This is a genomic window from Cupriavidus sp. NPDC089707 (genome assembly GCF_044748965.1).
Taxonomy (GTDB): domain Bacteria; phylum Pseudomonadota; class Gammaproteobacteria; order Burkholderiales; family Burkholderiaceae; genus Cupriavidus.
In genome coordinates, this window is sequence record NZ_JBIVHB010000001.1 from 507,460 (window position 1) to 618,367 (window position 110,908).

General features: G+C 66.0%; 106 protein-coding genes, 1 other RNA gene and 1 pseudogene (1 of these 108 cut by a window edge). 55 read left to right on the forward strand and 53 right to left on the reverse strand.

All coding sequences use genetic code 11. The features are described 5' to 3' along the window. The first annotated feature begins 192 nt into the window (after positions 1-192). Entirely contained in the window at positions 193-852 is a 660-nt protein-coding gene (locus ACIP1U_RS02395) for an amino acid ABC transporter permease (protein ID WP_400311248.1), read from the forward strand. A 253-nt stretch (positions 853-1,105) separates the two neighbouring features. Here ACIP1U_RS02395 and cphA (ACIP1U_RS02400) read toward each other — a convergent pair whose 3' ends face one another. Further along, positions 1,106-3,676: a cyanophycin synthetase gene (cphA, locus tag ACIP1U_RS02400; protein ID WP_400311251.1), complete on the reverse strand. Its 2,571-nt coding sequence runs from the start codon at positions 3,674-3,676 to the stop codon at positions 1,106-1,108. A gap of 43 nt (positions 3,677-3,719) precedes the next feature. Then, complete coding sequence (gene cphA / locus ACIP1U_RS02405; protein ID WP_400311254.1) at positions 3,720-6,356, reverse strand: cyanophycin synthetase; 2,637 nt, start codon at positions 6,354-6,356, stop codon at positions 3,720-3,722. A gap of 242 nt (positions 6,357-6,598) precedes the next feature. On the opposite strand from cphA (ACIP1U_RS02405), the gene ACIP1U_RS02410 reads away from it, so the two are divergent. Then, complete coding sequence (locus tag ACIP1U_RS02410; protein WP_400311256.1) at positions 6,599-8,896, forward strand: ABC transporter ATP-binding protein; 2,298 nt, start codon at positions 6,599-6,601, stop codon at positions 8,894-8,896. Then, positions 8,886-9,392, forward strand: a complete 507-nt coding sequence (locus ACIP1U_RS02415) for a DUF1854 domain-containing protein (RefSeq protein ID WP_400311257.1) — start codon at positions 8,886-8,888, stop codon at positions 9,390-9,392. The genes ACIP1U_RS02410 and ACIP1U_RS02415 overlap by 11 nt, the downstream gene beginning before the upstream one ends. A gap of 51 nt (positions 9,393-9,443) precedes the next feature. On the opposite strand, the gene ACIP1U_RS02420 is transcribed toward ACIP1U_RS02415, so the two are convergent. The 6 genes and pseudogenes from ACIP1U_RS02420 to ompA form a co-directional block, all read right to left on the reverse strand. After that, entirely contained in the window at positions 9,444-10,475 is a 1,032-nt protein-coding gene (locus tag ACIP1U_RS02420; RefSeq protein ID WP_400311260.1) for a fimbrial protein, read from the reverse strand. A gap of 289 nt (positions 10,476-10,764) precedes the next feature. After that, positions 10,765-11,163 carry a hypothetical protein gene (locus ACIP1U_RS02425; RefSeq protein ID WP_400311263.1) on the reverse strand — a complete coding sequence of 133 codons (399 nt, stop codon included), beginning with the start codon at positions 11,161-11,163 and terminating at the stop codon, positions 10,765-10,767. 182 nt (positions 11,164-11,345) lie between these two features. Then, positions 11,346-11,704, reverse strand: a transfer-messenger RNA (tmRNA) gene (ssrA, locus tag ACIP1U_RS02430). Positions 11,705-11,792: 88 nt separating this feature from the next. Further along, positions 11,793-12,467, reverse strand: a complete 675-nt coding sequence (gene gph / locus ACIP1U_RS02435; protein ID WP_400311266.1) for a phosphoglycolate phosphatase — start codon at positions 12,465-12,467, stop codon at positions 11,793-11,795. Next, positions 12,464-13,210 (reverse strand): bifunctional 2-polyprenyl-6-hydroxyphenol methylase/3-demethylubiquinol 3-O-methyltransferase UbiG, encoded by a 747-nt coding sequence (gene ubiG, locus ACIP1U_RS02440; protein WP_400311269.1) that lies wholly within the window; start codon positions 13,208-13,210, stop codon positions 12,464-12,466. Before ubiG ends, gph begins: the two co-directional genes overlap by 4 nt. Positions 13,211-13,319: 109 nt before the next feature. Then, positions 13,320-13,972 (reverse strand): annotated as a pseudogene (gene ompA, locus ACIP1U_RS02445) (outer membrane protein OmpA). A 433-nt stretch (positions 13,973-14,405) separates the two neighbouring features. On the opposite strand from ompA, the gene gyrA reads away from it, so the two are divergent. From gyrA to aroA, 7 genes are all read left to right on the forward strand, one after another. After that, the gene (gyrA, locus tag ACIP1U_RS02450) at positions 14,406-17,057 is read left to right on the forward strand and encodes a DNA gyrase subunit A (protein ID WP_400311272.1); all 2,652 of its coding nucleotides are present in this window, start codon (positions 14,406-14,408) and stop codon (positions 17,055-17,057) included. A 113-nt stretch (positions 17,058-17,170) separates the two neighbouring features. Then, positions 17,171-17,734 carry a DUF2059 domain-containing protein gene (locus ACIP1U_RS02455; RefSeq protein ID WP_029045717.1) on the forward strand — a complete coding sequence of 188 codons (564 nt, stop codon included), beginning with the start codon at positions 17,171-17,173 and terminating at the stop codon, positions 17,732-17,734. Positions 17,735-17,903: 169 nt separating this feature from the next. Continuing rightward, on the forward strand, positions 17,904-19,061 hold the full coding sequence (gene serC, locus ACIP1U_RS02460; RefSeq protein WP_400311275.1) for a 3-phosphoserine/phosphohydroxythreonine transaminase: 1,158 nt from the start codon (positions 17,904-17,906) through the stop codon (positions 19,059-19,061). Positions 19,062-19,164: 103 nt separating this feature from the next. Then, positions 19,165-20,313, forward strand: a complete 1,149-nt coding sequence (gene pheA, locus ACIP1U_RS02465) for a prephenate dehydratase (RefSeq protein ID WP_400311278.1) — start codon at positions 19,165-19,167, stop codon at positions 20,311-20,313. A 28-nt stretch (positions 20,314-20,341) separates the two neighbouring features. Then, positions 20,342-21,469, forward strand: coding sequence for a histidinol-phosphate transaminase (hisC, locus tag ACIP1U_RS02470; RefSeq protein WP_400311280.1), 1,128 nt, complete (start codon positions 20,342-20,344; stop codon positions 21,467-21,469). 106 nt (positions 21,470-21,575) lie between these two features. Continuing rightward, positions 21,576-22,472, forward strand: coding sequence for a prephenate dehydrogenase (locus ACIP1U_RS02475; RefSeq protein WP_400311282.1), 897 nt, complete (start codon positions 21,576-21,578; stop codon positions 22,470-22,472). Between the two features lie 85 nt (positions 22,473-22,557). Further along, entirely contained in the window at positions 22,558-23,862 is a 1,305-nt protein-coding gene (gene aroA / locus ACIP1U_RS02480; protein ID WP_400311284.1) for a 3-phosphoshikimate 1-carboxyvinyltransferase, read from the forward strand. Here the strand turns inward: aroA and ACIP1U_RS02485 are convergent. After that, complete coding sequence (locus tag ACIP1U_RS02485) at positions 23,852-24,088, reverse strand: DUF2061 domain-containing protein (RefSeq protein WP_400311287.1); 237 nt, start codon at positions 24,086-24,088, stop codon at positions 23,852-23,854. The two genes, aroA and ACIP1U_RS02485, sit on opposite strands and share 11 nt — an antisense overlap. A gap of 125 nt (positions 24,089-24,213) precedes the next feature. Here ACIP1U_RS02485 and cmk point away from each other — a divergent pair, with 125 nt between their 5' ends. The 11 genes from cmk (at position 24,214) to cysM (ending at position 35,606) form a co-directional block, all read left to right on the forward strand. Continuing rightward, entirely contained in the window at positions 24,214-24,882 is a 669-nt protein-coding gene (gene cmk / locus ACIP1U_RS02490; protein ID WP_400311289.1) for a (d)CMP kinase, read from the forward strand. A 170-nt stretch (positions 24,883-25,052) separates the two neighbouring features. Then, on the forward strand, positions 25,053-26,747 hold the full coding sequence (gene rpsA / locus ACIP1U_RS02495; protein WP_029045709.1) for a 30S ribosomal protein S1: 1,695 nt from the start codon (positions 25,053-25,055) through the stop codon (positions 26,745-26,747). A gap of 30 nt (positions 26,748-26,777) precedes the next feature. Further along, positions 26,778-27,170: an integration host factor subunit beta gene (locus ACIP1U_RS02500; protein ID WP_400311291.1), complete on the forward strand. Its 393-nt coding sequence runs from the start codon at positions 26,778-26,780 to the stop codon at positions 27,168-27,170. Between the two features lie 271 nt (positions 27,171-27,441). Beyond that, the gene (locus ACIP1U_RS02505; protein WP_133094012.1) at positions 27,442-27,789 is read left to right on the forward strand and encodes a lipopolysaccharide assembly LapA domain-containing protein; all 348 of its coding nucleotides are present in this window, start codon (positions 27,442-27,444) and stop codon (positions 27,787-27,789) included. Between the two features lie 3 nt (positions 27,790-27,792). Next, positions 27,793-29,004 (forward strand): lipopolysaccharide assembly protein LapB, encoded by a 1,212-nt coding sequence (gene lapB, locus ACIP1U_RS02510; RefSeq protein WP_400311294.1) that lies wholly within the window; start codon positions 27,793-27,795, stop codon positions 29,002-29,004. 36 nt (positions 29,005-29,040) lie between these two features. Next, positions 29,041-30,444: a UDP-glucose dehydrogenase family protein gene (locus tag ACIP1U_RS02515; RefSeq protein WP_400311296.1), complete on the forward strand. Its 1,404-nt coding sequence runs from the start codon at positions 29,041-29,043 to the stop codon at positions 30,442-30,444. A 79-nt stretch (positions 30,445-30,523) separates the two neighbouring features. Further along, positions 30,524-31,468: a D-glycero-beta-D-manno-heptose-7-phosphate kinase gene (gene rfaE1, locus ACIP1U_RS02520; protein ID WP_400311298.1), complete on the forward strand. Its 945-nt coding sequence runs from the start codon at positions 30,524-30,526 to the stop codon at positions 31,466-31,468. Between the two features lie 27 nt (positions 31,469-31,495). Then, positions 31,496-32,491: an ADP-glyceromanno-heptose 6-epimerase gene (gene rfaD, locus ACIP1U_RS02525; protein ID WP_400311301.1), complete on the forward strand. Its 996-nt coding sequence runs from the start codon at positions 31,496-31,498 to the stop codon at positions 32,489-32,491. A gap of 158 nt (positions 32,492-32,649) precedes the next feature. Further along, positions 32,650-33,036: a ComEA family DNA-binding protein gene (locus tag ACIP1U_RS02530; protein ID WP_400311304.1), complete on the forward strand. Its 387-nt coding sequence runs from the start codon at positions 32,650-32,652 to the stop codon at positions 33,034-33,036. Positions 33,037-33,289: 253 nt separating this feature from the next. After that, complete coding sequence (locus ACIP1U_RS02535; RefSeq protein ID WP_400311306.1) at positions 33,290-34,591, forward strand: solute carrier family 23 protein; 1,302 nt, start codon at positions 33,290-33,292, stop codon at positions 34,589-34,591. Between the two features lie 112 nt (positions 34,592-34,703). Beyond that, on the forward strand, positions 34,704-35,606 hold the full coding sequence (gene cysM / locus ACIP1U_RS02540) for a cysteine synthase CysM (protein ID WP_400311309.1): 903 nt from the start codon (positions 34,704-34,706) through the stop codon (positions 35,604-35,606). Positions 35,607-35,689: 83 nt separating this feature from the next. Here cysM and mltB read toward each other — a convergent pair whose 3' ends face one another. After that, the gene (gene mltB / locus ACIP1U_RS02545) at positions 35,690-36,796 is read right to left on the reverse strand and encodes a lytic murein transglycosylase B (protein ID WP_400311312.1); all 1,107 of its coding nucleotides are present in this window, start codon (positions 36,794-36,796) and stop codon (positions 35,690-35,692) included. Between the two features lie 178 nt (positions 36,797-36,974). On the opposite strand from mltB, the gene ACIP1U_RS02550 reads away from it, so the two are divergent. The 7 genes from ACIP1U_RS02550 (at position 36,975) to ACIP1U_RS02580 (ending at position 43,321) form a co-directional block, all read left to right on the forward strand. Next, the gene (locus tag ACIP1U_RS02550; RefSeq protein ID WP_400311315.1) at positions 36,975-37,898 is read left to right on the forward strand and encodes a histone deacetylase family protein; all 924 of its coding nucleotides are present in this window, start codon (positions 36,975-36,977) and stop codon (positions 37,896-37,898) included. A gap of 12 nt (positions 37,899-37,910) precedes the next feature. After that, on the forward strand, positions 37,911-38,714 hold the full coding sequence (locus ACIP1U_RS02555; RefSeq protein WP_400311317.1) for an enoyl-CoA hydratase: 804 nt from the start codon (positions 37,911-37,913) through the stop codon (positions 38,712-38,714). A gap of 164 nt (positions 38,715-38,878) precedes the next feature. Continuing rightward, on the forward strand, positions 38,879-39,913 hold the full coding sequence (locus tag ACIP1U_RS02560; protein ID WP_400311319.1) for a methionine ABC transporter ATP-binding protein: 1,035 nt from the start codon (positions 38,879-38,881) through the stop codon (positions 39,911-39,913). Next, positions 39,903-40,556: a methionine ABC transporter permease gene (locus ACIP1U_RS02565; RefSeq protein WP_116317402.1), complete on the forward strand. Its 654-nt coding sequence runs from the start codon at positions 39,903-39,905 to the stop codon at positions 40,554-40,556. Before ACIP1U_RS02560 ends, ACIP1U_RS02565 begins: the two co-directional genes overlap by 11 nt. A 33-nt stretch (positions 40,557-40,589) precedes the next feature. Continuing rightward, the gene (locus ACIP1U_RS02570) at positions 40,590-41,387 is read left to right on the forward strand and encodes a MetQ/NlpA family ABC transporter substrate-binding protein (RefSeq protein ID WP_400311323.1); all 798 of its coding nucleotides are present in this window, start codon (positions 40,590-40,592) and stop codon (positions 41,385-41,387) included. 228 nt (positions 41,388-41,615) lie between these two features. Continuing rightward, positions 41,616-42,365, forward strand: a complete 750-nt coding sequence (locus tag ACIP1U_RS02575; RefSeq protein WP_400311325.1) for an electron transfer flavoprotein subunit beta/FixA family protein — start codon at positions 41,616-41,618, stop codon at positions 42,363-42,365. 20 nt (positions 42,366-42,385) lie between these two features. Continuing rightward, positions 42,386-43,321 (forward strand): electron transfer flavoprotein subunit alpha/FixB family protein, encoded by a 936-nt coding sequence (locus tag ACIP1U_RS02580; RefSeq protein WP_029045693.1) that lies wholly within the window; start codon positions 42,386-42,388, stop codon positions 43,319-43,321. 185 nt (positions 43,322-43,506) lie between these two features. On the opposite strand, the gene ACIP1U_RS02585 is transcribed toward ACIP1U_RS02580, so the two are convergent. Then, complete coding sequence (locus tag ACIP1U_RS02585; protein ID WP_400311329.1) at positions 43,507-44,811, reverse strand: D-amino acid dehydrogenase; 1,305 nt, start codon at positions 44,809-44,811, stop codon at positions 43,507-43,509. A gap of 108 nt (positions 44,812-44,919) precedes the next feature. Between ACIP1U_RS02585 and ACIP1U_RS02590 the strand changes: the two genes are divergently transcribed. Beyond that, entirely contained in the window at positions 44,920-45,423 is a 504-nt protein-coding gene (locus ACIP1U_RS02590) for an Lrp/AsnC ligand binding domain-containing protein (RefSeq protein WP_400311332.1), read from the forward strand. Between the two features lie 32 nt (positions 45,424-45,455). Beyond that, positions 45,456-46,706: a PA0069 family radical SAM protein gene (locus ACIP1U_RS02595; RefSeq protein WP_400311335.1), complete on the forward strand. Its 1,251-nt coding sequence runs from the start codon at positions 45,456-45,458 to the stop codon at positions 46,704-46,706. Positions 46,707-46,995: 289 nt separating this feature from the next. Here the strand turns inward: ACIP1U_RS02595 and ACIP1U_RS02600 are convergent, their stop codons facing one another. The 5 genes from ACIP1U_RS02600 to ACIP1U_RS02620 all read right to left on the reverse strand — a co-directional run bounded on the left by ACIP1U_RS02600 (position 46,996) and on the right by ACIP1U_RS02620 (position 50,692). After that, a complete protein-coding gene (locus ACIP1U_RS02600; protein ID WP_400311338.1) occupies positions 46,996-47,922 on the reverse strand; it encodes a LysR family transcriptional regulator in 927 nt (308 codons plus the stop codon). 16 nt (positions 47,923-47,938) lie between these two features. Further along, positions 47,939-48,430 carry an NINE protein gene (locus ACIP1U_RS02605; protein ID WP_400311758.1) on the reverse strand — a complete coding sequence of 164 codons (492 nt, stop codon included), beginning with the start codon at positions 48,428-48,430 and terminating at the stop codon, positions 47,939-47,941. A 123-nt stretch (positions 48,431-48,553) separates the two neighbouring features. Continuing rightward, on the reverse strand, positions 48,554-48,712 hold the full coding sequence (locus tag ACIP1U_RS02610; protein WP_400311341.1) for a hypothetical protein: 159 nt from the start codon (positions 48,710-48,712) through the stop codon (positions 48,554-48,556). A 272-nt stretch (positions 48,713-48,984) separates the two neighbouring features. Beyond that, the gene (locus ACIP1U_RS02615) at positions 48,985-49,389 is read right to left on the reverse strand and encodes a hypothetical protein (protein ID WP_400311343.1); all 405 of its coding nucleotides are present in this window, start codon (positions 49,387-49,389) and stop codon (positions 48,985-48,987) included. 181 nt (positions 49,390-49,570) lie between these two features. After that, positions 49,571-50,692, reverse strand: a complete 1,122-nt coding sequence (locus tag ACIP1U_RS02620) for a PQQ-dependent sugar dehydrogenase (protein ID WP_400311346.1) — start codon at positions 50,690-50,692, stop codon at positions 49,571-49,573. Positions 50,693-50,845: 153 nt separating this feature from the next. Here ACIP1U_RS02620 and rpsP point away from each other — a divergent pair, with 153 nt between their 5' ends. The 5 genes from rpsP (at position 50,846) to ACIP1U_RS02645 (ending at position 53,929) form a co-directional block, all read left to right on the forward strand. Beyond that, a complete protein-coding gene (gene rpsP / locus ACIP1U_RS02625) occupies positions 50,846-51,097 on the forward strand; it encodes a 30S ribosomal protein S16 (RefSeq protein ID WP_022533916.1) in 252 nt (83 codons plus the stop codon). A 139-nt stretch (positions 51,098-51,236) separates the two neighbouring features. After that, entirely contained in the window at positions 51,237-51,821 is a 585-nt protein-coding gene (gene rimM, locus ACIP1U_RS02630) for a ribosome maturation factor RimM (protein WP_400311761.1), read from the forward strand. Between the two features lie 32 nt (positions 51,822-51,853). Then, the gene (trmD, locus tag ACIP1U_RS02635) at positions 51,854-52,636 is read left to right on the forward strand and encodes a tRNA (guanosine(37)-N1)-methyltransferase TrmD (protein WP_400311349.1); all 783 of its coding nucleotides are present in this window, start codon (positions 51,854-51,856) and stop codon (positions 52,634-52,636) included. 75 nt (positions 52,637-52,711) lie between these two features. Beyond that, positions 52,712-53,104: a 50S ribosomal protein L19 gene (rplS, locus tag ACIP1U_RS02640; RefSeq protein ID WP_400311352.1), complete on the forward strand. Its 393-nt coding sequence runs from the start codon at positions 52,712-52,714 to the stop codon at positions 53,102-53,104. Positions 53,105-53,248: 144 nt separating this feature from the next. Next, entirely contained in the window at positions 53,249-53,929 is a 681-nt protein-coding gene (locus ACIP1U_RS02645; protein WP_029045682.1) for a CoA pyrophosphatase, read from the forward strand. Between the two features lie 20 nt (positions 53,930-53,949). Here the strand turns inward: ACIP1U_RS02645 and ACIP1U_RS02650 are convergent, their stop codons facing one another. Continuing rightward, entirely contained in the window at positions 53,950-54,795 is an 846-nt protein-coding gene (locus ACIP1U_RS02650) for a sulfurtransferase (protein ID WP_400311355.1), read from the reverse strand. 216 nt (positions 54,796-55,011) lie between these two features. Here ACIP1U_RS02650 and dnaE point away from each other — a divergent pair, with 216 nt between their 5' ends. Further along, positions 55,012-58,527, forward strand: coding sequence for a DNA polymerase III subunit alpha (dnaE, locus tag ACIP1U_RS02655; RefSeq protein WP_400311358.1), 3,516 nt, complete (start codon positions 55,012-55,014; stop codon positions 58,525-58,527). Positions 58,528-58,546: 19 nt separating this feature from the next. Here dnaE and ACIP1U_RS02660 read toward each other — a convergent pair whose 3' ends face one another. Both ACIP1U_RS02660 and ACIP1U_RS02665 read right to left on the reverse strand, forming a co-directional pair. After that, entirely contained in the window at positions 58,547-59,617 is a 1,071-nt protein-coding gene (locus ACIP1U_RS02660; RefSeq protein WP_400311360.1) for a glycosyltransferase family 4 protein, read from the reverse strand. A gap of 27 nt (positions 59,618-59,644) precedes the next feature. Further along, positions 59,645-60,415, reverse strand: a complete 771-nt coding sequence (locus ACIP1U_RS02665) for a glycosyltransferase family 2 protein (protein WP_400311363.1) — start codon at positions 60,413-60,415, stop codon at positions 59,645-59,647. A 210-nt stretch (positions 60,416-60,625) separates the two neighbouring features. Here ACIP1U_RS02665 and ACIP1U_RS02670 point away from each other — a divergent pair, with 210 nt between their 5' ends. The 3 genes from ACIP1U_RS02670 (at position 60,626) to msbA (ending at position 64,527) form a co-directional block, all read left to right on the forward strand. Continuing rightward, entirely contained in the window at positions 60,626-61,921 is a 1,296-nt protein-coding gene (locus tag ACIP1U_RS02670; protein ID WP_400311365.1) for an O-antigen ligase family protein, read from the forward strand. Then, positions 61,918-62,691 carry a glycosyltransferase family 25 protein gene (locus tag ACIP1U_RS02675; RefSeq protein WP_400311368.1) on the forward strand — a complete coding sequence of 258 codons (774 nt, stop codon included), beginning with the start codon at positions 61,918-61,920 and terminating at the stop codon, positions 62,689-62,691. The genes ACIP1U_RS02670 and ACIP1U_RS02675 overlap by 4 nt, the downstream gene beginning before the upstream one ends. Positions 62,692-62,802: 111 nt before the next feature. Then, the gene (gene msbA, locus ACIP1U_RS02680) at positions 62,803-64,527 is read left to right on the forward strand and encodes a lipid A export permease/ATP-binding protein MsbA (protein ID WP_400311764.1); all 1,725 of its coding nucleotides are present in this window, start codon (positions 62,803-62,805) and stop codon (positions 64,525-64,527) included. 100 nt (positions 64,528-64,627) lie between these two features. On the opposite strand, the gene waaC is transcribed toward msbA, so the two are convergent. Continuing rightward, positions 64,628-65,614, reverse strand: a complete 987-nt coding sequence (gene waaC, locus ACIP1U_RS02685; RefSeq protein WP_400311371.1) for a lipopolysaccharide heptosyltransferase I — start codon at positions 65,612-65,614, stop codon at positions 64,628-64,630. A 212-nt stretch (positions 65,615-65,826) separates the two neighbouring features. Here waaC and ACIP1U_RS02690 point away from each other — a divergent pair, with 212 nt between their 5' ends. Further along, positions 65,827-66,417, forward strand: coding sequence for a peroxidase-related enzyme (locus tag ACIP1U_RS02690; protein ID WP_400311374.1), 591 nt, complete (start codon positions 65,827-65,829; stop codon positions 66,415-66,417). A 31-nt stretch (positions 66,418-66,448) separates the two neighbouring features. Here ACIP1U_RS02690 and ACIP1U_RS02695 read toward each other — a convergent pair whose 3' ends face one another. From ACIP1U_RS02695 to ACIP1U_RS02735, 9 genes are all read right to left on the reverse strand, one after another. Next, positions 66,449-66,961, reverse strand: a complete 513-nt coding sequence (locus ACIP1U_RS02695; RefSeq protein ID WP_400311377.1) for a hypothetical protein — start codon at positions 66,959-66,961, stop codon at positions 66,449-66,451. A gap of 99 nt (positions 66,962-67,060) precedes the next feature. After that, a complete protein-coding gene (gene rng, locus ACIP1U_RS02700) occupies positions 67,061-68,527 on the reverse strand; it encodes a ribonuclease G (RefSeq protein WP_400311380.1) in 1,467 nt (488 codons plus the stop codon). A gap of 88 nt (positions 68,528-68,615) precedes the next feature. Continuing rightward, complete coding sequence (locus ACIP1U_RS02705; RefSeq protein WP_400311382.1) at positions 68,616-69,218, reverse strand: Maf family protein; 603 nt, start codon at positions 69,216-69,218, stop codon at positions 68,616-68,618. 83 nt (positions 69,219-69,301) lie between these two features. Then, the gene (gene rlmH / locus ACIP1U_RS02710) at positions 69,302-69,781 is read right to left on the reverse strand and encodes a 23S rRNA (pseudouridine(1915)-N(3))-methyltransferase RlmH (RefSeq protein WP_400311384.1); all 480 of its coding nucleotides are present in this window, start codon (positions 69,779-69,781) and stop codon (positions 69,302-69,304) included. A gap of 75 nt (positions 69,782-69,856) precedes the next feature. Further along, a complete protein-coding gene (gene rsfS / locus ACIP1U_RS02715; RefSeq protein ID WP_400311387.1) occupies positions 69,857-70,627 on the reverse strand; it encodes a ribosome silencing factor in 771 nt (256 codons plus the stop codon). Positions 70,628-70,687: 60 nt separating this feature from the next. Then, on the reverse strand, positions 70,688-71,413 hold the full coding sequence (locus ACIP1U_RS02720; RefSeq protein WP_400311390.1) for a nicotinate-nucleotide adenylyltransferase: 726 nt from the start codon (positions 71,411-71,413) through the stop codon (positions 70,688-70,690). Positions 71,414-71,423: 10 nt separating this feature from the next. Beyond that, positions 71,424-72,335 (reverse strand): oxygen-dependent coproporphyrinogen oxidase, encoded by a 912-nt coding sequence (hemF, locus tag ACIP1U_RS02725; RefSeq protein WP_400311393.1) that lies wholly within the window; start codon positions 72,333-72,335, stop codon positions 71,424-71,426. A 152-nt stretch (positions 72,336-72,487) separates the two neighbouring features. Next, on the reverse strand, positions 72,488-73,756 hold the full coding sequence (purD, locus tag ACIP1U_RS02730; protein WP_400311395.1) for a phosphoribosylamine--glycine ligase: 1,269 nt from the start codon (positions 73,754-73,756) through the stop codon (positions 72,488-72,490). Between the two features lie 86 nt (positions 73,757-73,842). Then, complete coding sequence (locus ACIP1U_RS02735; protein ID WP_400311398.1) at positions 73,843-74,568, reverse strand: YebC/PmpR family DNA-binding transcriptional regulator; 726 nt, start codon at positions 74,566-74,568, stop codon at positions 73,843-73,845. Between the two features lie 176 nt (positions 74,569-74,744). On the opposite strand from ACIP1U_RS02735, the gene ACIP1U_RS02740 reads away from it, so the two are divergent. Next, positions 74,745-76,259, forward strand: a complete 1,515-nt coding sequence (locus tag ACIP1U_RS02740) for a helicase HerA-like C-terminal domain-containing protein (RefSeq protein WP_400311401.1) — start codon at positions 74,745-74,747, stop codon at positions 76,257-76,259. A gap of 45 nt (positions 76,260-76,304) precedes the next feature. Here ACIP1U_RS02740 and ACIP1U_RS02745 read toward each other — a convergent pair whose 3' ends face one another. From ACIP1U_RS02745 to ACIP1U_RS02770, 6 genes are all read right to left on the reverse strand, one after another. Beyond that, on the reverse strand, positions 76,305-76,469 hold the full coding sequence (locus tag ACIP1U_RS02745) for a DUF3149 domain-containing protein (protein WP_400311404.1): 165 nt from the start codon (positions 76,467-76,469) through the stop codon (positions 76,305-76,307). 136 nt (positions 76,470-76,605) lie between these two features. Further along, a complete protein-coding gene (gene upp, locus ACIP1U_RS02750; protein ID WP_342913937.1) occupies positions 76,606-77,256 on the reverse strand; it encodes a uracil phosphoribosyltransferase in 651 nt (216 codons plus the stop codon). A 158-nt stretch (positions 77,257-77,414) separates the two neighbouring features. After that, entirely contained in the window at positions 77,415-78,815 is a 1,401-nt protein-coding gene (locus ACIP1U_RS02755) for an MFS transporter (protein ID WP_400311407.1), read from the reverse strand. A gap of 600 nt (positions 78,816-79,415) precedes the next feature. Continuing rightward, on the reverse strand, positions 79,416-82,271 hold the full coding sequence (locus ACIP1U_RS02760; RefSeq protein ID WP_400311767.1) for a c-type cytochrome: 2,856 nt from the start codon (positions 82,269-82,271) through the stop codon (positions 79,416-79,418). Between the two features lie 68 nt (positions 82,272-82,339). Beyond that, positions 82,340-82,837, reverse strand: coding sequence for a (2Fe-2S)-binding protein (locus ACIP1U_RS02765; protein ID WP_029045660.1), 498 nt, complete (start codon positions 82,835-82,837; stop codon positions 82,340-82,342). A gap of 96 nt (positions 82,838-82,933) precedes the next feature. Continuing rightward, the gene (locus ACIP1U_RS02770; RefSeq protein WP_400311410.1) at positions 82,934-84,094 is read right to left on the reverse strand and encodes an FAD-dependent monooxygenase; all 1,161 of its coding nucleotides are present in this window, start codon (positions 84,092-84,094) and stop codon (positions 82,934-82,936) included. Positions 84,095-84,446: 352 nt separating this feature from the next. On the opposite strand from ACIP1U_RS02770, the gene ACIP1U_RS02775 reads away from it, so the two are divergent. Genes ACIP1U_RS02775 through ACIP1U_RS02790 form a run of 4 tightly spaced genes read left to right on the forward strand, consistent with a single transcriptional unit; the run spans position 84,447 to position 87,768 of the window. Continuing rightward, positions 84,447-85,199, forward strand: a complete 753-nt coding sequence (locus ACIP1U_RS02775) for an Asp/Glu racemase (protein ID WP_116317435.1) — start codon at positions 84,447-84,449, stop codon at positions 85,197-85,199. Between the two features lie 11 nt (positions 85,200-85,210). Then, entirely contained in the window at positions 85,211-86,041 is an 831-nt protein-coding gene (locus ACIP1U_RS02780) for an alpha/beta fold hydrolase (RefSeq protein ID WP_400311413.1), read from the forward strand. A gap of 13 nt (positions 86,042-86,054) precedes the next feature. Then, positions 86,055-87,134: a 2,5-dihydroxypyridine 5,6-dioxygenase gene (locus ACIP1U_RS02785; RefSeq protein ID WP_400311416.1), complete on the forward strand. Its 1,080-nt coding sequence runs from the start codon at positions 86,055-86,057 to the stop codon at positions 87,132-87,134. After that, positions 87,127-87,768 (forward strand): N-carbamoylsarcosine amidohydrolase, encoded by a 642-nt coding sequence (locus ACIP1U_RS02790; protein ID WP_400311418.1) that lies wholly within the window; start codon positions 87,127-87,129, stop codon positions 87,766-87,768. Before ACIP1U_RS02785 ends, ACIP1U_RS02790 begins: the two co-directional genes overlap by 8 nt. Before the next feature lie 27 nt (positions 87,769-87,795). Here ACIP1U_RS02790 and ACIP1U_RS02795 read toward each other — a convergent pair whose 3' ends face one another. After that, positions 87,796-88,572 carry a TetR/AcrR family transcriptional regulator gene (locus ACIP1U_RS02795; RefSeq protein WP_400311421.1) on the reverse strand — a complete coding sequence of 259 codons (777 nt, stop codon included), beginning with the start codon at positions 88,570-88,572 and terminating at the stop codon, positions 87,796-87,798. A gap of 71 nt (positions 88,573-88,643) precedes the next feature. Here ACIP1U_RS02795 and ACIP1U_RS02800 point away from each other — a divergent pair, with 71 nt between their 5' ends. Continuing rightward, positions 88,644-90,914: a molybdopterin cofactor-binding domain-containing protein gene (locus tag ACIP1U_RS02800; RefSeq protein ID WP_400311424.1), complete on the forward strand. Its 2,271-nt coding sequence runs from the start codon at positions 88,644-88,646 to the stop codon at positions 90,912-90,914. 177 nt (positions 90,915-91,091) lie between these two features. Here ACIP1U_RS02800 and ACIP1U_RS02805 read toward each other — a convergent pair whose 3' ends face one another. Further along, the gene (locus ACIP1U_RS02805) at positions 91,092-91,598 is read right to left on the reverse strand and encodes a MarR family winged helix-turn-helix transcriptional regulator (RefSeq protein WP_400311427.1); all 507 of its coding nucleotides are present in this window, start codon (positions 91,596-91,598) and stop codon (positions 91,092-91,094) included. Positions 91,599-91,651: 53 nt separating this feature from the next. Beyond that, positions 91,652-92,653, reverse strand: coding sequence for a Bug family tripartite tricarboxylate transporter substrate binding protein (locus ACIP1U_RS02810; protein ID WP_400311429.1), 1,002 nt, complete (start codon positions 92,651-92,653; stop codon positions 91,652-91,654). Positions 92,654-92,887: 234 nt separating this feature from the next. Here ACIP1U_RS02810 and ACIP1U_RS02815 point away from each other — a divergent pair, with 234 nt between their 5' ends. The 4 genes from ACIP1U_RS02815 to ACIP1U_RS02830 are packed head-to-tail and all read left to right on the forward strand — an operon-like array spanning position 92,888 to position 96,085. Then, a complete protein-coding gene (locus tag ACIP1U_RS02815) occupies positions 92,888-93,775 on the forward strand; it encodes a DMT family transporter (RefSeq protein ID WP_400311769.1) in 888 nt (295 codons plus the stop codon). Positions 93,776-93,830: 55 nt separating this feature from the next. Next, positions 93,831-94,619 carry an SDR family oxidoreductase gene (locus ACIP1U_RS02820; protein ID WP_400311432.1) on the forward strand — a complete coding sequence of 263 codons (789 nt, stop codon included), beginning with the start codon at positions 93,831-93,833 and terminating at the stop codon, positions 94,617-94,619. A 44-nt stretch (positions 94,620-94,663) separates the two neighbouring features. After that, positions 94,664-95,065 carry a methylglyoxal synthase gene (locus ACIP1U_RS02825; protein ID WP_400311771.1) on the forward strand — a complete coding sequence of 134 codons (402 nt, stop codon included), beginning with the start codon at positions 94,664-94,666 and terminating at the stop codon, positions 95,063-95,065. A gap of 42 nt (positions 95,066-95,107) precedes the next feature. Further along, positions 95,108-96,085: a quinone oxidoreductase family protein gene (locus ACIP1U_RS02830; protein ID WP_400311435.1), complete on the forward strand. Its 978-nt coding sequence runs from the start codon at positions 95,108-95,110 to the stop codon at positions 96,083-96,085. A 66-nt stretch (positions 96,086-96,151) separates the two neighbouring features. Here the strand turns inward: ACIP1U_RS02830 and ACIP1U_RS02835 are convergent, their stop codons facing one another. The 6 genes from ACIP1U_RS02835 to ACIP1U_RS02860 all read right to left on the reverse strand — a co-directional run bounded on the left by ACIP1U_RS02835 (position 96,152) and on the right by ACIP1U_RS02860 (position 103,007). Next, positions 96,152-96,445 carry a YkvA family protein gene (locus ACIP1U_RS02835; protein WP_400311438.1) on the reverse strand — a complete coding sequence of 98 codons (294 nt, stop codon included), beginning with the start codon at positions 96,443-96,445 and terminating at the stop codon, positions 96,152-96,154. Positions 96,446-96,812: 367 nt separating this feature from the next. Next, a complete protein-coding gene (locus ACIP1U_RS02840; protein WP_400311441.1) occupies positions 96,813-97,958 on the reverse strand; it encodes a BMP family ABC transporter substrate-binding protein in 1,146 nt (381 codons plus the stop codon). Positions 97,959-98,012: 54 nt separating this feature from the next. After that, positions 98,013-98,933 carry an ABC transporter permease gene (locus ACIP1U_RS02845; RefSeq protein ID WP_400311444.1) on the reverse strand — a complete coding sequence of 307 codons (921 nt, stop codon included), beginning with the start codon at positions 98,931-98,933 and terminating at the stop codon, positions 98,013-98,015. Positions 98,934-98,951: 18 nt separating this feature from the next. Further along, positions 98,952-100,061, reverse strand: a complete 1,110-nt coding sequence (locus tag ACIP1U_RS02850; protein WP_400311447.1) for an ABC transporter permease — start codon at positions 100,059-100,061, stop codon at positions 98,952-98,954. After that, on the reverse strand, positions 100,054-101,622 hold the full coding sequence (locus ACIP1U_RS02855; RefSeq protein ID WP_400311449.1) for an ABC transporter ATP-binding protein: 1,569 nt from the start codon (positions 101,620-101,622) through the stop codon (positions 100,054-100,056). The genes ACIP1U_RS02850 and ACIP1U_RS02855 overlap by 8 nt, the downstream gene beginning before the upstream one ends. 446 nt (positions 101,623-102,068) lie before the next feature. Further along, positions 102,069-103,007 (reverse strand): pirin family protein, encoded by a 939-nt coding sequence (locus ACIP1U_RS02860; protein WP_400311452.1) that lies wholly within the window; start codon positions 103,005-103,007, stop codon positions 102,069-102,071. Positions 103,008-103,682: 675 nt separating this feature from the next. On the opposite strand from ACIP1U_RS02860, the gene ACIP1U_RS02865 reads away from it, so the two are divergent. Genes ACIP1U_RS02865 through ACIP1U_RS02885 form a run of 5 tightly spaced genes read left to right on the forward strand, consistent with a single transcriptional unit; the run spans position 103,683 to position 107,626 of the window. Then, positions 103,683-104,399 carry an ABC transporter permease gene (locus tag ACIP1U_RS02865; RefSeq protein ID WP_400311455.1) on the forward strand — a complete coding sequence of 239 codons (717 nt, stop codon included), beginning with the start codon at positions 103,683-103,685 and terminating at the stop codon, positions 104,397-104,399. Between the two features lie 34 nt (positions 104,400-104,433). Beyond that, the gene (locus ACIP1U_RS02870; protein ID WP_400311458.1) at positions 104,434-105,378 is read left to right on the forward strand and encodes a glycine betaine ABC transporter substrate-binding protein; all 945 of its coding nucleotides are present in this window, start codon (positions 104,434-104,436) and stop codon (positions 105,376-105,378) included. Positions 105,379-105,388: 10 nt separating this feature from the next. Then, positions 105,389-106,039, forward strand: a complete 651-nt coding sequence (locus ACIP1U_RS02875; RefSeq protein WP_022533965.1) for an ABC transporter permease — start codon at positions 105,389-105,391, stop codon at positions 106,037-106,039. Next, entirely contained in the window at positions 106,036-107,211 is a 1,176-nt protein-coding gene (locus ACIP1U_RS02880; protein WP_400311461.1) for a betaine/proline/choline family ABC transporter ATP-binding protein, read from the forward strand. Before ACIP1U_RS02875 ends, ACIP1U_RS02880 begins: the two co-directional genes overlap by 4 nt. 40 nt (positions 107,212-107,251) lie before the next feature. Then, the gene (locus ACIP1U_RS02885) at positions 107,252-107,626 is read left to right on the forward strand and encodes a hypothetical protein (RefSeq protein WP_400311463.1); all 375 of its coding nucleotides are present in this window, start codon (positions 107,252-107,254) and stop codon (positions 107,624-107,626) included. Positions 107,627-107,755: 129 nt separating this feature from the next. On the opposite strand, the gene ACIP1U_RS02890 is transcribed toward ACIP1U_RS02885, so the two are convergent. The 9 genes in view from ACIP1U_RS02890 to ACIP1U_RS02930 are tightly spaced (at most 33 nt apart) and all read right to left on the reverse strand, a layout consistent with a single transcriptional unit that may run on beyond the window. Continuing rightward, positions 107,756-107,986 carry an AlpA family transcriptional regulator gene (locus ACIP1U_RS02890; protein WP_400311466.1) on the reverse strand — a complete coding sequence of 77 codons (231 nt, stop codon included), beginning with the start codon at positions 107,984-107,986 and terminating at the stop codon, positions 107,756-107,758. Continuing rightward, positions 107,983-108,474 carry a hypothetical protein gene (locus tag ACIP1U_RS02895; protein ID WP_400311469.1) on the reverse strand — a complete coding sequence of 164 codons (492 nt, stop codon included), beginning with the start codon at positions 108,472-108,474 and terminating at the stop codon, positions 107,983-107,985. The genes ACIP1U_RS02890 and ACIP1U_RS02895 overlap by 4 nt, the downstream gene beginning before the upstream one ends. Further along, positions 108,471-108,956, reverse strand: coding sequence for a hypothetical protein (locus ACIP1U_RS02900; protein ID WP_400311472.1), 486 nt, complete (start codon positions 108,954-108,956; stop codon positions 108,471-108,473). Before ACIP1U_RS02900 ends, ACIP1U_RS02895 begins: the two co-directional genes overlap by 4 nt. Further along, a complete protein-coding gene (locus ACIP1U_RS02905; protein ID WP_400311475.1) occupies positions 108,956-109,267 on the reverse strand; it encodes a hypothetical protein in 312 nt (103 codons plus the stop codon). Before ACIP1U_RS02905 ends, ACIP1U_RS02900 begins: the two co-directional genes overlap by 1 nt. 33 nt (positions 109,268-109,300) lie before the next feature. Next, positions 109,301-109,516, reverse strand: a complete 216-nt coding sequence (locus ACIP1U_RS02910; protein ID WP_400311477.1) for a hypothetical protein — start codon at positions 109,514-109,516, stop codon at positions 109,301-109,303. Further along, the gene (locus ACIP1U_RS02915) at positions 109,509-109,751 is read right to left on the reverse strand and encodes a hypothetical protein (protein WP_400311480.1); all 243 of its coding nucleotides are present in this window, start codon (positions 109,749-109,751) and stop codon (positions 109,509-109,511) included. Before ACIP1U_RS02915 ends, ACIP1U_RS02910 begins: the two co-directional genes overlap by 8 nt. Next, on the reverse strand, positions 109,751-109,909 hold the full coding sequence (locus tag ACIP1U_RS02920; RefSeq protein ID WP_400311481.1) for a hypothetical protein: 159 nt from the start codon (positions 109,907-109,909) through the stop codon (positions 109,751-109,753). Before ACIP1U_RS02920 ends, ACIP1U_RS02915 begins: the two co-directional genes overlap by 1 nt. Then, positions 109,906-110,148, reverse strand: coding sequence for a hypothetical protein (locus ACIP1U_RS02925; protein WP_400311484.1), 243 nt, complete (start codon positions 110,146-110,148; stop codon positions 109,906-109,908). Before ACIP1U_RS02925 ends, ACIP1U_RS02920 begins: the two co-directional genes overlap by 4 nt. A 2-nt stretch (positions 110,149-110,150) precedes the next feature. Then, positions 110,151-110,908, reverse strand: the end of a protein-coding gene (locus ACIP1U_RS02930) for a toprim domain-containing protein (RefSeq protein ID WP_400311487.1). Its footprint extends 1,954 nt past the window's final position; the window shows 758 of its 2,712 coding nt (coding positions 1,955-2,712); its start codon lies beyond the right edge, outside the window — the gene reads right to left on this strand; it ends in the stop codon at positions 110,151-110,153.

A 110,908-nucleotide genomic window follows, 5' to 3' on the forward strand; every position in this document is an offset into this window, starting at 1 on the left:
TTTTTTTTGTGGGTGGGGTGGTACCCTCACCCCGGGGGCCTCAAACAATACACTGTCGCCCACACCCCCCCCCCCCCCCCCCGGGGGGGGGGGGGGGGGGGGTTGGGGGGGGGGGGGGGGGGGGCCCCCCCCCCCCCCCGCGCCGCTTTGTTTTGTGCCCCTTGTTGTTGATATTTTCTCGCCGCCACGCCCATGTCCGCTCTCCAGCTCGTCATCGATTCCCTGCCTGTGCTGCTGCAGGGCACGCTGCTGACCATCAAGTTCGCGCTGTGGTCGATGTTGTTCGGGCTGGTGCTTGGCACGGTGGTCGCGCTGATGGGCATCAGCCACAGCCGCGCGCTCAAGGCGGTGGCGCGCACCTATGTCAGCATTATGCGCGGCACGCCGCTGCTGGTGCAGATCTTTGTCGTGTACTACGGGCTGCCGGGCGTCGGCATCGCGCTGGAGCCCACGCCGGCCGGCGTGCTGACGCTGAGCCTGAATGTGGGCGCGTACCTGTCGGAAAGCATGCGCGGCGCGATCCTGGGCGTGGCGCGCGGCCAATGGCTGGCGGCGTACAGCCTGGGACTTACGCCGGCGCAGGCGCTGCGCTACGTTGTGGGCCCACAGGCGTTGCGGCTGGCGGTGCCAAGCTTGTCGAACAGCCTGATCAGCCTGATCAAGGATACGTCGCTGGTGTCGGTGATCACGGTGACCGAATTGCTGCGCACCGCGCAGGAGGTCATCGCGGCGACATACCAGCCCTTGCCGCTGTACCTGGCGGTGGCGGCGATCTACTGGGTGTTGAGCACGGGGTTGTCCGGGCTGCAGCATATGCTGGAGCGGAAGCTGTCGCTGCCGGGCAGGCATTGAGATCAGCCTTCCTATACGCAAAAAGGCCAGTTCCGCAGAACTGGCCTTTTTGTTGCTGAGGAAGCTCAGATTGCGCGTGTTGTCTCCCCTCTCCCATTTTATGGGAGAGGGGTGGGGGAGAGGGCCGGAGTCTCCACGAAGGGATACGCCGCGATGCTTGCCGTGCGCCGGCCCTCTCCCCCAACCCCTCTCCCGCAAGCGGGAGAGGGGAGCAAACCACCGGCGCAATCGCGCTCCTGGCGGCGAAATTGAATTAACCCTGCGCGATCCGCCCGGCGATATGCCCTAGCGCCTCCTCCACCTGGTCCACCAGGATCAGGCACAGGTCACCCGGCTTCAGGTGCGACAACGCCGTGTCGATCGCCAGGAATTCCCCGCGGATTTCCTCGACCTGACTGGTGCGCTGCGCGCCTTGCAGGCCTTCGCGCAGCAGCGCCAGCACCTCGCCATCTGCACGCCCGCGCTGGCACTGGTCCTGGTACAGCACCACTTCGTCGAACACGCCGCCCAGGATCTGCGTCTGACGACGGATGTCCTCGTCGCGGCGGTCGCCGGCACCGCTGATCACGACCACGCGGCGCCCGGCCGGCATGGTCTCGACCGCGCTGCACAATGCCTGGATCGCGTCCGGGTTGTGGCCGTAGTCGGCGATCAGCATGGCGCCCTTGTAATCGAACACGTTGAAGCGGCCGGGAGCCGTCGCGGCGTCATTGACGAAGGTGGCCAGGCCGCGGCGGATGATGGCCCAGTCGATGCCCAGCGCCCACGCGGCAGCGATCGACGACATCGCGTTCTCGACCTGGAAGCCGATGGTGCCGTTGCGCGTCAGCGGGATTTCCGCCAGCGCGATGCGCACCTGGGTATCGCCCTCCGACGCCACGATCTCGGTGCCGTCGACAAAGACCACGCGCTTGCCTTGCGCACGATGCGTGGCCATTGCCGGCTGGTTCGGATCGTGCGCGAAGAAGGTCACGCTGCCGGGGCTGGCGTCGGCCATGCGCACCACCATCGGGTCGGCGGCGTTGAGCACTGCCATGCCGTGCGGCGCGACGTTCTGCACGATCACGCTCTTGAGCACCGCGAGGTCTTCCACCGAATTGATGTACGACAGGCCCAGGTGATCGCCTTCGCCGACGTTGGTCACCACGGCCACGTCGCAACGGTCGAAGGCAAGGCCTTCGCGCAGCAGGCCACCACGCGCGGTTTCAAAAACGGCCGCGTCGACATCGGGATGCAGCAGCACGTTGCGTGCGCTGCGCGGGCCGCTGCAGTCGCCGGTGTCGATGCGCTCGCCCTGGATATAGACGCCGTCAGTGCCGGTCATGCCCATGCGCAGGCCGCTGGTGGCCATGATATGGGTGATCAGGCGCACGGTCGTGGTCTTGCCGTTGGTGCCGGACACGGCGACTACCGGGATGCGCCCATCGTCGCCATCGGAGAACATGGTCGAGATGATCGCCTCGCCCACCGCGCGGCCCTTGCCATACGACGGCTGCAGGTGCATGCGCAGGCCAGGCGCGGCGTTGACCTCGACGATGCCGCCGGCCTGTTCCTCGAACGGCTTGAGCATGGTCTCGCACACCGCGTCCACGCCGGCAATGTCCAGGCCCACCATCTGCGCCGCGGCCACGGCGCGCGCGGCGATGTCCGGGTGGACGTCGTCGGTCACGTCGGTGGCGCTGCCGCCGGTGGACAGGTTGGCGTTGTTGCGCAGCACCACGCGCGTACCCTTGGCCGGCACGGAATCCGCGGTCAGGTTCTGCTTGGCCAGCACCGCCAGCGCAATATCGTCGAAGCGGATCTTGGTCAGCGAAGTGGCATGGCCCTCACCACGGCGCGGGTCGCGGTTCACTTCCTCGACCAGCGCGCGCACGGTGTGCACGCCGTCGCCGGTGACCTGCGGCGGGTCGCGGCGCGCGGCTGCTACCAACTGCTTGCCGACCACCAGCAGGCGGAAGTCATGGCCAGGGATATAGCGCTCGACGATCACGTCGGCGCTGATGTCCGAGGCGACCTCGTAGGCCGTCATCACTTCCTCGCGGGTACGGATGCGCACGGCCACGCCCTTGCCCTGGTTGCCGTCGCGCGGCTTGACCACCACCGGGGCGTCGATTTCCTGCGCGGCGGCCCAGGCTTCCTCGGCGCTGCGCACCGAACGGCCCAGCGGCACCGGCACGCCGGCGGCGTGCAGCAGGCTCTTGGTCAGTTCCTTGTCCTGCGCGATCGATTCGGCCACGGCGCTGGTGCGGTCGGTCTCGGCGGCCTGGATGCGGCGCTGCTTGCTGCCCCAGCCGAACTGCACCATCGAACCTTGCGTCAGGCGCCGGTAGGGGATGCCGCGCGCCACGCCGGCATAGACGATCGAGCCGGTGCTGGGGCCCAGGCGCACGTCCTCGTCCAGCTCGCGCAGGCGGTGCAGCGCGTCGGCCAGGTCGAAGGCGGTGTCGTTGCACGCGGCCAGGCACAGGGCCTCGGCCACTTCGAACGCAAGCCGGCCAACTTCTTCCTCGCTGTACTGCACGATCACCTGGTAGGTGCCGGGCTCGACCGTCTGCGCGGTGCGGCTGAACGTGACCGGGCAGCCGGCGGCCGCCTGCAGGCGCAGCGCCGCGACTTCCAGCACGTGCGCGAGCGAGAGCTCGCCCGATTCCTCGTCCGGGCGCAGCGGCCCGATCTCGGGAAAGCGCGCGCGCAGCCGGTCTTCAAAGCCGGGCAGGTCCGACAGCATGTCGGCGGTGTCCTGGCAGGCCACGATGGCTTCAATGGCGGTGTGGCGGCACCACAGGTTCGGGCCCCGCAGGGCCCGGATACGGGAGACTTCCATGGAATGGTTCCGTGTCTTCTATGCGCTGTGTTCAGGCGTCGCGTCAGGCGCGGCGCGCAGGCTGGCCCATCCAGTGGTGCACCAGGTCGACGGTGGCCGCGGTGGCGGCCTCGTCGCACTGCAGCACCAGCAGGTCGCCCGGCACCAGTTGGCCGAGCGCGGTCTCGATGGCATTGGCACGGGCGCCTTCGTCGATGATCTTGGTCACGCGGCGGCCTTCGTACAGCCCTTGCTTGAGCAGCGCGCGCGCCTCGGCATCGGGCAGGTTGCGCTTGACGCTGCCGTCTTCGCACAGGAAGACGCGATCGAAATGCTGGCCCAGCACCTTGCCCTGGCGCACCAGGTCTTCATCGCGCCGTTGCACGCCGGCACCGTAGACCACCATGCGGCGTTCGGACGGGAAGCGGTCCAGCGCGGCCGCCAGTGCTTCCAGCGCGGGCGCGTTGTGGGCGTCGTCGACCACCACGGTGGCGCCGTTGCGCTCGAACAGCGTGAAGCGGCCCGGCACGTCGACCTGGCCGACGTCAAAGGTCACCACGCCGGCGCGGATCAGGTCATTGGAGATGCCCAGCGCCCAGCCCGCGGCCACGGCCGCCAGCACGTTCTCGACCTGGAACGCCACGCGGCCGGCGTAGGTCAGCGGCACCGCGGCCACATCGACCAGCGGCGTTTCCTTGTTGCCGACGGCCAGCACGATCTTGCCTTCGCGCACATAGACCGCGCGCTTGCCGGCGGCGCGATGCGACATGATCGCGGGCAACTCGGGCGTCAGGCCGAAGAAGATCACGTCGCCATCGCACAACTCGGCCATCTCGACCAGGCGCTCGTCGCGCGCGTTCAGCACGGCGGCGCCGTCCTTGAGCACCACGTCGACCTGCGTGCGCAGCACGCTGTACATGCGGTCCTCGTCCTCGACGTAGTAGTCGCCGAGGTGGTCGGGCTGGTCGAAGTTGGTGACCACGCCGACCTGGCAACGGTCATAGACCAGTCCTTCGGACAGGATGCTGCCGCTGTCGTTCTCGAACACGGCGGCCTCGACCGCGCGGTTCATCAGGATGCGGTGGCCGGCGTCCCAGTTGGCGCGGTCGCCGCTCTGCACCAGGCGGCGGTCCAGGAACAGGCCGTCGCTGCAGGCCAGGCCGGTATGCTTGCCCGATAGCTGCAGCAGGCGCGCCACCAGGCGCGCCACCACGGTCTTGCCGTTGGTGCCGGTCACGCCGACCACAGGGATGCGGCCCTGGTCGTCCTGATCGGACTCGGGGAACAGGTGATTGACGATGGCGCGGCCTACCGGACGCGGCGTGCCTTCGGCCGGCTTGATATGCATCAGCAGGCCGGGGCCGGCGTTAACCTCGACGATGGCGCCGCGCTGTTCGGCCAGCGGGCGCGAGATGTCCTCGGCCACCAGGTCCACGCCGGCGATATCCAGGCCGACCACGCGCGCGGCCAGCGACGCATGCGCGGCCACGCTCGGATGGACGCGGTCGGTCACGTCGAAGGCGACGTTGCCGTTGCGCTGGATCAGCACGGTGCGGCCCTCCGCCGGCACCGAGCTGCCGTCCATGCCCTGGCGCTTGAGCTCCAGGCGCGCGGCGGAATCCAGGCGCACGCGGTTCAGCGGATGGTCTTCGGTGCTGCCCCGGCGCGGATCGGAATTGATCTGCAGCTCGATCAGCTCGTCGATGGTGGACTTGCCGTCGCCGACCACGCAGGCGGTCTCGCCCATCGCGGCGGCGACCACGCGGCCGCCCACCACCAGCAGGCGGTGTTCATTGCCGGGGATGAAGCGCTCGACGATGACGCCGCTGCCTTCGTCCAGCGCGACGGCGTAGGCAGTCTCGACTTCCTCGCGGGTGATCAGGTTGGTAAAGACGCCGCGGCCGTGGTTGCCGTCATAGGGCTTCACCACCACCGGCACGCCGATGTCTTCGGCGGCGTCCCAGGCGTCTTGCGGCGAGTCGACCATGCGGCCTTCCGGCACCGGCACGCCGCACGACTCCAGCAGGCTCTTGGTCAGGTCCTTGTCGCGCGAGATGCTTTCGCCGATGGCGCTGGTCCGGTCGGTCTCGGCCGTCCAGATGCGGCGCTGGCGCGCGCCATAGCCCAACTGGACCAGGTTGCCGTCCGACAGGCGAATGGCGGGGATGTCCCGGTCGTCGGCGGCATCGACGATGCACGCGGTGCTGGGGCCGAGGCAGTGCTCGTCGACCAGGCGGCGCAGGTGGTCCACGGCGGCGGGGACGTCGAAGGGACGATCCTCGATCGCGGCCATGACCAGGTCGCGCGCGCTGAACAGGGCAGCGCGAGTGACTTCCTCGTGCCAGGCACGGACGATCACCTTGTAGACGCCGCGAATCGGGGTCTCGCGCGCCTTGCCGAAGCCGCCGGGCATGCCCGCCAGGTTCTGCAACTCAAGCGTCACGTGTTCCAGGATATGGCCGGGCCAGGTGCCTTCCTTCAGGCGCTGCAGGAAGCCGCCGCGCTCGCCGATACTGCAGCGATGCTCGATCAGCGAGGGCAGCCATGCCGACAGGCGCTCGTAGAACCCCGGAATCGTGTTGGAGGGAAAGTCCTCCAGTTCCCCGATATCGACCCATGCCTCCAGCACGGGCCGATATGTCCACATATTCGGGCCGCGCAGCGACATGACATCGAAAATCTCAATGTCCTTCTTTTTCATTGAATTTGCTTGAGGCAGTGGGCGGAACGCCCGAGAAATGGAAGCCTAACCTTTCAATAACGTTACAGCGTAGTACGGGTTGACTTTCTTCGATTAAAAGTGTTTGTGCGGTGCATCAGAACCACCCGCGCCTTCGTCGTTATGTATACTGCGGGCGAATTCCCGGGCAGCCAGTGCGCGCCCGGCCTAAATTTGTTTCAAGTTATGTCCGTACCCCCTGGACGCTGCACGCCGCGCCATCAATGACCCAGTCCTCCCTGCCTGCCCCCAACATCCCCGCCTCCGACGAGCCGTGGCGTGCCGAATCCGGAACGTGGCTCCGTCCCGGCGAGAGCGTCCTGACCGGCCTGGTACTGGATCTCGACGCGAGGCTGCATTTTACCCAAGGGTGGCTGGTTGTGACGGAACAGCGCATCGTCGCCCGCGCGCCAGGTGAAAAAAATGTGCGGGAATGGAACATCTCGCCCGAACTGCGCCTGTCCCATACCGATCATGCGGGGGTTGGCACGCTCGAACTGGCCGGCCCCGGGGGGCGGTTGGCCAGCTGGCGATATACGCTTGGTTACAATCCCGCCGCGCTGCGGCTGGCCGACCAGTTCGAAATGCGCCGCGACGCGACCACCGGTGCCGAGGTGGGCGAGCCCGGCGAAGTGGCGTGCCCGACCTGCAAGGCGCCGCTGCCGCCGGATGAAGAGGAGTGCCCGCAGTGCAACCGCGAGCTGGAAACGCCGCCATCGACCTGGGCGCTGCTGCGCCTGTGGCGCTTTGCCCGGCCTTACCGCTGGCAGCTGCTGGCGGGTTTCATGCTGACGCTGCTGTCCACCGGCGCCACGCTGGTACCCCCGTACCTGACCATGCCGCTGATGGACAAGGTGCTGATTCCGTACCAGAACGGCGTACCGATCGACTACGATCTGGTCCGCATGTACCTTGGCGGCCTGCTTGGCGCCGCGCTGGTGGCATGGAGTCTGGGATGGGCGCGTACCTATCTGCTCGCGCGGGTATCCGAGCGCATCGGTGCGGATCTGCGTACAACCACCTACGAACATCTGCTGAAGCTGTCGCTGGAATATTTCGGCGGCAAGCGCACCGGCGACCTGATGGCCCGCATCGGCTCGGAAAGCGATCGCATCTGCGTGTTCCTGTCCCTGCACCTGCTGGACTTCGCCACCGATGTGCTGATGATCGTGATGACGGCGGTGATCCTGATCTCGATCAACCCCTGGCTGGCGCTGGTGACGCTGGTGCCGTTGCCGTTCATCGCCTGGATGATCCATCTGGTGCGCGATCGCCTGAGGCATGGCTTCGAGAAGATCGACCGCATCTGGTCGGAGATCACCAACGTGCTGGCCGACACGATCCCCGGCATCCGCGTGGTGAAGGCCTTTGCGCAGGAAAAGCGCGAAGTGACGCGCTTTCGCGAGGCCAACAAGCACAACCTGGCCATCAACGACCGCGTCAACGCGGTATGGTCGCTGTTCACGCCGACCGTGACGCTGCTGACCGAGATCGGGCTGCTGATTGTGTGGGTGTTCGGCATCTGGCAGGTCTCGCACAGCGCCATCACGGTAGGTGTGCTGGTTGCCTTCCTGACCTATATCAGCCGCTTCTATACGCGCCTCGATTCGATGAGCCGCATTGTTTCCGTGACGCAGAAGGCCGCGGCGGGCGCCAAGCGGATCTTCGACATCCTCGACCATGTATCGAGCGTGCCCGAGCCCGTGCGTCCGGTGAAGCTCGACAAGGTCGAAGGCGCCATCGACATGCGCGACCTCGGCTTCCGCTATGGCAACCGGGCGGTGATCCGCGGGCTGGACCTGTCGATTGCACCGGGCGAGATGATCGGGCTGGTCGGGCACAGTGGCTCGGGCAAGAGCACGCTGGTCAACCTGATCTGCCGCTTCTACGATGTTTCCGAAGGAGCGATCCGTGTCGACGGCGTCGATATCCGCTCGCTGCCGGTGTCCGACTACCGCCGCCATATCGGCCTGGTGCTGCAGGAGCCGTTCCTGTTCTTCGGCACCATCGCAGACAACATCGCGTACGGCAAGCCGGATGCCACGCGCGAGGAGATCATCGCCGCCGCGCGCGCCGCGCATGCGCACGAGTTCATCCTGCGCCTGCCGCACGGCTACGACTCGCTGGTGGGGGAGCGCGGCCAGGCTCTGTCGGGCGGCGAGCGCCAGCGCATCTCGATCGCGCGCGCGCTGCTGATCAACCCGCGCATCCTGATCATGGACGAGGCGACGTCGTCGGTGGACACGCAGACCGAGAAGGAAATCCAGAAGGCGCTCGACAACCTGGTGCAAGGTCGCACCACCATCGCCATCGCGCACCGACTGTCCACGCTGCGCAAAGCCGACCGCCTGGTGGTGATGGACCGCGGCAAGATCGTCGAAGTCGGCAGCCACGACGAACTGCTGCTGCGCGAGGGCGCTTATTTCAAGCTGTACCAGGCGCAGGCGCGCAACGTCGATACCGAGGACGACGACGAGCGGGAACGCGTGACCGAACTGCCGGAGGTGGCCAATGCCCACTGAGATGACTTTGGCTGACACCAATGCCGCAGCCAGCGCGACCTTCAGGCTGTCGCACAATCCGTTTGGCCGCCTGACGCTGATCCATGGCGACGGCACAATCTATGAAGGGGTGGTGCCGGTGCGGGCCTTCCCGATCTCCGCACCGCAGGGCGGCATCGGCATGATGAGCGCCGACGGGCACGAGGTGGTATGGATTCCACGGCTTGAGGATCTGCCTGCAGCCGAGCGCAGCATGATCGAAGAGGAACTCGCGTCGCGCGAGTTCATGCCGGAGATCGAGCGCATCGTCGAGGTATCGACGTTTGCCACGCCAAGCGTGTGGACCGTGCAGACCGATCGCGGCCGCACGTCGCTAGTGCTGCGCGGGGAGGAGGCGATTCGCCGCCTGTCCGGCAACACGCTGATGGTGTCGGACAGCCATGGCATCCATTACCTGATCCGCGACCTGATGGCGCTGGACAAGCACAGCCGCAAGCTGCTGGACCGCTTCCTCTGATAACAGGCGGGGGGCAAGCCAAAGCGGCGCCTGACGGCGCCGCTTTTTCGTCTACTGGTAGTCCAGCGTGAATATCATGGCGCTGGACACCATGCCAGGCGACGGTGTGCCGCCCAGCGCGACATAGCGCGCAAAAAATCGGTAGGTGGATGGCACGTTGGCGGCAATGTCGCCCAATGCATTGCGAACTTGCAGCGGCACGGGCGTGCTGCTACTGGCGTCGACGATCTGCACCCCTGCACCGCTGGCATTGCCCGTTGTCCCTGCATTCATGATGCCGAGTATGCCGTCGGGCGCTGATTGCACCGGGGTTCCAGTTGCGCCGTCCAGCGTCATGCCCACGATGGCCGCCCCGTTGCAGGTGAGCTGGACCGAGAAGGGCGTATTGCCGGCGGCCCCTTGGGTCGCCAGCGTACTGGCGCTGACATTGGGCAATGTCACCACGGCGGGGTAGTTGACATTGCAGGCAATCTCGCGCGGCGAGGCACTGCCCGAGAAACCGATGTAGTTGACATAGCCGCCGCCGAGCGCTCCTGCCGTCGAGCCCTTGTAGACGCCAAAGCCGAAGCGGGTCTGCGTGGGATCGAGATCGCCGGTGGAAATCACTCCAGTCTTCACGAATTCCACCGAAACCGATACGGAATAGGTCATGTCAGCGTTGACCGTGCCGAGGTTGGCGGCGCGTGTATCGCAATTGACCCCCTGAGCATTGGTCATCGGTTGTCCCGCGGCGTTGCGCAGCCGGATGCCGACGCCGGCGACGCCAGTGGAATAGACGCCCGGCATGACTTCGTTGCCCGAGCCGTAGTAGCAGGAAATGATCGGCGCGCCGGCCACCACGTAGGGCAGGGTCTCCGTGCATGTGCCAGTGAAGGTGTAATAGCGGACGGTGCCGGGAATCGCGCTGCCGACCGGCAGGTTGACAGCCACCGCCATATTGTTCATGGTCTGCAGGTAGGGCATGGCGGGCGTGCTGGTACAGCCGGCATGGGCGAGGTGCGGGACGCTCAGGCACGCGAGCACAAGAAGCCAGCGTTTGAGCGCGCCGAGCAGGCGAATACCGATGGGTAGAGCGTTGTGCATTGGGTTCAGCGGATGCGGAGGCTGGCGGTGGCCGTGGAACCCCAAATTGCGTTCGCTGGAATTGGCGTCGCCTGCCCGTTAATGGACGAGCCAACTGTAGTCGCACCGCTTTGCGCCCATGTCCGGAAATTTCCGAATGCGTTGGGAAAATTTCGGCAGATGCGGCGCTCGTGACGAGACCGGTACCTCTGATACGCTCCCTGCGGGCATGAAAAACGGGCCAAGTGGCCCGTTGACTGTTATCGCCCCAATCGCATGCCCTGCACGTGGCAGCGCCGCTGAAGCAAAGCTAGTGCAGCATGTCCGGCGAGTCGTCTTCGTCCCAATCCTCATGCATCATCGGCGCATCCGGCGCCATGTCGAACACCATGGAGTGGTAGCGGATGCTGAACCACTCCCGGAACATGCCCAGCGTCAGGGTCTCGGGCCATAGCGAATCGTCGAACCACTCGGCCAGCATGAATTCGAAGAATTCCTGCCAGCGTTTCTCGACCCAGTGGACCGCGTTGGCATGCGTATCCGCGAGTTCCTCCGGCAGCAGGAATACGCTCTGGTCCTCGCGCACCTGCTCCAGCGTGAGGCCGGCAACCGGCTGCGGATCAACCGCCTGGATCCAGTCGAGGAACGGCTGTTCGGGGACCAGCGCGACCATGGCGCGGTTGATGGTGAAGCGGGGATAGTCAGACATGGGGACAGGCTTGGAGGGCTTCGGCTGAGTATTGTAATCGTCGGATGCCCGAGGTAACGCTTTGCCGCCGCAAATGCGCGGCGGTTACCGCTTTCCTGTGACCGGAAACAAAAAACCCGTGAAGACGGTGGTCATCACGGGTTTCCCGGGCTTCTGAGACGGAAGTCTCGGAAGTGTTTAACTGGTGGAGCCGGCGGGAATCGAACCCGCGTCCGCAAGCCCTCCACAGAGAGTTCTACATACTTAGTTCTGTCATTTGATTTAACCGGCGCATCGCGGACGAACACGCTCTACGACGGCGAGTCACTAAATTTTCGTCTCCGGACCCGTGACACTTCCGGAGCTTATCTGACGTAAATGACCTCGCGTGGTCTTGCGACCCTAGCCCGTCAGCGAGCCAGTGCGAGGACGGCGGCCCTTAGGCTGCCAGTGCGTAACGTTCGTCGTTAGCAGTTATTGCATTCCCATTGATTAACGAGGTGACGGGTCCTCGGTATGCCCTCCACTGCTTTGTAACCCACGTCGAAACCAGGTCGGCCCCAGTGAGAAGAAGATGGATTGTACCCGGTTGGATGGAAAGTGTCGCGGGGAGTTCCATGCCGGCCAGCTGTGCGCTGGCCGCCACGCCGCTAGCGCACTGCCGCGGGTACCAGCAGGGGAATCAGTTCGGCCGGATGGCGTACCAGGTGGTCGGCGCCCCATGCCTCCGGCGGCTCGCCGTCGCCGCAGTAGCCATAGGCGGCCGTGACCGTCATCATGCCGGCGGCCTTGCCCGCCTGGATGTCGCGCAGGTCGTCGCCGACGTACACGCAACGGTGCGGATCAACCCCGGCGCTGGCCGCGGCGTGCAGCAGCGGGGCAGGGTGGGGCTTGGCATGAGACGTGGTGTCGCCGCTGACCACTGCGCTGGCGCGCGGCGCCAGCCCGATGGCGGCGACCAGCGGCACCGTGAAGCGTGCAATCTTGTTGGTGACGATGCCCCACGGGATGCCGGCTGCTTCCAGCGCCGACAGCACTTGTGGCATGCCGTCGAACAGGCGCGTGTGGACGGCGATGTCGGCTTCGTAGTAGTCGAGAAAGATATCCCGCAACGCCGGAAAGTCCGCGTCCTCAGGCGCCAGCCCGAACGCCGCGCCAAGCAGGCCGCGCGCGCCATGCGAGGCGACGGGCCGAAGCTTCTCATACGCCACCGGCGGGCGGCCGCGCTCGACGACCAGCCGGTTGGCGGCAGCGGCCAGGTCGGGCGCCGTGTCCGCCAGCGTGCCGTCGAGGTCGAAGAAGACGCCTGCAATGCCCCCGCTCATGCCGACACCCGGCGGAACGCCATCATGTAATTCACATCCGTGTCGCGGCCAAGCGTATAGACCTGCGATAGCGGGTTATAGGTCATGCCGCGCATCTCGATCAGGTCCAGCCCTGCGTTGCGGGCGAAGCGCGCCAGTTCCGACGGGGTGATGAACTTTTCATAATCGTGCGTGCCGCGCGGCAGCATGTTCAGCACGTACTCGGCGCCCACGATGGCCAGCAGGTAGGCTTTCAGGTTGCGGTTGATGGTCGAGAAGAAAACATAGCCGCCCGGCTTTACCAGTGTTGCGCAGGCTTGCACGATCGAGGCTGGGTCCGGTACGTGTTCGAGCATTTCCATGCACGTCACGACGTCCAAGCTGCCGGGTTCGCGCGCCGCTAGCGCTTCTGCCGCGATTTCCTCATAGGTGACGGCAACGCCGGACTCCAGGCTGTGCAGGTCCGCGACCTTCAGCGCCTTGCTGGAGAGGTCAATGCCGCGCACGTTCGCACCGAGGCGCGCCATGCTCTCGGACAGGATGCCGCCACCGCAGCCCACGTCGACCACTCGCTTGCCCGCCAGCCCGGCAATGCCGTCGATCCAGCCCAGGCGCAGCGGATTGAGCTCATGCAGTGGCTTGAACTCACTCTCGGGATCCCACCAGCGGTGGGCGAGCTCACTGAACTTGTCGATTTCCTTGGGGTCGGCGTTCCGGCGCAGCGGATCGGGATGGGCGGACAGGGTCTGGGAGGGCAACGTCATCGTATGCGGGCCGGCGGCAACTGCCCACGCCGGCGGAGGAGTGTGTGGGCAACTGTATCAAAAAAAAAGCCCAGCTTGCGCTGGGCTTTCTTGATCGGAAAGGATCCGATTAACGCGCGCTGCGGGTGCCGACCACTTCGACTTCCACGCGACGGTTCGGCTGTTGGCAGGCGATCTGTGCCGTGCGGTTGCCCTTGCACGACTTCGGATCGACCTTCAGCTGGCGCTTGCCCTTGCCTTCGGTGTAGACGCGGTTGGCTTCAACACCCTTGCTCACCAGGTAAGCCTTGACCGATTCAGCACGGCGGATCGACAGGCGATCGTTGTACTTGTCCGAACCGAACGAGTCGGTGTGGCCAACGGCGATGATGACTTCCAGGGTGATGCCTTGCAGCTTCGAGACCAGGTCGTCCAGCTTGGCCTTGCCTTCGGGCTTCAGCACGGCCTTGTCGAAGTCGAACAGGGTGTCAGCAGCGAAAGTGACCTTCTCGCTGGACACGACCGGCGGAGCAACCGGAGCCGGTGCCGGGGCCGGTGCTGCGGGAGCCAGGGCGCCGTCGCACAGGGCGTTGGCGGTGGCCGGAGTCCAGGAGCTGTCGCGCCAGCAGAGCTCGTTCGTGCCATTCTTCCACACGTACTCGCTCGTACCGTTGCCCCAGTTATCGTTCACTGCCTTCTTTTCGTAGGGGACGGACTGGGCTTGAGCGGATGCAGCCTTACTGCGGTAGCTGCAACGAGCGCGAGCTTGGCAAATTTTTTCATATTTCTCCTCTCAGGATGAGATCACCGCAGGGTTACTGCGAGCAAATGGACGAAAACAAGTCATACATTCTTCGGAGTATAACATTCTCGATGTGGCGGATGCTCCACTTCGAACAATGTCTGGCTCTTCGCTGGGGAATTGTGCCACAAGGGTCGTTTCCTAAGAAGTAAATATATTCGATTCGTCCCATGGGTTTTGGGCCTGTGGTGTTTGTGCAACATGGGTCTTGTGTCGCCCGCAAAGCCTTGTGGCATCAGGGTTTCCGGGATTTGGGCAGCGCCGCTGGCTGGCTCCGGCGGGGCTGTCCCGGCGCGATAAGACGGGGGTGCCGGCATGTTAGAATGGCACGTTGCCCAGCCGTTGGACGCCTGCCGGCGCCACGTGCAAAAGGGCCTGTCATTCGCTTAAACCTGCCGCATAAACCACGCCGCAATGGATCCATTCGCAAAAGAAACCCTTCCGGTCTCCCTCGAAGAGGAAATGCGCCGCTCCTATCTCGACTACGCCATGAGCGTGATCGTGGGGCGCGCGCTTCCCGATGTGCGGGACGGCCTGAAACCGGTGCACCGGCGCGTGCTGTATGCGATGCACGAGCTCAACAACGACTGGAACCGCGCCTATAAGAAATCAGCCCGTATCGTCGGGGATGTGATCGGTAAGTATCACCCGCACGGTGACACTGCTGTATATGACACCATTGTTCGCATGGCGCAGAACTTCTCGCTGCGTTACATGCTGGTGGACGGGCAGGGCAATTTCGGCTCGGTCGATGGCGATAACGCCGCGGCCATGCGTTATACCGAAATCCGCCTGTCGAAAATCGCCCATGAGATGCTGCACGACATCGACAAGGAAACGGTCGATTTCGACAGCAACTATGACGGCTCTGAAAAAGAGCCCTCTATTCTCCCGGCCCGTATTCCCAATCTGCTAATCAACGGTTCCTCGGGTATTGCAGTGGGTATGGCCACCAATATCCCGCCGCATAACCTGAATGAAATCGTTGACGGTTGTCTGCATCTGCTGCGCAATCCGCAGGCGACGGTGGATGAACTGATTGAATTGATTCCGGCTCCGGATTTTCCGACCGCCGGCATTATCTATGGTATCCAGGGTGTGCGCGAAGGCTATCGCACCGGCCGCGGTCGCGTGGTCATGCGTGCCAAGACGCACTTTGAGGACATCGACCGAGGCCAGCGCCAGGCGATCATCGTCGACGAGCTGCCCTATCAGGTGAACAAGCGCACCCTGCTGGAGCGCATCGCCGAGCTGGTCACGGAAAAAAAGGTCGAGGGCATCTCGGATATCCGCGACGAGTCGGACAAGTCCGGCATGCGTGTGGTGATCGAGCTCAAGCGCAACGAGGTGCCCGAGGTCGTCCTCAACAACCTGTATAAGAACACCCAACTGCAGGACACCTTCGGCATGAACATGGTGGCGCTGGTCGATCGCCAGCCGCGCCTGCTGAACCTGAAGCAGATGCTGGAGTACTTCCTTGCGCATCGCCGCGAGGTCGTCACCCGCCGCACCGTGTTCGAACTGCGCAAGGCGCGCGAGCGCGGCCATGTGCTGGAAGGCCTGGCCGTGGCGCTGGCGAACATCGACGAGTTCATCGCCATCATCAAGGCCGCACCGACGCCGCCGATCGCCAAGCAGGAGTTGATGGCCAAGGCCTGGGATTCCGGGCTGGTTCGCGAGATGCTGGCGCGGGCGGAAACCGAGACCCCGGGTGGCCGCGCCTCGTATCGGCCTGACGGCCTGCCGGCGGTCTTCGGCATGCAGGCCGACGGCCTCTACAAGCTGTCCGACAGCCAGGCCCAGGAAATCCTGCAAATGCGCCTGCAACGCCTCACCGGGCTGGAGCAGGACAAGATCGTCCAGGAATACCGGGATATCATGGCGGAAATCGCCGATCTGCTGGATATCCTGGCGCGCCCGGAACGCATTACTGCGATCATCACCGACGAACTCACTGCGATCCGTGCTGAGTTTGGCGATGACCGCCGTTCGCAGATTGAACTGAATGCAACCGAGCTGGACACCGAGGACCTGATCACACCGCAGGACATGGTGGTCACCTTGTCGCACAGCGGCTATATGAAGAGCCAGCCGATCTCCGAGTATCGCGCGCAGAAGCGGGGCGGGCGCGGCAAGCAGGCGGCGGCGACCAAGGAAGACGACTGGATCGACACCCTGTTCGTGGCCAATACCCACGACTACATCCTGTGCTTCTCGAACCGCGGCCGGTTGTACTGGCTGAAGGTCTATGAGGTGCCGCAGGGGTCGCGCAACTCGCGCGGCCGCCCGATCGTCAACATGTTCCCGCTTTCGGACGGCGAAAAGATCAACGTGATACTGCCGGTGCGCCAGTTCGACGCCGAGCACTTTATCTTTATGACCACCGCCCGCGGCACGGTCAAGAAGACCGCGCTGACCGAGTTCTCCAATCCGCGCAAGGCTGGCATTATCGCAGTTGACCTGGACGAGGGCGACTACCTGATCGGTGCTGCCGTAACCGACGGCCAGCACGACGTGATGCTGTTCTCCGATGCCGGCAAGGCTGTGCGTTTCGACGAGAACGACGTTCGCCCCATGGGCCGCCAGGCACGTGGCGTGCGCGGCATGAACCTGGAAGACGGCCAAGCCGTGATCGCCATGCTGGTGGCGCCCGCGGAAACCGCGGAGGAAGCAGAGGCGGGCGTGCGCGGCAGCGTGCTGACCGCGACCGAGAACGGCTACGGCAAGCGCACGCCGATCGCCGAGTACACTCGACACGGCCGCGGCACCAAGGGCATGATCGCGATCCAGACCAGCGAGCGTAACGGCCGTGTCGTGGCGGCAGCGCTGGTTTCGCCGGAAGACGAAATCATGCTGATCACCACCGGCGGTGTGCTGATTCGTACCCGTGTCGGTGAAATCCGTGAAATGGGCCGCGCCACGCAGGGTGTCACGCTGATCAACGTCGACGAAGGCACCAAGTTGTCCGGCCTGCAGCGCATCGTCGAGAGCGATGCCGACAATGGCGCCACCCCGGAAGAGACGGAAGAGGCGGGCGGTAACGCCGATGCCGACGCCAATTCGTAACCAATTGGCCCCATCGCGCGTTAAAACGTAAATTGTTGCAACAACAGGACGCCAGCCGGAACTCGACTTGCGGCTGTCCGGACTAAAACGGACGTATTTACCAGGGAGTCACAATGCTCAAAACCTATCGACGTATCGCTGTTCTGGCCGCTTTCGTTCCGACCTTCATGGTGGCACAGCATGCCCATGCACAGGACGCGGAAAAGACAGCAGCCATTAAGGAACTGCTTTCCGTCATGCAGGCTGACCAGGCCGTGAAGGGCCAGGCAGAAAACTGGCAGCAAGGTGCCAAGCAGGAAGCCCCGCTGGTGCTGGAGCAGGTTCTGGTCGAGAACAAGACCCTGAGCGACAAGCAGAAGCAAGCCGCGGTGGAAAAGCTGAAGAAGAACGGCGCGGTCCAGCGCATGGTCGACGGCGCCGGCACGGCATTCAACACTGACGGTTTCCGCAAAGATGCCATCCAGGCCCACTACGACGCGTTCGGCAAGTACTACTCCACGCAGGAGCTGAAGGACCTGACCACGTTCCTGAAGTCGCCGACTGGCCAGAAGTTCATGGCCAACCAGGGCAAGGCGACCCAGGAAATCTGGGGTTCGATGATGCAGAAGTACGGCCCGCAGGTCGGCAAGTCGATGCGCGATGCCGCCGAGAAGGAAATCACCGCCGCTTCGAAGTGATCTTCGCTGCAGGGTCCGACTGAGGCAATGCGCCGCAATGCTACGTTTAGGCCGCCTCGCGCGGGCCGGCGCGGAACCGGGGTCCGGCCCCGGAGCGCCAATCGGGCGCGGGTTTGAGGGATAATGGCTGCTTGGGTAACTCCGGCAGCCATTTTTCCTTTCCCGTCTCATGAACGATCCCCAGAATCCCGCACTTGCCGGCATGATGCAGCGTGCATTGGCCGAACGCGTCTACAACTTCTCCCCAGGCCCGGCCGCGCTTCCCGTCGAAGTGCTGCAACAGGCTGCCGAGGAAATGCTGTCATGGCGCGGGACCGGGGTTTCGGTGATGGAGATGAGCCACCGCAGCCGCGAGTTCGAAGGCATCCACAACGAAGCCATCGCCGACCTGCGCGAGCTGCTGCATATCCCCGACAATTTCCGCGTGCTGTTCCTGCAGGGCGGCGCCATCGGCGAAAACGGCATCGTGCCGCTGAACCTGATGCGCCTGCGCAGTGCCGAGCAGCCCAAGGCCGACTTCGTCGTCACCGGCACCTGGTCGATCAAGACCGAGCAGGAAGCGCGCCGCTACGGCGCGGTCAATATCGCCGCGTCCAACGAGGCGGAAAAATTCCACCGAATTCCCGCTGTTGCCGACTGGAAGCTGTCGGATGACGCCGCCTACGTGCACCTGTGCACCAACGAGACCATCGTCGGCGTCGAGTTCCAGGACATTCCCGATATCGGCCAGGTCAAGGGCAAGCGCGTGGTAGTGGCCGATGCCTCCAGCCATATCTTGTCGCGCCCGATCGACTGGTCGCGCGTGCAGGTAGTCTACGCCGGCGCGCAGAAGAATATCGGCCCGGCCGGCGTCACCATCGTGATCGTGCGCGAGGACTTGCTGGGTCATGCGCATCCGCTGTGCCCGTCGGCATTCAACTGGCGCCAGGTGGCCGAGAACAACTCGATGTACAACACGCCGCCGACCTACGCCATCTACATTGCCGGGCTGGTCTTCAAATGGCTCAAGCGCCAGGGCGGCGTGCCGGCGATCGAGCAGCGCAATATCGCGAAGGCTACGGCGCTGTACGACTTCCTGGACCAGAGCGACTTCTACCGCAATGAGATCGATCCGGGCTGCCGTTCGCGCATGAACGTGCCGTTCTTCCTCGGCGACGAATCGCGCAACGATGCCTTCCTGGCGCAGGCACGCGCCAATGGCCTGGTGCAGCTCAAGGGGCACAAGACCGTGGGCGGCATGCGCGCCAGCATCTACAACGCGATGCCGCTGGAAGGCGTGACGGCGCTGATCGATTTCATGCGCGAGTTCGAACGCACCTCGGCCTGACGTGCGTGACCGCGGCACAGCCGGCGCGCCATCGCGCGCGCAGGCTGGCGCGGACTGGTTTTTCCCCGGCCGCCGCGCCCCGGCGGCCCACCGGATTCATACAATGACAAGTCAAGACAGCACCCCTGCGCACGAGGAGACGCAGCCCAACGGCAACCACCAGAGCGAGGCCGAACGCAAGCTGTCGGTCGAACTGGCGCCGCTGCGCGAGCAGATCGACACGGTGGACCGCGAACTGCTGGCCATGCTGAACCATCGGGCCAAGCTTGCGCTCGAGGTTGGCGAGGTCAAGAAGAAGTACGGCGCGCCCGTGTTCCGCCCGGAGCGCGAGCTGCAGGTCATCCGCAAGGTGCAGGGCGCCAACCCGGGTCCGCTGCTGGGCGAGAGCGTGGCCGCCATCTGGCGCGAGGTGATGTCCGCATGCCGCGGGCTGGAGAAGCCGCTAGAAGTCGCATTCCTCGGCCCGGCCGGCACGTTCTCGGAGCAGGCGTTGTATGCGCACTTCGGCCATGAAGTGAGCGGCGTGCCATGCCCCAGCATCGACGAAGTGTTCCGCGCGGTGGAGGCGGGTACTGTCGAATACGGCGTGGTGCCGGTGGAAAACTCGACCGAAGGCGCGGTGTCGCGCACGCTCGACCTGTTCCTGCAGACGTCGCTGAAGATCAGTGGCGAGATCGCGCTGAAGGTGCACCACAACCTGATGGCGTCCACGCCCGACATGAAGGGCGTGACCGTGGTGCGTGCGCACGCGCAGGCGCTGGCCCAGTGCCAGCACTGGCTGACCGCCAACTATCCGCACCTGGAGCGCCAGGCGGTGTCGAGCAATGCCGAGGCGGCGCGCATGGCCAGCGAGGATCCGACCGTCGCGGCGATCGCCGGCGAATCCGCCGCCAACCGCTACCACCTGCACCTGGTGCGCACGCATATCCAGGACGATCCGCACAACCGCACCCGTTTCGCCGTAATCGGCCACTACGAGACCGAGCCGTCGGGCAGCGACCAGACCTCGATGATCCTGTCGGTGCCGAACAAGGCCGGCGCGGTGTACCAGCTGCTCGCGCCGCTGGCCGAGAACGGCGTGTCGATGTGCCGCTTCGAGTCGCGTCCGGCGCGCAGCGGAGCTTGGGAGTACTACTTCTACGTCGACGTCGAAGGGCACCAGCATGAGCCGGCGGTGGCACGCGCCATCGACGAACTGCGCCGCAACGCGGCCTACCTGAAGGTGCTGGGCTCGTATCCGTCGAGCAAGTAAGGCCAGCGCAACCGAACAAGGAGACAAGATGGCGGAGCAGGGTAAGCAGGGCGGCACGGTGTTCGGGCCGGACTATGTGCGGGCGATCTCGCCGTACGTGGCCGGCAAGCCGATTTCGGAAGTCGCGCGCGAGTTCGGCCTGGACGAGGCCGGCATCGTCAAGCTCGCCTCCAACGAGAACCCGCTGGGCATGCCGGCGTCGGCGCAGCGCGCTGTTGCTGCCGCCGTGGCTGATCTGGGGCGCTACCCTGATTCGAACGGCTTTGCGCTGAAGGCCGCGTTGTCGGCGCGTTTCGGCGTGCCGGACGACTGGCTCACGCTGGGCAACGGCAGCAACGATATTCTCGAACTGGCAGCCCATGCGCTGGTCGAGCCCGGCCAGTCGATCGTCTATGCCGAGTACTCGTTCGCGGTCTATGCGCTGGCGACGCAGGAGATCGGCGCCCGGGCCATCGAAGTGCCGGCGCGCGACTACGGCCACGATCTCGATGCCATGGGTGCGGCGATCGCGGCGGATACGCGCCTGGTCTTCATCGCCAACCCCAACAATCCCACCGGCACCTTCCTGCCGGCAGCGCAGATCGAAGCCTTCCTGCAGGCGGTGCCGCCGAACGTGGTGGTGGTGCTGGACGAGGCCTACAACGAATATCTGGATGCCGGCCAGCAATACGATTCGATCGAGTGGGTGCGCCGCTATCCCAACCTGATGGTGTCGCGCACCTTCTCCAAGGCGTATGGCCTGGCGGGGCTGCGCATCGGCTATGCGGTGGCGCAGCCGGCACTGACCGATCTGCTCAACCGCATTCGCCAGCCGTTCAATGTCAACAGCGTGGCGCAAGCCGCGGCGATCGCAGCGCTGGACGATGCCGAGTTCCTGCGCCGCAGCGCGGAGCTGAACCGTGCGGGCAAGGCGCAGCTGGTCGAGGCCTTCGATCGTCTCGGGCTGGAATATGTGCCGTCGTCGGGCAACTTCGTGCTGGTGCGCGTCGGCGATGACGACGGTGCCGGTGCGCGCGTCAACCTGGCTTTGCTGAAGCAGGGCGTGATCGTGCGCCCGGTGGGCAACTACAACCTGCCGCGCTGGCTGCGCGTGACCATCGGCCTGCCCGAGGAAAACGCTGCCTTCATTGCGGCGCTGGAGCGGGCGCTGGCGTAAGCCCCGCTACAATCGCGGCGTTTCGCGCCGGGCCGCTGTGCCCGGTGCCGTGCCTTTTTTGCTATCGCTCGGCCCGGTCGAGCCACTGCCCGTCGGGCCTGAAATCGTGAGTGCTTTGCATTTTTCCCGTGTTGTCATTGTCGGCGTCGGCCTGATCGGCGGCTCGCTCGCGCTGGCGCTCAAGCGCGCCGGCGTGGCGGGCACGGTGGTCGGCGTGGGCCGCTCGCCCGCGTCGCTGCAGAAGGCGCTGGACCTTGGCGTGATCGACGAAGCGGCGACGCTCGCCGATGCCGCGCGCGGTGCGAGCCTGATCGTGCTGTGCGCGCCGGTCGCGCAGAATTTTGCGCTGCTGCATGCACTGGAGCCGCACCTGCAGCCCGGCACCATCGTCACCGACGCGGGTAGCACCAAGTCAGACGTGATCATGGCGGCCAAGACCGCGCTGGGCGACAAGGTCGCGCAGTTCGTGCCGGCGCACCCGATCGCCGGGCGCGAGCTCAACGGCGTGGAGGCGGCGCTTGCCGACCTGTATGTCGGCAAGAAAACCGTGCTGTGCCCGCTGCAGGAAAATGCGCGCGACGATGTCGCGGCGGTTCGCGCGATGTGGGAACACGCCGGCGCGCAGTGCCACGTGATGTCGGCGGTGCAGCACGACGCGGTGTTCGCGTCGGTCAGCCACCTGCCGCACGTGCTGTCGTACGCGCTGGTGGCGCAGGTGGCCAATGCCGAAGACGCGGCGCTGAAGCTGGATTTCGCCGGCGGCGGATTCCGCGATTTCACGCGCATCGCGGCTTCGTCGCCGGAGATGTGGCGCGATATCTGCGTGGCCAACCGCGAAGCGTTGCTGCGCGAACTCAATACCTACCAGTCGGTGCTCGCGCACTTGAAGACGCAGATCGAGAAGGGCGACGGCGACGCGCTCGAACGCATCTTCACGCGCGCCAGCAAGACCCGGCTGGCCTGGGGCGCCGAACGCGCCGCGGGCAACAATATCGAACCGTAGCCAGCGCGAGCGCGGCAAGCTGCCGCACCGCGACTGAATTGCTGAAATTGCCTTACCGCGGCGCCCCTCGGCGCCCTCCGAGACCATGGAACACCTGACGCTAGGCCCCCTGACCCGCGCCACTGGCACCGTGCGGTTGCCAGGCTCGAAGAGCATCTCCAACCGCGTGCTGCTGCTGGCCGCGCTGGCCAGCGGGGAGACCCGCGTGCGCGACCTGCTCGATTCCGACGACACCCGCGTGATGCTGCAGGCGCTGCGCACGCTGGGCGTGACGTGGCGGCAGGATGGCGCTGATTACATTGTCACTGGCGCCGGCGGCAATTTCCCGAACAAGTCGGCCGAGTTGTTCATGGGCAATGCTGGTACGGCGACCCGCCCGCTGACGGCAGCGCTGGCGCTGCAGGGCGGCAGCTACAAGCTGTCGGGCGTGCCGCGCATGCACGAGCGGCCGATCGGCGACCTCGTCGATGGCCTGCGCCAGGTCGGCGCGGTGATCGATTACCTGGGCAATGAAGGCTTCCCGCCGCTGCATATCCAGCCGGCCAGCATCCGCATTGACGCGCCGATCCGCGTGCGCGGCGATGTGTCGAGCCAGTTCCTGACTGCGCTGTTGATGAGCCTGCCGATGGCGCAAAGCGACAGCGGCCGGATCGAGATCGAGGTGGTGGGCGAACTGATTTCCAAGCCCTATATCGAGATCACGCTGAACCTGCTGGCGCGCTTCGGCATCCAGGTCGAGCGGCAGGGCTGGGAGCGCTTCGTGCTGCCGGCCGGCGCGGCTTACACGTCTCCCGGAGAGATCTATGTGGAGGGTGATGCCTCCTCGGCATCGTATTTCCTGGCGGCCGGCGCGATCGGCGGTGGCCCGGTGCGAGTCGAGGGCGTGGGCATGTCCAGCATCCAGGGCGACGTGCGTTTCGCCGATGCACTCAACCGCATGGGCGCCAACATCATGGCTGGCGACAACTGGATTGAAGTGCGCGGTACGGAACGCGACGACGGCCGCCTGCACGGCATCGAACTGGACTGCAACCACATTCCGGATGCGGCCATGACCCTGGCGGTGGCGGCGCTGTTTGCCGAAGGCGCCACCACGCTGACCAATATCGCCAGCTGGCGCGTCAAGGAAACCGACCGGATCGCGGCGATGGCAACGGAACTGCGCAAGCTGGGCGCAGTCGTGGATGAAGGGGCGGACTATCTGCGTGTGACGCCGCCGCCTGCCTGGCAGACCCCGGCCGACGGTATTGGCACCTATGATGACCATCGCATGGCGATGTGTTTCTCGCTGGCTGCATTCGGGCCGCTGCCGGTGCGGATCAACGACCCGGGCTGCGTGGCGAAGACGTTCCCGGACTACTTCAGCGTCTTTGCTGGCGTTACGCGCTGACCAGGTCGCCGCGCGTGGCCGTATTGCCGGTGGCTTCACCGCTGGTGGCCGACCGGCGACCCTCACGCCGTTCCCAGTAGCGGTCAAAGAAGTAATGGGCCACGGTATTGACGGCCGGTTCGATGAACGTGACGGCACCGCTGATGGCGAGACTCCCGGTCAGCGCATACGTCACGCTGAAAGCGATGCCGAGGTGCATGATGCCGAACGTCAGGGTTTTTGCCATGGTAGATTGCCTCGCGACTGAAAACTGGAGGGTGCGCGCCGCAAACGCGGCGAAGCGCCATGAATCAAATGATAATGATTCTCAGTATTTTTAACAATCAATCGTTGCTTTGAGCTTCATAACTAATGACTATCGTCAACGTCATCACCATTGACGGGCCGACCGCCTCCGGCAAGGGCACGGTCGCACACAAGGTCGCCGATGCGGTGGGCTTCCACCTGCTCGACAGCGGGGCCCTGTACCGGCTGGTGGCGTTGGCCAGCGATCGCGCCGGCGTTGAGTTGGCCGACGTTGACACCCTGGCAAAGGTCGCTTCCCGCCTCGATGTGAAGTTCGGCCCTGACCGGGTCTGGCTGCAGGGCGAGGAAGTCAGCCTGGCCATCCGGGCGGAGGCCATCGGCAACCGCGCCTCGGCCATCGCCGTGCACCAGCCGGTGCGCGATGCGCTGACCCAGTTGCAGCGCGACTTCCGCAAGCTGCCCGGCCTGGTCGCCGACGGCCGTGACATGGGCACCGTGATCTTCCCGGACGCCCAACTGAAAGTGTTCCTCACGGCAAGTGTTGAGGCGCGTGCTCGCAGGCGCTATAAACAATTGATTGATAAGGGAATTTCTGCTAATATTGAAGACCTTTTGCGTGACCTTGAGGCGCGCGACGCGCGGGATCGCAACCGCGCCGCCGCGCCGCTGCGTCCCGCCGAGGATGCAAAGCTGCTGGATACCTCCGACATGACGGTGGATCAGGCAGTGGCGCAGGTGCTGGAGTGGTTTGCCGCTGTGCGGTCCGGTGCATGAATGCATCGGACGCATGACAAGCGAACGGACCTCGCCGGCACCAGATGGCGCCAGCCCGGACATGCCTGATCGGCCCGGCGCTGGCTTTTGTCAAACCTGACCCCGCTGCACTGGCAGACTGAGCGCGATAGTCGCGCCGGCCAGCGTACTGCGGATTTCACCTTACGTTTATGTCCGACCTGCAAACTAACGAATCCTTTGCCGCACTGTTCGAGGAATCGATCGCCCGCTCCAATATGAAGGCTGGCGAAGTGATCTCCGCTGAAGTCGTGCGCATCGACCACAACTTCGTGGTCGTCAACGCCGGCCTCAAGTCCGAGGCATTCGTGCCGGTGGAGGAGTTCCTGAACGACCAGGGCGAACTCGAAGTGCAGGCCGGCGACTACGTCTCCGTGGCCATCGATGCACTCGAGAACGGCTATGGCGACACCATCCTGTCCCGCGACAAGGCCAAGCGCCTGGCATCGTGGCTGAACCTCGAGAAGGCGCTGGAAGACGGCGAAATCATCTCGGGTACCGTGACCGGCAAGGTCAAGGGCGGCCTGACGGTGATGGTCAACGGCATCCGCGCGTTCCTGCCGGGCTCGCTGGTCGACGTGCGTCCGATCAAGGACACCACCCCGTACGAAGGCAAGACCCTGGAATTCAAGGTCATCAAGCTGGATCGCAAGCGCAACAACGTGGTGCTGTCGCGCCGCGCCGTGGTCGAAGCGACCCTGGGCGAAGAGCGCCAGAAGCTGATGGAAACCCTGAAGGAAGGCGCCATCGTCAACGGTATCGTCAAGAACATCACCGACTACGGTGCGTTCGTTGACCTGGGCGGTATCGATGGCCTGCTGCACATCACCGACCTGGCCTGGCGCCGTGTCCGCCACCCGAGCGAAGTGCTGTCGGTTGGCCAGGAAATCACCGCCAAGATCCTCAAGTTCGACCAGGAAAAGAACCGCGTCTCGCTGGGCGTGAAGCAACTGGGCGAAGATCCGTGGGTCGGCATCTCGCGCCGCTACCCGCAAGGCACCCGCCTGTTCGGCAAGGTGACCAACCTGACCGACTACGGCGCGTTCGTCGAGATCGAAGCCGGCATCGAAGGCCTGGTGCACGTGTCGGAAATGGACTGGACCAACAAGAACGTTGCCCCGTCCAAGGTTGTCCAGCTGGGCGACGAAGTGGAAGTCATGGTCCTGGATATCGACGAAGACAAGCGTCGTATCAGCCTGGGCATGAAGCAGTGCAAGGCCAACCCGTGGGACGATTTCTCGCGTAACCAAAAGAAGGGCGACAAGTTGAGCGGCCAGATCAAGTCGATCACCGACTTCGGCGTGTTCATCGGCCTGCCTGGTGGCATCGACGGCCTGGTGCACCTGTCCGACCTGTCCTGGCAAGAGTCCGGCGAAGAGGCCGTGCGCAAGTACAAGAAGGGCGACGAAGTCGAAGCCGTGGTTCTGGGCATCGACGTCGACAAGGAACGCATCTCGCTGGGCATCAAGCAACTGTCGGGCGATCCGTTCAACAACTTCATCTCGGCCAATGACAAGGGCTCGCTCGTTACCGGCACCATCAAGGCCGTTGACGCCAAGGGCGCCGTGGTCCAGCTGGCTGACGATGTGGAAGGCTACCTGCGTGCATCGGAAATCTCCGCTGACCGCGTGGAAGACGCCCGCAACGTGCTGAAGGAAGGCGAGCAGATCACCGCCCTGGTGGTGAACGTCGACCGCAAGTCGCGCAACATCAACCTGTCGATCAAGGCCAAGGACAGCGCAGAGCAGCAAGAAGCGATGCAGAAGTTCCAGGCTGACACCGGCACGGCTGGCACGACCAACCTCGGCGCCCTGCTGAAGGCCAAGCTCGGCCAGGACAACCAGTAATCGCAGGCCCCCGCGCTTGCGCGAATGCCCATGACCAAGTCGGAGCTCGTCGAAAAACTGGCTGCCCGCTTCCCCCAGCTGCTGCTGCGGGACGCGGACATCTCGGTCAAAACGATACTCGACGCGATGTCCGAAGCGCTGGCCGATGGCCACCGCATCGAGATCCGCGGATTCGGCAGTTTTGGTCTGAACAAGCGTCCGCCTCGCGTGGGGCGCAATCCCAAGTCCGGCGAACGGGTGCTGGTACCTGAAAAACGGGTGCCGCACTTCAAGGCGGGCAAGGAGTTGCGCGAACGGGTTGACCGTAGCCAGCCGGCGCCTGTGGGCGTCAATGGTCACGGCCATTCCGCCGGCACGGCTTCGGCTGCGCCTGGCGCTGCGGCGGTGCTGCACGAGGGTGGGCTGAATCTGGTCCGCTCCTGAGCATCGTCTGTCGATCCGGTTGTGTGTGGAATAAAAAAAGCGCCCTTTGGGGCGCTTTTTTTATTCCACATCGCTGGCCTGAAGGCTGGCGCATGCTGAAGCAGTCGCGAGCAATACGTGTCAGCGTCCCCAGGCCGGCGCGCGTTAGCCTCCCGTTACCGCCGCGTTACCGAATCGCGGAAGTGATTCCGTTACAATGCCGGGGTCATTGCCGGCCCGAGCGAATGTGCCGGCGCTGCCTAAACGTCACGCTGCCAAGCTGCCTACCTGCATGAAATTGTTCGCCTGGATCGTCCGTATCGTCGTATTCGTGCTGCTCTTCGTGCTGGCGCTGCGCAATACCGCCGATGCTTCGCTGCAGTTGTTCTTCAACGCCGTCTGGCACGCCCCGCTGATCCTGATCCTGTTCGCCGCCTTCGTGCTTGGCGCGGTAGCGGCGCTGGCCTCGGTGGCACCTGGCCTGATGCGCCAACGCATGGAGGTCGCCAAGCTGCGCCGCGCGCTGACGCAGGTGCAGGCGGCCGCCGCATCCGCATCGCCGCAGCCGGCGGCGGCAAGCACGGCCACGCCGCGCGACGCCAAGCCGGTCCCTTACAACGTAGTCGGCCCGAAAGTCTGATTTATGATGTTTGAAACCTGGTGGTTGCTGGCGCTGCCACTTGTCTTTGGCCTCGGCTGGATGGCGGCGCGCTTCGACGTGCGGCAACTCATCAGCGAGCAGGGCGCGCTGCCGCGCTCGTATTTCAAGGGCCTCAACTTCCTGCTCAACGAGCAGCCCGACAAGGCCATCGACGCCTTTGTCGAGGTCGCCCGCCTCGATCCCGAGACCACCGAACTCCACTTCGCCCTGGGTGCGCTGTTCCGCCGCCGCGGCGAGACCGAGCGCGCCATCCGCGTGCACCAGAACCTGGCGACCCGGCCTGACCTGCCCGAGCCCGAGCGCGAGCATGCGCTCTATGAACTGGGGCAGGATTTCCTGCGCGCCGGCCTGCTCGACCGCGCCGAGGAGTCGCTGCGCCGGCTGATGTCCGGCCCGTATGCGGCCTCGGCCAAGCGCGTGCTGCTCGAACTGTACGAAGTCGAGAAAGAGTGGCAGAAGGCCATCGACGCCGCGCGTGAGCTGCAGGCGCTGGAGCAGAAGAGCTACAGCCTGCAGATCGCCCAGTTCTGCTGCGAACTGGCGCAGGACGCGCTGCAGCGCAAGCGTCCCGAGGATGCAGTGAAGTGGCTGAACCAGGCCATCGAAGAAAATGCGGCCAATGTGCGCGCGCCCATCCTGCTGGGCGATGTGGCGGTCGCTGCTGGCGACGCACGTGCCGCGCTCGGCCACTGGCTGGGCATCGAACAACAGGACGCCTCGTATCTGCCTCTGGTCGCCGACCGCGTGGTCAAGGCCTATGCCAGCCTGCAGCAGGAAGGCACGGCGCTGGAGTGGCTGCACAGTTTGCTCAAGGGCAAGCTCGCGCCGGAACTGCTCGACACCGCCTACAAGGCCGAGCTTGAAACGAACGGCCCCGAAGCCGCTGCGCGCCTGATGCGCGAGCAATTGCGGCGCCAGCCCACGCTGCTGGCGCTGACAAAGTACTTTGAGGCCCAGGCCGCCGTGACCTCGGCCGAAGTGCCGGCCGGTGCCGATGCGCCCGCCGAGAATGGCGCCGGCGACCGCGATCAGGAAACTGGCGCGATCCGTGACCTGCTGCAGGCGCGCACGCGCAACCTGGCGCGCTACACCTGCCGCGAATGCGGTTTCCGCGCCCGCCTGTTCTACTGGCAATGCCCGGGTTGCAACCGCTGGGAAACCTACGCCCCGAGGCGTTCCGAGACGCTTGGCTGAGCCCGGCGCGTGCACCACAGAATCTGATCTGAAGCCATGAAAGTCACCATTATCGGCAGCGGCTATGTCGGCCTCGTCACCGGCGCTTGCCTGGCGGAGCTGGGCAACGATGTGTTCTGCCTTGACTTGGACGAAAAGAAGATCGCGCTGCTCAACGCGGGCGGCGTGCCCATCTACGAGCCGGGCCTGCAGGAGCTGATCCAGCGCAACCGCGCTGCTGGCCGCCTGGTTTTTTCCACCGACGTCGCCGCGAGCGTGGAGCATGCCGACGTGCAGTTCATTGCCGTTGGCACCCCGCCGGACGAAGACGGCTCGGCCGACCTGAAGTACGTGCTGTCCGCGGCGCACAATATCGGCCGGCACATGACCGGATTCAAGGTCGTGGTCGACAAATCCACCGTGCCGGTGGGCACGGGCGACCGCGTCACTGCCGCGATCCGCGAGGAACTGGCCGCGCGCGGGTTGGAAGACCTGCAGTTCTCGGTGGTATCGAACCCCGAGTTCCTGAAGGAGGGTGCCGCGGTCGAGGACTTCATGCGCCCCGACCGCATCGTGCTGGGCTGCAACCCGGATGCCGCCGGCCGCCATGCGCAGGCCACCATGCGCACGCTGTACGCGCCGTTCAACCGGCACCATGAGCGCACTTTCTACATGGATGTGCGTTCCGCCGAGTTCACCAAGTACGCCGCCAATTCGATGCTGGCCACGCGTATTTCGTTCATGAACGAACTGGCCAACCTGGCCGACGAGGTCGGCGCCGATATCGAACTGGTGCGCATGGGTATCGGCTCGGATCCGCGTATCGGCTACAGTTTCCTGTATGCCGGCGCGGGTTACGGCGGTTCGTGCTTTCCCAAAGACGTGCAGGCGCTGATGCGCACCGCGGCGGACCATGGCAAGTCGATGCGCGTGCTCGAGGCGGTGGAGGCGGTCAATGGTGCGCAGAAGCGCGTGCTGGGCGAGAAGATCGTGCGCCGCTTCGGCGATGACCTTGCCGGCCGATCCTTTGCGATCTGGGGGCTGGCATTCAAGCCCAATACCGACGATATGCGCGAGGCGCCGTCGCGGATCCTGGCGCGGGAACTGGTGTCGCGCGGCGCGGCACTGCGCGTGCACGACCCGGTATCGATGGATGAAGCGCGCCGCGCGCTGGAGTCTGACCTGTCCGATCTGCCGGGCGCCATGGCGCGCGTCAGCTCCCACGACAACCAGATGGATGCGCTGGACGGTGCCGATGCGCTGGTTATCGTGACCGAATGGAAGGTATTCCGCAGTCCGGACTTCGGGCAGATCAAGCGGCGGCTGAAGACGCCGGTGATCTTCGACGGGCGCAACCTGTATGAGCCCCAGGCGATGGCCGAGAGCGGCGTCGAGTACCACGCCATCGGCCGCCCTGTCCGGCCCGGACAACTGGCAGCGCACGATTCCGCGAACAAATAGAGCGTGCACGGGTCAACGACTGATCAACCGACATGCTGACGAGGCGGCGCTGGCTGCCTTGCAATCGCCAAGGATCTTCATGAACAAGACCATCCCGCAGGAACAGATCAGGCAGTCTCATATCCTGGTGGTCGGCGACATGATGCTGGACCGCTACTGGTTCGGCGACGTCGAACGCATCTCGCCGGAAGCCCCGGTGCCGGTGGTGCAGGTCAAGCGCAGCGACGAGCGCCTGGGCGGTGCGGCCAACGTGGCGCGCAACGCCGCCGCGCTGGGCGCGCGCGTGGGTATGCTGGGCGTGGTCGGCGACGACGAGCCGGCGCGCACACTGGAGGCGCTGCTGGCCGAGAGCCACGTCGAGCCTTACCTGCATCGCGATCACAAGCTGAACACCACCATCAAGCTGCGCGTGGTCGCCCACCAGCAGCAACTGTTGCGCGTGGACTTCGAGAACGCCCCGGCGCACGAAGTGCTGGCCGCGGTACAGGACCGGTTCCAGGGCCTGATCAACGACTACCAGGTGCTGGTGCTGTCCGACTACGGCAAGGGCGGCCTGACGCACGTCTCCCGCATGATCGACGCCGGCCGCGTGGCCGGTCGCAAGGTGCTGATCGACCCCAAGGGCGACGACTACTCGCGCTACCGCGGCGCCACGCTGATCACCCCCAACCGCTCCGAGATGCGTGCCGTGGTCGGCGCCTGGAAGACCGAGGCCGACCTCACCATCCGCGCGCAGAACCTGCGCCGCGAGCTGCAGCTCGAAGCGCTGCTGCTGACGCGCTCGGAAGAGGGCATGACGCTCTACACGGAAGCCGAAGTGCTGCACGTCTCGGCCCAGGCGCGCGAGGTCTATGATGTATCGGGTGCCGGCGATACCGTGATCGCCACCCTGGCCACCATGCTCGGCGCCGGCGTACCGCTCAAGGAAGCCGTCCAGCATGCCAACCGCGCCGGCGGCATCGTGGTCGGCAAGCTCGGCACCGCCGTCGTCACCTACCCTGAATTGTTCGGCGCCGCCCCGTGACGCGCGGCGCCTATTACTGAAGCGACCATGACCATCATCGTGACCGGCGCCGCCGGCTTTATCGGCAGCAATCTCGTCAAGGGCCTGAACGACCGGGGCGAGACCCATGTCATCGCCGTCGACAACCTGACCCGCGCCGACAAGTTCCACAACCTCGTCGACTGCGAGATCTCCGACTACCTGGACAAGGAGGACTTCCTCGAGCGCTTTGCAAAGGGGCAGTTCGGCAAGGTCCGCGCGGTGTTCCACGAAGGCGCCTGCTCTGACACCATGGAGAGCGACGGGCGCTACATGATGGAAAACAATTACCGCTACACGCTGTCGCTGATGGAGAGCTGCCTGGAGCAGGGCGCGCAGTTCCTCTATGCCTCGTCGGCCGCGACCTACGGTGCCTCGCAGGTGTTTCGCGAGGACCGCGAGTTCGAGCGTCCGCTGAACGTGTACGGTTACTCCAAGTTCCTGTTCGACCAGATCGTGCGGCGCAGGCTGCCGTCGGCGCTGTCGCAGATCGTCGGCTTCCGCTATTTCAACGTGTATGGCCCGCGCGAGAACCACAAGGGCCGCATGGCCTCGGTGGCCTTCCATAATTTCAACCAGTTTCGCGCCGACGGTACCGTGAAGCTGTTCGGCGAGTACGGCGGCTATGGTCCCGGCATGCAGAGCCGCGACTTCATCTCGGTCGAGGACGTGGTCAAGGTCAACCTGTACTTCCTGGACCATCCGGAGAAGTCCGGCATCTTCAACCTGGGCACCGGCCGGGCGCAGCCGTTCAACGACATCGCCGTTACCGTGGTCAACACGCTGCGCGAGGCGGAAGGCAAACCGCGCCTGTCGCTGGAAGAACTGGTCCAGGAAGGCTTGGTCGAGTACGTCAAGTTCCCGGACGCGCTGCGTGGCAAATACCAGTGCTTTACGCAGTCCGATGTGTCGAAGCTGCGCGGCGCGGGCTACAGCGAGGCCTTCCTGACGGTCGAGGAAGGCGTGGCGCGCTACTGCCGCTGGCTGATCGAGCGCAACGGCTGACGCTGGCCTCCCGTAATGACCGGCCGACACGTTTTCGTGCGGCCGGTGTCAACTTGTGTTGCCGTATGCGCCGCCGTGGCGCGCTGAACCTATCCTGAGCTGGCCTCGCCGCGATGGCGGGGTGGTACTTCACACCATCCACAGCAAAAGGAGCTTTCATGTTCAAGCATTGGGTCTGGCAACTCGTCCGTCGTTTTTCCCTGCTGGCTGCGATGTGCCTGTGCGCGGCCGGCGCGGCGCATGCCGCCATCGACGTCAATACGGCCGACGAGGCCGCGCTGACTTCGGTCAAGGGCGTTGGCCCCGCCACCGCACGCAATATCGTCAATGAGCGCAACAAGCGCGGTCCGTACAAGGATGCCGCCGATCTTGCCGAGCGCGTCAGCGGGGTGGGGCCGAAGTCTGTGGCCAGGTTGCAGGACGGGGGGCTGGTGTTCGGCGTCGCCGCCGCTGCGCCGGCCACCGCTGCTCCGTCAGCTCCCGCGGCCAAGCCCGCCAAGGCGGCTGCCGCAGCGCCAGCCGGCGCTGCCAAGGCAACTCGCTGAAGCGGCAAGCGGAGCCTATCGCCCTGTGCCGGGTCCGGATGCGTCCGGGCTCGTCCTTGCTGGTACGTCTAGTGCTACACCTGTGCGGCTTCGCAGCCATCCGGCTGCGGAGTATCATGCGGACGCCGCGCCGGCAGGATCTGCCGCGCGCGCGTGCCGACCGGCAATATGCAGCCGGTTGGCGGCTGATCACCAACCACAATCGCGGCGGCCGCTGACGGAGCGGCCCGCCCGGACACAGGGAGCACAACACATGGCGAATGGCGAGGACGCGGGTTTCCTGCCGAAATGGCGGCTCAAGACCGAAGGGGTAATCGGGCCCGATGAACGGCTGCCGGCCGGGCAGACACTGCTGGCCGGTATCCAGCACGTGGTGGCGATGTTCGGCTCGACCGCCATCGCGCCGATCCTGATGGGCTTCAATCCCAATATCGCCATCCTGTTTTCCGGTATCGGCACGCTGATCTTCTTCCTGTGCGTGCGTGGCCGGGTGCCCAGCTACCTCGGCTCCAGCTTTGCCTTTATCGCCGTGGTGATCGTCGCCACCGGCTATGCCGGCAGCGGCCCCAACCTCAATATCCCGGTGGCATTGGGCGGGATCATTGCAGCGGGTGCGCTCTACACGGTGATCGGCCTGGTGGTGCAGGCCGTGGGCTACGCCTGGGTGGAAAAGCTGATGCCGCCGGTGGTCACCGGCGCGATCGTCGCGGCCATCGGGCTGAACCTGGCCCCGGTCGCGGTCAAGGCGGTCAGCGGCTCCTCGCTTGATACCTGGGTGGGCCTGTTGACGGTGCTGGCCGTGGGCCTGGTCGCAGTGCGCGCGCCAGGCATGCTCGGCCGCCTGCCGGTGCTGATCGGCGGACTGGTGGGGTACGTTGCCTACTACGTGGGCACCAACGTGATGGGACTGGGCAAGCCGATCGACTTCTCCAGCGTTGCCGCGGCCAGCTGGTTCGGCCTGCCTGCGTTCACCGCACCGGCGTTCGAGGTCAGCGCCATGCTGCTGATCGCACCGGTGGCGATCGTGCTGGTGGCAGAGAACCTCGGCCACATCAAGGCCATTGGCGTGATGACGGGCCGTAACCTCGATCCGTATATCGGCCGCGCGTTTATCGGCGACGGCATTGCGACCATGCTGTCGGCCAGCGGCGGCGGCACCGGCGTGACCACCTATGCCGAAAATATGGGCGTGATGGCGGTCACCAAGATCTACTCCACGCTGATCTTCGTGGTGGCGGCGGCGGTGGCCATTGTGCTGGGCTTTTCGCCCAAGTTCGGCGCGCTGATCCTGACCATCCCCGGACCGGTGATCGGCGGCCTGACCATCGTGGTGTTCGGCCTGATCGCCGCGACTGCGGGCCGGATCTGGGTGCAGAACAAAGTGGACTTCTCCAGCTCGCGCAACCTGATCACGGTCGGCGCCACGTTGACGGTGGCTGCGGGCGACCTGACGCTGAAGCTGGGCGGCATGACGCTGGGCGGCATCGGTACCGCAACCTTTGGCTGCATCCTGCTGTACCACCTGCTGGGCGAAGGCAACCACGAGGCCGACTGAGCCGCGCGGGGAAGCGAGGGGCATTGGTGCAAATCCCGTCTGCCGGCGAGGGAAAGGTGACTGGATTACAATGGCCGGCGAACCTGACCTACCATCGCCCACCCCCTCCCCCATGGCTTACAAGACAATTGAAGACACCATCGGCAATACGCCGCTGGTCAGACTGCAGCGCATTCCCGGTGCCGCCAACGATGCGCGCGGCAATGTGATTCTCGGCAAGCTGGAAGGCAACAACCCCGCCGGTTCGGTCAAGGACCGCCCGGCGGTATCGATGATTGCCCGCGCCGAGGCGCGTGGCCGCATCAAGCCGGGCGATACGCTGATCGAGGCCACTTCGGGCAATACCGGCATCGCGCTGGCCATGGCGGCCGCCATCCGCGGCTACAAGATGGTGCTGATCATGCCCGAGGACCTGAGCCTGGAGCGCCGGCAGAGCATGGCGGCCTACGGTGCCGAGATCGTCCTGACACCGGTGAAGGGCGGCATGGAATACGCCCGCGACCTGGCGGACGCGATGGAGCGCGAAGGCAAGGGCGTGATCCTCGACCAGTTCGCCAACCCGGACAACCCGCAAGCCCATTACGAAGGCACCGGCCCCGAGATCTGGCGCGATACCGACGGCCGTGTCACCCATTTTGTTTCGGCGATGGGCACCACCGGCACCATCACCGGCGTGTCGCGCTATTTGAAAGAGCAGAACCCGGCGATCCAGGTCATCGGTGCCCAGCCGGCTGAAGGCTCTCGCATCCCGGGCATCCGCAAGTGGCCGGAAGCCTACCTGCCCAAGATCTATGACCCCGCGCATATCGACCGCACCGAGCCGGTGAGCCAGGCCGATGCCGAGTACATGGCGCGGCGCATGGCGGCTGAAGAGGGCATCTTCTGCGGCATCTCGGCGGCCGGCGCATTGTGCGTCGCGCTGCGGATCGCCGAGGAAGTGGAGAACGCCACCATCGTCTTCGTGGTGTGCGATCGCGGGGACCGCTACTTGTCGACCGGCGTGTTTCCGGCCTGACCCCGGCCTGATCCGGGCGGCGATGCCAGACAGAAAAGCCTCGCGCAAGCGAGGCTTTTTTGCGTCCGGGTGTCAGGCGTGGCTCAGCCCATTGCCGCCTTGACCGCTTCGCCCAACTGGTACACCGCCAGCGCGTAGAAGAAGCTGCGGTTGTAGCGCGTCAGCACATAGAAGTTGCGCAGGCCCATCAAATACTCGGTCGGCTGGTCCGGCGTGGGCAGGTCCACCACCAGCACGCCGGTCTCGCCTTCGCGCGCCGTGTCGATGGGCTCGTCCACGCGCAGGCCGGCGCGGGTCAGTTGATTGAGCGTGCGCGTCGGCCACGGCTCGCCATCCGCCGCCGCGGTGGCGACGCCCAGGCTGCCGCTGTCGCCGGCAATGCGCCATACCACGGGCCGGCCCGGTTCCCAGCCGTGCAGCTGCAGGAAACGCGCCACGCTGCCGATCGCATCGGTCGGGCTGTTGCGCAGATCGATGCGGCCATTGTTGTCGTAGTCGATGGCGTATTCGCGCAGGCTGGTCGGCATGAACTGCGGGATGCCGATCGCGCCGGCGTATGAGCCCAGCACCGAGTACACATCGGTGCGCGTATCGCGGCACCACAGCAGGTAGTCGGCCAGCTGGTTCCGGAACAGCGTGGAGCGCGCGGCGCGGTTCGGCGTGTCGGGGTAGTCGAAGGCCAGCGTCGACAGCGAATCGAGCACGCGGAACGTGCCCATGTCGCGGCCATAGATGGTCTCCACGCCAATGATGCCGACGATCACCGAGGCCGGCACGCCGTATTCGGCCTCGGCGCGGCGCAGCGTGTCGCGGTTGTCCTGCCAGAAGCGCACGCCGGCGTTGATGCGGATCGGCTCGATAAAGCGCGAGCGGTAGGCGCGCCAGCTTTTGCGTCCGGTGGTGGCGGGCGGCATGATCAGCCGCACCACGGTCGAGGAATAGACCGCCTGGCTGAACCAGTCCTGCAACGTGCCGCGGTCGAAGCCATGGCGCGCCGCCATTTCATCGATAAAGACGCGGGTTTGCGGGTTGTCGCGGTAACGGCCGGGTTCGATTTCTTCTTCACGCACGCTGACGCGGCGCTTGCCGGCGGCGAGAAGGCTGGGGGAGAGGCCGCAGAGTCCGAGTGCGGCAGCGGAAAGCGCGGCGCCCAGCAGGGGGCGTCGCAGTGAGCGCTGGGTGTCGGTCATGGTGTCCTTTGCAAGTCGCTCCGAGTATAGCGGATGCCACTGGAGCGACTCGGCGCGAACTTGTGCGACCCGGCGCGCGACCCGGCTCAACGCGCGCCCGCCGCGAGGACGCGCATTGGGTGGCCGGGCCTGCCCTGTGCTAACGTAGCGAATGGAGACAACAGAGCGACGATAAGAGATGCCGACAGGCTATTACACGCACCCCGAGTTCCAACGGCACGAGATGGGGCATTTTCATCCCGAGTGTCCGGAACGCCTGCAGGCGATCGAGGATCACCTGATTTCACACGGCCTGGACGGGCTGCTGGAGCGCCGCGAGCCGACGCCGGCCACGCGCGAACAGATTGAGCGCGTACACCTGGCCGGCTATGTCGATTCGCTGGAAAGCGCCAGCCCGGCCAGCGGCTACTACCCGATCGACCCGGATACGTCGATGAACGCCCACACCCTGAGCGCGGCCACGCTGGCCGCCGGCGCCGCGGTGGCAGCGACCGATGCGGTGATCTCGGGCGAGTTCGAGAACGCTTTCTGCTGCGTACGCCCGCCCGGCCACCATGCCGAGCCGGACCGCGCCATGGGCTTCTGCTTCTTCAACAACGTGGCCATTGCCGCACGCCACGCGCTGCAGGCGCATGGGCTGGAACGCGTCGCCATCATCGATTTCGATGTCCACCACGGCAACGGCACCGAGTCGGCCTTCCGCGGCGACGAGCATGTACTGATGTGCAGTTTTTTCCAGCACCCGTTCTACCCGTACAGCGGCACCGAGCACCTGGCGGCCAATATGGCAAATATTCCGCTGCCAGCCTACACCAATGGCATGGCCGTGCGCGAGGTGGTCGAGACCATCTGGCTGCCGCGGCTGAATGAGTTCCGCCCGCAGATGCTGTTCATCTCGGCCGGCTTCGACGCGCACCGCGAGGACGACCTGGGGCAGATGGGCCTGGTGGAGCAGGACTATGCGTGGATCACCGGCCAGCTTGTTGACGTGGCGCGCACGCACGCGCAGGGGCGCATTGTCAGCTGCCTGGAAGGCGGCTACAACCTTAGCGCGCTCGGCCGCAGTGTGCTGGCCCACTTGAAAGTCCTGCTGGAACGATAGGAGGCAGCCGCCATGGCCGAGAACGATGCGCGCGTGAACGCGCCGCTGCTGACTGAAACGCGAGATGCCGAGGGCGTGGTGCGCGTGACCATGAACCGGCCGCAGGCCTTCAACGCCTTGTCGGAAGGCCTGCTGGACGCGCTGGCCGAGACTTTCCGCCGGCTCGCCGCCGACGATGCCGTGCGCGTGGTGGTGCTGGCCGGTGCGGGCAAGGCCTTCTGCGCCGGCCATGACCTGCGCGAGATGCGCGCAACGCCGTCGCACGACTACTACCGGCGCTTGTTCGACCGCTGCACACGCGTGATGATGACGATCCAGAAGATGCCGCAGCCCGTGATCGCGCGGGTACAAGGCATCGCCACCGCGGCCGGCTGCCAGCTGGTGGCGATGTGCGACCTCGCCGTTGCCGCCGATGACGCGCGCTTTGCGGTGTCTGGCGTCAACCTCGGTCTGTTCTGCTCGACGCCGGGCGTGGCGCTGTCGCGCAACCTGCACCGCAAGCAGGCAATGGAAATGCTGCTGACCGGCGACATGATCGATGCCGCCACCGCGCGCGAGCGCGGGCTGGTCAACCGCGTGGTGCCGGCCGCCGCACTGGACGACGAGGTGGCGCGGCTGGCGGCCAGCATCTGCGCCAAGCCGGCAGCGGCCGTCGCCGCCGGCAAGGGGCTGTTCTACCGCCAGCTTGAAATGGGTATCGAAGCCGCCTACCAGCTGGCCGGGCAGACCATGGCCTGCAACATGATGGATGACTCCGCGCTGGAAGGCGTGCAGGCCTTCCTCGACAAGCGTGCGCCGTCCTGGCGTGGCGAATAGTCGACTTCTCGATGCTCTTTATGCTGGGTGTGCATAAAGACATCGGTAAAAATTCGTTTATGGTATGAAGCGAATCGCATAAAATACCCGCTTCACAAAAATAAGTGCGGCAACAGCGCTCGAGACAACCTCGCCTGTTGCCGTTTTCTTTTGGTCACCTTTACATGATCGAACTGCAAGGACTGTCGCAGCGCTTCCCCGGCGCGTCAGGCGACGTGCATGCATTGCGGGACATCAGCCTGTCGATTGCGGCGGGCGAAGTCTTCGGCATCATCGGCCGCAGCGGCGCCGGCAAGAGCACGCTGGTTCGCGCCATCAACCTGCTGAACCGGCCCACCAGCGGCCGCGTCATCGTCGACGGCCAGGATCTGACCGCATTGGACAACGGCGCGCTGCGCCTGGCCCGGCGCGAGATCGGCATGATCTTCCAGCATTTCAACCTGCTGTCGTCGCGTACCGTCTACGACAACGTGGCGCTGCCGCTGGAACTGGCCGGCAAGCCCAAGGCGGAAATCGCCGCCACGGTGCTGCCGCTGCTGGAACTGGTCGGGCTGTCGGCGCTGAAAGACCGCTATCCGGCGCAGGTCAGCGGCGGGCAGAAGCAGCGCGTGGGCATTGCGCGCGCGCTGGCGAGCAAGCCCAAGGTGCTGCTGTCGGACGAAGCCACTTCGGCGCTGGACCCGGAAACCACGCGTTCCATCCTGGAACTGCTCAAGCAGATCAACCGCGACCTGGGCCTGACCATCGTGATGATCACGCACCAGATGGAGGTCATCAAGCAGGTGTGCGACCGCGTCGCGGTGCTCGAGGCCGGCCAGGTGGTCGAGCAAGGGCGCGTGATCGACGTGTTCCTGCGCCCGCAGCACGACGTCACCCGCGCCATGATCGGCGATGTCATTTCGCAGGAGCTGCCGGCTAGCGTGCTCAAGCGCGTCGAGAGCCGGCTCGGCAACGGCCGCGACCATGTCTACCGCCTCGCGTTCACCGGCGAGGGCGTCGACCAGCCGGTGCTGGCGCAGGCGATCCGCCGCTACGGGCTGGACTTCAATATCCTGCACGGCCATATCGACGAGATCCAGGGCCAGGCCTTCGGCTCGCTGGCGATCATGGCGACCGGCGAGCTGGCCGACGTGAAGGCGGCGATGGAATACCTGCAGGCGCAAGGCGTCGTGGTGGAGGAGTTCGAGCATGTGGTCTGAAATGTTTGACCTGTTCCTGACCTCGTTCAACGAGACACTGCTGATGGTGGCGATCTCCGGCGTGGTCGGCTCGCTGCTGGGCGTGCCGCTGGGGGTGCTGCTGCACTTGACCAACCGCGGCGGCGTGCTGTCGCACCCGCTGTTCAACCGCACCATCGGTGTGGTGGTCAATGCGGTGCGTTCGATCCCGTTCATCATCCTGCTGGTGGTGGTGATTCCGTTCACGCGCTTTATCGTGGGTTCGTCGATCGGTACCACCGCGGCGATCGTGCCGCTGACCATCGCGGCGATCCCCTTTATTGCCCGCCTGGTCGAAAGCGCGCTGCGCGAGGTCGACAAGGGCCTGGTCGAGGCTGCCCAGTCGATGGGCGCTACCACCGGCCAGATCGTGTGGAAGGTGCTGTTGCCCGAGGCCATGCCCGGCATCGTTGCCGGCCTGACCATCACTTTCGTCAGCCTGGTCGGCTACTCGGCCATGGCCGGCGCGATCGGCGGCGGCGGCCTGGGCGACCTCGGCATCCGCTATGGCTACCAGCGCTACATCACCGAGGTGATGGTAGCGGTGGTGGTCATCCTGATCATCTTCGTGCAGGCGGTGCAAAGCTTCGGCGACTGGCTGGTCCGGCGCATCAGCCACCGCTGAACCAAACTACTTCTAGAGATAGGAACGTACATCATGCAACGTCGCAACCTGCTGCAATGGATGCTTGGCGCCGCGCTCGGCGCCTCGCTGGCAACCGGCGCGATCGCCCAGGAGAAGCCGATCAAGATCGGCGTGACCGGCGGCCCGCACGCCCAGATCATGGAACAGGTGAAGAAAGTCGCCGCCAAGGACGGTCTGAACATCCAGGTGGTCGAGTTCAGCGACTACATCCAGCCCAACGCCGCGCTGGCCGCCGGCGACCTGGATGCCAACAGCTACCAGCACCTGCCGTACCTGGAAGCCCAGATCAAGGACCGCGGCTACAAGTTCACGCACATCGCCTACACCGTGACCTTCCCGATGGGCGTGTATTCCAAGAAGATCAAGTCGCTCGACCAGCTCAAGCAGGGCGCGCGCGTGGGCGTGCCCAACGATCCGACCAACGGCGGTCGCGGCCTGCTGCTGCTGCAAAGCAAGGGCCTGATCAAGCTCAAGCCCAACGCCGGCCTGAAGGCGACCCCGCTGGATATCGCCGAGAACCCGAAGAAAATCCGCATCGTCGAACTGGACGCCGCGCAACTGCCGCGCTCGCTGGATGACCTGGATGCCGCCGCGATCAACGGCAACTACGCGGAATCGGCCGGCCTGTCGCCGACCAAGGATGCGATTGCCATGGAAGGCCCGAAGGGTCCGTACGCCAACCTGATCGCGATTCGCGAGGCCGACAAGAGCAAGCCGTGGGTGGCCAAGCTGATGAAGGCGTACCACTCGCCCGAAATCAAGCAATACGTGAATTCAACTTTCAAGGAATCCGTGATCACCGCCTGGTAATTACGGTTAAGTACCGGTCACTTTGAGGTTTCCGTCCAATCAGACGATGTGCGCAAGCCTCAATTTCCCGCACAATCTCCGGGCGGCTGGTGACTGCCGGGCTATGCCCGGCATCATTTTGCCGATAAAATAGTACGATCGTTCGAAAAACAGGAGAGCCGCCAACCCGGTGGTTATAATGACGAGCGAACAAAATTTCTGACTATCAGCTATCAGTGGAGTGAGCGCATGAAAGTACTCGTCGCAGTCAAGCGGGTGGTGGATTACAACGTCAAGGTCCGCGTCAAGGCGGACGGCACGGGCGTCGATCTGGCCAACGTCAAGATGAGCATGAACCCGTTCGACGAAATCGCCGTGGAAGAGGCCGTGCGCCTGAAGGAAGCCGGCGTCGTCACCGAAGTCGTCGCCGTCTCGTGCGGTGTCACGCAGTGCCAGGAAACCCTGCGCACCGCGATGGCCATCGGTGCCGACCGCGGCATCCTGGTGGAGTCGAACGAAGACCTGCAACCGCTGGCCGTGGCCAAGCTGCTGAAGGCGCTGATCGACAAGGAGCAGCCGCAGCTGGTGATCCTGGGCAAGCAGGCCATCGACGATGACTCGAACCAGACCGGCCAGATGGTGGCCGCGCTGGCCAGCCTGCCGCAAGCCACGTTCGCCTCGAAGGTGGTTGTGGCCGATGGCAAGGCATCGGTGACCCGTGAAGTCGACGGCGGCCTGGAAACGCTGTCGCTGAAGCTGCCGGCGGTGGTGACGACCGATCTGCGCCTGAACGAGCCGCGCTACGTCACGCTGCCGAACATCATGAAGGCCAAGAAGAAGCCGCTGGATACTGTCAAGCCGGAAGACCTCGGCGTGGATGTGAAGCCGCGCCTGTCGACCCTGAAGGTGGTCGAGCCTGCCAAGCGCAGCGCCGGTGTGATGGTGCCGGACGTCGCGACGCTGGTGCAGAAGCTGAAGAACGAAGCCAAGGTTATCTGAGAGCGCGGGGGAGAAATAACATGACTGCACTCGTCATTGCTGAACACGACAATCAATCGATCAAGGGCGCCACGCTGAACACCGTGACCGCCGCAGCCCAATGCGGCGGCGACGTGCACGTGCTGGTGGCCGGTTCCAACGCCAAGGCCGCGGCTGACGCTGCCGCCAAGATCGCCGGCGTGACCAAGGTCCTGCTGGCCGACGCCGCCTACTTTGGCGACGGCCTGGCCGAGAATGTGGCCGAGCAGGCGCTGGCCATCGCCAACGACTACTCGCACATCCTGGCCCCGGCCACCCCGTACGGCAAGAACATCCTGCCGCGCGTGGCCGCCAAGCTGGACGTGGCCCAGATCTCGGAAATCTCCAAGGTCGATGCCCCGGACACCTTCGAGCGCCCGATCTACGCCGGCAACGCCATCGCCACGGTCAAGTCGGAAGACAAGATCAAGGTGATCACCGTGCGCGGCACCGCCTTTGACGCCGCCGCTGCCGAAGGTGGCTCGGCCGCCGTCGAAACCCTGCCGGCCGTGGCCGATGCGGGCGTTTCGCAGTTCGTTTCGCGCGAAGTGGCCAAGAGCGACCGTCCGGAACTGACCGCTGCCAAGATCATCGTCTCGGGTGGCCGTGGCGTGGGTTCTGGCGAGAACTACACCAAGGTGCTGACGCCGCTGGCCGACAAGCTGGGCGCTGCGCTGGGTGCCTCGCGCGCCGCCGTTGACGCCGGCTTCGTGCCGAACGACTACCAGGTCGGCCAGACCGGCAAGATCGTGGCGCCGCAGCTGTACATCGCCGTCGGTATCTCGGGCGCGATCCAGCACCTGGCCGGCATGAAGGACTCCAAGGTGATCGTCGCGATCAACAAGGATGCCGAAGCCCCGATCTTCTCCGTGGCCGACTACGGCCTGGTGGGCGATCTGAACACTGTGGTGCCGGAGCTGGTGGCCGCGCTGGGCTGATGCCGTCAGCTTGCCGGCCGTGATGCAGGTGACGCGGCCGGCAATGTTCGCAAAAGGAGCCGTTCCCGGGATTTCCCGCGAACGGCTTTTTTGCGTCTGCCCATTGCTGCGGAAGCCCGCGACGTCAGCTGAACAAAAAGGACGGCCACCGGGGCCGCCCTTGCGTTGCCAATGTGCCGCCGCTGTCAGGCATGCGCCGGCCGTGGCGCCACATGATGGCGCGTGGGCTTGAGGTAGCGTCCCACCGAAAGGTCATCGGCGCGAATCACCGGCGAAGTGCCAGAAACCAGGTCCGACAATAGCTTGCCGGAACCGCAGGCCATGGTCCAACCCAGCGTGCCGTGTCCGGTGTTCAGCCACAGGCCGCGTACCTGCGTCGGGCCGATGATCGGCGTGCCGTCCGGCGTCATCGGGCGCAGGCCGGTCCAGAACGTAGCCTGGCTGACATCGCCGGCGCCGGGGAACAGGTCGGTGACCACGTGTTCGAGCGTGCGGCGCTTGGCCGGGTCGAGGCTGCGGTCATAGCCGACGATCTGCGCCATGCCGCCGACGCGGATGCGATCGTCGAAGCGCGTGATGGCGACCTTGTAGGTTTCATCGAGCACCGTCGACACCGGGCTGCGCGAGGCGTCGCTGAGCGGCACCGTGATCGAAAAGCCCTTGAGCGGGTACACCGGCAGGTTGGACATGCCCGACAGGAACGGCTTCACCAGCTGTGTCGACCAGCTGCCCAGCGCCACGACGACCAGGTCGGCGACGATCGGCTCGCCGTTGACGACGGCGCCGATGATGGCATCGCCCTGGGTCATCAGGCTGTCGATCGAGCGGTTGTACAGGAACCTGACACCCAGCATTTCGGCCATGTGCGAAAGCCGCGTGGTGAACAACTGGCAGTCGCCGGTCTCATCGTTGGGGAGGCGCAGGCCGCCGCTCAGCTTGTGGCTGACTGCGGCCAGCGCCGGTTCGCTCGCGGCGAGTTCTTCGCGCGAAAGCAACTGGTAGGGCACGCCGGCTTCTTCCAGTACGGCGATGTCCTTGGCCGCGCCTTGCAGCTGCTCGTCGGTGCGGAACACCTGCAGCGTGCCTTGCTGGCGACCTTCATAAGCGATGCCGGTTTCCGCGCGCAGGGCGCGGATGCAGTCGCGGCTGTATTCGGCCAGCCGCACCATGCGCTCTTTGTTCACGGCATAGCGCTCGGCGCTGCAGTTCAGCAGCATCTGCCACATCCATTGCAACTGGAACAGCGTGCCGTCCGGTCGGATGGACAGCGGAGCGTGTTCCTGGAACATCCACTTGATCGCCTTCAGCGGCACGCCGGGTGCCGCCCATGGCGACGCATAGCCCGGGGAAATCTGCCCCGCGTTGGCAAAGCTGGTGCCGAGCGCGGGCCCCGCCTCGCGATCGACGACGGTCACTTCGTGACCGGCCTTGGCCAGGTACCACGCACTGGTGACGCCAATTACGCCACTGCCAAGTACGAGAACGCGCATTTCGGGGGCTCCCAACTACGATGTCAGGTTGATGAAGGATTTGTCTCTATACTATTGAATACGAACCAGTCATAGTTACCGATTTTCTCCCTAAAACAGGAAAAATTCATGAGAATCAGTCGCCAGCCCGTTCGCACCCTCGATCGGCTCGACCGCAGGATCCTGACGCTGCTGCAGGCCGACGGCAGGATCTCGATGAAAGACCTGGCGGAGGCGGTGGGCCTGACCATCACGCCCTGCATCGAGCGGGTCAAGCGCCTGGAGCGCGATGGTGTCATCATGGGCTACTACGCGCGGCTGAACCCTTCCCTGCTGGGCAGCGCGCTGCTGGTATTCGTGGAGATCTCGCTCGGCAATAAATCGGGCAATATGTTCGAGCAGTTCCGGCGCGAAGTGCTGCGCATCCCGGAAGTGCTGGAATGTCACCTCGTATCGGGCGATTTCGACTATCTGATCAAGGCGCGCATCCGCGAGATCGGGGAATACCGGCGGCTGCTGGGCGACATCCTGCTGCAGTTGCCCGGCGCCGCGCAGTCGAAAAGCTATGTCGTAATGGAAGAAATCAAGGAAACGCTGGCAATCTCGGTCGAGGACAAGAGCCAGCCGACCTGACCACCCAAGCCAGGCGATCGATGCCGGCAATCATGAAGCGCCCCACGAATCCACCGACAGACACTGTGCGTCCCGGGCAGCGGCCGAGCGCTGAAGCCGATGCAGATACGCGATGGCCCGAGCCAGGCAAGCGGTCGCCCGTCGCCCGCAAGGGGCGTGGCGCGGTCAGCAACCTGCGGGGACGATTCGAGCGGGACCAGCGCGAAGCCTTCGATGACGGCTGGGATAGTCCGGCCATGGGCGAGCCGGCCGCTGCGGTCGGGCAGGGACATTCCGAGCCAGTCTCCAACACCGCACCCGCGCCGGAAACGCCGTTGCCGCCGCTGCGCACCCAGGTACGCATCGAGCGCGCGCGTTCGATCCTGACGCGCAACGCGTCACCGGATATCCCGTTCGACGTCTCGCTGAACCCGTACCGCGGCTGCGAACACGGCTGTATCTACTGTTTCGCACGACCCACGCACGCCTACCTGGACCTGTCGCCCGGCCTCGACTTCGAAACCCGGCTGTTCGCCAAGGCCAACGCAGCCGACAAGCTGCGGGAGGCCCTGGCGCGCCCCACATACCGCTGCGAGACTATTGCGCTGGGCGTCAACACCGACGCCTACCAGCCGATCGAACGCGAGCAGCGCATTACCCGCGGCATCCTCGAGGTGTTGAGCGAGCACGACCATCCGGTCGCACTGATCACCAAGTCTTCATTGATCGAGCGTGATATTGACCTGCTGGCGCCGATGGCCGCCAAGCGGCTGGCGGTGGCTGCCGTGACCATTACCACGCTGGATGCGGACATCGCGCGCACGCTTGAGCCGCGCGCGGCGACGCCGTCACGGCGGCTGCGCACGATCCGCACGCTGACCGACGCCGGCATCCCGGTGGGGGTGAGCATTGCCCCAGTGATCCCGTTTATCACCGAGCCTGATCTGGATCGTGTGCTGGAAGCGGCACGCGAGGCGGGCGCCGTCTATGCGAACTACATCGTGCTGCGGCTGCCATGGGAAGTGCGACCGCTGTTCGAGGAATGGCTGCTGGCCCATTTCCCCGACCGCGCCGAGCGGGTCATGAACCGCGTCCGCGACATGCGCGAAGGCAAAGCTTACGATGCCAGCTTTGCCACGCGCATGCGGGGCACGGGCGTGTGGGCGGACTTGCTGCGTCAGCGCTTCTACAAGGCCGCCGACCGGCTCGGCTTCCGCTATAACCGGTTCGAACTGGATACTTCGCGGTTTCGGCCACCCGTAGGGCCAAGCGGCAAGGACGATCCGCAGGGTTCCTTGTTCTGAGCGGCTTCGGTGGCCTGCTGGTCGCCGATCATGCGGCTGGCCAGGTCCAGCGCGGCCTTCGCGCTCGATGGCGGCAGTCCGGAGGAAAGCGCCAGCCTGACGGCGATGGCTGCCAGGCGTCCTTCGTCATACGTTGGCATGTCGATTGGTGCTCCTTTGCGCCGCCTGAGCCAGGCTCCGCTGCGCATGTCGCCGCCAGGATCGGACGGTTTTTCCAGTATGGGCGATTTGCGCGAAAGGGGAATTGCCGATTGCGTCCGCCTTGACCGCGCACAATTACATGCAGCACTCAGCGCTTTCCGAGATTGCCATCGTCAGGCAGGTCCCAGTAAGGCGGATCGCCAAAGCGCTCGGCAAAGAAGTCGACAAAGGCGCGCGTCTTGGCTGGCACGAGGTGGCGGCTGGGGAAGACCGCCCAGATCGAGACGGCCGGCAGCACCGGGTATTCGTCCAGCACTGTCACCAGCTCGCCGCTGCGCAACAACGGGCCGACATCCCAGGTCGACTTGAGCGCAATGCCGACGCCCGCGACCAGCGCATCGCGAATCACTTCGCCATTATCTGCCCGCAGGTTGCCGCGTACATGGACCACGGTCTCGCCCAGCGGCGTGTCGAAGCGCCAGGCCGACTGGTCGGCCAGCAGCAGGCAGTTGTGCGCGCGCAGGTCGTCGGGATGGCGCGGCACGCCGCGTTCGCGCAAGTACGCCGGCGCAGCGCAGATCACGCGGCGGCTTGGGGCCAGCGGGCGCGCCACCAGCGTGGAGTCGGGCAGTACGCCCATGCGCAGCGCCACGTCGATGCTAGCGTCGACCAGCCCGATGACCTGATCGGTCAGGCGCAGATCCAGCGTGATGTCGGGGTAAATGGCGAGGAAATCGGGCAGGGCAGGTGAGACATGCTGGCGGCCGAACGAAGCCGGCATTGTCACGCGCAGCTGTCCGCGCGGTTGCTCGGCGCTGCTGCCTACCGATTGCGCCGCCAGCTCCGCCGTCGCCAGCAATTGCTCGGCATGCGACAGGAAGCGCTCGCCGTCCGCTGTCAGCGCCAGACGGCGCGTGGTGCGATGCAGCAAGCGGCTGCCCAGTGCTTGTTCGAGCCGGCCCAGCCGGGCGCTGGCCGTGGAAGTGGACAAGCCAAGGTCGCGTGCCGCCGCGGACAGGTTGCCCAGTGCCGCGGCGCGGGCAAAGACGGCGACGTCGAGCAGGTCGAAATGCATGGCGCCGCCGTCGCGGTTATTGCGAAAGTTCGCGCGCTGCCTCGACCTGCGATTCGAAGAAGGTCTGGAAGCTGATGGCCAGCCCCGCCATCAGCAGGCCGGTGCCGATCAGCAGAGACAGGATCACCAGGATCACGACCGGCCAGCCGGAGCGCGTGGGCTTCCCATGGGGATTGAAGCGTGCGTCCCACTTGTCGTCCGGGCGCAGCCCATAGACGATTGCGGCAAGGAAGGCACTGATGACCGAGACCCCGCCGGCAACGGCAAACGTCCAGTTGAGCGCGGGTGTCCCGGCATCGGTCGCCATCGAGGCAATACCGACGGCGCCGGCCAGCAACCCCAGCAGGTGGGCCCAGCCGTACACGTCGCGCAGCCCGCCCAGATAAAAGCGGTGCGCCCCGAGGCTGCCGAACAGAAACGCCAGTGCGACCGTCAATAGCTTGGACTTGCCGCGAGACGGGGCGGGGGCGCGAGTGGTTGCGGGACTGGCTGGCGTGGCGGCAGGCATGGCGTAGGGGCGTGCGTGGCAGTTCAGGAAAAACGGCGGCACACGCGTGCCAGCCGGCAGTCATTGTACGCCGGCGGTCACGGCCAGGGAGGGGAAGTGCATCAGCAGACGCGCAGTGCGACGCTAATGCCAGCCGCCCGCGAGCAGGCTCTTGATAAAGATGGCCGCGTGTTCGCTGATATGCGTTTCGCCGTAAAGGACCAGGGTCAGGATGCCCATGAACAAGATCGACAGCGATAACTGGCCTGCGTGTTCGACCAGGTCGCTAAGGAGGGGTGACATGACAAACCTCACAGAATTATTGTCATTCTGGAGGCTGCGCCCGAGCTGTCATGATCGGGTCCGACAGGAGGTGTCGGGCAGAGGCAGGTCAGTTCGATTGCCGTCTGCACTGGACGGCACGCTGTGAGCCCCGGGCAGCGCCGGGCGGCAGCCTGTGTGCGGCACCGTGAAAGTGGGACACACACTCAATAGAGACAATCGGGACGCGGGGCGAGTTCCGCAGCGAATTCCGCAAGGCGCCGGCGCCGCGTGAGCGCCGGCCGCAAGGCGAATCAGCGTCCGCCGTTGTCGCGGCCGCGTGCCTGCCAGCCGGGACCCACGTTGGTGGGGCGCGAGTCGTTGCGGGCGTCGGAAGAGTTGTTGCGCGAATCCTGGGCCCGCGCACGGTTGTCGTCGCGAGCGCCTTGCATGGCGGCGGCTCGGCGGCCGCTCAGGCGGTCGTCTGCGCGGGCGCGGGCTTCCATGCGGTCGATCTGCGCCTGTACGTGATCGCGGCTTTCGGCGCGCACGCTGGCGACCTGCCAGCCGTCGCCGGCCTGCAGCCGCACCGGCCGGGCATCAGCACGGCCTTGTTGCCAGAACGCGACCTGGGCATGACTGGCGGCTACCGCGCCGACCAGGCCCGAGGCCACCAGGATGCCAGCCACCAGGTCGCGCAGGAGAGAGCGGGTGATCATGCGGATTCCCAGGGTCCTGTCGCGCTAAGTTGCTGTTGGAAGATGGGTTCATGGTACGCATGGGCCATCGGGTCGCGCTATGCCAAGCGCGTTACCGGTGTAACGGATTGTTTCGGACGCACGGCCCTTGCTTTTCCCCGTGTTTCGGCGGCTTTGCGGGCATTGCGCGGGTTGTCTCCGGCTACGGCGCGTAGCGGATCCGGTAGATCGCGCCGGCCAGGTCGTCGCTGACCAGCAGCGAGCCGTCAGGGGCGACGAGCACGTCGGCAGGGCGGCCCCACGGGTGCCTGCCGCGCAGCCATCCCTGGGCAAACACTTCCTGCCGGACGGCCTTGCCGGATTCGTCCAGCACCACCCGCACGACGCGGTAGCCGGATGGCTCGCTGCGATCCCAGCTGCCGTGTTCGGCGATGAACACGTTGTTGCGGTACGCCGGCGGGAACTGGTTGCCGGTGTAGAAGCGCATACCGAGCGCGGCCACATGCGCGCCCAGCCGCGCCACGGGGCCGACGAACTCCGAACACGCGCGCTGGCTGCCGTACTCGGGGTCGGCGACGTTGCCGGCGTGGCAGTACGGATAGCCGAAATGCTGGTTGGTCGCGGTGGCGCGGTTCAGCTCATCGTCCGGCACGTCATCGCCCATGCGGTCGCGGCCGTTGTCGGTGAACCATAGCTCGCGCGTGGCCGGATGCCAGTCGAAGCCGACGGTATTGCGCACGCCCCGGGCAGCCACCTGCAGGTCGCTGCCGTCGGGCTTCATCTTCATGATGTTGGCGTAGCGGTTCTCGTCCTTTGCGCAGATGTTGCAGGGCGCGCCGACCGGAACGTACAGGTATCCATCCGGCCCGAAGGCGATGAATTTCCAGCCGTGGTGCGTGTCGGTGGGAAAGCGGTCGCTTACCACCACCGGCTCTGGCGGATTGTCCAGGCGGGCTTCGACATTATCAAAGCGTACGATTCTGGACACGGACGAGGCGTACAGGCTGCCATCTCGCAGGGCAACGCCGGCCGGCATGCGCAGGCCGCTGGTGATGGTCCGAACGCGCGGTCTGGCGCCGAGCGCGTCGGTCACCGCGTAGACCTTGCCCTCCCGGAGCGTGCCGACGAACAGCGTGCCCGCCGGAGACAGCGCCATGGCGCGTGCGCCCGGCACGTCCTGCGTCAGTACGTCGATGCGAAAGCCGGGCGGCAGCTTGATCTGATCGAGCGGCAGCGCCGCCGCCGCGCTGCCTGCCAGCAGAACCACGGCGAGCAGGGCGGACTGCCGTACACTACGAAGCAAGAAGTGCAGATGCGGGCGCATGTCGGGCCTCCTGTCGCGGTTTTTGCCACGATGCCTGCAGGGCACCGGCACGTCAATCACCTAAGTGTTTGTTTGGCCTCGGAAACTGGGCTATACTCTTGTGTTTCGTGTTCGTTTGAACACCCGGACACCCGTTTTCTGAGGAATCATCCCATGGTCGTTATCCGTCTGGCTCGCGGCGGCAGCAAGAAGCGCCCGTTCTTCAACATCGTCGCTACCGATTCGCGCAACCGTCGCGATGGCCGTTTCATTGAGCGCGTTGGCTTCTACAACCCGCTGGCTTCGGAAGGCGAAGAAGGCCTGCGCCTGGTGCAAGACCGCCTGGCCTACTGGCAAGGCGTTGGCGCCCAGCTGTCGCCGACCGTTGCCCGCCTGGTCAAGCAAGGCGCCAAGGCTGCTGCCTGATTGCCGCCGGTCCATCGGACTAAGCGAACTATAGCGTGCCCGCAAGGGCACGTTCTTCGTTGCGCACGTGACTGAACGCAAGCAGAGGCCGCTGAACCGGCCGCAGGGCCATCAAGGCGAGGCCCTCAAGGCCCACAAGATGCCCGCGGCGCTGCTGTATGCCGACGCCCTGCCGGAAGACCTGGTGGAAGTCGGCTATGTCGGCGCGGCCTACGGTATCCGTGGCTGGATCAAGGTCCAGCCGCATGCCAATGACGCATCCGCACTGCTGCATGCGCGGCGCTGGTGGTTGCTGGCGCCGCCGCAGGCGGGGCTGGTGGCGGCCGACGCGCAGCATGCCAAGCCGGTCTGCGTGAAGATCGCGCAGTCGCGCGAGCACAGCGGCACGGTGGTGGCGAATGCTGCCGGCGTTGCCGACCGCAATCTTGCGGAAGCGCTCCGGGGCCGTCGCGTGTGGATCCGGCGTGCGGATTTTCCGGCGCCGGAAGACGATGAGTTTTACTGGGTCGACCTGATCGGCTGCAGCGTCAGCAACGAGCAAGGCGAGTTGCTGGGCGAAGTATCCGGCCTGATCGATAACGGTGCCCACCAGATCCTGCAGATTGCTTACGCGCTGCCGGACGGCAAGGCCGGTGAACGGCTGATCCCGTTTGTCGATGCGTTCCTGCGCACGGTCGATACCGCCGGCAAGCGCATCGTGGTGGACTGGGGGCTCGATTACTGAGCCCGGCATTGTGCCCGGGAGGGGGAGAGCGGATGCAGTTCGATGTGATCACGCTGTTTCCCGAGATGTTTCGTGCGCTGACCGACTGGGGCATTACCAGCCGGGCAGCCAAGCAGCAGCGGTATGCGTTGCGCACCTGGAATCCACGCGATTTCACAGTCGACAACTACCGCACCATCGACGATCGCCCCTATGGCGGCGGCCCCGGCATGGTAATGCTGGCCAAGCCGCTGGACGATGCGATCGATGCCGCGGTGGCAGCGCAGGCGCAAGCCGGCGTGCCGCAGCCGCATGTGGTGCTGATGTCGCCGCAAGGCAAGGCGCTGTCGCACGCCAAGGTGATGGAGCTGGCCGAACGGCCTGGCCTGGTCCTGCTGTGCGGCCGCTATGAGGCCATCGACCAGCGGCTGATCGACCGCCGCGTGGACGAGGAAATCAGCCTCGGCGACTTCGTGCTGTCAGGCGGCGAACTGCCGGCGATGGCGTTGATCGACGCGGTGGTGCGCCACCTGCCCGGCGTGCTGGGCGACGCGCAGTCCGCGGTGCAGGACAGCTTTGTCAACGGCCTGCTGGATTGTCCGCACTACACGCGGCCGGAAGAATATGAGGGCGTGCGGGTACCCGAGATCCTGCTCGGGGGCCATCACGCCGAGATCGAGAAATGGCGGCGCCAGCAGGCGCTGGCCAATACCGCGAGAAAGCGCCCCGACCTGATCGAGGCGGCTCGCGAACAAGGTTTGCTGTCCCGCGCCGACGAGAAATTCTTGTCGGAATGGGCGGCGAAGGAAGGGCGGGAGGCAACTCCCGCCAGGTAAAACCCCATCCTCTGCCGGGGCCCGGGACATGCCTGGGGCATACAACGCCGGCACGATGGTTACGGAGAAAAAACGATGAACCTCATCGAGCAGATCGAGAAGGAAGAGATCGCGCGCCTGACCGCGAACAAGACCATCCCCGCATTCGCACCCGGCGACACCGTGATCGTCAGCGTGAACGTAGTGGAAGGTACCCGCAAGCGCGTGCAGGCCTACGAAGGCGTGGTGATCGCCAAGCGTAACCGCGGCCTGAACTCGTCCTTCATCGTGCGCAAGATCTCGTCGGGTGAAGGCGTGGAACGTACGTTCCAGCTGTACTCGCCGCTGATCGCTGCCATCGAAGTGAAGCGTCGCGGCGACGTGCGTCGCGCGAAGCTGTACTACCTGCGCCAGCGTTCGGGCAAGTCCGCACGTATCAAGGAAAAGCTGGTCTCGAAGGCTGCCGCCGCTGCCAAGGCTGCGGAGTAAGCCGGACCCGCCGGCCGGGGCGACCCGGCCAGCGTTTCCTCAGGAAGGGCACCCCATGGGTGCCCTTTTTGCATTGGCGCGCCGACAGCAGCCCGATTTTGCTGCGGCGCCGAATTGCGCGCTTCTGTCATACTTGCACTTGTTATGCGTCCCGCCTTCGATCCCGAATCCCTTCCCGTCGTCGACACCGACTTGCGCAATGCGCCATTGACCGAGCCGCGCCTGCAGGTCGACTTCATCCGGCACCGCTTCGAGTTGCCGCCCGCCTGGGCGCCGGAGCTGACCGACGAATCGCGCGTCTACGACCGCAGCCGCGGACTGCGCGATGCCGCCGTGCTAGTGCCGCTGGTGGAGCGTCGCGACGGCCTGACCGTGCTGCTGACCGAGCGCAACGCCAACCTGAGTGCGCATGCGGGGCAAATCAGCTTCCCCGGCGGCAGGCAGGAGCAGTGGGACACGAATCGCATCGATACGGCGCTACGTGAAACGGAAGAAGAGGTGGGCCTGGCGCGCGACTACGTGGAAGTGCTGGGCGCGCTGCCTGACTACATTACCGGAACGGGGTTTCACGTCAGCCCGGTGGTCGGCCTGGTGCGCGATGGTTTCACGCTGCGCCCGGATGCCTCGGAAGTGGCCGATGTCTTTGAGGTGCCGCTCGCCTTCCTGATGAACCCGTCACACCATGAGCGGCGCCTGTTCCGCTGGGTCGATGGCGAACGCCTGTTCTACGCCATGCCCTATCCGCGCGATGACGGCGGCCACCGCTTTATCTGGGGCGCCACCGCGGGCATGCTGCGCAATCTCTACCACCTGCTGGCGGCCTGAGCGGCCGTCTCGGACTTCTCTCAGGCTGCCGCCTGCTTTGTCTCGATGCAGTGCGGGCAGCTCTTGCCAATCACGTAGTGCGGGCTCTGTTGTTCTTCCGGCGTGACCACGGCACGGCAGGCGAAGCACTGCTTGGGTCCGGCGGGCTCCAGGTTCGGGTTCAGCGCGGTGCGGTAGTCGAAGACGAAGCAATCACCGCGATAGTGGCTGCCGCCCACTTCCTCGAAGTACTTCAGGATGCCACCCTCGAGCTGGTACACGCGCTCGACACCGGCTTCCTGCATATGGATCGCCGCCTTCTCGCAGCGGATGCCGCCGGTGCAGAACGACACCACGGTCTTGCCTTCCAGCTCCGACTTGTGCGCGGCGACAGCCTCGGGAAATTCGCTGAACTTGGCGATGTCGTACTCGACGGCGTCTTCGAACGTGCCGACCGCCACTTCGAAGTCATTGCGCGTATCGAGCATCACCACCGGGCGGCCTTCGTCGTCATGCCCCTGGTCCAGCCAGCGCTTCAGGTCCACCGGCCGCACCGACGGCGCGCGGCCGTCTTCGGGGCGGATCAGCGGCATCTTCATGGTGATGATTTCCTTCTTGGCGCGCACCAGCATGCGCTTGAAGGGCTGGTTTTCCGACTGGCTTTCCTTGGGCGCGATATCGGCGAAGCGCGCGTCGGCATGCAGCCACGCCATGAATCCATCGATGGCTTCGCGCGGGCCGGCCAGGAACATGTTGATGCCCTCCGGCGCGAGCAGGATCGTGCCTTTCAGGCCAGCCGCTTCGCAGCGCTCGCGCATGGCCGGGCGCAGGGTCTCGATGTCGTCCAGCGAGACGAATTTGTAAGCGGAAATATTGACGATCTGCATGAGGGACGGCGCCTGCACGGCCGCGCCCGGAAGGGCGGGAAGGGCGTTGGCGGCTTGCGATAACTGCCTGATAGGAAAGGCGAAATTATACCGCGCGCGAGCGCTTCTGCCGCGCATTCCCAAGCGCCCCGATCAGCTTTGCGCAGCGGCCTGCACGCATCGGCTGCACGCAATATTGGAGGCCGGCAGGCAGGCCGAGCCGGTACAATGTCGCCCATGTCCGCACCCCGCTTCGTCCACCTCCGCCTGCATTCCGAATACTCCGTCGTGGACGGCATCGTCCGCCTCGACGACGCCGTCAAGGCCGCCGCCGCCGATGGCATGGGCGCGCTCGCCCTGACGGACCTTGCCAACGCCTTCGGGCTGATCCGCTATTACAAGGAAGCGCGCGGCAAGGGCGTGAAGCCGGTGGTCGGGGCCGATGTCTGGCTGACCAATACCGAAGACCGCGACAAGCCCGCACGCCTGCTGCTGCTGGTGCAGGACCGGCGCGGCTACCTGAACCTGTGCATGCTGCTGTCGCGAGCGTGGCTGGGCAACCAGTACCGCGGCCGCGCCGAGATCGATCCGTCGTGGTTCCTGGAGCCGGGCGAAGACGACATGCCGCTCGCCACCGGCCTGATCGCGCTGTCCGGCGCGATGGGCGGCGATATCGGCATGGCGCTGGCCAACGGCAATGCCGAGGGCGCGCGCCGTGCCGCGCAGCACTGGGCGTCGGTGTTTCCGCAGCGCTTCTATATCGAACTGCAGCGCGCCGGCCATGCCGGCACCGATGCCTACGTGCAGCAGGCCGTGCAACTGGCGGCCGAGCTGCAGTTGCCGGTGGTCGCCACGCATCCGGTGCAGTTCATGACGCCGGACGACTACACCGCGCACGAGGCGCGCGTGTGCATCGCCGAGGGCGAGCTGCTGGCCAACCCGCGCCGCACGCGGCGCTTCACCACCGACCAGTACTTCAAGACCCAGGACGAGATGTGCGCGCTGTTCGCGGATATCCCCTCGGCGCTGGAGAACGCGGTCGAGATCGCGCGCCGCTGCAACCTGACGCTGGAGCTGGGCAAGCCGCGCCTGCCGCTATTCCCGACGCCGGACGGCATGTCGCTGGACGACTATCTCGTCTTCATGGCCAAGGACGGGCTGGAGAAGCGCCTGGCGGTGCTGTTCCCGGATGAAACGGTGCGCGAAGCGAAGCGCCCGGAATACTACGCTCGGCTGGAGTTCGAGACCGGCACCATCATCAAGATGGGCTTCCCCGGCTACTTCCTGATCGTGGCGGACTTTATCAACTGGGCCAAGAACAACGGCGTGCCGGTCGGCCCCGGCCGGGGCTCCGGTGCCGGTTCGCTGGTCGCGTATGCGCTGGGCATTACCGACCTCGATCCGCTCAAGTACGCACTGCTGTTCGAGCGTTTCCTGAACCCGGATCGGGTATCGATGCCCGACTTCGATATCGACTTCTGCCAGCACGGCCGCGATCGCGTGATCACGTACGTGAAGGAGAAGTACGGCAAGGATGCGGTGTCGCAGATCGCCACCTTCGGCACCATGGCCGCCAAGGCCGCGGTGCGCGACGTGGGCCGCGTGCTCGACCTGGGCTATGGCTTCGTCGACGGCATCGCCAAGCTGATCCCGTTCAAGCCCGGCAAGCTGGTCACCATCGAGGAAGCGAAGAAAGAAGAGCCGCTGCTGACCGAGCGCGAGAACAACGAGGAAGAAGTGCGCCAGCTGCTGGAACTGGCGCAGCGCGTCGAGGGCATGACGCGTAACGTCGGCATGCACGCTGGTGGCGTGCTGATCGCGCCGGGCAGGTTGACCGATTTTTGCCCGCTCTACACGCAAGGCGCGCAGAACGACGGCATGAGCGGCGTGGTCAGCCAGTACGACAAGGACGACGTCGAGGCCGCCGGCCTGGTCAAGTTCGACTTCCTGGGCCTGACCACGCTGACCATCCTGGACTGGGCGGAGCGCTATATCCGCCGCCTGGATCCGAGCAAGGCCGACTGGAATTGCAGCCATATCCCGCTCGACGACAGCCCCGCCTTCGACATCCTCAAGACCGCCAATACGGTCGCCGTGTTCCAGCTGGAAAGCCGCGGCATGCAGGGCATGCTGAAGGACGCCAAGCCTGACCGCTTCGAGGACATCATCGCGCTGGTGGCGCTCTACCGCCCGGGCCCGATGGACCTGATCCCCAGCTTCTGCGCGCGCAAGCACGGCCGCGAGAAGGTGGAGTATCCCGATCCCCGCGTCGAACCCGTCCTGAAAGAGACCTACGGCATCATGGTCTACCAGGAGCAGGTGATGCAGATGGCGCAGATCATCGGCGGCTACTCGCTCGGCGGCGCCGACCTGCTGCGCCGCGCGATGGGCAAGAAGAAGCCCGAGGAGATGGCGCAGCATCGTGTCATGTTCCGCGAGGGTGCCGACAAGAACGGCCTCAATGCGCAGCAGGCCGACGACATCTTCGACCTGATGGAGAAGTTCGCGGGCTACGGCTTCAACAAGTCGCACGCGGCCGCGTATGCACTGCTGGCGTACTACACCGCCTGGCTCAAGGCCCACCATCCGGCCGAATTCATGGCAGCCAACATGTCGCTGGCCATGGACGACACCGACAAGGTCAAGATCCTCTACGAGGACTGCAAGCTCAACAAGATCGCGGTGCTGCCGCCGGACGTCAACGCCAGCGAATACCGCTTCGCGCCGACCGATCCGAAGACCATCCGCTATGGCCTGGGCGGCATCAAGGGCAGCGGGCAGGGCGCGATCGAAGACATCCTGCGCGCGCGCGAAGAGGGTGGGGCATTCAAGGATCTGTTCGACTTCTGCGAGCGCGTCGACCGCCGCCAGGTCAACCGCCGCACCATGGAAGCGCTGATCCGCGCCGGCGCCTTCGACAGCCTGAACGACAATCGCGCCCAGCTGCTGGCGTCGGTGCCGATCGCTATGGAGGCCGCCGAGCAGAAGGCCGAGTCCGCCAACCAGGTCTCGCTGTTCGACCTGATGGGCGATGCCGGCGAAGCGCACCGCCCCGAACTGCTCGACGAGCCGCGCTGGAGTCCCAAGCGTACGCTGCAGGAAGAAAAGCAGGCGCTCGGCTACTACTTCTCCGGCCACCTGTTCGACGCCTACCGCGACGAGGTGCGCCGCTTCAACAAAGGCACGCTGGCCTCGCTGGAAAAGGAAGTGCAGGGCAACGGCGGCGGCTTCGGCCGCGACGTGCGGGGCAAGACCATCGCCGGCGTGATCTCGGGCATCCGCACCCAGATGACCCAGCGCGGCAAGATGCTGATCGTGACGCTGGACGACGGCACCGGGCTGGTCGAGATGACGGTGTTCAACGAGGTCTTCGACGCGAACAGGCAGATGTTCCGCGAGGACGAGCTGCTGATCGCCACCGGCAATGCGCGGCACGATACCTTTACCGGTGGCGTGCGATTTACCGCGGAGTCGGTGATGGACCTGACCGCGGCACGGATCCGGTTTGCGACGGCGGTGCGCCTGGCGATGAACGGCAATTCGTCCACGGGCATGCTGCGCGAGTTGCTGATGCCGCATCTGGCGCGTGCCACCGGCGCGCAGGGATTGCCGGTGAGGATCGGCTACCAGGCCCGGACCGCGTCGTGCGAAGCCGTGCTGGGGCAGGCGTGGCAGGTGATACCGTCCGACGAAGCGCTGGGCGCGCTGCGCCAGGCGCTGTCGCCGGAGAGCGTGAATACGCTTTACGAATGACGCCTCACCGGCGGCGTGCTCAGGCTCGCCGCGCGGACATCGCCTGCGCCGCCAGTGCCAGCAGGCTATCGACGTGGGTGCCGATGCGCGGATCGTAGTCCAGCATGGCCATCGGCTGTGCCAGCCTCGCCTGGCCGGACTGCGCGGCCTGCACGGCGGCACGGATGGCCTGGTCGAGCGTATCGGCGCGGTCGCGAGCGAACGCATGGACGGCCTGCGGCCGGATCACTTCCAGGCAGGCGATATTGTTGGCAAACACCAGCGGTGTGCCGCACAGCACAGATTCCACCCCGACCAGCCCGAACGGTTCATAGCCCGATGCCAGGATGGTGAAGTCCGCGGCACGGTAGAGCGCGTCGATCCGGCTGCTGTAGCCGAGTTCGCGAACGCGCGGAATGGTGCGCCCGACCGGGCGGCCCGCCACTGCCAGCGTAATCGGCAGACTGGAGTTCGAGAAGTAATCGGCCAGCAGGTCGAATCCCTTGCGGGCATGTCCCGAAGACGGAAACAGGAACACGACCTCATCGTCGCCAAAACCGAACTCGCTGCGCAGTGACGCGCGCGTGGCGTCGTCGACCGGCGAAAAGCGCTGCGTGTCGACCGGCGGGTAGACCAAGTGCACCCGGTTTTCCGGTATCCCGTACAACTCGACCACTTCGCGCCGCATAAGCGCCGAGTGCGCCACCACGCAATGCGCGCCGGCGTACTGCGCGCTTTCGAGGTCGATCTGCCAGCGATCGGAGCGGCGCGGCGGCGTGCCGCGCGCAGCCAGGTAGCCGCGATGGGTGCCGCCGCAGATGGCGATGTCGGATCCGCGCACGCGATTGCAGCCGATCAGCACCGCATCGGCAGGCAGGCGCGCCTGCAGACGCCAGGAAAAATAGCGGTCGCGCAGCTTGCCCGGCAGCCACGACACCACGATCCGGTGCGGCTCGATGCCGGACGCTTCCGCCACGCTGGCATCGAAGCGGCGCGCGTAGACAGACACCTCGGTGCCCGCGCGGCCGGCCATGGCCTGGCTGATGTCGAGCGCATATCGCTCCAGGCCGCCGCCGGCGCCGAAGCGGTTGCAGGAAATGCCAATTTTCATCGGTGGATGCAATGAGAGGGTGGGGCCTCAGGCTTCACCGCGCGCCCTGGCGCTGTCCGCGGCGTGCAACTGCGCCAGCTTCGCGTACTTGTAGTAGCTGGCTTGCGCATTCATCAGCGCGACGCCAAAGCCCGCGCTGCCGTCGAGAAAGCCACGCTTGAAAATGTAGGTGCGGATGAACGCCCACAGTCCGTGGCCGGCGGCCGAAGCCACCGAACTGCGCTTGCCGCGCGCGTAGGCCTGCTGCGCGCCGGCGCTTGAGTAGCTGTCGATCTTGCGCAGCACGTCCGACAACGAGCGGTAGCTGTAGTGGATCAGCGGCTCGCGCAAGCGGGTCACGGGATCGTCCACCTTCAGGTGTTCATGGACCAGGTCTTCGGTGAAGCGACCGCGGCCGTTGCGGAACACGCGCGTGACATAGTCCGGATACCAGCCGGCATGGCGCACGAAGGTGCCGCAGAACGCGGACAGGCGCGGCAGTGCGAGGGCCTGGGCATCGGGCCGGGCAATATGTCGCAGGATTTCGTCGCGCAGCGCAGGCGTGACACGCTCGTCGGCATCCAGGCTGAGAATCCAGTCGCCCCTGGCGGCACTGACCGCGTGGTTCTTTTGCGGGCCGAATCCCGGCCAGTCCTCGGTCTGGATCACAGTGGCGCCGGCAGCACGCGCAATCGCTACGGTGTCATCCGAGCTGGCCCAATCCACTATAATCGCCTCTTCGCACCAGGACACACTGTCGAGGCAAGCCCCGATATTGTGAGCTTCATTCCTGGTAATGATGACGGCCGAGACTTTCATGGAATATGGGCGGCACCCCTGTCGGGCAGACCGACGAGCCGCCGGCGCCGCCAACAGCCAAGTGCTGAGGGAAGATCGCGTATTCTACAGCACCGGCGCAGTGGTCCCGGCGCCGCCTGGTGGTTGCCACCGACCGGCGGGCAATGCCCCGGCGCCGTTTTCTCAATTGCGATTTTGATGATAAGAGCACATTTGTCCCGATTCACAGGGATGGAAAAAGTTTTCTCCCTGGTGGCATGTGCCGCACTGATTTCCTTTCCCATCCTGCTGCTGACCTATCCTTCGGCGGCCAATGGCTGTTTCAGCTTCCTGCTGCTGTGGTGCGTGTTCGCGCTGTCCGTGCAGCCCCGCGCCAGCCTGTGCGGCTGGGGAACGATGCTGCGTGAGCATTGGGTGGTGGCGTCGGCGATGGCGGCCGTGCCGGCGGCCTTCCTGCTGCGCCAGGTAGTCAGCGGCGATGGCATGGACCTGCCGTATCTCTACCTGCGCTTCGCCTTGTTTGGGCTGCTGGCCTGGGGCCTAGCACTGCTCGACCGGCGTGCGCTGCAGGCCGTGCAGTGGGGACTGGTGGTGGGTGCCATCGTTTCGGCGGTCTGGATATACACCGCAACCGCCGGTGGCCGACCGGACCATGTCGGCGTCAACAACGTCATTCCCTTTTCCAACCTTTCCCTGCTGATGGGGATGCTGGCGCTGATTTCGATTGGATGGGACCGGCGCGGCCAGTGGCTTTCGATGGCTCCCAAACTGCTGGCCGGCGCGGCCGGGGTCTATACGTCGTATGCCAGTGCCACACGTGGCGGCTGGCTCGCCATCCCCGTGCTGCTGCTGATCGCGATCACCATCATGCGTAAATGGACTATCCGCGCCCGTGCCGGTTTGCTCGCGGTCCTGGTGGGGGGCATGGCGGTAGCCGGATACTGCAGCGATATCGTCAGGAAGCGTGTGAACGAAGCGGTCGCTAATCTCAATGCCGCGGTCTCGTCGCCGGGCATCGATGCGGCGGTAGTGACGCACCGCGGGCTGGATACGTCGGAGGGCTGGCGCCTGCAGCTGTGGAAGGCCTCGCTGCGCATGCTGGAAACGCACCCGATGACAGGCGTGGGGCCGGACGCGTTCGAGGCCAACCTCAAGGCTATGGCAGCAAGCGGATTTATCACGCCTGCAACCGCTCAGTTCGCGCACTCGCACAACGACGTGCTGTATATCGCGGCAACGCAGGGGATTCCCGGGGTGCTTGCGGTACTCGCGCTATACCTCGTGCCGGCAGGCTTTTTCCTGCGCCATCTGCGCAGCCGCGACATGGTCACGCGCACCGCTGCCACCATGGGGCTCGCCATCAGCATCGGTTTCCTGCTGTTCGGGCTGACCGAAGCGATGTTCTTCATCGCCATGACCAATGCCTTCTACACGTTGATGATCGCAACGTGCTTCGCCATCGTGGTCGCGCAGCGCAAGGTGCCCGAGTTGCCGGCACGGCCGGGCACACAGGCGGTGGCGGCATGATCGGCGCCTACGTCATCAACCTGGCGAGCGCGGGCTCGCGCCGGCAGCGCATCTCTGGGCAGCTCGAACGCCTCGGCGTCCCGTTCCAGGTCTATGCTGCCGTGGACGGGCGCGCGCTGCCCGAGCACGACGTGGCGCGCCGCTACGATGCGGCCGCTGCCGCGGTGCGATACCGGCCCATGAGCCGCGGCGAAGTCGGGTGCGCGCTGAGCCACCTCGGCGTATGCCGCCAGATGCTGGAAGACGGCGCGGCATTTGCGCTGCTGCTGGAGGACGACGCCTTGCTTGGCGATGACCTGCCGGCGGTGCTCGCCGACCTGGAAGCCCGTCTCGACCCGGACCGTGCGGAAGTCGTGCTGCTGTCCCACGTCGACAAGTACACCCGCTGGGGCACGCGGCCGCTAGGCCACGGGCGCAAGCTGGTGCGCCGCTACGGCGAATGGTGGCGGGCGCATGGCTACGTGGTGACGCGTGCCGCGGCCGAGCGCCTGCTGGCGGGGCTCCAGCCGGTCTGGTGTGCTGCCGACTTCTGGTCAGCCTTCGAGAAGCAGGGCCTGGTGACGGTCCGTGCCGTGGTCCCGTATTGCATCGGCCTGACCGAGCTGGCGCAGGACTCCGCGCTGGAAGGCCATCGTGCCGATCTCGATGCCAGCGACAAGGCGCGGCGCAGCATCGGCTATTATCTGCGCCGCTACGTCTACCAGCGATTCCTGTTCCAGGTCTTCGTCCGGCCCTTCCTGCGCGTGGCGCGGCAGAAGCGGGCGGGATAAAGGCCGCCGGGCCAGATGCCGGACCAGCCCCGACGGCGCACTCATACAGAAAGACATTCAGTGACCACATCCAAACCGCCCATCTCGCCCGGCTCCACCGTGCCCTCCAGCATGGCCAGCCGGCTCTGGTCTTATCTGCGCCCCGAGTTGCGCGTCTTTGTCGGCGCCATCATCGCCATGGCGGTGGTTGCGGCCAGTGAAGGGGTGATCCCCAAGGTCGTCAACGATTTGCTCGACAAGGGTTTCGGTGGCGACTATGCCGGCACGCTGTGGCATGTGCCTGCCATCCTGACCGGCGTGGCGCTGATCCGGGGTGTTGCGCAGTTTGCTTCCGGCTATCTGCTGAACCTGATCTCGAACCGCGTTCTGCTGAAGATGCGCATACAGATGTTCGAGCGCCTGCTGCATGCGCCGGCGGGGTTCTTTCACCGCAACACGGCGGCATCTCTGATCAATGCGGTGATTTTCGAGGTCAACCAGGTGCTGCAGATCCTGACCAGCGTGTTCATCACGCTGGTGCGCGATTCCCTGACCGTCGTGGCGCTGCTGATCTACCTCTTCTATACCAACTGGCGCCTGACGCTGATTGTGGCGGTGATCCTGCCGGTGATCGGCTATCTGATGTCCAAGATCAACCGCCGGCTGCGCAAGCTCAACCGCGACCACCAGACCTACACCAACAATGCTGCCTACGTGGTGGAAGAGGCGGTTGGCGGCTACAAGGTGGTCAAGCTGCATGGCGGCGAGCATTACGAGCTGTCGCGCTTCCGCACGGTGTCCGAGCGGCTGAAGAATTACTCGATGCGCATGGCGGTGGCCGGCGGCCTGAACCAGCCGGTCACGGCGTTCCTGGCGGCGCTGGCATTGTCGGTGGTCATTACCATCGCGATGGTGCAGGCGCAGGCAAACCAGACGACGGTCGGCGGCTTCACCGGTTTTGTGATGGCAATGCTGCTGCTGATCTCGCCGCTGAAGCACCTGACCGACATCAATCAGCCGTTGACGCGCGGTATTACCGCCGCCGAGATGATTTTCCGGCTGATCGACGAGCCGATCGAGCCGCAGGATGGTGGCAAGGCTATCGGCCGCGCGCGCGGCGAATTGGCCTTCGAGGGCGTCGGCTTCCGCTATGGCGAGGCACAGCGGCCCGCGCTGCAGCAGATCGACCTGCGCGTGAGCCCCGGCGAGGTGGTGGCGCTGGTGGGGCCGTCGGGCAGCGGCAAGACCACGCTGGTCAACCTGGTGCCGCGTTTCTTCGACCCGACCGAGGGGCGCATCCTGCTGGACGGCGCGCCGCTGGGCGAACTGGCATTGAAGGAGCTGCGCAACCAGATCGCCTTTGTCAGCCAGGACGTGGTGCTGTTCAACGATACGGTCGCCGCCAACGTGGCGTACGGCGCGCATGGCGAGACTGAGATCGACATGGCACGCGTGGAGCGTGCGCTGGCGGCGGCGTACCTGACCGAGACCGTCAAGGGACTGCCTGACGGGCTGAACACCAATATCGGCGACAACGGCATGAAGCTGTCCGGTGGCCAGCGCCAGCGCCTGGCAATCGCCCGTGCGCTTTACAAGGATGCCCCGATCCTGATCCTGGACGAGGCCACCTCCGCGCTGGATTCGGAATCGGAACGCCAGGTGCAGGCGGCGCTGGAAGAACTGATGAAGGGCCGGACCACGCTGGTGATCGCGCACCGGCTGTCGACCATCGAGAATGCCGACCGTATCGCCGTGCTCGACCATGGGCGCGTCGCGGAGCAGGGTACCCACGCTGAACTGCTGGCGGCGAACGGCCTCTACGCCGGTTTGCACCGGATCCAGTTCGCGACCCAGTAAGGGACGGCGGTGCGGCGATCGCCGCGGCGATGACAAAAAAAGGGGCCGGCACGTCGGATATCGTGCCGGCCCCTTTTTTTGTTTCGCTGGTTGAAGCCGCTCAGTTGGGCGAGGCCACCGGCGGCGGCTGCGCCATCACTTCGTCGATGGCCGCGAGCACCTGCTTGCGCGTCGGCACCACGCCATGCCCGCCCATCGAGACCGCACGGCCCGGCGTGTTGACGCCATACAACTCGCGCGAGGTCGTCGTGAAAAGCAGCACGGTCGGGCGGCGCATTGCATCGGCGATATGCACGAAGCCCGTGTCCATGCCAACCACCAGGGATGACTTGCCCACCACCTGCGCCAGCCCGGTGATACTCAGGCGCGGCATCACTTCCGCACCTGGCACGCTCGCCGCGATAGTTTCGGCTTCCTTGCGTTCGGCATCGTTGCCCCACGGTACCAGCACGCGCAGGCCGCGCGAGGAGATTGTGCTGCCCACGGCAATCCAGTCAGCGATCGGCCATTTCTTCTCTTCGCTCGAGGTGGCGTGGAACAGCATCGCGTATGGACCCTTCGCTGCGGGGGCGGGCGTGTCCGCGGACATCTCCAGGCCGTAGTGCATTTCCTTGGTGAGTTTGTAGCCGAAAGCGCGGCTGACCGCGCGGCGCATGCGCTGCCTGGCGCAATCCTCGTCGATCACGGGCTGGAACACATGGTTATAGCCGAAGCGCGCACCACTTTCGCCCAGTTCCGCCACCGGATAGCCCCACCGGTGCCGCGTACGCGCCAGCCGTGTCACGATCGCGCTCTTGTACACGCCATGGACATCCAGCACCGCATCGTACTTCTCGCGGCGCAATTCTCGCAGTGCGCTGAAGATCTCCCGCAGCCCGGCCCAGCTGCGTGCCTTCTTGAAGTTACGCAGCGGCGCGGCGATGACACGTTCGATATTGGGGTTCCAGCGCGGCACGTCGGCGCAGTAGGAATCGGCGATCCAGTCGATCTTGACGCCGGGAAATGCGCGCTGCAGGTCGGCGACCAGCGGCAGCGTGAATACCATGTCGCCCAGCGAGGTCAGCTTGACGATGAGAATACGTTTCATCGGAAAGAGTTGGCGCATGCGGCCAAGGGGCGCTCGCCTTGTTCAGGAAGGGACGTAGTATGCCTTATCCAGCCGACATCCGGTTTTGCGATGCATGAGCAACATTGTGCCCGGGCTTGTCCCCGCAATCCGGTAGACTTTGGGGCAGTACCCGGACACAAGAATTAGGGACGACGAAGTTGACCAGAACGCATCGGCAACAGGAGACCACCATGCCCGACACCGCTTTCCCCATCAGCCGCTACCCCGTCCCCGCGCTGAAAGATCTTCCCGACGACATCCGCGCCCGCATCCTGGAAGTCCAGGACAAGGCGGGCTTTGTGCCCAATGTCTTCCTGGCGCTGGCCCACCGCCCCGATGAATTCCGCGCCTTCTTTGCCTATCACGACGCGCTGATGCTGAAGGATGGCGGGCTGACCAAGGGCGAGCGCGAGATGATCGTGGTGGCCACTTCAGGCGCCAACCAGTGCCTGTACTGCGTGGTGGCGCACGGCGCAATCCTGCGGATCTACGAGAAGAAGCCGCTGGTGGCGGACCAGGTCGCAGTGAACTATCTGAAAGCCGATATCCCGCCACGCCAGCGGGCCATGCTTGACTTTGCGATGAAGGTGTGCAAGGCGTCGCATGAAATCGGCGACGCGGATTTTGCGGCGCTGCGCGAGCATGGGTTCTCTGACGAAGACGCGTGGGACATCGCCGCGATCACCGCGTTCTTCGGGCTGTCGAACCGGATGGCGAATACCATCAGCATGCGCCCGAACGACGAGTTCTACCTGATGGGCCGCGTGCCCAAGGCGAAGTAGGCCGCAAAACGGGCAACTGGGCCGGGGAAGCTCAGCGCACCTCGGCGCAGTTCCCACTCTTGGGGTCGAACAGCACCGGCCAGGCCTGCTCGTAGATGCCCGGCGTGCAGTACTTCTCGCAGCGGTTATGCGCCAGCGTCACGCGGCGCGGATCCTGCCATACCAGCAGCTTGCACTGGCTGCCGTCGATGGCCTGCAGTTCGATGTGGGGCGTCGTGCGTACCTGGCGGAACTGGACCAGGTTGAACTCGCAGCTGCCGCGCCGCGACACCCACAGCTTCCATTTCAACGCCTCCACCTTGTTGGCGGTGACGTCCATCAGCGCGTCCTCGCGGAAGCCGTCTTCCTCGGTGCGCTTGCATGCGCCGGCAATGGTAATGGTCTTGGGCGCGATCGGCGCCGCGCGTGCCTTCGGGGGCGGCGCTTCGGCAACCGGCGCGGGGGGCGGTGGCGGGGGCAGCCGTCGGTGCACGATCGGCAGCGGCGCGCAAGCGGTGCCCAGCAGGACGGCCAGCAGGCAGGCCCCATGTTTCGTGGCGTTCATGCCGGACTCCTTCTCGCAACCCTCAACCTTCGCTTAGTTATAGCGGATCGAAGACGAAATAGGGGTAGGGCCATCCCGCAGCATGGCGTCGGGCCAGGACTACATCAGGATGATGTCGTACTGTTCCTGGTGGAAGGTCGATTCGACCTGCAACGAGATCGGCTTGCCGATGAAATCGCCAAGCATCGCCAGGTGCTGGCTTTCTTCTTCCAGGAACAGGTCGATGACTTCCTGCGAGGCCAGGATGCGGAATTCACGCGGGTTGAACTGGCGTGATTCGCGCATGATCTCGCGCAGGATGTCGTAGCACGCCGTGCGCGGCGTCTTGACCTGGCCCTTGCCCTGGCACACCGGGCATTGCTCGCACAGCACGTGCGCCAGCGATTCGCGCGTGCGCTTGCGCGTCATCTCCACCAGCCCGAGCTGCGAGAAGTTGTTGACGGTGATACGGGTGCGGTCGCGCGACAGCGCGCGCTTGAGTTCGGACAGCACCGCTTCGCGGTGCTCGACATTCTCCATATCGATGAAATCGATGATGATGATGCCGCCGAGGTTGCGCAGCCGCAGTTGCCGCGCGATGGTATGGGCCGCCTCCAGGTTGGTCTTGAAGATGGTGTCGTCGAAATTGCGCGCGCCCACGTAACCGCCGGTGTTGACGTCGATCGTCGTCATCGCCTCGGTCTGGTCGATCATCAGGTAGCCGCCTGATTTCAGGTCGACGCGGCGTGACAGCGCCTTCTCGATCTCGGCGTCGATATTGAACAGGTCGAAGATCGGCCGCTCGCCGGTGTAGTGCGACAGCCGCGACAGCACCGCCGGCGTGTACTCCTTGGCGAACTCCACCAGCATCTGGTAGTTCTCGCGCGAGTCGATCTGGATCACCCCGGTGGCATCGTTGATGAAGTCGCGCAGCACGCGCTGGGCCAGGTTCAGGTCCTGGTAGAGCAGCGCGGGTGCCGGCAGCGTGGTGGCGTTCTGGCGGATCGCGCCCCAGATCTTGCGCAGGTAGGCGATGTCGTTGCCGAGTTCCTCGTCGGTCGCTTCCTCCGCGATGGTGCGCACGATAAAGCCGCCGCGCTCGTCGGCAGGCACCAGGCCCTGCACGCGGCTGCGCAGCGCTTCGCGGTCCACTTCGCCTTCGATGCGCTGCGAGATGCCGATATGCGGGTCCTGCGGCAGGTACACGAGCGTGCGCCCGGCGATGCTCACCTGCGTGGACAACCGCGCGCCCTTGGTGCCGATCGGGTCCTTGATCACCTGCACCATCAGCGCCTGGCCTTCGAACAGGGTCTTTTCGATCGCCAGCTGCGGGGTGCTGCCGTTGCGGTCATTGTCGCGCGGGTGCCAGATATCGGCGACGTGCAGGAACGCGGCGCGCTCCAGGCCGATGTCGATGAAGGCGGATTGCATGCCGGGCAGCACGCGCACCACCTTGCCCAGGTAAATATTGCCGACCAGCCCGCGCGTGAGCGTCCGTTCGACGTGCAGTTCCTGGACGGCAGCCTGCTGCACGATGGCAACGCGCGTCTCCTGGGGCGTGATGTTGACGAGGATGTCTTCAGTCATAGCGGTGAAACGCGGTCGCCGGTGGTCCGGCGGTATTGGGTTGCCCGGCGCGGCCGGGTCTTGTCCTGGGCGGCGGCGTGACCGGGGCTCAGAACTGCAGGCGGGCCTGGCGAAGTAACGCCGCCGTCTCAAACAGGGGCAAGCCCATGATACCTGAATAGCTGCCCGCGATCCGCTCGACGAACTCGGCCGCGCGGCCCTGGATGCCGTAGGCGCCGGCCTTTCCCAGGGGCTCGCCGCTGACGACATAGCGGTCGATCTCGTCCGGCCGCATCGGGCGGAAGGTCACTTCGGAGACGGACAGCGCGTGGTGCATGCCCAGGGTGGAGACCACCGTGACCGCCGTGAGCACGCGATGCGTGCTGCCGGCCAGCGCCGCCAGCATGGCCTGCGCATCGGCGGCATCATCGGGTTTGCCGAGGATGCGGCCGCCCAGGCAGACGGTGGTGTCGGAGGTCAGCACCGGCGCGTCGGGCAGGGCGCGGCGCTCGCGGCGGCGCAGCGCGGCTTCGGCCTTCAGCGCGCAGACGCGCTGCACGTAGTCGTCGGGGGTTTCGCCGGGCAGGATGGCTTCCAGCGCTTCGGCGTCCTCGTCGTCATCGGCAAGCAGCAGCGCGTAGCGTACGCCCAGCTGGGTCAGCAGTTCGCGGCGGCGCGGGCTTTGGGAGGCGAGGTAGAGGTAGTCGTGCATCGCGGCAGGCGGGGTTCTGGGCCTGCCGGCGGCGCGGCCGGCAGTGGCGTGAATTGTAACGCCCGCGGCGGCGCGGTTCCGTATCAGGCGCGGTGGTAGGGGTGGTTCTGCGTGACCGACCAGGCCCGGTACAACTGCTCGGCCAGCAGCACTCGCACCATGCCGTGCGGCAGCGTCAGGCTGGACAGGCGGATCAGCGTACTCGCGCGTGCCTTCAGTGCCGGGTCGAGCCCGTCGGCGCCGCCGATCAGGAAGGCGACATCGCCGCCCTCGCGCTGCCAGTCGGTCAGCTGCGCAGCCAGTTGCACGGTGGTGAAGTCGCGGCCGCGTTCATCCAGCGCAACGATTCGGCACTGCTTTGACAGCGAGCCCAGCACGGCCTCGATGCGCGCGGCTTCGCGCTGCATCACGATGGTGGCGTTGTTGCTGGACGAGCGGGCTTCCGGCTTGACCTCGCGCAGCTCGATGCGCAGCTCGGGCGGCATGCGCTTGGCGTACTCGGTGAAGCCGGTTTCGATCCAGGCGGGCATCTTGTGGCCGACGGCCACGATCACCAGTTGCATGGGGGCGGATTGGCGGCAGTGCGGGGGGCAGTGAAAGCGGCGCGGCCGTCAGCCGGCCGGCCGCGCGCCGCGGCATCAGGCCGAGCGGGTGGTGCGCTTGCGCGCGGCCGGCTTGGCTGCTGCGGTCTTGCCGGCAGTCTTGGTAGCCGTCTTAGTTGCCGTCTTAGTTGCCGTCTTGGTAGCCGTCTTGGTGGCGGTCTTGCGTGCCGTGGTGCCAGCGGCCGTTTTGCGCGGCGCAGCGGCACGGGTGCCGGCGGTCTTGGTGGCTGCCGTCTTGGTTGTCGTCTTGGCTGCGGTCTTGCGGGCTGGCTTGCGGATGGTGGCGATGGCGTCCGGGTCGGTATCCTCGTGGCCCATCGGCGGCGACGGCTCCTTCATGCCTTCGGGCAGGCGGGCCAGCGCCGGACGCAGGCTGCTGGCACGGCGCGTGCCGCGCGCGGCCGGGACTTCGTCCTCGTCTTCGTCCATCGGCTCGCTGGCCTTGGCCAGGCCGCGGACACCGGAGGCCAGCTTCATGCGCACCGGCTTGTCGCCCCAGATCTCTTCCAGGTTGTAGTACAGGCGCAACTGGGGCTGCAGGATGTGGACCACGGCGTCGCCGCAGTCGACCAGCACCCACTCACCCGTCTCCAGGCCTTCGACCGCCACGATGTGGCCGCCGGCTTCCTTTACCGTATCCCGCACCGACGCTGCCAGCGCCTTGGTCTGGCGGTTGGACGTCCCGCTGGCAATCACCACCCGGTCGAACAGTTCGGTCAGGTGGCTGGTGTCGTACACCTTGATGTCCTGCGCTTTGACATCCTCGAGGCCGTCGACGATGGCGCGTTGCAGTTTACGAATATCCATGGTGTCTTCTTGTTCAGCTGAGATCGGTTGGGTGGTGGGCGCCGGTTGCGGACAACCGGGTCAGGCCCTGGCCGGGGCGTCGCGGTACAGCCCGTGGCTGGCGATGTAGTGTGCCACGCCCGGCGGCAGTTGGTCATCTGCGGGTTGGCCGGCCGCCAGGCGCTGGCGCAGGTGGGTGGAAGACAGGTCGACGGCGAGCGTCTGGTCGATCCACATCCGGCCGGAGGGCGTGCATTGTATCAGGGTCGTGTCGGCCTGGCGCTGCGACAGCGCTTCCAGCACCGGACCTTCCAGTGCGGCCAGTTCGAAGCGCGGGCGGGTGGCGGTGCACAGGTGCACGTGCGCGAACAGTTCCTGCCAGCCGTGCCAGGTGTGCAGGCGCAGCAACTGGTCGGCGCCCATCAGCCAGCACAGCGAGGCATGGGGGCCGTATTCGTCGCGCAGCTGGCGCACGGTGTCGATGGTGTAGCTGGGGCCGGCTCGGTCGACTTCCATGCGGCTGACGCGGACCCTGGCGCCGGTGTCGCCCAGGGCGGCGGCGGCCAGCTCGGTCATGGCCAGGCGGTCCGTGGCAGGCGTCACGTCGGTGCCCTTCTGCCACGACTGGCCGGTGGGGATCCACACCAGCTCGTCCAGTCCCAGGTGGTCGATGCACAGCCGCGCCAGCGCCAGGTGGCCGATATGGGGCGGGTCGAAGGTGCCGCCGAGGATACCCAGACGGTAGGGTCGGGCGGGAAGCTCGCCCGCATCGGCGGCGGGCGTATGGTCTTGCGCGGGATTGGCCATAAGTCTGCCGTCAGGCCCAGTCGCGTGCCGGCAGGAAGTCGGTGTACAGCGCCGCTTCGGGGCTGCCCGCTTCCGGTTGCCAGTCATAGCGCCAGGTCACCAGCGGCGGCATCGACATCAGAATGGATTCGGCGCGTCCGCCCGACTGCAGGCCAAACAGCGTGCCGCGGTCGAACACCAGGTTGAATTCGACGTATCGCCCGCGCCGGTAGGCCTGGAAGCCGCGCTCGCGTTCGCCGTAGGGCGTGTCCTTGCGGGCCTGCAGGATGGGCAGGTAGGCGTCCAGGAAGGCGTCGCCGACCGATTGCATCATCGCGAAGCTGCGCTCGAAGCCCAGCGCCGAGAAGTCGTCGAAGAAGATCCCGCCCACACCGCGCGCCTCGTTGCGGTGCTTCAGGAAGAAATACTCGTCGCACCACTGCTTGAAGCGCGGATACAGCTCGTCGCCATATGGCGACAGCGCCTGCTTGCAGGTGCGGTGGAAATGCGTGCAGTCGCCGGCGTTGCCATAGTAGGGCGTCAGGTCCATGCCGCCGCCGAACCACCAGACCGGCTCGGCGTCGGGCTTTACCGCCACGAAGCAGCGCACGTTCATGTGGACCGTGGGCACGTAGGGATTGCGCGGGTGGAACACCAGCGATACGCCCATCGCCTCGAAGCTGCGCCCGGACAGTTCGGGCCGGTTGGCGCTGGCCGACGGCGGCAGGGTATCGCCGCTGACGTGGGAAAAGCCTACTCCGGCGCGCTCCATCACCGCGCCGCCTTCCAGGATGCGGGTACGGCCGCTGCCGCGCAGGCGTTCGGTGGGCGGCTTCTCCCAGGCGTCGGTCAGGAACGGCTGGCCGTCGATGGCGCCGATGGCATCGGTGATGCGGTCTTGCAGACCGAGCAGGTAGGCACGGACTGCCTGGGAATCGATCATGGTGGGCTGAATCGGATAAACCGACGAGTGGACCGCCGGATGGCAGTCCGGCAGCCAGTCGGCTGCCGGGTGCGTCACAGCATTGTCACGATTGTACCGGCTGGGGCGGCCTGTTGGACGGCAGGGTCCGCTGAGGCCCCGCCGGCGGCCAATCAGCGCTTGATGGCGCGGTAACCGATATCGGTCCGGTACTGCATGCCGTCGAACTGGATCTGCTCGACTGCCGCATAGGCGGCGCGCTGCGCGGCCTTGACGGTGTCGGCCAGTCCGACCACGCACAGCACGCGCCCGCCCGAGGTCAGCAGGGTGCCGTCCTTGAGCGTGGTGCCGGCGTGGAAGGTCACGCTGTCGTCGGTTTCGGCCGGGATGCCGGTGATGACATCGCCCTTGCGCGGATTCTCCGGGTAGTCGTGCGCGGCCATCACCACGCCCAGCGCGGTGCGGCGGTCCCAGTCCAGCTCGATGCTGTCAAGCTTGCCGTCGACAGCGTGCTCCATCACTTCGACCAGGTCGGTCTTCAGGCGCGCCAGGATCGGCTGGGTTTCCGGGTCGCCCATGCGGCAGTTGAATTCCAGCGTCTTCAGGTTGCCGTCCTTGTCGATCATCAGGCCGGCGTACAGGAAGCCCGTGTAGGGGATGCCGTCCTTCTCCATGCCGCGCACGGTCGGCAGGATGATCTCGCGCAGCGCGCGTGCGTGCAGCGCGGGCGTGACCACCGGGGCGGGGGAGTAGGCGCCCATGCCGCCGGTGTTGGGGCCGGCGTCGGCGTCCAGCAGGCGCTTGTGATCCTGGCTGGTGGCCAGCGCCAGCACGTTCTTGCCGTCGACCAGCACGATAAAGCTGGCTTCCTCGCCCTCCAGGAATTCCTCGATCACGACGCGTGCGCCGGCATCGCCCAGCTTGTTGTCGGCCAGCATCATGTCGACCGCGGTGTGGGCCTCCTCCAGCGACATCGCCACCACCACGCCCTTGCCCGCGGCCAGGCCGTCGGCCTTGATCACGATCGGCGCGCCCTGCGCGTCGATATAGGCATGCGCCTGGGCGGCATCGGAGAAGGTCTGGTAGGCGGCGGTCGGGATGCCGTGGCGCTGCATGAACGCCTTGGCGAAGTCCTTTGACGATTCCAGCTGCGCGGCCGCCTTGCTCGGCCCGAAGATACGCAGGCCCTTGGCGCGGAAGATATCGACGATGCCGGCCGCCAGCGGTGCCTCCGGTCCGACCACGGTAAAGGCCACGCCTTCGCGCTCGGCGAAGGCGGCGATGACCTCCGGATCCGTCAGCGGAACATTCTGCAGGCGCTTGTCGAGCGCGGTCCCGCCGTTGCCCGGCGCCACGTACACCACCTGTACCTTGGGGGATTGGGCCAATTTCCAGGCCAGCGCGTGTTCACGTCCACCCGAGCCGACAACCAATACTTTCATGATCCACTGCCAGAAAAGAAACACATACTAAAAGGCGGCGGCCTGGTTTGTGTCCGGGCCGCCGCCATGGGGCTTGTTGCTTCAGCTTAGTCTTCGATCACCGCGTTGGTGAAGACTTCCTGCACGTCGTCGAGGTTTTCCAGGGCGTCGAGCAGCTTCTGCATCTTGGCCGCGTCGTCGCCGGCGAAGCTGACTTCGTTCTGCGGCTTCATTACCACGTCGGCCACTTCGGCCTTGAAGCCGGCGGCTTCCAGCGCGGTCTTGACCGCCGGGAAATCGTTGGGCGGGCAGGTCACTTCGATCGAGCCGTCGTCATTGGTGACGACATCGTCGGCGCCGGCTTCCAGCGCGGCGTCCATCAGCTTGTCTTCCGGCGTGCCGGGCGCGAACAGGAACTGGCCGCAGTGGGTGAACATGAACGCCACCGAGCCTTCATTGCCCATGTTGCCGCCATGCTTGGAGAACGCGTGGCGAACCTCGGCCACGGTGCGGGTGCGGTTGTCGGTCAGGCAGTCGACGATGATGGCCGCGCCGGCCAGGCCGTAGCCTTCGTAGCGGATCTCTTCATAGTTGGCACCTTCCAGGCCGCCCACGCCGCGCTGGATCGCGCGCTGGATGTTGTCCTTGGGCATGTTCGCGTCCATGGCCTTGTCGATCGACAGGCGCAGGCGCGGGTTGGAGTCGACATCGCCGCCGCCGAGCTTGGCGGCAACGGTGATTTCCTTGATCAGGCGGGTCCAGATCTTGCCGCGCTTGGCGTCAGCGGCAGCTTTCTTATGTTTGATATTGGCCCATTTCGAGTGACCGGCCATGATGCTCTCCGAGGCGGAAAAGGTGTTATGCGGTGATGGAATGCGAGATGCCAGGCGCGGGCGCCAGGTGACGGATATGCCTGGCGGCTGGCTATAATCAGCGCAGGATTTTATCACGCGGGCCTGCCCGCGCCGCTGCCGCGGCGAGTCCCGCGGCACTTGCTATCAGGAAGATCATGGCCGACCCCATCCTTATCGCCAAGAACGCCGAACACGAGCTGGTGCTGCTGCCGCAGATGGGCAACCGCCACGGCCTGATCACGGGCGCCACCGGCACCGGCAAGACCGTCACGCTGCAGACGCTGGCGCAGGGCTTTTCGCGCCTGGGCGTACCGGTGTTCATGGCCGACGTCAAAGGTGACCTGACCGGCATTTCTCAATCCGGTCAGCTGTCGGACAAGCTCAAGCAGCGCCTGGCCGACCATGGCCTGCCGGAGCCGGCATGGGGCGCTTGCCCGACCACGCTGTGGGACGTGTTCGGCCAGAAGGGTCACCCGGTGCGCGCCACGGTCTCGCACATGGGCCCGCTGCTGCTGTCGCGCATGCTGGAGCTCAACGATACCCAGCAGGGCGTGCTCAACCTGGTGTTCCGCATTGCCGATGCCAATGGCCTGCTGCTGCTCGACGCCAAGGACCTGCGCGCGATGCTGCAGTACGTGGGCGACAACGCCTCGCAGTTCACGACCGAGTACGGCAATATCTCCGCCGCCTCGGTCGGCGCGATCCAGCGGGGGCTGCTGGCGCTGGAGTCGCAGGGCGGCGATGTCTTCTTCGGCGAACCGATGCTGAACCTGGAAGACTTCATCCAGACCGAGAAGGGCCAGGGCGTGGTCAATATCCTGGCGGCGGACAAGCTGATGAACTCGCCGCGGCTGTATGCGACCTTCCTGCTGTGGATGCTGTCCGAGCTGTTCGAGAAGCTGCCCGAGGCCGGAGACCTCGACAAGCCCAAGCTGGTGTTTTTCTTCGACGAGGCGCACCTGCTGTTCAACGACGCGCCCAAGGCGCTGCTCGACAAGATCGAGCAGGTGGTGCGGCTGATCCGCTCCAAGGGCGTAGGCGTGTATTTCGTCACGCAGAACCCGGTCGACATCCCCGACACGGTGCTGGGCCAGCTGGGCAACCGCGTGCAGCACGCGCTGCGCGCGTTCACGCCGCGCGACCAGAAGGCGGTCAAGGTGGCAGCCACCACCATGCGCGCCAACCCCGGGCTGAACCTGGAAACCGCGATCGGCGAACTGGGCGTGGGCGAGGCGCTGGTGTCGCTCCTGGACGCCAAGGGCACGCCTTGCGTGACCGAGCGCGCCTGGGTGCTGCCGCCGGGCAGCCGCATCGGTCCGGCGACCGACGAGGAGCGCAGGCAGCTGGTTGCCAACTCGCTGGTCGCGGGAACATACGAGACGGCCGTGGATCGGGAATCGGCTTACGAAAAGCTGCGCGGCAGCGTGCCGACGGTTGCCAATGGCAAGGGCAAGCAGCCGGAAGCGAAACCGGAAGCGGAACAGGACAGCGGCTGGCTCGGCACTGCCGGGGATATCTTCGGCACGCTGACCAAGGGCACCGGCAAGAGCGGGCGCGGCGATTCGATCCTGGAGTCGATGGCCAAGTCGGCCGCGCGCACGGTGGGGTCGCAGGTAGGCCGCGAGTTGATTCGCGGCGTGCTGGGCAGCCTGCTCGGGAAGAAGAAGTAAAGGACCGGAAGGAAACAAACAAGGGCCGCGCGCGGCCCTTTGCTTTCAGCGGCGCTGGGCGCCTTGCTGCGCCTTCGCCGCCGCCGCATCCTCGCGCATCTTGCGCGCGAACATTCGCGCGAAGAACCAGCCCATGCCGATGATGAAAACGATCACGCCCAGGCTCATCAGGCCGGTGCTGGTGCTGAAGAGAATCTTGATGGCTTCCATGGTTGGCTCCCTGTGGTTGGCGGCATGTGCCGCCGGAATTACCGCCAGCGGCTGCCGCCAGCGGGTGTCGCCAGTGTAGGGAGCCACGCGGCGCGGGCTATTGAGGCTGGTCAAGCCCGCGCCAGGCCGGCACGTGTCAGTTCTTGGTGCCGAACAACCGGTCGCCCGCGTCGCCCAGGCCCGGCACGATGTACGCATCGGCGTCCAGGTGGCTGTCCAGCGAAGCCACGTACAGCTTGACGTTCGGATGCGCCTTCTGGAACACCTCCACGCCTTCCGGTGCCGCCACCAGCGCGACGAAGGTGATGGCCTCGTCCTTGACGCCGCGGCGCTTGAGCACTTCCACCGCATGCGCGGCCGAGTAGCCGGTCGCCACCATCGGATCGCACAGGATAAAGCTGCGGTCTTCCAGGTCAGGCAGCCGCACCAGGTATTCGACCGGGCGGTGCTGCTCGTCGCGGTACACGCCGATATGGCCGATGCGCGCCGACGGGATCAGCTCGACCAGGCCATCGCTCATGCCCACGCCGGCGCGCAGCACCGGGACAATGGTCAGCTTCTTGCCGGCGATCACCGGCGCATCCAGTTCCACCAGCGGCGTGTCGATGCGGCGCGTGGTCAGCGGCAGGTTGCGCGTGATCTCGTACCCCATCAACAGCGTGATCTCGCGCAGCAGCTCGCGGAAGGTACGCGTGGACGTTTCCTTGTCGCGCATGTGCGAGAGCTTGTGCTGGATCAGCGGGTGGTCGAGGATGAACAGGTTGGGAAAGCGCGGATCTTGTTTCATGGCTGCGGCGAGGGCTCGGCGGGGATAGGGGCAAGCGGCTGAAGCGGGCGGCCGGGTCGGGTGAACACGGCCGCCGCGCCGTTGTAGCCGGATTGTAATGGAAGCGGGCCGCAGCGCGGCTGCGGCCCGTCGCCGGCAAGCGATGCCGCTACCTGGTGTCAGTCCAGCGCGCGGTCTTTCGACTCGATATCCACCATGAAGATGGCAAACGCCGCCACGGCAAGGAACGACGAAAGCAACCCAAGTGCCAGCGTGAACTGCGTCGCCATGATCGGCGCAATGATCGAAGGGGCGAACAGGCCACCAAATCGTGCCATTGCGCCGGCGGTACCCATCCCGCTGGCCCGCAGGTCCGTCGGATACACCTCCGGCGTGAAGGCGTAGAGCGCGCCCCAGGTGCCCAGCAGCGCAAAGCTCATCAGCAGGGTGGAGCCGACGATCAGCGCGGTGGACGTGCCCAGGCTGTACAGCATGCAACCTGCGGCGCTGAGCAGCAGGAAGCCGATCAGGGTCGGCTTGCGCCCCCAGCGCTCGACGCCGTGCGCGGCGAGCGCGAAGCCGGGGAGCTGCACCAGCGCGAGCAGGATCAGGAAGACCTGGCCACGCATGAAGCCAAAGCCCTGGCCAGCCAGCTTCACCGGCAGATAGACAAAGACACCGTAGTAGGCGATCGAGATCAGCATCCACGCGGCAAGCAGGCAGATGCTGCGGCGCCGGCATCCGGCCGCGAACAGCGCGAATACCGATTTGCGCTCCATCTTCTGCGGCTCCAGCGGGGCGATCTCCACCGAAACCCGATTGGCCTTGGCAACGCGCTGAAGCACCGCGCGTGCCTCTTCCGAGCGTCCCGATTTATTCAGGTAGAGCGGCGATTCGGGAACAAAGAACCGGACCACCAAGCCGACCAGCGCGGGGAGGCCAGTGACGAGGAAGATCAGGCGCCAGGCATCATCGCCATGCGCAACCGCGGCCAGCGCAAGGATGGCGAGCAGGATGGTGCCGACGGCCCAGAACGACTCCAGCAGGACCAGCCAGCGGCCGCGCCGGTCGGAGGGGAGGAATTCGGCCATCATGGTGTAGTCGACGGGCAACGTGCCGCCGACGCCGATGCCAGTCAGGAAGCGCAGCAGCAGGAGCCACTGGAAATCCGGGGCGAAGGCGGAAGCGACGCCACAAATGGCGTCAAGGATCACCGCCATCATCAGCACGGGCCGGCGGCCGATCCGGTCCGCCAGCCGGCCGAACGCAAAGGCGCCGATCAGCATGCCGACGAAGAACATCGTCCCGGTCTGCAAGGCCGTCGGCACGGGGATACCGAATGTCGAGGCAATGGAGGGCGCGGTGAAGCCGATCGACAGGACCTGCATCGCGTCGGCCAGCCAGACCAGGCCGAAGATGGCGAACAGCCGGTACTGGAACCTGCCGACGCCGGCTGCGCGGATGCCTTGCTCGATCGTGATGGTTTGGGACGACGATGCCCGCGCGCTTGAGTGCGGGGGCGCGCTGATCGTCGCCTCGGGGATTGTCGTTGCTGCCATTGAGGAAATTGATGACGACATGTTGTCTACCTTGTCTTTATAGGCTGGATCTTGAATTCGGAAGGCCCACGCGCCGCGTTGCGGCGAAGCATGGTGGCTACCCCAATCTAGCGAGGCCAGAACCGACCAGGTAGTCCTCTCGCAACACCTTCCTGATACTGATACGACATAGTCACTCCTTGTTGTCTACCCTTGGTTGTCCGGGCCCGAATTCCCGGTCGGCACGGCGGTGGACTATGCAAGCCCCGGGCCAGCGCTTCCGGTGATGTAAAAGGGCCAATCTTGTGGTCTTGTTGTCTCGTCTGCCGCTCGTCTGCGCGGTTCTTGCGCCGTCCTTGTGCCGGGAGGCACCGCGGCGCGGCTTCTGGTGTTGATGCCCGCACTAATGTAGTGCGCACTACATGATCGTTCAGCGTAAGCTACATGAAACTGGCGGGCAAGGCCGAACTGCGGTTTCTCTCCTCGGGGTTTTCCCGCGCATGGCGCGCAGCGTGCCGATGCGTCGGCGCAGGTCTCCCTGCCCGGTGGCAAAGCGCCTTGCCAGGCACGGCACGGCACGGATGCTGTCAGCATGGATGCGGATGGCGCGGCGAGCCGGTCCCCGCAGGCCTCCGCTGGTCTTCAGTGGGCAGGCGCCGCGCGCAGCCGCGCGACGGTGTTCTCCAGGTCCTGCCAGGCGGGTTGGTCGGGGGCAAAGCGCGCGCGCAGGTACTGCGCCAGCTGCGCGATCTGCTGGTCATCGAAGGTGTCGGCATAGGCCGGCATCGCGCCCAGTTCGCTGTTGGGCGGCGCGGGCATCCCTTGCAGCAGCACCTGGATCACGTTGTCGGGCAGCTTGCTGTGCAGGTTGGTGTTGAGCGCGAGCGACGGCTTGACGCCAAACTGCGCGATGCCCTGGTCTGCTTGATGGCAGACGGCGCAGGCGCTCTGGTACAGGCGTTCACCGGGACCGCCGAGCGTGCGCGCAGCCTGCGCGCTGCGTTGTTCGAGCGTGGCAGCCTGCGCGTCGAGCACGGAAGGCGCTGGCGGTGGCGTGCCGAACGACGCGACGTAATGCGCGATCGCGCGCACATCCGACTCGGGCAACTGCGCGAGTTCTTCCACCACCGGTGCCATCGGCCCGGCGGCTGCGCCATGATGCGGCGCAAAGCCGCCGCGCAGGTAGGTGAACAGCGCCGCCTCGGTCCACGGCACCGGCGCGTGCGACAGCGCGGTCAGGGCCGGCGCTTCCCAGTTCTCGGCACTGCCGCCAGTCAGGTATTTGCGGCCGCCTTGCTCGGCGCCGAATGCGTTGCGCGGGGAATGGCAGGCGCTGCAATGACCCAGACCTTCGGCGAGATACGCGCCGCGGTTCCACTGCGCGGAGCGCGCGGGGTCGGGTTTGAAGGGTTCATTGCGATGAAACAGCAGGTTCCAGCCCGCCAGCAGCGGACGCACGTTGAACGGGAACGCGAGTTGGGTCTGCGGTACCTCTGACTTCACCGGTTCGGCCGACATCAGGTACGCATACAGCGCCTGCATGTCGGCATCGCTGACCTTTGCGAACGCGGTGTAGGGGAAGGCCGGATACAGGCGCCGCCCGTCGCGATGGATGCCCTCGCGCATCGCGCGCTCGAAGGCGGCGAACGACCAGTTGCCGATGCCGGTCTGCACGTCGGGCGTGATATTGGTGCTATAGACCGTGCCGAATGGCGTTTCCAGCGGCAGGCCACCCGCATTCTTCACGCCGCCGGGCACGGTATGGCATACCGCGCAGTCACCCGCCGCGGCCACCAGGCGGCCGCGCTCCAGCGTGGCCGCGGAGTAGAAGCCGGGCTCTGGCGGTGCGACCGGCGCGATCGGTGCGCGCCACGGCATCAGTGTCGCGCACAGGCCGGCAGCGGTCGCGGCCGCTGCCGCGATCCAGCCGCGCTTGCTGCGCTTGCCGGCGCGCTTGTCCTCGCTCTCGGCCAGCGCCAGGCGGATGCGTTCGGCGCTGAAGGGCGGCGTGCGCAGGCGCACGCCGGTGGCGTCGAAGATGGCGTTGGCCACGGCCGCCGCCGCGGGCAGCGTATCGGCCGGGCCCGCCGCCAACTGGTCGCGCTCGGTGAGCGTGCCGGCCAGGCGGACTTCCGGCAATGCCGCGCTGGTTGCGACGGCGGGAAGGGATTGGCCGGCAGGCGCCTCCGTGGCAGGCCAGGTGTCGAAGGCCGGGCCGGCAGCGGTCAACTGCAAGGTGGCATCGGCGACGGTGTGTTCCAGGGAGCGTGCGGCAGGCTTGGCTTGCGCGGGCGCCAGCGATTCGCTGTCATGCCCCACCGTCACGCGCGTGACCGCCAGTTCGCCGGTGGTGCCGTCGACTTCCACTTCCGCGACCCATGCCGACCAGCTCTGGCCGGCATCGTGGTCGATGGTGTGCGCATAGGCAAAGCCGCGCCCGCGCCGCACGTTGCCGGCCGATGCGTTGGCATGCGGGGCGGATGGGGTCCAGCCGGCGCGCTCGCTGACCTGCCTGACCAGTGCCGAGCCTCGCGCGTCGTCGAGGTGAGCGAGCCGCAATTCAACCGGATCGGTCCCGGACGCGGCGGCGATTTCATCGAGATGCGATTCGCGCGCAAAGACATGCGCGCGTGCCGCGGCAAGCGGTGCGGCGTCGAAGGCGGCCACGGCGCCGGCCGTGCCGACATCGACATCGGGAATGCGGTAGGGCGGCATGACTGCGCTGCCGGTGTTGCCGGTGTCCGTCACGGGCGACGCCGTATGCGTCAGCCAGAGCGCCAGCGGTACCGGCGGTGCGGCCGTGCCGGCCAGCGTTGCGGCGTAGGCGTCGATGGCGGAGCCGTTTTGCGCGGTGTCGACACGCACGGCGAGCTGCGCATCGGCCAGGCCGATCTCGTCGGCGCACAGCCGGCGCATCACGGGTTTGCCGGCAGCATGGGCAAGCAAGGCCGCGTCGGCGGCTGCATGGTGCGCGAGCAGGGCCGGATCGCCGGCATCGGCAGGCGCCTGCCAGCAGGCCAGTGCGACCTGTTGCGAGCCAATGCCCAGCAGCGCAGCCAGTTCTTCGCGCAGCGCGCCTGGACGCAGGCTTGGCAGCCACACGTGCAGCATGCCGTCGCGCCAGTCCGCGACCGCGGTGCAAAACGCTTCGCTCCGGGTGCCGGCCAGCGGCCACTGGTAGTGCTGCGCGTGGCGCGTGGCGGCGCTGGCAAGCGCGCGGGTGGCGTCGCCGCGCTGGGCGACGGCGTGACGCGACACGGGAGCTTCGTCGGCGCGAGGCGGGGCCGACCAGCGTGCCTGCAGGGCCCTGGCGGCGTTTGCAGCCAGTGCGTCGCTTTCCGCAACCACGCCTGCAAACCGGTTGCGCACCACGACCGCGCGAACGCCAGGCAACAACAGGGCGGCATCGCGGTCCGCGCCAAGCAGGCGCGGTGCCAGCGGCTTGCCGTCGATCCAGCGCAGCCCCGGCGGCGTCAGCACATGGGCGACGAGGCACATGGCAGCCGGCGGTGGTGCGTGTTCCGCCAGGGTGCCCGTTTGCACGGATTGCCGTACGAGTTCCTGCTTCACGATGCCGCCCCCTCGCCAGCCTGCCGCATCAGCACCGCGGCGCGCTGCACCGCGCGCACGATTTCCACATGCGTGCCGCAACGGCACAGGTTGAAGCGCAGCGCCTCGCGGATCTGCGCTTCATCGGGATCGGGATTCTGCGCGAGCAGCGCCTTGGCGGTCATGATCATGCCGTTCAGGCAATAGCCGCATTGCGCGGCCTGCTCGTCGATAAAGGCCTGCTGCACCGGGTCGGGATGCTCCGCCGTGCCCAGGCCTTCCAGCGTGGTGACCGCGTGGCCCACCGCCGCCCTGACCGGCAGCACGCACGAGCGCGCGGGCAGGCCATCGACCAGCACCGTGCACGCGCCGCACTGGCCCAGCCCGCAACCGTACTTGGGGCCATTGCAGGCCAGGTCGTTGCGCAGGATGTAGAGCAGCGGCGTGTCGGGCGCCACGCTGAGCGTGTGCTCGGCATGGTTGACTTGTAGCGTCAGGGGGCGAGGCGTGTTCATCGGGGGCGGCAGGTTGCAGATCACGCGGCGGGCACGCCGCGCCCCTTCGTGCGAGGGGCTGCGGCGTGACGTCTTGGGTCAGGCCTCGGGTCGCAGTTACGCCGCTGCGGACAGAGGCGCGCGCCCGGCCGACACCAGCGGCACGTTGAACACATCGTAGCCGAAACACCAGTCCGGGTTCTCGTTGCTACGCAGCCACGTGTTGTTGTGCGAGACCAGCTGGACCTTGCCGGCGCGTTCGGCGCGGTTGGCTTCATACAGCGCAAACGCGGCGGCGTAGTCATCCAGGCCGGTCTCGGTGAAGCAGCGCGCCAGCATCGCGGCATCCTCGATCGCCATCGCGGCGCCCTGCGCCATGTGCGGCTTCATCGGGTGGCAGGCATCGCCCAGCAGCACCAGGCGGCCGCGGCTCCACAGCGGCAGCGGGTCGCGCTCCAGCAGCGGCCATTTGGTCACTTCGACCGTACCTTCGATCAGCGACTGCACGCCTTCGTGCCAGCCGTCGAACGCGGCGCGCATTTCCTCGATGCTGCTCGGCACCCAGCTCTTGCTCATGTCCCACTCGGGCTCGGGCACGCCGGTGACGTAGTAGATCTCGTCCAGCTTGCTGGTGTCGAAGTACACCATCATGTGGCGGTCATCGGTCCACCACTTGGTGCAGCGGTCGTGCGTGAAGCCCTTGACGCGCGAGATCGGGAACACCGCGCGGTGCGCCACGTAACCCGTGTACTTGGGCGGCTCGGCACCCAGCAGGGTTTCGCGAATGCGCGAGTTGACGCCGTCGGCGCCGATCACGATATCCGCTTCATCCACCGTGCCGTCGGTGAAGCGCAGTTCGACCACGTTGCCCTGGTCGGTGACGCTTTCCAGCTTCTTGTTGAAGAACAGCGTGCCCGGCGCCACGGCGTCGGTCAGCAGCTTGTGGAAGTCGCCGCGGTGCACGGTCAGGTAGCTGGCGCCATAGTGCCGCTCCGCGTAGTCGCCCAGCGGGATCTGCGCGATCACCTCGCCGGTCAGGCCGTCGCGGCTGTACCAGAAGTCGGGGTGGCAGCCCATGTCGTTGAGCGCGTCCTCGATGCCGATGCGCCGCATGATCTTCATCACGTTGGGCCCCACGTGGATGCCCGCTCCCAGGCGCGAGAACGCCGGTGCCTGTTCATACAGCCTGACTTGGAAGCCGGCTCGCTGCAGCAGGGCGGCCGCGGCCGTTCCTCCGAGTCCGGCGCCGACAACTGCGATTCGCGGTTTGCCTTGCACGTTATTTCTCCTGGGGCAAATGACACATGGGTCGATGGGGGCTTGGGCGACCGATCCGGTCGACCGTTAAAAACGAGTGTACACACTCAAAATATCAACGGCAAGGAAGAAAGCGCAGATCTCATGGAAAACCCTTACGGAATCATGAAGTGCTACGCACAATGCTTGAATTCGGTGAATTTGTGCGCTAAAACAGGGATTCGTTAATTAAGTATGCACTGAACGAGTGAATCGCGCACGGCGCGAATTCTATTTGCCTAGATAAAGTGTGTACACTACAATCGATCGCAGCATGCAAGGCCATCCGGCCATGGCAGGCGGGTAGACAGACAAACAGATGACGGAGTCGACAGTGCAGAAAGTTTTCCGAATCGGCCAGATCGTGCCGAGCTCCAACACCACGATGGAAACCGAGATCCCGGCGATGCTGGCCGCGCGCCAGCTGGTGCGCCCGGAGCGCTTTACCTTCCACTCAAGCCGCATGCGGATGAAGAAGGTGGTCAAGGAGGAACTGGCGGCCATGGATGCCGAGTCCGACCGCTGCGCGGTGGAGCTGAGCGACGCCCGCGTCGACGTGCTCGGCTATGCTTGCCTGGTGGCGATCATGGCGATGGGCCACGGCTACCATCGCGTGTCGGAGCAGCGCCTGCAGGCACACACCGCCGAGAACGGCGGCGACGCGCCGGTGATCACCAGCGCCGGCGCGCTGGTCGATGCGCTCAAGGTGATGGGCGCCAAGCGTATCGCCGTGGTGGCGCCGTACATGAAGCCGCTGACCGAACTGGTGGTCGACTACATCCGCAATGAAGGCTACGAAGTGGTCGACTACCGCGCGCTGGAGATCCCCGACAACCTCGACGTCGGCCGCCATGACCCGTCGCGCCTGCCGGAGATCGTCGCGCAAATGAACTTCGCCGATGCCGATGTCATCGTGCTGTCCGCCTGCGTGCAGATGCCGTCGCTGCCGGCGGTTGCCAAGGTCGAGGCGATGACCGGCAAGCCGGTGGTCACCGCCGCCATCGCCACCACCTATGCGCTGCTCAAGCGCCTGGGCCTGGAGCCGGTGGTGCCGGGCGCGGGCGCGCTGCTGTCGGGCGCCTACTGAAGGAGCCGGCCATGACGACCAGCACCTTCCTTTACGGCGGCAACGTCCATGCGAACGGCATTCGCCAGCATTACCTGCGCTATGGCGGCCAGGACGGCGCACGCGCGCAGCGTGATGCCGTGATCGTCGTGCCCGGCATCACCAGCCCGGCGGTCACCTGGGGCTTTGTGGGCGAACAGTTCGGGCGGCAGTTCGATACGTATGTGCTTGATGTGCGCGGCCGCGGGCTGTCGCAGACCGGCGCCGAGCTGGACTATAGCCTCGATGCGCAGGCTGCCGACGTGATCGCGTTTGCCGAAGCGCTCGGGCTGCAGCGCTATGCCATCGTCGGCCATTCGATGGGCGCACGCATCGGCATTCGCGCCGCACGCAGCAAGCCCGCCGGCCTGACGCGGCTGGTGCTGGTCGATCCGCCGGTCTCGGGCCCGGGCCGCCGTCCGTATCCCGCGCAATTGCCGTGGTACATCGATTCGATCCGGCTGGCACAGCAGGGCATCGACGCCGAAGGCATGCGCCGCTTCTGCCCCACGTGGACTGAAGACCAACTGCGCCTGCGCGCGCAATGGCTGCATACCTGCGACGAGCGCGCGATCCTGGCCAGCTTCAACGGCTTCCATGAAGACGATATCCACGCCGACCTGCCGCAGGTCGACGTGCCGGCGCTGCTGATGACCGCGGGCCGCGGCGACGTGATCCGCGAGGAAGACGTGCAGGAGATGCGCAAGCTGCTGCCAGCGCCGATGGTCGCGCATGTCGCCAATGCCGGTCACATGATCCCTTGGGACGATGAGCCCGGCTTCTACCGCGCCTTCGGCGACTTCCTCGGCGCTGCGCTGAACTGATCAAGGAGCGAACATGCCCGTAAGCGATTACGACCTGACGGCGGCGTGGAAGCAGGTGCTGACGCTGTCGAACCTGCAGCCGGGGCAGACCGTCACCGTCCTGACCGGCGCGGCCACGCATCCGCAGACGCTGCGCACGGCAATGGTGGCGGCGCAGTCGATGGGCGCCATCGTCAACCGGCTCGACCTGCCGCCGGTCAACGGCGAGAAGGCGCTCAGCCGCGACGCGCTGGCCTATCTCGGCACCACGCCGCTGACCGGCAACCCGGCAGCGATCGCCGCGCTCAAGGCCAGCGACCTGGTGCTGGACCTGATGACGCTGCTGTTCTCGCCCGAGCAGCACGACATCCTGTCCGGCGGCACCAAGATCTTGCTGGCGGTGGAGCCGCCCGAAGTGCTGGCACGGCTGGTGCCGACCGAGGCCGACCGCGCCCGCGTCAAGGCGGCCACCGAGCGGCTGGGCAAGGCGCGCGAGATGCATATCGTGTCCGACGCAGGCATGGACCTGCGCTGCCGCCTGGGCGAATTCCCCGCGATCAGCGAGTACGGCTTCGTCGACGAGCCCGGCCGCTGGGACCACTGGCCGAGCGGCTTCGTGCTGACCTGGCCGGACGAGGGCGGCACCAACGGCACTATCGTGCTGGACCGCGGCGACATCCTGCTGCCGATGAAGTCCTATCTGCAGGCGCCGATCCGCATCACGGTCGAAGCGGGCTACGTGCGCCGCATCGAAGGCGGTGTCGATGCCGAGCTATTGGCCGACTACATGGCCTCGTTCAACGACCCGGAAGCGTATGCGATGTCGCATATCGGCTGGGGCCTGCAGCCGCGGGCAAGCTGGTCGGCGCTGGCGATGTACGACCGCGAGGCCACCATCGGCATGGACGCGCGTGCGTATGAAGGCAACTTCCTGTGCTCGTTCGGCCCCAACAATGAAGCAGGCGGCAGCCGCACCACCGCCTGCCATATCGATATCCCGGTGCGCCACTGCACGGTCAGCCTCGATGGCGAACCGGTGGTGGTGCGCGGCAAGGTGATGGACGGGCACCACGCTCCCGCCGCATCGCTCTACAAGGACTCGCGCCATGGATGACGCAGTGCAGACCTACCAGCGCCAGGGCTTTGGCACGTCGATGGAACTAAAGGCACCTTTCGGCCTGCTGATCATCGATTTCGTCAACGGCTTTGCCGACCCGGCGGTATTCGGCGGCGGCAATATCCCCGAAGCCATCCGCAACACGCAGCCGCTGCTGCGCGCCGCGCGCGAGCAGGGCTGGCCGGTGGTGCACAGCCGCATTGTGTTCGCCGACGACGATAGCGATCACAACATCTTCACGCTGAAGGTGCCCGGCATGCTGACGCTGAAAGAAGACGGCCACAACAGCCAGATCGTGCCCGAGCTGGCGCCCGCGCCGGGCGAGCTGGTGGTACGCAAGACGGTGCCCTCGGCGTTCTTCGGCACCTCGCTGGCGGCGTGGCTGACGCAGCGCGGCGTGCAGACGCTGCTGGTGGCCGGCTGCGTCACCAGCGGCTGCGTGCGCGCCAGCGTGGTCGATGCGATGTCGCTGGGTTTCCGCCCGCTGGTGGTGTCCGATTGCGTCGGCGACCGCGCCATCGGTCCGCACGATGCCAACCTGTTCGACATGGCGCAGAAGTATGCGACCGTGCTCACGCGCGACGAGGCGCTGGCGCAAGTCGCGGGTGAGGGCGCCCGCGCCGCCGCCTGAGCGGCGACGGTGCGCCGGCGCCGCGCTTCAGCCAGCCGCCACCCGCCTGGTGCGTGTGGTCTTGCGCGCCGGCTTAGGCGGCGTAGGCGGCGGCACGCTGGCTTCCGGCACGGCACCGGTCGCCGCCACCGCGCGCAGCACTGTCTGCTGCATCACATCGCGCCAGTGCGTCAGCGCGGGCGGGCTCATCATGGCCTCCCCCAGGAAGGCGCCGAGCGTATGATGGTTGGAGTTGTAGAAGTAGCCGAGCGAAGCGATCACCAGGTAGACGTCGCGTGCCCCCACGTCGGGCCGGAACAGCCCCGCGGACTTGCCGCGCGTGAGGATGCCGTCGAGCACCGACAGCGCGTAGCTGGAGATCTCCCTGAGCCGGACCGATTTCTTGGCGTGCTTGCCCTGGCTCATGTTCTCGCTGGACAGGATCGCGACGAACTCGGGATGGTCGAGGTAGTACTGCCAGATGAAATCGATCAGCTGCGACAGCGCGCGCACGGGGTCGGCGGCGTCGAGTTCGTGCTCCAGCTTCTGCTCGGCCTCGTTGAGTTGCAGGTAGATGGTCTCGAGCACTTCAACGAACAGCTTTTCCTTGCTGCCGAAGTAGTAATAGATCATCCGGTCATAGGTCTTGGCCAGCGACGAAATGCGCTCGATGCGGCCGCCGTCGTAGCCGCGCTGGGCAAAGACCTTGATCGCAGCTTTAAGGATGCGGTCGCGGCTGTCTTGCGCCTGCCTGGCCCGCGTGCCTGGGGCAGCCCGCATTGCAGCCTGCTTGGCGGCAGCTTTCGCCGCGGTGGTGTTCGTCATGATGGTTGGGTGGCTCTGACTCCGTTGGCTGGCAGTATAACGGCGCCCCCGTTGAAGGAGATTGGAAGACGATGACGGCAACGACCCTGCAACCCGCGGCACAGGCCGATCCCGCCACGCCGCGCGCATTGCGGCTGGCGCTGCTGCAGGCAACCGGCGTGCTGCTGGTCACGCGCGCGCCGCAGCCGGCGGCGCGTCCCGCGCCGGGCCAGCCCGGCGCGGCATCGGATTACGTGCCGGCGCTGCCCGATATCTTCATCGCGGTGCGCGACAGTGGCGAGGTGCTGGCCTTCAACGGCCATGTTGACCTTGGCACCGGCATCCGCACGGCACTGGCGCAGATCGTGGCGGAAGAACTTGACGTGCCGCTGTCGCGGGTGCGCATGGTGCTGGGCCATACCGAAGCCACCCCCAACCAGGGGCCGACCATCGCCAGCGCATCGATCCAGATTTCCGCCATTCCGCTGCGCCGTGCCGCGGCGCAGGCGCGCGCGTGGCTGCTGGCACGCGCGGCACAACAGCTTGGCGTGGCGCCCGACCAGCTCGAGGCGCAGGACGGCGAGTTCCGCGTCCGGGGAGCCGACGCCGCCATCGGCTACGGCACGCTGGTGCAAGGCGAGCATGTGGCGCTGCCGTTGGCCGAAAACGTGCCAATCAAGCCGGTGGAGTCCTACCGCATCGTCGGCCGCCCGGCCGGACGCGTCGATATCCCCGACAAGGCACGCGGTGTGCTGACTTTCGTCCATGACGTGCGCGTGCCCGGCATGCTGCATGGGCGCGTGGTGCGGCCGCCTTACGCCGGACGCGACAGCGGCGACTTCGTCGGCAACAGCCTGCTCGCGGTCGACCGCGAGTCGGTGCGCGATGTGCCGGGGCTGGTCGACGTGGTGGTGCAGGGCGACTTCGTCGGCGTGGTGGCCGAGCGCGAGGAGTATGCGGTGCTTGCCGCGCGCAAGCTGCGGGTGCAGTGGAAACCCGTGCCGCCGATGCCGTCGCTCGCTGACCCTGAGCCCGCGCTGCGCGCCAACCCCGCAACCCGGCGTGAACTGCTGAATGACGGCGAGATGCCTCCGGCGGGGACCGGCAAGACGCTGGATCGCCACTACGTCTGGCCATACCAGATGCACGGTTCGATCGGCCCATCGTGCGCGGTCGCAGACTGGCATGAGGATGGCCTGACAGTATGGTCGGGCACGCAGAACCCGCATGTATTGCGCATCGACTTGGCGCGCCTGTGCGGGCTGGGCGAGGACAGCATCGAGATCGTGCGCATGGAAGCCGCCGGCTGTTACGGCCGCAATTGCGCGGATGATGTCTGCGCCGATGCCGCGCTGCTGTCGCGTGCCGTCGGCCGCCCGGTGCGCGTGCAGCTGTCGCGCGAGCAGGAACACCTGTGGGAACCCAAGGGCGCGGCCCAGCTGATGGATGTCAGCGCAACGCTGGGCGCCGACGGCGAACTGCTCGGCTATGACTTCACCAGCCGCTATCCGTCCAACGATGCGCCGACGCTGGCGCTGGTGCTCGCCGGCATCGTTCCCAACGCGCCGCGCACGCTGGAGATGGGCGACCGCACCGCGGTACCGCCGTATGCCTACCGCGCGCGCCGCATCGGCTGCGACGACACGCCGGCCATCGTGCGGGCGTCATGGTTGCGTGGCGTGTCGGCGCTGCCGAATTCGTTCGCGCATGAATGCGTGATCGATGAACTGGCCGCCGAGTCCGGTGTCGATCCGATCGATTTCCGGCTGCGTCATTTGCCCGACCCGCGCGCCGCCGAACTGCTGCGCGCGGTGGCCGATGCGGCGGGATGGCAGCGGGGCGCGCAAGGTTCGCGTGGCAACGCTGGCGCCGACGGGATGCTGCGCGGGCGTGGTGTTGCCTACGCACGCTATATCCACAGCCGCTTCCCGGGCTTCGGCGCGGCGTGGGCGGCATGGGTGGTTGACGTGGCGGTGGAATCGGCAACGGGCCGCATCACCGTGGAGAAACTGGTGGTCGGGCAGGACACCGGCATGATGGTCAACCCGGATGGCGTGCGTCACCAGATCCACGGCAACGTGGTGCAGACCTTGAGCCGGGTGTTGAAGGAACAGGTGCGCTTCGATGCCGATGGTGTCGCCAGCCGCGAGTGGGGCAGCTATCCGTTGTTGACCTTTCCGGAGATCCCGCCGATCGAGGTGGTGCTGATGCCGCGGCAAGAGGAGCCGCCGATGGGGGCGGGGGAGTCGGCATCGCTGCCGGGGGCACCGGCGATTGCCAATGCGTTGTTCGATGCGATCGGCGTGCGGCTGCGGCGGCCGCCGTTCGTGCCCGAGACGGTGTTGGCGGCGTTGCGGGGCTGAGGGCCTCAGCATACCGCTGTCTGGCTCCCTCTCCCGCTTGCGGGAGAGGGTTGGGGAGAGGGCCGGCATGTCTACGAAGTGAAGCGCTGCACTTCATGGAGGCTCCGGCCCTCTCCCCCAGCCCCTCTCCCGCAAGCGGGAGAGGGGAGCAGACAATCGGGAAGGGGAAAGAAGCGACTACGCGCCCCCATTCCCCTCATCAATCTCACTCATCTTACGCAGCAGGTACGTCACCGCCACCCGCTCCGCCGGATTCAAACCGCCAAACGTCTGCTCCGAGATCTGCCTGGCAAACGGCACCGTCTCATCGATCAACGCCAGCCCCCCGGGCGTCACCGTCACCACCACCTTGCGCCGGTCGTTCGGGTCATGCGACACCGCAATCAGCTCGCGTGCCTTCAGCCGCTCGATGATGCCACGCACCGTCGCCTGGTCGATCGCCGTGGCGCGTACCACTTCATTCAGCGAGCACGGCTGCCGGTCCCTGACCGCGCACAGCACCACGAACTGCGCCGCGGTGAGCTGCGAATCCGGGATGGTCTGCTGGAAGATCGCCACGTGGCGCTGGTACGCGCGCCGCAGCAGGTGGCCCACCTGCTCGGTGAAATCGTAGTCGGGGGCGGTCTGGTCCGCTGACGATGCGGAGGATGCGGAAGGCGCGGCGGGGTTTGGCACGTCGATCATGATGCGTTGGATGAGCGTGCCCCGAGTATATCCGCTGCTTGCTGGTCCGCTGCCTACTCCACCGTGATCCCTGCCGTCTTCGCCACCTTGCCGAAGCGCTCGTATTCCGACTGCGTCAGCGCCTGCAATTCGGCCGCGCTGGATCCCTTGGGATTGAAGCCCGCCTGCCCCAGTTTCTCGCGCACATCGACACGTGCCAGCGCCTCGACGAAGGCGCTGTTCAGCGCCTGCACCACCGGTGCCGGCAGGTTGGCCGGGCCATAGACCCCGAACCATGGCTCGACCGCATAGCCCTGCAAGCCCGCCTCGGCCAGCGTTGGCACATCGGGCAGAGACGGCGCGCGCTGCTTGCCGGCCACCGCCAGCGCGCGCAGCTTGCCCGCCTGGATATGCGGCAGCGATGCCGGCAGGTTGTCGAACATCACGCTGATATGGCCGCCCAGCATGTCGTTGATGGCCGGGCTGCTGCCCTTGTACGGCGCATGCGTCAGGCTGGTTTGCGTCATCTGCGCGAACAGCGCGCCGGCCAGGTGCATCGAGGTGCCGGTGCCGGCGGTCGCATAGGTGAGCCCGGGGTTGGCCTTGGCATAGGCCACCAGTTCCTTGACGGTCTTCACCGGCAGCGCCGGGCTGACCTCCAGCACGATGGTCGACGTGCCGAGCAGGCTGATCGCGGTGAAGTCCTTGCGCGGGTCGAATGGCACCTGCTTGTAGATATGCGGGTTGAGCGCATTGGTGGAGATCGCACCGAAGCCGATGGTGTAGCCGTCCGGCGCGGCCTTGGCTACGGCGTCCATGCCGACGTTGCCACCGGCGCCGGGGCGGTTTTCAATCACTACCGGCTGCCCAAGCTTCTCGCCCACGCGCTGGCCGACCGTGCGCGCCACCAGGTCAGTGGTGCCGCCGGCGGCGTAGGGCACGACAAAGCGGATCGGGCGGGAGGGATAGCTGTCGCCTGGTGCGGCGGCACTGAAGCTGGCGGCGAGCGCCGTGGTGCCTGCCACGGCAGCCAGAAGCAGCGCGCGGCGGCCGGCGTGTGCGGGGTGGGTCGGCATGTCGAGAAGTCTCCTGGGATTGTTATTGTGACGCCGCCCGTGACGCAGGCGGCGCGCGGCCATTGTAGGGGATCGGCATGACGCGTGGCAGGCCGGGGCCGCCGCCGATGCGGTTGCGTCTTTTCGAATACAATCGTCGGGTCGTTTCGCGGGGCCGGTGTTGCCGGCCCGCCGGCCCGCTTTCCACGTATTCCCGTGCCCGCCTCCCAGAAGTCCCTCGCCGCGCCCGCCGCGCTGCCGTCGCCGCAGCGCGCGGGGCTTGCCATCGCCGCCGTCGGCGCGGTGCTGTTCTCCGCCAAGGCGATCGTCGCCAAGCTGATGTACCGCTACAACGTCGATGCCGTAATGGTGCTGACGCTGCGCATGCTGTTCGCCGTGCCGCTGTTCATGGCGATCGGCTGGTGGCAGTCGCGCCGCCTGGCGCCGCTGTCGTGGGCGGACCGCGGGCGCGTGGTGTTCCTCGGCTTCATCGGCTACTACCTGTCGAGCTTCCTGGATTTCATCGGCCTGCAATACATCACCGCCGGGCTGGAGCGGCTGATCCTGTTCCTGACACCGTCGTTCGTGCTGCTGGCCACCGCGCTGGTGTTCCGGAGGCCGATCAGTTCGCGCCAGTGGCTGTCGCTGCTGCTGGCTTATGCCGGCATCGTGCTGGTCTTCGCCCATGATCTCGACGTCAGCGGCAGCCAGGTTTGGCTGGGCGGCGCGCTGGTCCTGGGCAGTGCCATGACGTACGCTGTCTACCTGATCCTGAGCGGCGAGCTGGTGCAGCGCATCGGCTCGCTGCGGCTGGTGGCCTATGCGATGTGCGTGTCCACCGCCTGCTGCGTGATCCAGTATGTGGCGCTGGGCCGGCCCGTGGCCGAACTGGCGCAGCCCGCGCCGGTGATGTGGCTGTCACTCATTAACGCGGTGTTCTGCACGGTGCTGCCGGTGTCGATGACCATGGTGGCGGTGGCGCGCATCGGTGCGCCGCTGGCGTCGCAGGCCGGCATGATCGGTCCGGTATCGACGCTGTTCCTCGGCTACTGGCTGCTGGGCGAGCCGGTGAGCGGCGTGCAGCTGGCCGGCAGCGCGCTGGTGATGGGCGGCATGTACCTGCTCTCGGCAAGAAAAACCTGATGCATCGGCCGGGCCCCTCCCGGCCGTACCAACACGACAGACAAAGGAGAAACACATGGACATGGGATTGCGCGGCAAGCATGCGCTGGTGTGCGGCGCCAGCAAGGGCCTTGGCCTGGCCTGCGCCGATGCCCTCGCGGCGGAAGGCGTTGACGTGGTGATCGTGGCGCGCGGCGCCGAGGCGCTGGAGAAGGCCGCCGCCGACCTGCGCGCCCGCCATGGCCGCCGCGTGATCGCGGTGGCGACCGACATCACGACGCCCGAAGGCCGCAAGGCGGCGCTGGACGCCGCGGCCAAGCTGGGCGACCTCGACATCCTGGTCAACAATGCCGGCGGTCCGCCGCCTGGCAACTTCCGCGATTGGGAGCGCAGCGACTGGCTGGCCGCGCTCGACGCCAACATGCTGACCCCGATCGAGCTGATCAAGGCCACCGTCGACGGCATGATCGCGCGCAAGTGGGGCCGCATCATCAATATCACCAGCGGCGCGGTCAAGGCGCCGATCGACGTGCTGGGGCTGTCCAACGGCGCGCGTTCGGGCCTGACCGGCTTTGTCGCGGGCGTGGCGCGCGAAGTGGCGCAGCATGGCGTGACCATCAACAACCTGCTGCCCGGACCGTTCAATACGGATCGTCTGCGCAAGACCATGGAAGGCGGCGCCAGGAAGGCCGGCCTGAGTGTCGAGGAAGTGGCGCAGCGCCGTGCCGCGCAGAACCCGACGCGCCGCTTCGGCGAGCCGTCCGAGTTCGGCGCCGCCTGCGCCTTCCTGTGCAGCCGCCACGCCGCCTATATCACCGGGCAGAACCTGCTGATCGACGGCGGCGCCTACCCCGGCACGTTCTGATTTCCACCAGCCTGCTGCAGTCTCACCACCCCAACCAGGAATTACTGATGACACGCCCCCGCATCGCGCTGATCGCCCACGACCACAAGAAGGACGACATCGTCGCCTTCGCCACGCGCCACCGCGCGTTTCTCTCGCAATGCGAGCTGCTGGCCACCGGTACCACCGGCGGCCGCCTGATCGATGAGGTCGGACTGGACGTGACGCGCATGCTGTCGGGGCCGTGGGGCGGCGACCTGCAGATCGGCGCGCAGCTGGCCGAAGGGCGCGTGCGCGCCGTGGTGTTCCTGCGCGATCCGATGACGCCGCAGCCGCATGAACCGGATATCAACGCGCTGGTGCGCGCGTGCGACGTGCACAACGTGCCGTGCGCGACCAACGTTGCCACTGCCGAGCTGCTGATCGCCGGCCTTGCCAATGAGGCGGATGGCACGCAGGCAAGCTGAATTCCCCCGATCGATGTAACACCACAACTAGGAGCGATGCAGATGAGCAAAGCCATCCGGGTCGAGCAGACCGGCGGTCCTGAAGTCATGCAGTGGGTCGATGTGGAAGTGGGCGAGCCCGGCCCCGGCCAGGTGCGCGTGCGCCACGAGGCGGTGGGCCTGAACTACATCGACGTCTATTTCCGCACCGGCTTGTACAAGCAGCCGCTGCCCGGCGGCCTGGGCATGGAAGGCGCGGGTGTGGTCGAGGCGGTGGGCGAGGGTGTCGGCCACGTAAGCGTGGGCGACCGCGTCGCCTATGCCGGCCGTCCGACCGGCGCGTATGCGCAGGTGCGCGTGATGCCGGCCGATATCGTGGTGCGGCTGCCGGACGCGATCCCGTTCGACACCGCGGCGGCCATGATGCTGCAGGGCCTGACCGCGCAATACCTGATCCGCGACAGCTACAAGGTGCAGCCGGGCGACACGGTGCTGCTGCACGCGGCTGCCGGCGGTGTGGGCCTGATCGTCAGCCAGTGGCTCAAGGCGCTTGGCGTGACCGTGATCGGCACCGTCGGGACGGATGAGAAGGCCGAACTGGCCCGCGCCAACGGCTGCGCCCATACCATCGTCTACACGCGCGAGTCGTTCGTCGACCGCGTCAAGGAAATCACCGATGGCAAGGGCGTGGCGGCGGTCTATGACTCGATCGGCAAGGACACCTTCCAGGGCTCGCTCGACTGTCTGGCGCCGCGCGGCACCATGGTGAGCTTCGGCAATGCATCGGGCCCGGTGCCGCCGTTCGATCTCTCGGTGCTCGGCAACAAGGGTTCGCTGCGGCTGACGCGCCCGACGCTGATGACCTACGTGGTGCACCGCGAGCTGCTCGAGCCGATGGTGGCCGACCTGTTCGATGCGGTCACCACCGGCAAGGTCAAGGTCGATATCCGCCAGCGCTATGCGCTGTCGGAAGTGGCGCAGGCGCACCGCGACCTGGAATCGCGCAAGACCACCGGCTCGACCATCCTGCTGCCGCTCTGATTCCGGTTCCGGGCATAAAAAAATCCCCGGGGCAGCGGTTGCCCCGGGGATTTTTCTTTGGCGGTTTCAGTGCGGCCGGACCGTGGTGGCAGTGGCGCGCGCCTGCGCCTGGCGCAGGATGTGCGGCGGCAGGCGCTTCAGGATCAGGTGGACGGCTAGCGGGATCAGCACCACGTCATCGATGATGCCGAGACCCGCGACCACGTCCGGCACGAGGTCGATCGGCGAAATCGCGTACAGCAACAGCCCGATCGCCGCGGGCTTCAGCCATGGCGGGGCATCGGGGTGGCGCAGCGCATACCAGAACAGCCGCCCGTCGCGGCGTACCAGCGTCCACAGGGCCGAAAATCGCTTCAACATGAGAGGCCTCCTTCACATGGCGGGCGCCTGACACTGGCGCATACACAAATAGCTTGGGCCGTTGTTGCAGGCTTCAAGTTCCGCGGGTGGAATGTGATGGGGGAGGCAGTGGTATCGCGGCTTCTGATGCCCGCGGTTTTCTCCTCTCTCCCGCGTGCGGGAGAGAGGCAGGGGTGAGGGCGGGAGGCTCAAAGGCTGATGCCCTTGGGTTAGAACCGTTGGCCTCGCCTGATGTGGTTCCTAGCCAAACTGCCCCTCACCCCAGCCCTCTCCCCGTGAGGGGAGAGGGAGAACACCTTGCTTAGGCCAGCTCGAGTGGCTTTGGCGCACTCTGCTCAGTGGAGTCCAGGCGGCTTTGGTGCACCCATCAGCCCGGAATCTTCCCTTCCACGCCCTCGACGTAGAACTTCACGCCGTGCAGGAACTTGTCATCCGCGACCTGATCCTTCGCCAGCTGCTCCTTCCCGGTGTTGTCCTTGATCGGACCCTTCCAGATCGGCGCGCTGCCATCGGCAATGCCCTTCTTGCGCTCCTCGACGAGCTTCTTCACATCTTCAGGCACGACCGCGTTGAACGACTTCAGGTCGATCATGCCTTCCTTCAGGCCCCACCACGTGGTGCTGTTCTTCCACTGGTTGTTCAGGACGTCTTCCACCACCTTGTTGTAGTAGACGCCCCACGAGATCACCGACGCGGCCAGGTGAGCCTTGTCGCCGAACTTGGTCATGTCGCTATCCCAGCCGAAGGCATACACACCCTTCTCCTGCGCGGTCTGCACCACCGCGGCGGAGTCGGTGTTCTGCATCAGCATGTCGACGCCCTGGCCGATCAGCGTGGTGGCGGCTTCGCGCTCCTTGCCCGGATCGAACCACTTGTTGACCCACACCACCTTGACCGTGGCGCTCGGGTTGACGCTGCGCGCGCCCAGCGTGAACGAGTCGATATTGCGGATCACTTCGGGGATGGGCACCGACGCGACCACGCCCATCTTGCCGGTCTTGCTCATCTTGCCGGCGACCACGCCCGCCAGGTACGCGCCTTCATAGGTGCGCACGTCGTACTGGGCCAGGTTGTCGGCGGTCTTGAAACCGGTGGCGTGCTCGAACTTCACGTCCGGGAATTCCTTGGCGACCTTGAGCATCGACTCCATGTAGCCGAAGGTGGTGCCGAAGATCAGCTTGTTGCCCTGGCTGGCCAGGTCGCGGAACACGCGCTCGGCGTCCGCGGCGGATTCGGGCACGTTTTCGACGAAGGTGGTCTTGACTTTGTTGCCGAACTTTTCTTCCACGGCCTTGCGGCCGTTGTCATGCGCGAAGGTCCAGCCGGCATCGCCGACGGGGCCGATATAGACGAAGGCGACCTTGAGCGGCTCGGCCTTCTGCTCGGCCGCGGGCGCTGGGGCCGTGCCTGCCGTCTCGGCAGGCTTGTCGGCCTCCTTCTTGCCGCAGCCGGCCAGGGCCAGCACGGCGGTGGCGGCCAGTGCCGCCAGGGTCTTCCTGCGCGTGACGATCATGATTTCTCCTTGTGTGAATTGTTGGTAGCTCAGGGATTTCCGTCAGAAAAACGATCAGGCATTGCCGGGCCGGAACGGCTTGCCCAGCGATGCCGGCATGTTCAGGCGTATCCACGCCGGATTGCGCGAGATCAGCGCCAGCACCACGATGGTGGCCGCGTACGGCAGCATCGACAGGAACTGCGACGGCACCTCTACGCCGATGCCCTGCAGGTAGAACTGCAAAATGGTCACGCCGCCGAACAGCCACGCGCCGATGAGCACCCGGCCCGGGCGCCAGGTCGCGAAGGTGGTCAGCGCCAGCGCAATCCAGCCGCGGCCGGCGACCAGGTTCTCGACCCACATCGGGGTATAGACCAGCGACAGGTAGGCGCCCGCCAGCCCGCAGCAGGCGCCGCCGAACAGCAGCGCGCCGAAGCGGATGGTGCGCACCGGGTAGCCCAGCGCATGCGCGGATTCCGGCGACTCGCCGATCGCGCGCAGCGTCAGCCCGGCGCGCGTGCGGAACAGGAACCACATGATGGCAAGGCACAGCAGCAGGCTGAAATACACCATCCAGTGATGCTGGAAGAACGCCGGACCCACGAAGGGCAGGTCTGCCAGTCCCGGCACGGCCTTGGCCTGTGCAGGCATGGCGAAACCGACGAAGCGCTGGCCCATGAAGGCCGACAGCCCGGTGCCGAAGATCGACAGCGCCAGGCCGGTGGCGACCTGGTTGGTGGCCAGCACCAGCGCCAGCCACGAGAACAGCGTGGCCATCAGCATGCCGGCGAGCGCGCCGGCGGCAAAGCCGAGCATCGGCGACTGGGTCTGGTAGCCGACCATGAAGCCGGCCACCGCGGCGACCAGCATCATGCCTTCGGCGCCCAGGTTGAGCACGCCCGAGCGCTCGTTGATCAACAGGCCCAGCGCCGCCAGCAGCAGCGGCGTGCCGGCGTTGATGGCGGTGGCGATGAGGGGAGCGAGTTGTTCCATGTTCTTTGTGTGCTCCGCTCAGGCCGTGGTGGCGCGCCAGCGCAGGCGGTTTTCGATCAGCGTGTCGCAGGCCAGCAGGAAGAACAACAGCATGCCCTGGAACACCCAGCCTATGGCCGACGGCAGGCCCAGGCGCGATTGCGCCATCTCGCCGCCGATATAGAACAGCGACATCATGATGCCGCCAAAGACGGTGCCGACCGGGTGCAGCCGGCCGATAAACGCGACGATGATCGCGGTGAAGCCGTAGCCCGGCGAGATCGACGGCAGCAGCTGGCCGATCGGGCCGACCACTTCGAACGCGCCTGCCAGCCCCGCGGTCGCACCCGAGATCAGCAGCGCGCTCCACAACGCGCTGCGCGCCGAAAAGCCCGCGTAGCGCGCCGCCGCCGGCGCGGTGCCGCCGACCTGCAGGCGATAGCCGGCGAAGCTGCGGAACACGAACACCGTCATCACCGCCACCAGCACCAGCATCACCGCAAAGCCGGCATGCAGGCGCGAGCCCGACATCAGGTTGGGCAGCAGGAACTCGGACGAGAACACCTTGGACTGTGGGAAGTTCATGCCGTCAGGATCCTTCAGCGGCCCGTTGACCACCCACAGCAGCAACTGCTGCGCGATATAGGTGAGCATCAGCGAGACCAGGATCTCGTTGGCGTTGAACCTGTCCTTCAGCAGCGCCGTGAGCGAAGCCCACGCCATGCCGCCGATGATGCCGGCGAGCGAGGCGAGCACCAGCACCACGGTGCCGTTCATGGTCTGCCCCGGCACGTCGAAATACAGCACCGCGGCACCCGCGCAGATGCCGCCGGCGATCAGTTGGCCGTCGGCGCCGATGTTCCACACATTGGCCCGGTAGCACACCGACAGCCCCAGCGCGCACAGCACCAGCGGCACGGTCTTGAGCAGCACTTCGCCGATGGCGCGCTTGTCGCGCAGCGGATCGGCCAGGAACACCTTGAGCGCGGCCACCGGGTCTTTGCCGAGCACCAGGAACAGCAGCGCGCCGAACAGCAGCGTCAGTGCCAGCGCGACCACCGGCGAGGCATAAGCCATAGTGCGCGACGGCAGCCCGCGCGGTGCCAGCGTGAGCGGGGAGCGGGGGAAGAGGCGTCGCACATCAGCCATGGCTTGCCACCTCCGCAGTGCGTGCCTGGGCGGGACCGCCTTCCCACAAGCCGCTCATCCACAGGCCGACCTGCTCGCGCGTGGCAATCTCGGTTGGCACCGACGGCGACAGGTGGCCCTTGGCGATCACGTGCAGCCGGTCGCAGATCGCAAACAGCTCGTCGAGCTCTTCCGACACCACCAGGATGGCGCAGCCGGTGGCTTTCAGCGCCAGGATTTCGTTATGGATCTGCGCCGCGGCGCCCACGTCCACGCCCCAGGTCGGTTGCGCCACGATCAGTACCTTCGGGCCGCTTTCGATCTCGCGGCCGACAATGAATTTCTGCAGGTTGCCGCCGGACAGGCTGCGCGCCAGCGCATCGGGTCCGCTGGCCTTGACGCGGAAGCGGTTGATCACTGCCGCCGCGAGCTTGGTCGCCGCGCGCGGCGAGATCATGCCCTGCCGCACGTACGGCGGCGTCTGGTGCGACAACAGGATATTGGTGCCGAGGCTCATGCCCGGCACGGCGCCACGGCCCAGGCGTTCTTCCGGCACGAAGGCCAGCCCTGCGCGTCGGCGCTGGCGCGCATCGAGCCTGCCGACAGGCTTGCCGCCAAGCTGTACCGAGACATTCGACGCGCGTGTGTCTTCTCCAGACAGCGCGGCGAGCAATTCCTGCTGGCCATTGCCGGACACGCCGGCGATGCCGACGATCTCGCCCGCATGCACGTCGAGCGAGATCCGGTCGAGTTCGGTGGCAAAGGCATGCGAGCGCGGCAGCGACAGTCCCTGCACGCTCAGCCGCACCGGGCCGCGTTCGGCGGCGACGCGTGCCTCGCGCGGGGGCTCGCCGCCGATCATCAGCCGCGACAATGACGCCGCGGTTTCCCGGCGCGGATCGCACACGCCGGTGACCTTGCCCATCCGCATCACGGTGGCGTGATGGCACAGCGCGCGGATCTCGTCGAGCTTGTGGCTGATGTAGAGGATGCTGGTGCCTTCATCGGCCAGTTGGCGCAGCGTGACGAAGAGCGTTTCCACGGCCTGCGGCGTGAGCACCGAGGTGGGCTCGTCCAGGATCAGCAACTGCGGGTTGGCCAGCAGTGCGCGCACAATCTCCACGCGCTGGCGCTCGCCGACCGACAGCGTGTGCACGTGGCGGTTCGGTTCCAGCGGCAGGCCGTAGCGTTCGGCGGTAGCACGGATGCGCTCGGCCAGCTGCCTGATGTTGCCTTGGTTGCCCTGCTGGCTGGCCGGCAGGCCGAGCGCGATGTTCTCGGTCACGGTCAGCGTGTCGAACAGGGAGAAATGCTGGAACACCATGGCGATGCCCAGGTTGCGGGCATCGTGCGGGCTGTTGATCGTGACCGGCGCACCGTTGAAGTGCATCTCGCCCGCATCGGGCCGGACGGCGCCGAAGATGATCTTCATCAGGGTGGATTTGCCGGCGCCGTTCTCGCCCAGGACGGCGTGGATTTCGCCGGGAGCGACAGTAAGGCTGACGTCGTCGTTGGCAACGACGCCCGGATAGCGCTTGCTGATATGGGCAAGCGCCAGCCTGGGAGGGGTTTGTGATGTCACTGAGGCGGCTCGGGTTGTTGTGAGGGCAGCAACGTCGGGATGAGTCAAAGCGCGGCAGTGCGTGGCGCAGGATCGCCGCGACGCATTGCAGCATTCATCATGAACTGGTGATGCTGGATATTGGTGATGAATTATATAAGTGCGCGGGGTCTGGAAGGCCTGGAACGGGCGTGTGTCCAGTCCCCGCAACGGTTGCAGGCAGGTTGCAAGTCGCATGCCGGCGACGGCACGAAAAAAAGCCGCCGCCTCCTGGAGGAGGCGGCGGTCTTGTGGTTGCCGACGACGCCGGAACTGCGAGGGTTTTCTCCCCTCTCCCATTTATGGGAGAGGGGCGGGGGAGAGGGCCGGAGTCTCGACGTAGTGAAAGCCGTTGCCATTGCCAGCGCCGGCCCTCTCCCCCAACCCCTCTCCCGCGCGCGGGAGAGGGGAGTAAACCGGCGGGCCGATCACGCCTGCGAACCCGCCGCGATCGTAGCGAACCGCCCTTCCCGGAAATCCGCCAGCGTCTGGTAGATCTGCTCCTGCGTGTTCATCACGAACGGGCCGTACTGCGCAATCGGCTCGTTCAGCGGCTTGCCGGCGATCAGCAGGAAGCGCGCGTCGGCGTCGGCCCGCACCACCACGCCGTCGGCGGTGCTGGCATTGTCCAGCACGCCCATGCGCTGGGCCTCGACCACTGCCCGGTCGTCGCCGTCGCCGATCGATACCTCGCCCTGGTACACATAGACAAAGGCGTTATGCCCGGCCGGCAGCGCCTGCGTGAACGTCTGTCCGGCCGGCAGGTGCACGTCGAGGTAGAGCGGCTCGGTCACCGGGCGCGTCACCGCGCCGGCCACGCCGTGGCTGGCACCGGCCAGCACGCGGACCGTGCCGCCGCTTCCGTCGCTCCCCAGTGCCACCGTCGGAATCTCGGCCGACGGCATGTCGCGGTACCACGGCGCGGTCATCTTGTCCGCGGCCGGCAGGTTCAGCCACAGCTGGAAGCCTTCCATGCGGCCGTCTTCCTGCTCGGGCATTTCCGAGTGCACCACGCCGGCGCCGGCCACCATCCACTGGGCGCCGCCGTTCTGCAGCAGGCCTTCGTTGCCGGCGCTGTCGCGATGGCGCATGCGGCCGGCCAGCATATAGGTGATGGTCTCGAAGCCGCGGTGCGGGTGATCGGGGAAGCCGCCGACGTAGTCGTCCTTGCTGTCGGTACCGAAGGCATCGAGCATCAGGAACGGGTCCAGCCGGCGCTGCAGGTTCTGCGTCAGCACGCGGGTCAGCTTGACGCCGGCGCCGTCGGACGTGGCGATGCCCCGCACGACGCGGTCCACGGTGCGCGAACGTTGCACGCTTTCCGCGGCGGTGGCGGCAACGGTGGTGAAGGGGTTGCGGGTATCCATGTCTTTCTCCTGTGGGCGGGAGGCGCTGCGATCGTGCTGCGCGGTCCCGTCGTTTCAGCTACCCCGTCAATTTAGTGGTTTGGCTGGGAAAGAGTAGAGGGCGGGAAGGCAACAGATTGTTCCATCCATGGGTCGGGATGGGGCCGCTGCTATCGAATTTGGAACGGCGCAACAGGCCGCGCAAGCCCCGGAGGCCGGTGCCGCGAACGCCTGGCAGAAGCATAAAATTGCCGCAGAATTGGAGCTGGAAAGCGGAAAGATGACAAGATCGATGAAGATCGCTATAATAGCGCTCTCTTTGTCATCCGTTGATGTGAATTGCAAGGTGGCCGAATCCGCGCCAGCCCTTGCCAGTCAACGGCCGATGGATCGGCGGCGCGCCGAAAAACCTCAATACCTGCGCTGCCACTGGCCAACTGGTCGCCACGCCTTACGCGTCGCCGGTTGCGCCGCTTCAGGGACTGCCCGGACGCATGGCCGGCTTCCCGTCAATCGGGCTCCCCGCCAACGCGGAAGAACCCACAGACCGTCCGCCGGCAATCGTGCCGGTCATGGCGGCAATGCAATCTGAACCGGGCCGGTGGCGCCTCCATCTCCGCAACCACCAGCCCATATTGTTTTCCGCGATCGGGAAGTGGCGTCTTGCGCTCTTTTCGGCCCGGAGGAGGGGAGAGTATGTCAAAGCAATCGGCCCGGTCTTTCGCCTGGGCAGGTCTGACGCTTGCCGCGATCGCTGCATTGGTCGCGTGGATCGGCGTCGATGTGATTCAGAAGTATCAGGAACGCCTGATTTACGACGTCGCCGACCACCTGCGCCTGGTCGCGATCTCGATGGCGCTGGCGCTGGCCACCGGCATCCCGGCCGGCATCGCGCTGAGCCGCCCGTGCATGCGCCGCTGGGCCGACCGGCTCATGCAGGTCTTTAACGTCGGCAATACAGTGCCGTCGCTGGCGGTGCTGGCACTCGCGCTGGCAGTGCTAGGCATTGGTGAGCGACCAGCGATCCTGGCGCTGTGGCTGGCATCGCTGCTGCCGATCGTGCGCAACACCTACGAGGGGCTGCGCAATGTCTCGCCCACGCTGCTGGAGGCGGCGCGCGGCATCGGCATGACGCCGGTGCAGCGGCTGGTGCGCGTGGAACTGCCGAACGCGCTGCCGGTGATGCTGGCTGGCATCCGCATCGCGCTGGTGATCAACGTCGGCACAGTGCCGCTGTCGTTCCTGATCGGCGCCAACAGCCTGGGTGAACTGATCTTCCCGGGCATCTACCTGAACAACCAGTCGCTGCTGCTGCTGGGCGCGGCCGCTACCGCGCTGCTGGCACTGGCACTGGACGCGCTGTTCGCCGCTGCCGGCCAGATGTACCTGCGCCGCCGCGGGCTGGCACGCTGACGCGCTTACAAAGGGGGCCGACATGAAAGACCCAATGCAATTCATCCGCCGCCGTGCGCGGCGTGCCGCGATGCTGGTGGCAGTCGTCACCGCGTTCGCGGCAGGGCTGGCGCTGGCCACGGCGCCCGGCGCGCACGCCGCCGATGCCGCCGCAGCACCGATCCGCGTGGGCGGCAAGAACTTTACCGAGCAGTTGCTGCTGTCGTCGATGACGTCGAAGTACCTGCGCGCCAAGGGCTTCAACACCGAGCTGACCGCCGGGCTGGGCAGCACGCTGATGCGCCAGGCCATGGAGAGCAACCAGCTCGACGTGGTCTGGGACTACACCGGCACCGCGCTGATCGTGTTCAACAAGGTCCAGGAGAAACTTGGTGCCAAGGAAAGCTATGAGCGCGTCAAGCAGATGGACGGCGCGCGCGGGCTGGTGTGGCTGGAAGCCTCGGGCATCAACAACACCTACGCGCTGGCCATGCCGAAGGAGCGGGCAGCGGCCAGCGGCGTGACCACGCTGTCGGCGTTTGCCGAGCAGATGCGCAAGGCCGGCCCCGACGCCAGCCACCCGTTCGCGGTCGACATGGAATTCGCCGCGCGCCCGGATGGCCTGGAGCCGCTCAAGGCGCTGTACAAGCTGCCGTTCTCGCGCCGCGACGTGATCCAGCTCGACCCGGGCCTGGTCTACACCGCGCTGAAGAACAACCAGGTGGAACTGGGGCTGGTCTACGCCACCGACGGCCGCGTCAAGGGCTTCGACCTCGTGCTGCTGGAAGACGACCTGCATTTCTTCCCGCCGTACAACGCGGTGCCGGTGGTGCGCAAGCCGGTGCTCGACAAGCATCCGGAGCTGGCGGGCCTGCTCAATGCGCTCGCGGCCAAGCTCGACAACCAGAGCATGACCGACATGAACTACAAGGTGGACATCGGCCAGCAGCCGGTGGACAAGGTGGCGGAGGATTTCCTGCGCAGCCACGGACTGATCTGAGGAGGGCCGCATGGACTTGATCTCATACCTGCAGCACAGCTGGCCCACGCTGCTGAAGATGACCGGCGAGCATCTCGCGCTGGTCGGCTCGGCGGTGGGGCTGGCGATCCTGATCGGGGTGCCGCTGGGCATCGTGATCACGCGCTTCCGCGCGCTGGCGACACCGCTGCTGGCGCTGGCGACGATCGTGCTGACGCTGCCGTCGATCGCGCTGTTCGGCCTGATGATCCCGATCTTCGCGCGCTTCGGCCATGCGCTGGGGTACGTGCCGGCGGTGACGGCGGTATTCCTGTATTCGCTGCTGCCGATCATGCGCAACACCTACACCGCGCTGGCCAATGTCGACCCCGGCATTCAGGAAGCGGGGCGCGGCATCGGCATGACCACCTGGCAACGCATGCGGCTGGTCGACCTGCCGCTGGCGGTGCCGGTGATCCTTGGCGGCGTGCGTACCGCCGTGGTGATGAATATCGGGGTTGCCACCATTGCCGCCATCATCGGCGCGGGTGGCCTTGGGGTGCTGATCCTGCAAGCGATCAGCCAGAGCAACATGAGCAAGCTGGCCGTGGGCGCGGTCCTGGTCAGCCTGCTCGCCATCGTGGCGGACGCTTTCCTGCAGTGGTTGCAGCGGGCGCTGACGCCGAAGGGGATCCGTCTATGATCGAACTCGACCAACTCACCAAGTCCTTCCCGCAAAAGAACGGCGCTGAAGTGCGCGCGGTGGATTCCGTGTCGCTCAAGGTGCCGAGCGGCGAGATCTGCGTCTTCCTGGGCCCGTCGGGCTGCGGCAAGACCACCACGCTGAAGATGATCAACCGGCTGATCGAGCCCACCTCCGGCACGGTGCGCATCGAGGGCGAGGACACGCGCGGCATCGATGGCGTGACCCTGCGCCGCAAGATCGGCTACGTGATCCAGCAGATCGGCCTGTTCCCCAACATGACCATCGAAGAGAACATCATGGTGGTGCCGCGCCTGCTCGGCTGGGACAAGAAGCAATGCCGGGAACGCGCGCGCGAACTGATGGCGATGGTGCAGCTCGATCCCAACCTGATGCTTAGCCGCTATCCGCGCGAGCTGTCGGGCGGACAGCAGCAGCGCATCGGCGTGATCCGCGCGCTGGCGGCCGATGCGCCGGTGCTGCTGATGGACGAGCCCTTCGGCGCGGTCGACCCGATCAACCGCGAGAGCATCCAGAACGAATTCCTGCAGATGCAGCGCCAGCTCGGCAAGACCGTGATCATGGTCTCGCACGATATCGACGAAGCCATCAAGCTGGCCGACAAGGTGGCGGTGTTCCGCCGCGGCAAGCTGGTGCAGTTCGATCACCCCGACGCGCTGCTGGCGCATCCGGCCGATGAGTTTGTGCAGGCCTTCGTTGGCCATGACAACACCCTCAAGCGCCTGCTGCTGGTGCGCGCCGGCGACGCCGCCACCATGCCGCCGAGCTGCCGCCCCGACATGCCGCTGGCCGAGGCGCTGGGCGTGATGGACGATGCCGACGTGCGCCACCTGCCGGTGGTTGACGACGCGCAACGCGCGCTGGGCTATGTCACGCGCCGCGACGCGCGCTCGGGCAAGGGCATGTGCAGCGAAGCGATGCGCCCGTTCGCGGTCACCGCGGCGTTCGACGAGCACCTGCGCATCGTGCTGTCGCGCATGTACCAGCACAACACCAGCTGGTTGCCGGTGATGGGCGCGGACGGCGACTACCTGGGCGAAGTGACGCAGGAATCCATCGCGGGCTACCTTAGCTCGGGTCGCTCGCGCGGCCAGGCGGCGCTGGCGATGCCCACGGCTGCCGCGCCGGCGCCGCTGCGCGCGGCAGCCTGAGAGCAGGGCAGAGCGCGGGCATCCGGGCTATGCTTGAGGCATGCTCCGCTACTGCCGTTCCCCGCTTTGCCTGGTCGTCGAAACCCGCTGGCTGATCCCGCGCGGGTTTGACGGCTTCACGCCCGGCCCGCTGATCCTGCTGCGGCCCGGCGCCAGCGACGCGCTGATCGAGCACGAGAAGGTCCACGTGCGCCAGTTCTGGCGCAGCTGGGGGCTGATGGGCGTGCTGTATCTCGCCAGCCGGCGCTGGCGGCTGCGCTATGAAGTCGAGGCGTACCGCGAGCAGTTGCGGCACTGTCACCCGGACTCGGCCTACGCATTTGCGCGCGTGCTGGCGCAGAAGTACCGGCTGAAGATTTCAGAGGCCGAAGCCTACCGGCTGCTGACGCAGTGTCCGGAATCCACTTCCGAATAAGAACGGCCCGCACCGGTTGCCTGGTGCGGGCCGTTTTGCTGTCTGGCGGAAGCGGTGGGGGCCAAACACGTCCCGCCAGCCCTTATCTGGTTTGGGTCTCACATCGTCAGCCAACCCTGACCCCAGTTTTCACCCCAGTTGCGCCAGCGCTGCGCCGGCGATCCGCAGGGGAGCGGCCGCCGCTGGAGCTCGGCCAGCTTTCTCCGCCAGCCATGCGTCGATGTCATCTTCAATCCACGCTACGCGTCCCGGAGTCAGCTCAAAGGGTTTCGGGAAGCGTCCCTTGGCGATCATCGCGTAGATGGTCGACTGGCTCAGGCTGACCTTTTGGATCACGTCTTTGATGCGAATTGCTCTCATTTCAGCCCCTCAATGTCTCGGGTCAAGCCCATGGCCGTTCCAAGCTCGGCGCTGCTCCACGAATGCGACGACGCGAAGGCGGCCAAGGCGCTAACCTCATGCTGCGGCAGCACCAGCAACTGCAGCAGCATGGCGAGCCTCTCGCGCCACGGCCTCAGGAAGTGCCTGCGCTGGTGGGCATCGACCGCCAGCGGCGTACCTTCGCTCGTGTCGAGCGCACCGCCAATGATGAGCTGCGCTGGCGCCAGGCCGTCCAGTTCGTCCCGTCCGGTCACCCACCAGGCGTACCGTTGTGCCGCCAGGGCTTCGACGGTCGTCTCCACCAGGATGGCCTCGGCAATGGTCAGCAAGTTTTCGCGGGTCGCCTTCGGAAAATCGGTCAGCGTCTTGCCGGCAGCGTGCGCCTCCGGATACAGGCCGGTGCAGATGATCTGCGCCACACGCTGAACGTAGGGAACTGCCGGCTCCTGTTGGGATGTCGTGGTCATACTGTCAGCTCCGAATGGAGGATCTCGCCGGCAGCCACCGGGCCGGCGGTTGTGGCCTTGTTGTTGACCTGCAGCGTGGCCACCAGCAGCTGGCGGCGGGTGCAGGTACGCTGCATATCGTCGGTGAGGTTGAGCCCCTGGCCGATGGCGCGGAACTCGTCGCCAGTCACGCCGAGCCGGCCACGCTCGCGGAAGCGCTTGCCGACGTCCGCGACGGCAACGACCGCCGCATCCATGGCGTCGCAAAGCGCCTGGTTGTCCGGGAAGTAGAGCGTCGCCGCCACCTGTCCCACGTTGATGCGGAAAGCCAGCGTGTGCCAGGCGGACTCGGTGGCGGTGCCGTCAAGGATCTTGCTCAGCTCGATGTGTGGGATCAACTGCAGGTCGACCTCGGCATTGCTGCTGAAGCGGTACATGACCGGCAGGCAGGCCTCGCGCGGACGATAGGCGCGCCGGCTCTTGCGGTGCTTGCTGGCGGGCATTACTCCACCTCCGGCGTATTGCATGCGTCGATATCAGCCGCGACGAGCGGACCCTTGGGGGCCCACTTTTCACCGTCCCACCGGCAATGGTCTTTCACGCCAAAGTAGTGATGGACGCCTTGCCGGTCCCACAGCGGCGCCCCTGCCGAGCGCAGCCAGCGCCGGATGATCTCGCGGCCGATGGCCTCGGCCAGTTCGCAAGCCTTGGCATCTTCGAACGCCGCAGGGTTCGCCTGGGCGATGTGCCAGAGCGAAGCGATGTGGCTGTCGGTGAAGTGCGGCAGCTGCCGCGTGTCGATGTGGAAGGTCACTTGATGTTCCATGGCGAAACCTTGTGGCTACGATCAGTCATCGGAGTCGCCGGCAGCGCGGCGCTTCAGGTCGGGGGTGCCGCCGGCGGGACGGCTCGCCGCGCGCTGCTGCTCGCGGCTGGCCATGGCCCGGGCCGCGGCTGCCAAGGCGCTGCGCAGTAGGTCGGACATGGCATCGAAAGGGGTGGCAATCCGCATGGCGCGATGGGCGCGGCGCAGGTCGGCGTCAGTGAGGGTGGGCTTAGCCATGGCGGCCTCCTCGACGAATGAACCCGTCCCACACGCCGCGGCCGTAGCACACGGTGAAGAACAGGCTCACCCAGAACATGCCCGGCTCACCTGTCGCAGCGGTCAGGTATAACCAGGCCGGCTGGCCGAGCAGCCCCACCAGGGAGCCCCAGCGGGCGTGCGCGGCGCCAGAGTTGAGCAGGTAGATGGCGCCGGCCGCGGTGGCGATCATCCAGAGGTTGAGCAGTGCGAGCATCAGGCGGCCCTCCCAATAGCGCGCGCACAGCAGAAGCGGGGGGGCTCGGTCAGGTGGTCCAGGGCGCCCAGCTGGGCATCCAAGCGGCTGCGGGCGATGGCGGTGAACTGCATGCGCACCCCGCTGTGCGAAACGATGTAGACCAGGAACGCGCTCATGCCGGCTCTCCTGCGGATTCGGGGACCGTGGGCATGACGACCGGCTCTCCGGCCAGCAACGCACAGCAGCCTTCTTCGAGATGAATCACGACAGAGCATTCGTTGCCATCGTGCAGCGTGACTTCCAGCGTCTGGGTGGCGAACCAATAGGGCCTGTCGTCGTGGGTGGCCAACTGGAACTGAACTGGCTTCACGGCGATCCTGGCCGCGGCGCATAGTGAGGTTTTGATGGAATTCATGCTCACGCTCCTTTGTTGCCCGAGCGATCCTCGAAGACCCAGCACTTGACCGTGGTGGGGCGCCTTGGCGCGTGGGAATACTCGGCGTTGTGACGCGCGTTGATCGCGCTGTTGACAACCCTCAGCTCCACGAACTTGCGATGCCGCGAGGTACGCAGCACGCGCTTCAGATCCGTCAGCGGAGGGAGGTTGAGGCGGCGGTCGTTTGCCACCTGTTCGAAGTGCCGCAGGCTGATGGCGATAATTCCGCCATCCCCCCGGGCGTGGTTCAGCACGGCGTGGTCTTCCTCCGCCGATTCGATGTGGTCGTACAGCTCCCAGAATTCCTGCACCAGCGGGTGGTCCGCGCCGATGGCCTGCTGGCGCTCGGCGGCCATGGTCACCAGTTGCCTGATGGCGGCGTCGCGGTATTCCTTGGGCAGCGGCACCACGTGGCCGAGGCAGTCCACGAGCGCCATCACCTGGGCGTGGTTCTTCACCAGGCGCTGATGCTTGACCTCGGGGTGCTTCACCAGGTGGTCCTGGTACACAGGCATGCGCTCCACGTAGGAGGCCAGGATCTCGCGCTCCTTGAGGATCGCGGTCAGCAGGAAGCCGGAGACGTCTTCCACCGGCATCTGCTCCAGCTCTCGCGCGGCGGCGAACGTGTCGGGGCTCTGGCCGGCGCGGTCGAAGTACAGGTGGACGATCCGCTGCAGCACCGCCTCGCTGGCGTTGACCTCGGCGTTCTGGCTGATGACGACCGTGCCCCGGAAGGGCG

Excerpts from the sequence above, each read along its gene's own strand:
- ACIP1U_RS02785 (WP_400311416.1), top strand. The coding sequence starts at position 86,055 with ATGCCCGTAAGCGATTACGACCTGACGGCGGCGTGGAAGCAGGTGCTG.
- ACIP1U_RS02875 (WP_022533965.1), top strand. The coding sequence starts at position 105,389 with ATGGACTTGATCTCATACCTGCAGCACAGCTGGCCCACGCTGCTGAAG.
- ACIP1U_RS02780 (WP_400311413.1), top strand. The coding sequence starts at position 85,211 with ATGACGACCAGCACCTTCCTTTACGGCGGCAACGTCCATGCGAACGGC.
- ACIP1U_RS02395 (WP_400311248.1), top strand. The coding sequence starts at position 193 with ATGTCCGCTCTCCAGCTCGTCATCGATTCCCTGCCTGTGCTGCTGCAG.
- ACIP1U_RS02790 (WP_400311418.1), top strand. The coding sequence starts at position 87,127 with ATGGATGACGCAGTGCAGACCTACCAGCGCCAGGGCTTTGGCACGTCG.
- ACIP1U_RS02835 (WP_400311438.1), bottom strand. The coding sequence starts at position 96,445 with ATGTTGAAGCGATTTTCGGCCCTGTGGACGCTGGTACGCCGCGACGGG.
- ACIP1U_RS02530 (WP_400311304.1), top strand. The coding sequence starts at position 32,650 with ATGTTCAAGCATTGGGTCTGGCAACTCGTCCGTCGTTTTTCCCTGCTG.
- ACIP1U_RS02890 (WP_400311466.1), bottom strand. The coding sequence starts at position 107,986 with ATGAGAGCAATTCGCATCAAAGACGTGATCCAAAAGGTCAGCCTGAGC.
- ACIP1U_RS02620 (WP_400311346.1), bottom strand. The coding sequence starts at position 50,692 with ATGCGCCCGCATCTGCACTTCTTGCTTCGTAGTGTACGGCAGTCCGCC.
- ACIP1U_RS02800 (WP_400311424.1), top strand. The coding sequence starts at position 88,644 with ATGACGGCAACGACCCTGCAACCCGCGGCACAGGCCGATCCCGCCACG.
- ACIP1U_RS02805 (WP_400311427.1), bottom strand. The coding sequence starts at position 91,598 with ATGATCGACGTGCCAAACCCCGCCGCGCCTTCCGCATCCTCCGCATCG.
- ACIP1U_RS02910 (WP_400311477.1), bottom strand. The coding sequence starts at position 109,516 with ATGGCTAAGCCCACCCTCACTGACGCCGACCTGCGCCGCGCCCATCGC.
- ACIP1U_RS02515 (WP_400311296.1), top strand. The coding sequence starts at position 29,041 with ATGAAAGTCACCATTATCGGCAGCGGCTATGTCGGCCTCGTCACCGGC.
- ACIP1U_RS02915 (WP_400311480.1), bottom strand. The coding sequence starts at position 109,751 with ATGCTCGCACTGCTCAACCTCTGGATGATCGCCACCGCGGCCGGCGCC.
- dnaE (WP_400311358.1), top strand. The coding sequence starts at position 55,012 with ATGTCCGCACCCCGCTTCGTCCACCTCCGCCTGCATTCCGAATACTCC.
- aroA (WP_400311284.1), top strand. The coding sequence starts at position 22,558 with ATGGAACACCTGACGCTAGGCCCCCTGACCCGCGCCACTGGCACCGTG.
- rng (WP_400311380.1), bottom strand. The coding sequence starts at position 68,527 with ATGACTGAAGACATCCTCGTCAACATCACGCCCCAGGAGACGCGCGTT.
- ACIP1U_RS02570 (WP_400311323.1), top strand. The coding sequence starts at position 40,590 with ATGCAACGTCGCAACCTGCTGCAATGGATGCTTGGCGCCGCGCTCGGC.
- ACIP1U_RS02850 (WP_400311447.1), bottom strand. The coding sequence starts at position 100,061 with ATGGCTGATGTGCGACGCCTCTTCCCCCGCTCCCCGCTCACGCTGGCA.
- ACIP1U_RS02420 (WP_400311260.1), bottom strand. The coding sequence starts at position 10,475 with ATGCACAACGCTCTACCCATCGGTATTCGCCTGCTCGGCGCGCTCAAA.
- ACIP1U_RS02485 (WP_400311287.1), bottom strand. The coding sequence starts at position 24,088 with ATGGCAAAAACCCTGACGTTCGGCATCATGCACCTCGGCATCGCTTTC.
- ACIP1U_RS02755 (WP_400311407.1), bottom strand. The coding sequence starts at position 78,815 with ATGTCGTCATCAATTTCCTCAATGGCAGCAACGACAATCCCCGAGGCG.
- ACIP1U_RS02765 (WP_029045660.1), bottom strand. The coding sequence starts at position 82,837 with ATGAACACGCCTCGCCCCCTGACGCTACAAGTCAACCATGCCGAGCAC.
- ACIP1U_RS02840 (WP_400311441.1), bottom strand. The coding sequence starts at position 97,958 with ATGATCGTCACGCGCAGGAAGACCCTGGCGGCACTGGCCGCCACCGCC.
- purD (WP_400311395.1), bottom strand. The coding sequence starts at position 73,756 with ATGAAAGTATTGGTTGTCGGCTCGGGTGGACGTGAACACGCGCTGGCC.
- rimM (WP_400311761.1), top strand. The coding sequence starts at position 51,237 with ATGCCCGCGGCGCTGCTGTATGCCGACGCCCTGCCGGAAGACCTGGTG.
- ACIP1U_RS02670 (WP_400311365.1), top strand. The coding sequence starts at position 60,626 with ATGGAAAAAGTTTTCTCCCTGGTGGCATGTGCCGCACTGATTTCCTTT.
- msbA (WP_400311764.1), top strand. The coding sequence starts at position 62,803 with ATGGCCAGCCGGCTCTGGTCTTATCTGCGCCCCGAGTTGCGCGTCTTT.
- ACIP1U_RS02610 (WP_400311341.1), bottom strand. The coding sequence starts at position 48,712 with ATGTCACCCCTCCTTAGCGACCTGGTCGAACACGCAGGCCAGTTATCG.
- ACIP1U_RS02860 (WP_400311452.1), bottom strand. The coding sequence starts at position 103,007 with ATGGATACCCGCAACCCCTTCACCACCGTTGCCGCCACCGCCGCGGAA.
- ACIP1U_RS02675 (WP_400311368.1), top strand. The coding sequence starts at position 61,918 with ATGATCGGCGCCTACGTCATCAACCTGGCGAGCGCGGGCTCGCGCCGG.
- ACIP1U_RS02920 (WP_400311481.1), bottom strand. The coding sequence starts at position 109,909 with ATGAGCGCGTTCCTGGTCTACATCGTTTCGCACAGCGGGGTGCGCATG.
- ACIP1U_RS02760 (WP_400311767.1), bottom strand. The coding sequence starts at position 82,271 with ATGTGCCTCGTCGCCCATGTGCTGACGCCGCCGGGGCTGCGCTGGATC.
- ACIP1U_RS02595 (WP_400311335.1), top strand. The coding sequence starts at position 45,456 with ATGAAGCGCCCCACGAATCCACCGACAGACACTGTGCGTCCCGGGCAG.
- ACIP1U_RS02830 (WP_400311435.1), top strand. The coding sequence starts at position 95,108 with ATGAGCAAAGCCATCCGGGTCGAGCAGACCGGCGGTCCTGAAGTCATG.
- cysM (WP_400311309.1), top strand. The coding sequence starts at position 34,704 with ATGGCTTACAAGACAATTGAAGACACCATCGGCAATACGCCGCTGGTC.
- ACIP1U_RS02425 (WP_400311263.1), bottom strand. The coding sequence starts at position 11,163 with ATGTCTGACTATCCCCGCTTCACCATCAACCGCGCCATGGTCGCGCTG.
- mltB (WP_400311312.1), bottom strand. The coding sequence starts at position 36,796 with ATGACCGACACCCAGCGCTCACTGCGACGCCCCCTGCTGGGCGCCGCG.
- hemF (WP_400311393.1), bottom strand. The coding sequence starts at position 72,335 with ATGATCGATTCCCAGGCAGTCCGTGCCTACCTGCTCGGTCTGCAAGAC.
- cphA (WP_400311251.1), bottom strand. The coding sequence starts at position 3,676 with ATGGAAGTCTCCCGTATCCGGGCCCTGCGGGGCCCGAACCTGTGGTGC.
- ACIP1U_RS02560 (WP_400311319.1), top strand. The coding sequence starts at position 38,879 with ATGATCGAACTGCAAGGACTGTCGCAGCGCTTCCCCGGCGCGTCAGGC.
- ACIP1U_RS02690 (WP_400311374.1), top strand. The coding sequence starts at position 65,827 with ATGCCCGACACCGCTTTCCCCATCAGCCGCTACCCCGTCCCCGCGCTG.
- ACIP1U_RS02820 (WP_400311432.1), top strand. The coding sequence starts at position 93,831 with ATGGACATGGGATTGCGCGGCAAGCATGCGCTGGTGTGCGGCGCCAGC.
- ACIP1U_RS02600 (WP_400311338.1), bottom strand. The coding sequence starts at position 47,922 with ATGCATTTCGACCTGCTCGACGTCGCCGTCTTTGCCCGCGCCGCGGCA.
- ACIP1U_RS02550 (WP_400311315.1), top strand. The coding sequence starts at position 36,975 with ATGCCGACAGGCTATTACACGCACCCCGAGTTCCAACGGCACGAGATG.
- ACIP1U_RS02665 (WP_400311363.1), bottom strand. The coding sequence starts at position 60,415 with ATGAAAGTCTCGGCCGTCATCATTACCAGGAATGAAGCTCACAATATC.
- ACIP1U_RS02900 (WP_400311472.1), bottom strand. The coding sequence starts at position 108,956 with ATGCCCGCCAGCAAGCACCGCAAGAGCCGGCGCGCCTATCGTCCGCGC.
- upp (WP_342913937.1), bottom strand. The coding sequence starts at position 77,256 with ATGAAACAAGATCCGCGCTTTCCCAACCTGTTCATCCTCGACCACCCG.
- ACIP1U_RS02500 (WP_400311291.1), top strand. The coding sequence starts at position 26,778 with ATGACCAAGTCGGAGCTCGTCGAAAAACTGGCTGCCCGCTTCCCCCAG.
- cphA (WP_400311254.1), bottom strand. The coding sequence starts at position 6,356 with ATGAAAAAGAAGGACATTGAGATTTTCGATGTCATGTCGCTGCGCGGC.
- ACIP1U_RS02810 (WP_400311429.1), bottom strand. The coding sequence starts at position 92,653 with ATGCCGACCCACCCCGCACACGCCGGCCGCCGCGCGCTGCTTCTGGCT.
- ACIP1U_RS02590 (WP_400311332.1), top strand. The coding sequence starts at position 44,920 with ATGAGAATCAGTCGCCAGCCCGTTCGCACCCTCGATCGGCTCGACCGC.
- ACIP1U_RS02845 (WP_400311444.1), bottom strand. The coding sequence starts at position 98,933 with ATGGAACAACTCGCTCCCCTCATCGCCACCGCCATCAACGCCGGCACG.
- ACIP1U_RS02645 (WP_029045682.1), top strand. The coding sequence starts at position 53,249 with ATGCGTCCCGCCTTCGATCCCGAATCCCTTCCCGTCGTCGACACCGAC.
- rfaD (WP_400311301.1), top strand. The coding sequence starts at position 31,496 with ATGACCATCATCGTGACCGGCGCCGCCGGCTTTATCGGCAGCAATCTC.
- ACIP1U_RS02410 (WP_400311256.1), top strand. The coding sequence starts at position 6,599 with ATGACCCAGTCCTCCCTGCCTGCCCCCAACATCCCCGCCTCCGACGAG.
- ACIP1U_RS02575 (WP_400311325.1), top strand. The coding sequence starts at position 41,616 with ATGAAAGTACTCGTCGCAGTCAAGCGGGTGGTGGATTACAACGTCAAG.
- cmk (WP_400311289.1), top strand. The coding sequence starts at position 24,214 with ATGACTATCGTCAACGTCATCACCATTGACGGGCCGACCGCCTCCGGC.
- rfaE1 (WP_400311298.1), top strand. The coding sequence starts at position 30,524 with ATGAACAAGACCATCCCGCAGGAACAGATCAGGCAGTCTCATATCCTG.
- ACIP1U_RS02455 (WP_029045717.1), top strand. The coding sequence starts at position 17,171 with ATGCTCAAAACCTATCGACGTATCGCTGTTCTGGCCGCTTTCGTTCCG.
- trmD (WP_400311349.1), top strand. The coding sequence starts at position 51,854 with ATGCAGTTCGATGTGATCACGCTGTTTCCCGAGATGTTTCGTGCGCTG.
- rsfS (WP_400311387.1), bottom strand. The coding sequence starts at position 70,627 with ATGGATATTCGTAAACTGCAACGCGCCATCGTCGACGGCCTCGAGGAT.
- ACIP1U_RS02580 (WP_029045693.1), top strand. The coding sequence starts at position 42,386 with ATGACTGCACTCGTCATTGCTGAACACGACAATCAATCGATCAAGGGC.
- ACIP1U_RS02650 (WP_400311355.1), bottom strand. The coding sequence starts at position 54,795 with ATGCAGATCGTCAATATTTCCGCTTACAAATTCGTCTCGCTGGACGAC.
- ACIP1U_RS02745 (WP_400311404.1), bottom strand. The coding sequence starts at position 76,469 with ATGGAAGCCATCAAGATTCTCTTCAGCACCAGCACCGGCCTGATGAGC.
- ACIP1U_RS02695 (WP_400311377.1), bottom strand. The coding sequence starts at position 66,961 with ATGAACGCCACGAAACATGGGGCCTGCCTGCTGGCCGTCCTGCTGGGC.
- rlmH (WP_400311384.1), bottom strand. The coding sequence starts at position 69,781 with ATGCAACTGGTGATCGTGGCCGTCGGCCACAAGATGCCCGCCTGGATC.
- rpsA (WP_029045709.1), top strand. The coding sequence starts at position 25,053 with ATGTCCGACCTGCAAACTAACGAATCCTTTGCCGCACTGTTCGAGGAA.
- ACIP1U_RS02535 (WP_400311306.1), top strand. The coding sequence starts at position 33,290 with ATGGCGAATGGCGAGGACGCGGGTTTCCTGCCGAAATGGCGGCTCAAG.
- ACIP1U_RS02605 (WP_400311758.1), bottom strand. The coding sequence starts at position 48,430 with ATGCCTGCCGCCACGCCAGCCAGTCCCGCAACCACTCGCGCCCCCGCC.
- ACIP1U_RS02925 (WP_400311484.1), bottom strand. The coding sequence starts at position 110,148 with ATGAATTCCATCAAAACCTCACTATGCGCCGCGGCCAGGATCGCCGTG.
- serC (WP_400311275.1), top strand. The coding sequence starts at position 17,904 with ATGAACGATCCCCAGAATCCCGCACTTGCCGGCATGATGCAGCGTGCA.
- ACIP1U_RS02735 (WP_400311398.1), bottom strand. The coding sequence starts at position 74,568 with ATGGCCGGTCACTCGAAATGGGCCAATATCAAACATAAGAAAGCTGCC.
- ACIP1U_RS02720 (WP_400311390.1), bottom strand. The coding sequence starts at position 71,413 with ATGGCCAATCCCGCGCAAGACCATACGCCCGCCGCCGATGCGGGCGAG.
- ACIP1U_RS02740 (WP_400311401.1), top strand. The coding sequence starts at position 74,745 with ATGGCCGACCCCATCCTTATCGCCAAGAACGCCGAACACGAGCTGGTG.
- ACIP1U_RS02615 (WP_400311343.1), bottom strand. The coding sequence starts at position 49,389 with ATGATCACCCGCTCTCTCCTGCGCGACCTGGTGGCTGGCATCCTGGTG.
- pheA (WP_400311278.1), top strand. The coding sequence starts at position 19,165 with ATGACAAGTCAAGACAGCACCCCTGCGCACGAGGAGACGCAGCCCAAC.
- ACIP1U_RS02660 (WP_400311360.1), bottom strand. The coding sequence starts at position 59,617 with ATGAAAATTGGCATTTCCTGCAACCGCTTCGGCGCCGGCGGCGGCCTG.
- ACIP1U_RS02565 (WP_116317402.1), top strand. The coding sequence starts at position 39,903 with ATGTGGTCTGAAATGTTTGACCTGTTCCTGACCTCGTTCAACGAGACA.
- ubiG (WP_400311269.1), bottom strand. The coding sequence starts at position 13,210 with ATGACGTTGCCCTCCCAGACCCTGTCCGCCCATCCCGATCCGCTGCGC.
- rplS (WP_400311352.1), top strand. The coding sequence starts at position 52,712 with ATGAACCTCATCGAGCAGATCGAGAAGGAAGAGATCGCGCGCCTGACC.
- waaC (WP_400311371.1), bottom strand. The coding sequence starts at position 65,614 with ATGAAACGTATTCTCATCGTCAAGCTGACCTCGCTGGGCGACATGGTA.
- ACIP1U_RS02870 (WP_400311458.1), top strand. The coding sequence starts at position 104,434 with ATGCAATTCATCCGCCGCCGTGCGCGGCGTGCCGCGATGCTGGTGGCA.
- gyrA (WP_400311272.1), top strand. The coding sequence starts at position 14,406 with ATGGATCCATTCGCAAAAGAAACCCTTCCGGTCTCCCTCGAAGAGGAA.
- ACIP1U_RS02885 (WP_400311463.1), top strand. The coding sequence starts at position 107,252 with ATGCTCCGCTACTGCCGTTCCCCGCTTTGCCTGGTCGTCGAAACCCGC.
- rpsP (WP_022533916.1), top strand. The coding sequence starts at position 50,846 with ATGGTCGTTATCCGTCTGGCTCGCGGCGGCAGCAAGAAGCGCCCGTTC.
- ACIP1U_RS02505 (WP_133094012.1), top strand. The coding sequence starts at position 27,442 with ATGAAATTGTTCGCCTGGATCGTCCGTATCGTCGTATTCGTGCTGCTC.
- ACIP1U_RS02705 (WP_400311382.1), bottom strand. The coding sequence starts at position 69,218 with ATGCACGACTACCTCTACCTCGCCTCCCAAAGCCCGCGCCGCCGCGAA.
- ACIP1U_RS02585 (WP_400311329.1), bottom strand. The coding sequence starts at position 44,811 with ATGCGCGTTCTCGTACTTGGCAGTGGCGTAATTGGCGTCACCAGTGCG.
- ACIP1U_RS02795 (WP_400311421.1), bottom strand. The coding sequence starts at position 88,572 with ATGACGAACACCACCGCGGCGAAAGCTGCCGCCAAGCAGGCTGCAATG.
- ACIP1U_RS02415 (WP_400311257.1), top strand. The coding sequence starts at position 8,886 with ATGCCCACTGAGATGACTTTGGCTGACACCAATGCCGCAGCCAGCGCG.
- ACIP1U_RS02880 (WP_400311461.1), top strand. The coding sequence starts at position 106,036 with ATGATCGAACTCGACCAACTCACCAAGTCCTTCCCGCAAAAGAACGGC.
- gph (WP_400311266.1), bottom strand. The coding sequence starts at position 12,467 with ATGAGCGGGGGCATTGCAGGCGTCTTCTTCGACCTCGACGGCACGCTG.
- ACIP1U_RS02895 (WP_400311469.1), bottom strand. The coding sequence starts at position 108,474 with ATGACCACGACATCCCAACAGGAGCCGGCAGTTCCCTACGTTCAGCGT.
- lapB (WP_400311294.1), top strand. The coding sequence starts at position 27,793 with ATGATGTTTGAAACCTGGTGGTTGCTGGCGCTGCCACTTGTCTTTGGC.
- ACIP1U_RS02865 (WP_400311455.1), top strand. The coding sequence starts at position 103,683 with ATGTCAAAGCAATCGGCCCGGTCTTTCGCCTGGGCAGGTCTGACGCTT.
- ACIP1U_RS02555 (WP_400311317.1), top strand. The coding sequence starts at position 37,911 with ATGGCCGAGAACGATGCGCGCGTGAACGCGCCGCTGCTGACTGAAACG.
- hisC (WP_400311280.1), top strand. The coding sequence starts at position 20,342 with ATGGCGGAGCAGGGTAAGCAGGGCGGCACGGTGTTCGGGCCGGACTAT.